We start from the raw sequence: 114,181 nt of genomic DNA on the forward strand, positions 1-114,181 counted from the left end.
TGGCTGGAGGCCCGTGGGAGCAGGCGGCGCCGAGCATGTCGTCTGACCTGCGGTGTCAGGGGTGTGGTGATGGTCGGCGGTCCGACCGGGCGGGGCTGGGGAGGTGGATCGCGAGGCGGGTGAGGTGGCTGGAGGCCCGTGGGTGCAGGCGGCGCTGGGCGCGCCTCGGAACCAGCGGTCGGGCAAGCGCGAGTTCCGGTGCAACTCGCGCGGGAGCCCACTGGCGCACGTCGCCCGGTGGACGCGTGCAGCGTGAAGGAAGCCCCCGCAGATCGGTGGTGCTGCCCGCGCGGCACCGAACGCGACTCCGCTCACCTGAGGCGACACGCGTCGCAAGCGTCGGGTCGTCAGGTCGGGTAGAGGTGGCCTAAGGCCTGCCTGACCAGCGCCGTTCCCCTCCGGCTGCTCACCCGCAGCTCCTCCAGCAACTCCGCCGGCGAGCACAGCCGCGCCCCCACCACGGCGTCGAGGATCTCCACGACGGCGCGTGGGTTCAGCTCCCGCCGGGCCAGGTCCAGGGCAGCCCGGGCAGGGGCGGCGAGCCTCAGCCCGTGGCGCTCCACCACGTCCGGCGGGCGGCTGGTGCGTTCGAGCAGAATCCACGGATGTGCTCTTCGCGCATTACTTCCCGCGAGCACGTGAATGTGCCGTGGAAGAGAAAGCACGGCGCCTTGGCGAACCAACGCGTCGGCTCCCGTGATCACCGAGGAAGGCCCGGCAAAGGAAAGAACAGCGCGAAGCCGATCGAGCCGGGTCGGTGGGGACGGCTTGGTCAGAACGACGCCGGGCAGCAGCTGCTGCCACGACCCGGCGGGGGTGCAGTGCCGCAGGATCTCTCGTGCGGAGATGCCGGATTTGCGCAGCTCAGCGGTGGTCGCGATGTGTGTCATGTGTTCATCGTGGTGCAGTGGAACGCGGGCGAACCGGGGCTGAAGTCAACCTGTGGACAACTTCGCCTGGGTTCACCCGGACGAGTTAGTCGTCGAATCCCGGCTGCCAGCGCGCGACGATTTCGCGTGCGGTCACATGGGCGTCCAGCTGGCAGAGAATGCCCGTCGCTCCCATTGTCACGCGGTGAATCAGCAGGTATTGCGGCGGCAGGTTCAGCGAGCGGCCCGTCTGCGAGTCCGGGCTGCGCAGGTCGCCCACGCGTTCGGCCTGCGACTGGAGCCAGCGGCGGGTGAAGTGGAACGACTCGGTGCGCAGCGGCTCCACGAACGGCGCCAGGTAGCCGAGCACGTCCTCGCCGTGCAGTTCCATGCCCTCGCGGATGAAGTTCTCGGTGCGCAGCAGCTCGACCAGGTCGGCGGAGCGGCCGTCCAGTGCCAGCCTGGTCATCAGGCCCAGCGTCTTCGGCAGGCCGTCGGGCAGGCGGGCGACGGCGCCGAAGTCGAGCACGCGCAGCCGGCCGTCGTCGCCCAGCATGAAGTTGCCGGGGTGCGGGTCGGCGTGCAGCAGGCCCGAGCGCGACGGAGCGGAGAAGTGGAACTCGGCGAGGAGCTGGCCTGCCTGGTCGCGGTCCTCGGCGGTGCCCTCGCGGATGATGTGGGACAGGCCCACACCCGATGTCCACTCGGTCACCATGACCTTGGGCGACGAGGCGATGACGCGGGGGACCAGCACGTGCGGGTCGTTCTCGAAGGCCTTCGCGAACGTGCGCTGGTTCGCGGCCTCGTCGCGGTAGTCGAGCTCCTCCAGGTACCTGTCGCGCAGCTCCTCCAGCAGCGGGCGCACGTCGGTGCCGGGCATGATCGCCTGCAACAACCGGCTGAACCGCAGCAGTTGCTTCAGGTCGGCGCGCAGGGCCTCGTCCGCGCCGGGGTACTGGACCTTCACCGCCACGTCGCGGCCGTCGTGCCACACGGCGCGGTGCACCTGGCCGATGGACGCCGACGCGGCCGGGTTGTCGTCGAACTCCTGGAAGCGCTTCGTCCAGGACGCGCCGAGTTGTTCGGCGAGCACGCGGTGGGTGGTGCGGGCGGGCATCGGCGGGGCCGCGGTCTGGAGCTTCGTCAGCGCCTCGCGGTACGGGGCCGCCAGCTCGTCCGGAACCGCCGCCTCGAACACGCTCAGGGCCTGGCCGAACTTCATCGCTCCGCCCTTGAGCTGGCCCAGCACCGCGAAGACCTGTTCCGCCGTCTTGGCCGTCACCTCGGCGTTGACCTCGTCGGCCGCGCGTCCGGTCAGTCGCTTCCCCCAGCCGCCGACAACCCGGCCGGCCACCCCGAGCGGGAGGCTCGCCAGCTTGGCGGTGCGCTGCACGGCCTTGCGCGGAATCTCGGTCACTCGGCCATGTTATGTGCGGAGCACTGACAGTCAGGGTGCGGATACCAGCTTCGCCTCTCAGCGACGCCCGCCGCGAGGTCGAGTTCGAGAGTGGCGTTCAGCACGGGCGGCGGGGCCAGGTCGCGACCGCGGACGTAGATCAACGACTCCAGGATCTGCGCCACGGCCAGCGCCGCCGTTCCCGACGCGAACAGCACGTCGGTGGAGGCCGGTCGGTTCGCGAGCTGCGCGGCGATGACGGGCCACGCCGGATCCTGGTCGGCGCGGTGCAGGTCCGCGCAGTTCAAGCACGAAGAACGGCCAGGCAGCACCAACGGTCCGACGATGCCCACGCCCTCACGAACGCGCACGGCCAGATGCGGCGTCCGGAACGCCATCAGGGTGCTCACCAGGTTCGGATCGGGGACCTGCGTCGCCGCCAGCACCGTCAGATCGGCGTTGTGCGCGAGCTGAACGCTGGACACGGCCAGAAGCGAAGTGATGGAGAGGGCGAGGTGCCCGGACCCGTGGACCGCGGCCGTCCCGCCCCTCGACAGCGAGCCGTCGTCGAGCAGACCGGCTTCTTCGAGTGAGACGAGAACTTCACTCAGCTGGGTGGGGTCCTCGCCCCGGGATTTCAGTCTTTCACCCAGTTCAGCGACGGTGTGGCGGCCGTCGAGGGTGATCAGTTCGTCGACCACCGCCTCGGGCAGCGAGTCGATCACGACGGCGTGCTTCGGGTCGGTGCCGACCTGGACGACGCCGGGGCCTCTGCGCACCACGGCCAGTCCTGCACGCACACGGGGTCTTGTGTCCACGACGGCAAGACTGGCAGGGGGCGGGGCCCCCTGCCAGCGCAAACGTCAGACCTTGGCCTTGCCGAGGATCCGCGTCATCTTCGTACCGCAGACAGGGCAGGTGCCCTTCGCCATGCGCCGCCCATTGGTCTCCTCGACGTTGCCGTCGAAGTCGCGCTTCTCGCGACACTTGACGCAGTAGCCGTTGTAGGTGTCGGCCACAGCCCCTCCCTTGCAGTTGTGAGTGCGGACACACTCGGGGACCTTGGCGCGACGGTACCTCCGCAGGCGTGCGAAACCGCGCATGTCGATCCCGCGCGTGTCCAGCCGCCGTTCGGTGGAACTTCACCCGCCGGGTGCGCGCCTGCCGCCGGTTGGGGGCCGAAAATTGTCGGTGGCGACGTTTACGGTGACTGCATGGCCGAACCGCGGGTGGAAGTGCGGCGGAGCCCCCGGCGCCGCCGCATGGTCAGCGCGTACCGGGAGGGCGACACCGTCGTCGTCCTTCTGCCGGCACGGATGACCAAGGGGGAAGAGAAGCACTGGGTGGCGGAGATGTTGAGCCGCCTCCAGCGCAGTGAGACGCGCAGGAAGTCCCCTGCGCGCACATCGGACGAGGCGCTCATGGCGCGTTGCGCCGAACTGTCGGCGCGTTATCTCGACTCGCTGGCCGAACCGGTGAGCGTGCGCTGGGTGCCGCCCATGCGCACGCGCTGGGCGTCCTGCACGCCGACGGAGGGCACGATCCGCGTGTCCGAACGGCTGCGCGACGTGCCGCCGTGGGTGCTCGACTACGTGCTGGTGCACGAACTCGCGCACCTGCTGGTGCCAGGGCACGGCAAGGACTTCTGGGAGTGGGTCCACCGCTACCAGAAGACCGAGCGGGCCATGGGCTACCTGGAGGGACTCTCGGCCGCCGCAGGCCTGGGGATCTCAGAAGACTGAAGATCGACCACGAGAAACGCTCGGCGAGGGTGTGCGCGCCGAGCCCCGAACGCAACGCGCCCGGTGAGGAAAGTTCCTCACCGGGCGCGTCGTTCAGAAGAGGGGTCAGGCCTCGTCGGGCTTGTCGCCCTTCTCGCCGTCCTCGCGCATGGTGCGCTCCAGCTCGGCGATCGGGTCCTCGAGAGCCTTGCGGGTGTTGGTCAGGCGCTCGGCGAACTCCAGCGGGTCGTCGAGGTCCTCGGCGGTCGGGACGAGCTCGGCGTGCTCCCACACGCTGTCGCGCACCTCGACGCCGTGCTGGTCGCCGATGAGCTTCCACAGCGCCGAGGCGGCCCGCAGCTTGCGCGGGCGCAGTTCCAGGCCCACGAGCGTGGCGAACGTCTGCTCGGCCGGGCCACCGGAGGCTCGGCGACGGCGCAGCGTCTCGCGCAGGGCGGGAGCACCGGGAAGGCGATCGGAGACGGCGGCGTCGACCACGACGTCCACCCAGCCCTCGACGAGCGCGAGGAGCGTCTCGAGGCGGTTGAGCGCCGCCTTCTGCTCCGGGGTGGTCTGCGGCTCGAGCAGGCCCGAGCTCATGGCCTCCTCGATGGAGGCGGGGTTCGACGGGTCGATCTGGCCCGCGAGCTGCTCCAGTGCCGAGGTGTCGACCTTGATGCCCTTGGCGAACTCCTCGACGGTGTCGAGCAGGCGCTGCCGCAGCCACGGCACGTGCGTGAAGAGACGCTGGTGCGCGGCCTCGCGGGCGGCGAGGAACACCATCACCTCGGACGCGGGGCGCTCCAGGCCCTCGGTGAACTTCTCGATGTTCGCCGGCAGCAGAGCCGAGGTGCCCTCGGGCCCGAGCGGCAGGCCGACGTCGGTCGAGGTGAGCACCTCGGAGCCGAGCTGCGCCAGCGCGTTGCCGAGCTGGGAACCGAACGCCATGCCGCCCATCTGCCCGAGCATCGCGAGCAGCGGGCCGGCCGCCTGCTTCGCCTCGGCGGGCATCGCCTCGACCCACGCGCCGGACATGCGCTGCGCGACCGGGTCGCACAGGCGCTGCCAGGTGGGGATGGTGCGCTCGATCCAGTCGCGCGCCGTCCACGCCTGCGTCGTGCGGGTGCCCGCGGGCAGTGACGTGACCGGGTCCAGCCACATCTCGGCCAGGTGCACGGCGTCGGTGACCGCGCTCGACTGGTCGGAGGCGAACCCGATCGTGGTCGTCGTCGAGGACAGCTGCTGGAACGCGATCTGCTTGGCGAGGTCGTAGTTGACCGGCCCGCTCGACGACCCCGCGTTGCTCAGCATGGAGCCCAGCTGACTGAGCATGTTGCCCAGCTGGCTGAAGTCGAACGGGTTGTCTCCCGGCTTCCCGCTCTTGTCGTCGGGGTCGTGCGGGCTGAACCCGAACGGCACGTCACTCATGCCTCTACCGTACGCGGATAGACATGGTCGTACGCTGTTCAGCCGTGAGTGAAACCGTCACGACCGCACCCCCACCCGCGCTCCCGCCGAGGGAACGCGGACTGACCCGCCGGACGTGGACGCTGATCGTCAGCTTCCTAGTGGTGGCGGCGCTCGGACTGCTCGGCGGTTTCGCCAGAGTCCCGTACGTCGCGCTGGGCCCCGGCCCGACCTACGACGTGCTCGGCAAGGTCAAGGACACCGACGTCGTCTCGGTCGACGGCCAGGACACGTTCCCCACCAAGGGAACCCTGCGCATGACGACGGTCTCGCTCACCGACGACGTCTCGCTGTTCGGGGCACTGGGCCTGTGGTTGTCGGGCCGCTACGCCCTGGCGCCGCGCGAGGAGTTCTTCAAGCCCGGCGAGTCGGAGGAGGAGGTGCAGAAGAACAACGAGCTCGCGTTCAGCGAGTCGCAGACCTCCGCCGAGGTCGCCGCGCTGCACTACCTCAAGTATCCCGGCATGGTGATCGCGAACCAGGTCACCAAGGGCAGCCCCGCGGAGAACGTCATCCCGCTCGGCGCCCGCATCATCTCGGTCAACGGCAAGCAGGTGCAGAGCGCCGCCGACGTGAGCAGCGCCCTGGAGAACACCAAGCCCGGCGACCGCATCGAGGTGGCGTTCGAGAAGGACGGCACCTCCCAGTCGACCCAGCTCACCCTCGGCACCCGAGACGACGGCCGCCCCGCGGGCTTCATCGGCATCTCGCCGGTGGACCGCGCCGACGTGCCGTTCAAAATCAAGATCAGCCTGTCGGACGTCGGCGGCCCCTCGGCCGGCCTGATCTTCGCGCTGGCGATCGTCGACAAGCTGACGCCGGGCGAGCTCAACGGCGGCAAGGCCATCGCGGGCACCGGTGAGATCGCGGCCGACGGCACGGTGAAGCCCATCGGCGGCATCGCCTTCAAGATGGTCGCCGCGAAGGAAGCGGGCGCGACGGCCTTCCTCGTCCCCGCCGCCAACTGCACGGACGCGAAGCAGCAGGCGCCGAGCGACCTCAGGCTGATCAAGGTCGAGAACCTCTCGGACGCCGTGTCGTCGCTGGAGGCGCTCAACGCCGGCAAGGACACGCCGAACTGCTGACAGCGGCCCACGAGCTGTCCGCTCGCCGCGAACACCAGGCAACGAGATCACAACCCCGGCGCGAGTACGTGCCGGGGTTGTGCCAGCCTGGGGGCGTGACGACTAGGGCCGCAGCGTGGCGAGCAGGGCGTCGGTGAGGTTGGGCGCCAGCTCGGGGTGCTCGACGACCTCCTCGGGCACCTCGACCGTGCCGCGCAGCCGCAGCAGGCAGGAGACCGAGCCGTCGCGCAGCACCACCGCCACCAGGCGGGCCTCGCGCCGCGCCGGGTGTGCGGCCGCGAACTGGCGGGCCGCCTCGTCGTCCAGGTCGCCGTGGCTCAGTTCCGTCTCCGCCTCCGGGGGCAGCACGACGATCTCCTGGGCCAGGGCGCAGCCGGTGACGGCCGGGGGCCATTCGATGCCCGCGAGCGCGTCGGCCAGGTCGCCGTCCAGGGCGTCCTGGGCGATCGGGGTCAGCGGGCTCGACTCCGGGTCGAGCTGGCTGCGCAGCTCCGGCTGCTGGTCGATCAGGTCTGAGGTGGCCACGAGGGCGAAGAGTTGCGGAGGCTGCTCCCAGCCGCCTGCCGCTACGAACTCCTCAACCTCGCGGGCGACCGTCGGGAGGATGACCGCTGGCGTTTCACTCGCTGACACGCGTGTCATCGTAAGACTGCGGGCTTCACGGGAACCCAGGGCGTCGTCCGTAGAGTTGGACTAAACGTACGTAACGAAATACCGCGATCCAGGAGCGTGCCTCGTGGCCACACGGCCTCCGGTCGGACTGCCGAAACTGTCCCGACGCAGCCGAATATTGCTCATCGTGGGTGTTGTGCTCCTGTTCGGTCTCATCACGGGATCGCGGCTGCTCGACACCTACGTGAACTGGCTGTGGTTCGGCGAGGTGAAATTCCGCGACGTCTACAGCACAGTGCTGTTCACCCGCCTGTCGCTGTTCGTGGCCGTCGGGGCTGTGGTCGGCGGCATCGTCGCGCTCAACCTCTACCTCGCCTACCGCGCTCGGCCGGTGTTCGTGCCGGTGTCCGGGCCGGACGACCCGGTGGCGCGCTACCGCACCGTCGTGATGCGGCGGATGCGCCTGTTCGCGATCGGCATCCCCGTGTTCGTCGGGTTGATCGCGGGCGCGTCGGCGCAGGCCGACTGGCAGCAGATCCAGCTGTTCCTGAACTCCCAGCCGTTCGGCGTGACCGACCCCCAGTTCGGGCACGACATCGGCTTCTACGCGTTCCAGCTGCCGTTCTACGAGTGGCTGCTGTCGTGGCTGTTCATCACGGTCGCGGTGTCGTTCATCGGCGCGGTGATCGCGCACTACCTGTTCGGCGGCATCCGGCTGGCCGGTCGCGGCGGTCAGCTCTCCGGCCCGGCGCGGCTGCACCTGGCGCTCGTCGCCGGCACGTTCGTGCTGCTGAAGGCGGTCGCGTACTTCTTCGACCGGTACACGCTGCTGCTGCACGAGAACGAGAAGTTCGTCGGCGCGAGCTACACCGACCTCAACGCGGTGCTGCCGGCCAAGCTGATCCTGCTGTGCATCGCGGTGTTCTGCGCCGTCGCGTTCTTCGCGGGCGCGTTCATGCGCAACGTGCAGCTGCCCGCCATCGCGACCGTCCTGCTGGTGCTGTCGAGCGTGCTCGTCGGCGCGGCGTGGCCCGCGGTGCTGGAGCAGTTCTCGGTCAAGCCGAACGCCATCCAGAAGGAAGCCGAGTCGATCACCCGCAACATCGCGGCGACACGGCAGTCGTTCGGGCTCACCGACGACAAGGTCGAGACGAAGCCCTACGAAGGCAAGCAGAACGTCAGCAACGACCAGGTCAAGACCAACGACGCGGCGACGCTCGGCAACATCCGCCTGCTCGACCCGGCGGTGCTGTCGCGCACGTTCACGCAGTTCCAGCAGCTGCGGCCGTTCTACGGCTTCCCGAACAAGCTCGACGTCGACCGGTACACAGTGGACGGAAAGCTGCGCGACTACATCGTCGCGGTGCGCGAGCTGAAGCTCGACAGCCTGCCGCAGGGCCAGCGCGACTGGATCAACCAGCACCTCATCTACACGCACGGCAACGGCTTCGTCTACGCCGAGGCGAACAAGGTGAACGCGATCGCCGACGAGTCCAACGGCGGCTACCCGGACTTCAAGACCGGTGAGGTCAAGTCCAACGGCGACGTCGGCAACGACCCGAAGGGCATCAAGGTCGACCAGCCGCGCACCTACTACGGCGAGCTGTTCGGCGCGAACGACTACTCGATCGTCGGCGGCCGTCCGGCCGGTTCGGCGGCGGAGTACGACACGGACGCCAAGTCCTACACCTACACCGGCACCGGTGGCGTCCCGATCGGCGGCCTGTTCGACAAGCTCGCCTTCGCGGCCTACTACGGCGAGCGCAACATCCTCTTCAACCAGTCGATCGCGGACGACTCGAAGATCCTGTTCAAGCGCACGCCGCGCGACCGCGTGCAGGCCGTCGCCCCGTGGCTCACGGTGGACAGCGACCCGTACCCGGCCGTCGTCAACGGCCGCATCACGTGGATCGTCGACGGATACACCACGCTGGAGAACTACCCGTACGCGCAGCGCACCCAGCTCGGTGACGCGACGAACGACTCGCTCACCGCGGACGGCGTCGTCATCTCGCAGGTCAACAAGCCCGTCAACTACATCCGCAACTCGGTCAAGGCCACTGTGGACGCCTACGACGGCTCGGTGAACCTGTACCAGATCGACGACAAGGACCCGGTCCTCAAGGCGTGGATGGGCGTCTTCCCGAACACGGTGAAGCCGGGCAGCGAGATCTCCAACGAGCTGCGCCAGCACTTCCGCTACCCAGAGGACCTGTTCAAGGTGCAGCGGCAGATCCTGTCGAAGTACCACGTCTCGTCGCCGTCGGACTTCTACTCCGGTGTCGCCTACTGGGCACCGCCGCAGGACCCGACGATCGACAACGTGACGACGGCCGACGCCCAGCGCGACGCGGCGAGCAAGCGCAGGGACGCCCAGCCGCCGTTCTACGTCCTCGCCGGTGACCCGAGCGACCCGAGCAAGGTCCGCTTCCAGCTGACCAGCCCGCTCGTGCGCGAGAACCGCGAGTTCATGGCGGCCCACGTCTCGGTCGGATCCGACCCGGACAACTACGGCAAGATCAGCGTCCTTCAGCTCAGTCAGGACGCCAAGGGCCCGCAACAGATCCAGACGCAGTTCCTCACGTCGGACAACGTCAGCCGCGAGCTCAACCTGCTGACCCAGCAGAAGACGACCGTCGTCTACGGCAACCTGCTCACACTTCCCGTGGGCGGAGCGCTGCTCTACGTCGAACCCGTCTACATCGAGCGAGCGTCCAACAACACGTCGTATCCGCAGCTGTCCAAGGTGCTCGTCTGGTACGGCGACCGGGTCGGCTACGCGTCCACGTTGAACGAGGCGCTGGACCAGGTGCTCAGCGGTGCCGGCGCGGTCGTGCCGCCGCCGAGCGACAACAGCAACGGCAACGGCCAGACCTCTACGCCGCCGTCGACCACGCCGCCGACGAACGGGGCGTTGAGCCCTGATCTGCAGAAGGCGATCAACGACATCGACGCGGCGCTGGCCGACATCAAGAGGGCCCAGCAGAACAGCAACTTCACCGAGCTCGGCCAGGCGTACGCGAAGCTGGACGACGCGACGAAGAGGTTCAAGCAGTACAACACCGGTGCCGCGGCGCCGCCGGCGACAGGCCAGTCGTCGGTTGTGCCGAGCCCCACACCGTCCGGCTGACCTACCGATTTGCTTTTCCCGCTCCACCCCGCGTAAGGTTCTATTCATACCGACGCGGGGTGGAGCAGCTCGGTAGCTCGCTGGGCTCATAACCCAGAGGTCGCAGGTTCAAATCCTGTCCCCGCTACAAAGCCGGGAGAGCCCTGTTCGCGGAGATCGCGAACAGGGCTTTTTCGCATTTACATTGGGGGCGGAGCCCCCAAACCCCACCCTGGGGGCAAGCCCCCAGACCCCCGTAGGTCGCCCAGATGACGCGGTATCCCTGGCTAGCCCGGTTGACCTGCGGAAACTGGACTTAGAGGGGGGTGGTAAAAACGGGTTTCCAGAGGGTGTATAGTTCTACTTACAACAGCAAGACAAGCAAGAAGCGGCGCGGGGTGGAGCAGCTCGGTAGCTCGCTGGGCTCATAACCCAGAGGTCGCAGGTTCAAATCCTGTCCCCGCTACTTAGACAGAAGGCCGGAGCCAATTGGCTCCGGCCTTCTGCGTTTCCCGGCCGAGGTGACTCGGCCGGGTCCTTTCAGGTCATGTTCTCCGCCCAGTACTGGGCGCACAGCATGCTGGAGCAGATGCGGCCCTCACCGTTGACGGTGCGGTGCTTGCGGATCTGTTTGCCGCACACCATGCACTCGTCCTTGCCGGCCTGCTCCGGGATACCACCCGTCACCCACGCCCTCGTGTGCGCCGCCACCTTCTTGTGGTCCAGCCACTTCAAGTTCAGGTTCTTCATGGTCCCCGACCTCCGTCGTCTCGCACCGCTGCCTGGCAATGATCATTTTCCCGGAACCGCAGGCGCAGGAAAGGGGTCCGCGTGGACATCACCAGGTCGTGCGACGCAGACCCCCGACCGTCCATTCGGGTGGCTCCGGCCGGTGAGACTCGTACCGCCGATCGAGTGAGAGCGGGGGACTTTCGTTTCTGCGAAAGGACTTTTCCATCCGGGATGGACACGGACGGTCAAGCGGCCAAACGCGTGAGGCTCGAAAACTGCCGCTTACTCAGCGAGACTTTTCGTTGCTCCGCATGGCCCATCAGACTAGCCCGGTGATCAGCCACTGTGGACAGAACGGCTGACCATTGTGGACAGCTTCCCCCAGACGTGGGAACGTTGTCGTTGTGTCAGACCTGAATGCGACCGCAGCCGCCCTGCTCGGGCTGCTGCACGACGGACCCAAGACCGGTGGCCAGTTGGTGGCGGAGGCAGGAGACCGCTTCGGCGCGTTCTTCAGCGTGACCCGCTCCCAGGTGTACCGCGAGCTGCCCGCGCTGGCTGACCAAGGCCTGCTGCGCCTCGGCAAGCAGGGACCGCGGTCCAGTCAGCAGTACGTGCTGACGGCCGCGGGCAAGAAGGCCTTCAAGAACTGGCTGCTGTCCGAGCCCGGCCCGGACCACCTGCGCAGCCCGCTCATCCTTCGCCTGGTGCACGCCGGCTCGCTGACCGCGAAGCAGCGTGAATCCCTGATCACGACCGCGCGTTCGACGTACGGTCAGGAACAGGAGAGCGCGAAGAGCGCGGCCAAGACGGCGGAGGACCCCTACTCCAAGGCGGTGGCCGAGTTCGGTCTCGCTCACGCGAAGGCCGTTCTCAAGCTGCTCGACGCCATCCCCACGGCTTAAAGGGGACGCCAGCGAAGCACCGGTCGCGAACGACGACCGGTGCTGGCGTAATCTTTTGCCGTGAACCCGGACGTCGAAGCAGACATCAAGGACCTCTCCGCCACTCTTTCGAGCATCGAGGCGGTGCTGGATCTCGATGCGTTGCGCGCCGCGGTCGCGGACCTGGAGGACCAGGCTGCTCGCCCGGATCTCTGGGACGACCAGGAGAAGGCGCAGAAGGTCACCAGCCAGCTCTCCCACAAGCAGGGTGAGCTGCGCCGAGTCACCGGCCTGCGCGAACGCCTGGACGACTTGCCGTTGCTCTACGAACTCGCCGAAGAGGCCGAGGACGCGGACGCGGCCGCCGACGCGGACAACGACCGCGCCAAGCTGCGTGACGAGATCGCCAGCCTCGAGGTGCGCACGCTGCTGTCCGGCGAGTACGACGAGCGCAACGCGCTGATCACCATCCGCGCCGAGGCCGGTGGCGTCGACGCCGCGGACTTCGCCGAGATGCTGCTGCGCATGTACTCGCGCTGGGCCGAGCGCCACAACTACGGCGTCGACGTGTTCGACACCTCCTACGCGGAAGAGGCGGGCATCAAGTCCGCGACGTTCCGCGTCACCGCTCCCTACGCCTACGGCACGCTGAGCGTCGAGCAGGGCACGCACCGTCTCGTGCGCATTTCGCCGTTCGACAACCAGGGCCGCCGCCAGACGTCGTTCGCCGGCGTCGAGGTCGTGCCCGTCGTCGAGCAGACCGACCACGTCGAGATCGACGAGAAGGACCTGCGCGTCGACGTCTACCGCTCGTCCGGCCCCGGTGGCCAGGGTGTCAACACGACGGACTCGGCGGTGCGCCTCACGCACATCCCGACCGGCATCGTCGTGTCCTGCCAGAACGAGCGCTCGCAGCTGCAGAACAAGGCCACGGCCATGAACGTCCTGCAGGCCAAGCTCCTCGAGCGCCGCCGGCAGGAGGAGCAGGCCAAGATGGACGCGCTGAAGGACTCCGGCTCCAGCTGGGGCAACCAGATGCGCTCCTACGTGCTGCACCCGTACCAGATGGTCAAGGACCTGCGGAACAACCACGAGGTCGGCAACCCGTCCGCCGTGCTCGACGGTGAGATCGACGACTTCCTCGAGGCCGGCATCCGGTGGCGCAAGCAGTCCCAGCAGGGCTAGGGCTGCACTCGCGGGCAAGGTGTGCTCGCGGAGAGCGCTCGCCCAGCTCGTTCCGCGTGTCTTCGGGGGCACCCCGAAGCCCGGGCTGTTGATCTGAGTCGAAGAGCACGTTCTGCCCCGAACGAGGGCGGGACGTGCTCTTTTCGTGGACGGGTCGTGCCTGGTCGGACACGCCGCGTCGAGGTTCGAGCCGCCCTTCCGGGGCCGGAAGTTAACCGGAACGGGGGCTTTACCCCGGCCATGAGTAGACTCGCGCCTCGTGATTCGTCTCGAACACGTTTCCAAGGTCTACAAGACCTCCACGCGTCCTGCGCTCGACGACGTGTCCGTCGAGATGGAGAAGGGCGAGTTCGTCTTCCTGATCGGGCCTTCGGGGTCCGGCAAGTCGACGTTCCTGCGTCTGCTGCTGCGCGAAGAGGTGCCGACCAGGGGACGCGTCTACGTCTCCAACTTCGACGTCGCCAAGATGTCGCGGCGCAGGGTCCCCCGTCTGCGTCAGTCCATCGGCTGCGTGTTCCAGGACTTCCGTCTTCTGCCCACGAAGACGGTCGCCGAGAACGTCGCGTTCGCGCTCGAGGTCATCGGCAAGCCCCGCAACACCATCGTCAAGGTGGTGCCGGAGGTGCTTCAGCTGGTGGGTCTCGACGGCAAGGAGGACAGGTTCCCGACCGAGCTGTCCGGTGGTGAGCAGCAGCGCGTCGCGATCGCCCGTGCGTTCGTGAACCGCCCGCTGGTGCTGATCGCCGACGAGCCGACCGGAAACCTGGACCCCGACACGAGCCAGGACATCATGTTGCTGCTGGAGCGGATCAACCGCACCGGCACGACCGTCATCATGGCGACCCACGACCACGGCATCGTCGACTCGATGCGCCGCCGAGTGGTGGAGCTCGCGTACGGCAAGGTCGTCCGTGATGACGCGCGCGGCGTTTACGGCGTTGGCCGTTAAGCGTCCCTAAGCCCCCGAACCCCAAGGAACCCCGCCCCCGATGCGTACCAGCTTCGTGTTCAGCGAGGTCATCACCGGACTTCGCCGGAACGTCACGATGACGATCGCGATGATCCTCACGACCGCCATCTCGCTCGGGCTGCTCGGCGGTGGTCTGCTCGTCGTCCGCATGGTCGACAAGATGCAGGCCAACTACGCGGGCAAGCTCGAGGTCTCCGTGCTGCTGACGAACGACATCAGCGCCAACGACAAGGACTGCACCCAGCAGCCGTGCGCGGGTCTGCGTTCCGCCCTGGACCAGACCTCGGGCGTCGAGTCCGTCGTCTACGAGAACCGCGACGCGGGCTTCGAGCGTTTCAAGCGCATCTTCGAGGCCCAGCCGGAGCTGCTCAAGCTCGCGCGGCCGGAAGCCATTCCGGCGACGTTCCGCGTGAAGCTCGAGGACCCGGAGCGCACCGACGTCATCAAGCAGGCCTTCGAGGGCAAGCCCGGTGTGAAGGGCGTCGACGACCAGGGCAAGTTCCTGGAGCGGTTCTTCGAGGGCCTCAACGGCATGCGCGACGTCGCCCTGATCCTCGCGCTCATCCAGGCGTTCGCCGCGCTGCTGCTGATCTCGAACACCATCCAGGTGTCGGCGTTCACCCGCCGTGTCGAGGTCGGCATCATGCGACTGGTGGGCGCGACCCGGTGGTACACGCAGTTGCCGTTCCTCATCGAGGCGGTCGTCGCGGGCATCATCGGCTCGGTCACCGCGGTCGGCGGCCTGGTGCTGTTCAAGGCGTTCTTCCTCGATCGGATCACCAGGAACCTCACCGAGTCGGGCATCATCCCGCCGATCGGCTATCTGGACATCCTGATCGTGTCGCCCTGGCTGTTCCTCGTCGCGATCGTCATCTCGGCGAGCACCGGCTACGTGACACTCCGTCTCTACGTGCGCCTTTAAGAGTTTTGCGAACCACTTAGACTGGTCGTCATGGTCAAGGAACGCGGGCAGAAGGTCATCGCGTCGAACCGCAAGGCTCGGCACGACTGGTCCATTCTGGACACCTACGAGGCGGGCATTCAGCTCGTCGGCACCGAGGTGAAGAGCCTGCGCATGGGACGGGCGTCCCTGGTGGACGCCTTCGCCCAGGTCGACGACGGCGAGATCTGGCTGCACGCGCTGCACATCCCGGAGTACGTCGCGGGCACCTGGACGAACCACGAGGTCCGGCGCAAGCGCAAGCTGCTGTTGCACAAGAGCGAGATCGAGCGGCTGATCGGCAAGACCAAGGAGTCCGGTCTGTCGCTCGTGCCGCTGCAGATGTACTTCAAGGACGGCTACGTCAAGGTCGAGATCGCGCTGGCGAAGGGCAAGAAGTCCTACGACAAGCGCCAGGACCTGGCGAAGCGCGACGCGAACCGCGAGATCGCGAAGGCGCACGGACGGGCCCTGAAGGGTCGCTACTGATGGCACTGGTGGACGTCCACGTCCACTTCATGCCGCAGAACGTCCTGGACAAGGTCTGGTCCTACTTCGACCGCGTGCGCGAGTCCGGTGTCGACTGGACCATCTGGTACCGCACGGACGAGAACGCCCGGCTCACCGCACTGCGGGAGCTGGGCGTCGTCGCGTTCGCACCCCTGCTCTACCCGCACAGGCCGGGCATGGCGCAGTGGCTGAACGAGTGGGTGGCCGACTTCGCGGCGCGAGTGCCCGAGGCGGTGCCGACCGGGACGTTCTACGCGGAACCGGGCGCCGAGGCGTACGTCCGCAAGGCCCTGGAGGCCGGTGCGCGGTGCTTCAAGTCGCACGTCCAGGTCGGCGGCTACGACCCGCGTGACGCGCTGCTGGACGGCGTCTGGGGCCAGCTCGCGGAGGCCGGTGTGCCGGTCGTGGTGCACTGCGGCGACGGGCCGATGCCGGGCGAGTTCACCGGGCTCGGCGTCTTCGAGGGAGTGCTGAAGAGGCATCCGCGGCTGACGGCGGTCATCGCGCACGCCGGGATGCCCGACTACTCAGGCGCGTTGGACCTGGTCGAGCGCTATCCGAACGTGCACGTCGACACCACGATGGTGGGCGTTCCGTTCACCGAGCAGATGGTGCCGCTGCCGGCCGACTGGCGTTCCCGGATCGCCGGGCTGGTGGACCGGGTGGTGCTGGGCACCGACTTCCCGAACATCCCGTACCCCTACGAGGTGCAGATCGACGCCATCAGGTCGTGGGGCCTGGACGCCGCCGCCGAGCAGGCGATCCTGCACGACAACGGCGCCCGTCTGCTTCAGCTGTCGAGGTAGGCGAGCACCGCGCGCACGCGGCGGTGCTCGGAGTTCGACGGCTCCAGGCCGAGCTTCGCGAAGATGTTGCCGACGTGCTTCTCGACAGCGCCGTCGGACACCACGAGCGTGTTGGCGATGGCCGTGTTGGACAGTCCCTGCGCCATCAGCCCGAGCACCTCGCGTTCGCGGGGCGTCAACGAGTCGACGGGGCTCTTCTTGCTGCGCACCATGAGCTGCGTGATCACCTCGTGGTCGATGCTCGTGCCACCGTCGGCGACCCTCCGCACCGCGTCGACGAACTCCTTCACGTCCGCCACCCGTTCCTTGAGCAGGTATCCGACGCCGCTCGCGCCGCCCGCGAGGAGCTCCACGGCGTAGCGCTCCTCGACGTACTGCGACAGCACCAGCACCGGCAGCCCCGGATAGCGGCGGCGGCACTCGATGGCGGCCCGCAGGCCCTCGTCGGTGAACGTCGGCGGCATCCGCACGTCCACCACGCACAGGTCCGGCTTGTGCTCGGTCACGGCGTCCAGGAGCCCGTCACCGTTCTCCACCGCCGCAACGGTCTCGATGCCCTCGTCGGCGAGCAACCGCTGCACGCCCTCTCTCAGCAGCACCGAGTCCTCGGCGATCACCACGCGCACGGCAACTCCGCTCGAATAACGGTCGGCCCACCAACGGGGCTGACGACGACAACCACACCGTCGATCGTGGCAGCCCGGTCCGCGAGCCCGGCGAGTCCGCCGCCCGGCTTCAGCTCCGCGCCACCCTGACCGTTGTCGGTGACCTCGACCAGCACCCCCGTGTCCACCCGGTTGACCCGCACGGTCGCCCTGGTGCCGTTGGAGTGCTTGGTGATGTTCGTGAGCGCCTCGCCGACGGTGAAGTACGCGGCGCTCTCCACCGATGTCGGCGGCCGCGGCTCCACGTCGACCTGCAACTCGACCTCGATCGGCACGCGGGCGGCGAGCGCGGACAACGCGGCGTCGAGCCCCCGGTCGCCCAGGACCGACGGGTAGATGCCCCGCGCCAGGTCCCGCAGTTCCTTGATGGCGAGCTTCGCGTCCGCATGCGCCTCCGCGATGAGCTCCGCGGCACCCTCCGGGTCGGTGTCCATTTTGGACTTCGCCCGGCCCAGCCCCATCGCCACGGCCACGAGCCGCTGCTGCGCGCCGTCGTGCAGATCGCGTTCGATGCGCCGGCGCTCCGCCTCGGCCGCCTCGACCCCTCGGGCCCGGCTCGACGACAGCCGCTCCGCCTCGATGGCCAGCGCGTCCGCCCGCGTCGGACCGAGCATGCCCCGCGCGAACTTGCCGTGCACCGTGCCGAGCCAGCGGGTGCCGAGCGCCGCGAACGGGATCAGCGCCAGGCCGATCAACGAGACGGGCAGCGCCGACACGAACGAGTCGATCGTCCAGAACTCGCCGACGATCACCGCGAACGGAGCCTCGCCGATCCAGAACGGCACAGCGAGGAACGCCGCCACCGCCACCCACATCGCGAGGACCGACGCGAACTCCATGATCCCGACGGGCAGGAGCAACAGCAGGTAACCGAAGTCGCGCCAGGTCGCCGGATCGGTGAACTGGGACTTGAACCGCTGCCACAACGTGCCCGTCGGTGGCTCGCGGTACGGCCTGGGGATGTCCGTGCGCAACGCCGCCCTGACCCACGCCCGCTCCAGCGTCGCGCCACCCCGCACGACCTGAAGCGCGGTCCACAGGATCGGCAGACCGACCCACAGGACCGACGTCGCCAGCCCCACGACCGTCAGCACGACGGAGAGGGTGAACCAGAAGATGCCGGTCACCAGGTTGGTCAGCAGGTAGAACCCGGCTGCGAGCGCGTTCGGTTTCCTCATGACGTCCATGGTGTCGTTCCCGCTGGTCAGAGACCATCTGGCTAGCTATCCGGTCGGAGGTGGGGACAGCCCTACCTGCCTCGGGAAGAACTCGTTGGCCCCAGTCGTTATGCTAGGTGCAACCACTACCAGGGGGTGAACGGTTTCGACTGTGGACGTTGATTCAGGGGAAGCGTGCCGGTGCAGGCGAGAGACCACCGTTAAGCGTCATCGCAAACCAATAAGCGCCACGTCTAACGACAAGCGCACCGCGTACGCTCTCGCTGCCTGACAGCGGAGCTAGCGGTTGTCGGCCTAGGAGTGCCTTCGGCCTAGTTCCCGGCATCAGCTAGAGGGCTTACCTGCAGTCTCGGTCGCGGAGACTGTTCGGGAAACTCACAGCGACTGGGCCCGTCACACCTGCTCGTTCGCGTGACAGGTGGGGTCAAGTAGAGACACAGCGGACTGCGCACGGAGAAGCCCTGATGAACCGGCACAGGACCCGGGTTCGATTCCCGGCACCTCCACTCGATGGGTGAGTGCTGTTCGTGGACAGCACTCACCTTTTCTCGTTCCGGGTGTCCTCTGGGGGCCGAGCCCCCAGACCCCCACGCCGGGGGCAAGCCCCCGGACTCCCACGCCGGGGCAAGCCCCGGACTCCCACGCCGGGGCGAGCCCCGAACCCCGCCTGCCTCGTTGCTTCGCAACCTTGGCGGCCATCCGGTGTAGCCGGCGTGGCGAGTGGTGGTGTGGGTCATCAAGAGCGGTGCCTGGTCTGAATGACGTCCGTTAGGGAGCGCAGGAAGTCTGGGGCGTCGAACATCGCGCCTGCTGAGGCGACGCCGGTTACGTTGAAGCGGCCCGTCAGCAGGCGTTCGACGGCTTCTACGGCCAGAGGGGCGCTCACGGCGTAGATGTCCTTGCCGGACGCGACCAGTCGTCGTTCCTCGCTGACCCGGCGGACGCGGACGTCCACCTCGAACGTCTCGGGCTCCTGGCGTTCGGCCGCGGTTTGGAGGCCCTTTGCCGCGGTGGTCGACATGTAGTTGGTGACCGACGGGATTTGCAGGTGGCTTGGCACCGTGACGACGTCGGCCATCGAGAACTCGCCGATCACCTGGCGGGTGCCGGCGGGGAACTCCCAGTCGAGGGTCGGCGGGGTGTCGCCGTGGTACTGGAGTTCGCCGTCGTGGAACCGGACGCGCTGGCCTGAGCGCCGGTCGCGGGAGACCTGGCCCGCGGTGATCGTGCCCGCGCTGGGCTGCCAGCCGCTGAGGCCGTACGCGATGTGCGCCTCGTCGGCGGCGCCCCACTCGGCCATCGCGGCGGTGACCAGCAGGTCGCCGAGGCCGCCGAAGAAGGCCATCGCGGGCACCACCGGGATCGAGGCGCCGCGGGCGAACGTGTCGGCGTTCGCCTCGATCTCGGCCGCCACGTCGACGTACGGGATGCCCGCGCGTTCGGCGGCGGCGATCAGGGGGAGGGCGGTCACCGCGAAAGGTCCCGCTGTGTTGATCACCGCGTCGGCGGTTGCCAGTGCTTGGTCCAGCGCCGTGGGGTTGTCGGCGGTGGCCTGGGCGCGGCCGAACGGGAGTGGGGTGTGGCCGCGCTTTTCCAGTTCTGCCACGACGAAGCTTCCCGTGAGGCCGGACGCGCCGTAGACCGCGATCTTGTGTCCCATGTGGACCATTCAAGTGTCGGGGGCGCGTCGGGGCTAGTGTCTGGAACGACACGATGCGTACAGTTTCGGACATGCTGGCGTTTGCTGTCACGGACGGGATGCTGCACTTCGAGCTGACCGCCACCTACGAGATCTTCACCGCCCCGCAGCTCGACTACGAGGTCATGTTCTGCGGCAACGCATCTGTGCGAGTGGGGCGGTTCACGCTGGAGCCGGACCTGCCGCTGGATCGGCTTGATCGGGCGGAGACGGTGGTCGTGCCCGCGATCGAGGACGTGGACGAGCCGCTCGACTTGGAGCTGGTCCAAGCAGTCAGGGCGGCGTACGACAAAGGGGCGCGGATCGTGTCGTTGTGCACCGGCGCGTTCGTGCTGGCGGAGGCCGGGTTGCTCGACGGGCTTCGGGCGACGACGCACTGGGGGCACACCGACGAGCTGGCCCGGCGGTATCCGCGGGTCGAGGTCGATCCGGACGTGCTGTACGTCGACAACGGGCAGGTGCTGACGAGTGCGGGCAAGGCGGCGGCGATCGACCTGAGCCTGCACGTGATCCGCAACGACTACGGCGCCGCCACGGCCAACACGGCGGCGCGCAGGCTGGTCGTGCCGCCGCATCGGGACGGTGGGCAGGCGCAGTTCGTGCTCGCGCCGGTGCCGTCGGGGGAAGGGCATCCGCTCACCGAGCTGTTCGACTGGGTTTCGGCGCGGTTCGACCAGATGATCACCGTCGAGGACATGGCTCGGCAGGCCAGCATGAGTTCGCGGCACCTCGCGCGGTTGTTCAGGGCGGTGACGGGCACCACGCCGTTGCAGTGGCTGCACACCCAGCGGATCCGGCGCGCGCAGGAGTTGCTGGAGATGACGGACGACAGCGTCGACCAGATCGCGGAGGCGTCCGGGATGGGCACGGCCACGACGTTGCGCCGGCACTTCCACCGGACCGTCGGCGTGCCACCGGACACATATCGCCGCACGTTCCGGCCGGTTGGTGGCAAATAGCTCGCGCTCGGAGCGTTATGTTGACCTGATGAGCAACGAACAGCGCGTCGGGGCGCGGGTGTTGCGGCGCAAGCCGATCGACCAGCTGACTCATCCGGGCAGCGAGCTCAAGCGCACCATGGGCGTCGGGCACCTCACGATGATCAGCATCGGGGCCACGCTCGGCACCGGCATCTTCGTCGTGCTGGGCGAGGCGGTGCCGAAGGCCGGTCCTGCCATCGTCGTGTCGTTCGTCCTGGCCGGAATCACCGCGTTGTTCTCCGCGCTGTCGTATGCCGAACTCGCGGGTCTGATCCCGGCGTCCGGTTCCTCGTACTCCTACACCTACGCCACGCTTGGCGAGATCGTCGCGTGGGTCTGCGGCTGGTGTCTCGTGCTGGAGTACGGGGTGTCGGTCGCGGCGGTCGCGGTCGGGTGGGGGCAGTACATCAACGAGCTGTTGCATCTGCTCACGGGCCTGCGGATTCCGGACGTGCTGAGTCAGCCGCCGAGTGCGGGCGGGATCATCAACATCCCTGCCGTGCTGGTCGTGGCGCTCTCGATGCTGGTGCTGCTGGGCGGCTCCAAGGGCAGTGCGCGCACGAACACGATCCTGGTGTGGGTGAAGGTGGGTTCGCTGCTGATGTTCTGCGCGGTCGCGTTCACCGCCTTCAAGGCGGGCAACCTTCAGCCGCTGTTCCCGTTGGGGCTCGCGGGCATGAGCGCCGGTGCGGCCACGTTGTTCTTCTCCTACATCGGGTTCGACGCCGCGTCGACCGCCGGCGAGGAGGCCAAGAACCCGCAGCGCGACCTGCCGCGCGCGATCCTCCTGTCGCTGGTCGTGATCACCGTGCTGTACTGCGCGGTCGCGTTGGCGGCGGTCGGTGCGATGCCGTGGCAGTCGTTCGAGGGCACAGAAGCGGCGCTGAGCCGGGTGCTGACCGACAACGTCGACGGCGCGATCTGGCCGATCCTGCTGTCGATCGGCGCGGTGGTGGCGACGGCCTCCGTGGTGCTCACCGTCCTTTATGGACAGACACGCATTCTGTACGCGATGTCCCGCGACGGACTGCTGCCGTCGCTCTTCGCGAAGCTCAGCCCGAGGACCGGTGTGCCGTTTGCGAACACGCTGGTCGTCGGATCGTTCATCGGCGTGCTCGCCGCGTTCGTGTCGTTGGGGTCGCTGGCCGACGTGACCAGCATCGGCACGCTGTTCGCCTTCGGTCTGGTCAACATCGCGGTGATCATCCTGCGCCGCATCGAACCGGATCGTCGCCGGAGCTTCCGAGTGCCGTTCTCGCCGGTTACGCCGTTGCTGGGGCTGGCGTTCTGCATCTACATGATGTTCAGCCTCGGGCGCGACTCCTGGATCGCGTTCGTCGTCTGGATGGTGGTCGGGTTCGTCATCTACTTCGGTTACAGCGTCAGGAAGGCTCGCCTTGCGGTTCCAGGTGATCAGTGACGTCGCCGGCATCGCCCGCGTCGCCAGGTACTACGCCGAGGTCTGGGACACCACCGAGGACGTCCTGTCCTCGGAGACGTTGCACTGCGTCCGGCACGCGGGCGGCGCGACGATCGGGGCGTTCGACGGCGACGAGCTGATCGGCGCGACGACCGGGCTCTTCTGCCCGGACGGCTCGGTGTACTCGATGATCGCGGCCGCGCGGACCGGCGTCGGGCATCCGCTGAAGCTCGCGCAGAAGGACTGGGCCGCCGGGCTCGGCGCGAAGTCGATGCGGTGGACCTACGACCCGCTGGTGTCGCGCAACGCCCGGTTCAACCTGGTCAAGCTCGGAGCGATCGTCACCGAGTACACAGTGGACTTCTACGGGCCGATGCGCGACGGCGTCAACGACGGCGACGAGAGCGATCGGCTCACCGTGCGGTGGGATCTCACGGGGGCCCGCGAGCCGCACGAGTCGGTGCCCGCCGGCGAGGTCACGAAGATCGCGCCGGACGGGGAGCCGTTGGCGTGCACGGACGGCGAACGGATCTGGTGCCGGGTGCCGCGCGACATCGTGCTGGTGCGCAAGGAGTCCGCCGAGACGGCGAAGCAGTGGCGGGAGGCGGTGCGCGGGGTGTTCGTCGACGCGTTCGAGCAGGGCTACGTCGCCACGTCGATGTCCCGCGAGGGCTGGTACGAACTGGAGCGCCGGTGAAGATCGAACGGGTCGAGCTGCTGCACGTCGCGATTCCGCTGGTGTCGCCGTTCCGCACGTCGTTCGGGACGATGACGACCAAGGACACGTTCCTGCTGCGGGTCGTCACGGACGTGGCGGAGGGCTGGTCGGAGTTCGCGGCCGACCCGGAACCGCTGTACTGCTCGGAGTTCGTCGCCGCCGCGGAACTGGTGCTGGAGCACCACCTCGTGCCACGGGTGACGCCCGAGGTCACGGCCGCGGAGGTCGCGCACCGAACCGAGGCGATCAAGGGGCACAAGCTCGCCAAGGCCGCGCTGGAGACCGCGATCCTGGACGCCGAGCTCCGGTCGTTCGGGATGTCCATCGGCACGTTCCTCGGCGCCACGGCCACGAAGGTGCCGGCCGGGGTGTCGGTCGGGATCAAGAACTCGATCCCCGAGCTGATCAGCGACGTCGAGGGCTACCTGGCCGAGGGCTACGCGCGGATCAAGCTCAAGATCGAGCCGGGCTGGGACGTCGAACCGGTGCGGGCCGTGCGCGAACGCTTCGGCGACATCCTGTTGCAGGTCGACGCGAACACCGCGTACGCGCTGGCCGACGCCGAACACCTGCGCGGGCTGGACGAGTTCGGCCTGCTGCTGATGGAACAACCACTCGACGAGGACGACATCCGCGGGCATTCGCTGCTCGCGCAACGGATCCGCACGCCGATCTGCCTGGACGAGTCGATCACCTCCGCCAGGGACGCTGCGACGGCCATCGCGCTGGACGCGTGCCGGGTGATCAACGTCAAGCCCGCGCGGGTCGGCGGCTACCTGGAGGCGCGCCGGATCCACGACATCGCGGTGGCGCACGGGATTCCGGTGTGGTGCGGCGGAATGCTGGAGACCGGTATCGGGCGCGGGCCGAACCTCGCGCTGGCCGCGTTGCCCGGATTCGTGCTGCCCGGCGACGTCTCGGCGTCCCGCAGGTACTTCGCCGAGGACCTCACCGAGCCGTTCGAGCTCCAGGACGGCTTCATGCACGTGCCGGCCGGGCCGGGCATCGGCGTCGAACCGATCCCGGAGACGGTGAAGCGCTTCACGACCGCGACGAAGGTCCTCTACCCCAGGGACTGAAGCTCGCGGGCCAGGTTGGTCCGCGCGGCGGCGTCCCAGAGCTGTCGCGCGGGCTCGGTCACGAACAGCACCTCGCGGTCGAGCAACGTCTTCACCACGCGGGAGCGGCCCGCGCGCCACGTCGGGTCGTCGTACTGCGAGTACTCCTGGCGCACGGCCTGGCTGTAGCGCTCGTAGTGCTCCGGCTCCGAGCCGAGGATGGCCAGGTCGGCGTCGAGCAGCACGTGCGCCAGCGGGTCGTCGGACGAGTGCGTGATCGTCGCCAGCACCAACGACTCCACGCGCGCGATGTGCTTCTCCTCCACACCGGCCAGGCGTTCCCGTGCCCAGGCGGCCGACGCGCGTTCGTCCTCGCCGGGCTTGCCGTCGTAGATCACGTCGTGTGCGCACGCCGCCAGCGCGAGGATGGAGCGCTCTTCCACGGTGAACGCGAACGCGTCGGCCAGCGCCGACGAGTCGCGGACGACGGACATCACGTGGAAGGTGTTGTGGTAGGTCCGATGCGGTTCGGCGTACCGCTCCATCAGATCGCCCACGTCCGGTGCGCCACCGAGCGTGCGGACCGCGTCGTCCCAGATCCGTCTCACCGCGCCAGTTCCTCCTCGACGACGTCCGCGGCGACCGCGCTGCCGCCCGCCTGGTGAATCATGCGCCGCATGTCCTTCACCCGCGCGGAGATCGCGGAATCCGACGTCAGCTGACTCACCAACGAGCGCACCCCCTCCACGGTCACCGTGTCGAGCAGCACACCCAGCCCGAGCTCCTCGACGCGCTGGCCGTGCAGCCGCTGGTCGGTCATGCGCGGCACGACGATCATCGGGACGCCGTGGTGCAGCGCCTCCATCACACCGCCCATGCCACCGCGCGTGATGAACACGCCGGCGTGCTCCAGGACGGCCAGTTGCGGCACCTCGTCGTGCGTCTCGACGTTCATCGCGGGACTCAGAACCTTGCCCTTCGTGACAAGGTGCCACGGCATTCCGCGGGCCGCGTCCGCGCAGATCTGCGTGCCGGTCGTCGCGAGCACCACCGGCCTGTCGTGCGGCGGCGTCCACGTGCCCTGGAACGCGCGTTCGGTCAGGCACGGGCCGGTGAAGGTGAAGCGCTCGTCGAACGTGTGGCCCTCGGGCTGGAACTCCCTGGGGAACAGGGCGATCCGCCGGCGCGCGCCCGAGACGAACTCCGGCAGCGAACTGCCGACGAAACCGTGCACCCTGGTGAAGAACCTGATCGCGGCCGGGTCGAACCTGCGTGGCGGCACCACCGCGGTGCCGAGCGACCAGTGCTGGTTGCTGGTCAGGAGGACTTCCACCAACACGTTCCGCACGTCCAGGCGGTGCGCGATGACACCGCCCGACCAGGCCGCGATGTCCCACGCGATGACGTCCGGCCGGTCGTCGCGGAACGTGGCCTCCAGCTGCGGCAACGCCGACTCGGCCTCGGTGAGCGCGAGTTGTGCGGCGTCGTAGAGCGACTCCGGCAGCTCGCCGGGAAGCGTCGACTCGTAGCGGATCACGGTCGCGCCGCACTCCGCGATGGCGGGGGCGAACCGCTCGGTGGCCGGGCAGCTCACCCGATGTCCCCGGCGCACCAGTTCGGCGATCAGTCCGAGTGCGGGCAGGACGTGTCCGCGCTCGGGCATGAGGAAGACCGCGATGTGCGCCATAGACCAGAATAACGTTGTTCGATTCCTAATGGTTCAAAGAGATTGTCGTGATTCTGTTCAGGGTTTGTTGTTATTACCTTTGTCGTAAGGCCGCTCCGGCCAGTGGTGCTTGGGGTACCTGCCCTTGAGCTCACTGCGCACCCGCAGGTAGCCGTTGCGCCAGAACGACCTGAGATCGCTGGTCACGGCGGTGGGGCGACCGGCGGGCGACAGCAGGTGCACCACCACCGGAATTCCGGCGATGAGCGGCGTGTCGGCCCACTTCATGGCGTCCTGGAGACGGACGTGCAGGGCCGGCTGGTCCTGCGTGTAGTCGACCTTGCCCTGGCCGATGCGTTCCGGGGCGAGCTTGTCGAACTCCGCTGCCTCCGGCCACGGCAGCAGACTCCGCAGCAGCGCCACGGTGTCGATCTTGGCCAGGTCGGAGCGTTTCTTCGCCCTGCCGAGGTCGAGCGCGCGGATCAGGTGCTCGTCGTCGACGCTCGGCCAGTCGCGGGTCCGGTGCAGGAACGCCATCCGCTCGCGCAGGCGGCTGGCGGCGTCGGTCCACTTGAGCAGGCCGAGGCCTTCGGCTTCGAGGCCGAGACGGAGTGCCTGCTGTGATTTGGCGAGGTCGTTGAGCTTGCGCTCGCCGAGGCTGATGGCGCCGAGCTTGCGGACCTCGTTCGCGATGACGTCGCCGTTCCAGCGGATGTCGTCGACCGTGTGCACCAGGGCCTGGGCGGCGGTGACGGCGAGCTCCTCGTCGGCGGGAGCGGCGAGGCGGACGCGGCCGTGCTTGCTGCCCGGTTCGCGGTCGGCGATCGCGACCGCCAGCCACTGGAACTGCGAGTCGGTGTGCTCGACGGCCGTGCCGTTGGCCATCAGGTAGACGTTGCTGTTCTTGGACCGGCGTTTCGCCAGCCGTTCCGGGTAGGCGAGGGCGACGACGAGCGCGGGGTCGCCGTTGCCCGCCGGGTTGGTGCCGAGCTTCTCCAGCTTCCTGACTTCCTGGCGCCACTTGCCGGGGGCCTTCAGCGCGGTCGCGAGGTCGGTCGTGGAGGTGTGCGTGCTGTCGTCGAGCAGTGCCACGACCTCGGCGGCGGTCCGGTTGCCCGCGAGCGCGCTGCCGTCGATGAGGGCGCGGCCGAGCCGGGGGTGCAGGCCGACGCTCGCGATGCGGTCGCGGCGGCCGGGGTCGAGTGCGCCGATGGCGTTGAGGGTCTCCTGTGCCGCCTTGAGCGCGCCTTCCGGAGGGGCGTCCCACCAGTTCAGGCCGCTGCCGTCCGGGGTGCCCCACACCGCCAGTTCGAGGGCGAGCCGGGTGAGGTCGGCGGTCTTGATCTCCGGTTCCGGGTAGCGGGGGAGCGTCGAGTGCTCGTGTTCGGGCCAGCAGCGGTAGACGCGGCCAGGAGCCTCACGTCCGGCACGTCCGGCGCGTTGCTCGGCGACGGCCTGGGAGACGCGGATCGTGGCCAGACCGGCGAGGCCTCGGCGGTGGTCGACTCTCGGCACCCTGGCCAGTCCGGCGTCCACCACCGCGCGGACGCCCGGGACGGTGAGGCTGGACTCGGCGATGCTCGTGGCGAGCACGACCCGTTGGTTCGAGCCGCGTCTGAGGGCCGCGTCCTGGGTCTGGGCGTTGAGCTGGCCGTGCAGGATCACGGTTTCCGCGCTGAGCAGCCTCGCGGTGCGGTTGATCTCCTTGACGCCGGGCAGGAACGCGAGCACGTCGCCGTCCACTTCGGACAGTGCCTTGTTGATGGCCCTCGCGACCGTGTTCTCGATGTGCTCGTTGCGCGCGGGCGGGACGTAGGTGATCTGCGTCGGGAACATGCGCGACTCGGTGTGCAGGACCGGGGCGTTGAGCAGGTCCGAGAGTCGTTGCGCGGCAACGGTTGCGCTCGTGGCGAGGAGTTTGAGGTCCGGGCGCAGGCCCGCCTTGGCGTCCAGGAGGAGCGCGAGCAGGAGGTCGGCGTCGAGGTGGCGTTCGTGGACCTCGTCCAGCAGGACCGTGCCGACGCCCTTCAGCTCCTGGTCGTGTTGCAGCCTGCGGACGAGAAGACCGCTGGTCACGACCTCGATGCGGGTGTGCCTGCTGGTCTTGCGGTCGCCCCGGACCGAGTAGCCCACGGTGTGGCCGACGGGTTCGCCCAGCAGGCTCGCCATGCGTGCGGCGGCGGCTCTGGCGGCGATCCTGCGTGGTTCGGCGACGATGACCCTGCCTTCGAGCGCGAGCGGGACCAGCGTCGTCTTGCCTGTTCCCGGTGGTGCGACCAGCACTGCGGCGCCGTGCTCCTGGAGTTGCTCCAGGAGTTGGGGGAGAACGGATTTCACCGGGAGATCGGGCAGGTCCACGTCGATGAGTGTGTCAGGGTTGTCGGATGGGGCTGATCGGCGTGGCTACTTGCCGGCGGGCGCCGTGGTCGTGGCCGGCGTGGTTCGCTCAGGCCGTGCCGCGTCGCGAGTTCCCGCGGCGGAACGGTCAGCCGGAGACCGCGGCTGTGCCGGCGCCGCTGTCGTGGGCGACGATTGGGGTGTTCCTGTTGGACTGCGCGTTGCGTCCAGGTGCCCAGTGGAAGGACCGCCGCGTTGGTTGACCCGTTGCGCGACCCGGACGACCCGGAGCTGCTCGACCCCTATCAGTCGAGGTCGCTCGCGATCCTGGTGGAAGGGGCGCGGCTCGCGTCCGGCGCCGTCCGGTACGGCAAGGTCGGCAAGGTCGGTTCCGCGGCCGTGGTGATCAACCGGGAGAACCCGCTGCCGTCCGGCAACTTCGGATGCGCGCTGGACGGGTCGTCGGTCGAGGTCGCGTCGACGTTGTTGCAGCTCGAGCACACCTTCGCCGCGGTGGGGCGCGCGGAGGCCGTCGTGTACGCGTCGCCGACCACCGTGGACGAGATCGAGGGGATCGCCGACGACTCCGGCTGGTACGCGGTCGAGGAGCTGTTGACCGTGGTCCATCGCGGGCCTGCCTCGGTCTCCGAGGGGGTGCGGCGGGCGGTCGACGCGGACGTTGCGGGGATCGTCGAGCTGCTGTCCGACGAGCTGGTCGGGAACCGCGAGCGGTTGTCGCGGTGGCTCGGGCATCGACTGGACGACCCGCGGTGCCTGGTCCTGGTGATGGACGACGGCGACCGGATCGGCGGGTTCGTGTCGGGGTTCGCCGAACGCGGTGTGGGCCTGGTCGAGCAGTGCGTGGTGCGTCCGGCGCGGCGGCGTCGGGGCGTGGGGCGGTCGTTGGTGGTGTCCGCTGTCTCCGCCTTGCGTTCGGCGGGTGCGATGCTGGTCGCGTCGCAGGTGGACGAGGGTCCGGGGGAGCGGTTCGCCGAGGCGTGCGGGTTCGTGGCGGCCTATCCGGTGACGGCATATGTACGCAGAGTGGATGAGCTGCTCGATTGAGTTACTTAGTTGCCGCGTGACATATCCTTAGCAGGGCTAAGGGAGGCTTTGTGCGCGAGCGGTTGCCGGTCGAGGTGTGGGTTCTGGTCGCGGCGAGCTTCATCATCGCCGTGGGATTTGGGATCGTGGCACCCGTTCTGCCGGTGTACGCGTCCTCGTTCGGCGTCGGTCACACCGCTGTCGCGGCTCTGATCAGCACCTTCGCGTTCGTGAGGCTGGCGTTCGCGCCGGTGAGCGGCAAGCTGGTCAACCGGTTCGGCGAGCCTCGGGTGTACATCGTCGGGATCCTGATCGTGGCGTTCGGAACCGCCATGTCCGGGTTCTCGACGAGCTACGCCGAGATGCTGTCGTGGCGCGCGCTGGCCGGTGTCGGGTCGACGATGTTCACCGTCGCCGCTCTGGGGCTGCTGATCCGGATCACGCCGGCGCCGATGCGCGGGCGGGCGTCCGGGATGTGGGCGGCGGGGTTCCTGATCGGCAACATCGCCGGTCCGATCATCGGTGCCGGGCTGGTGCCGTTCGGGCTGTGGGTGCCGTTCGTGTCGTACGGCCTGTTGCTGTGCGTCGCGGCGTTCGTCGTGTGGATCTTCCTCCGGCGGTCGACGCTGGTGGCGCTGGACAAGACCAACACCGAAGTGCCCATGACGGTGCGTGAAGCGGCACGGCACCCTGCTTATCGGGCGGCGCTGGCGTCCGGGTTCGCGAACGGCTGGGCCGTGTTCGGCGTGCGGATCTCGCTGGTGCCGGTGTTCGTCATCGAGGCGCTGGAACACAGCGCGGCCGTGGCGGGCATCTCGATGTCGGTGTTCGCGGCCGGCAACGCCGCGATGCTGTTCGTGTCCGGCCGGATCGCCGACACCCGCGGCCGCAAGCCCGTCGCCATCGCCGGTCTCCTGGTGAGCGGCCTCGCGACGGTCGGGATGGGCTTCACGGGCGACCTGTGGACGTTCATGGCGGCGTCGTTGATCGCGGGCATGGGCGCGGGCCTGCTGAACCCGCCGCAGAACGCGGTGGTGGCCGACGTCATCGGCGCGCGCGGCAAGGGCGGACCCGTGCTCGCGGGCTTCCAGATGGTGACGGACCTGGGCGCGATCATCGGCCCGATGTGCGCGGGCCTGCTGGCCGACTCGTTCGGCTTCGGAGCGTCGTTCGCCATCACCGGCGCGTCGCTGCTGCTGGCCGTGGGCTTCTGGTTCGTCTCCCCGGAGACCCTGCCCACACATGAGGAGGAGCACACGGCTGCCGCAGTAGCGCCGGAGTGCGGCTGCCTCGACGAAGGCGCCGAGATTCCGACCGGCGAACGCGTCGGCGGCAAGCCACGTCACCCGGAAGCGTGATTGCGCGCTCAGCTTTCTTTTAGTTTGTGTCGCTACCCTGTCGCCGTGGGTGGAGCAGAGCGCAGTGCGCGGAAGAAGAAGCAGGCCGCGCGTGCGGTGGTCCAGGCTCGTTCGTCGGGCTCTGACCGCACGAAGGTCATCGCGGGCATCGCGGTCGTGGCGGTGCTCGCCGTCGCCGTCATCGGCTACGTCATCTTCCAGCAGATGAAGCCGTCCACGTCGGCCACGGACGCCATTCCGCTGGCGCCGGCCGACCACACGATCTCGGCACCCGCCGTCCGCGACGGCAACACCGTGCTCGTCGGCAAGGACACGGCCACCGTGACCGTCGACGTGTACGAGGACTTCCTGTGCCCGATCTGCGGCACGTTCGAGAAGACCTACGGCACCGACATCAAGAAGGCCGTCGAGGACGGCAAGGTCAAGATCCGCTACAACATCCTGCCGATGCTCAACCGGGCGTCCAACCCGGAGGGCTACTCGACCGAGTCGGCCAACGCCGCCCTGTGCGTGGCCGACGACGGCAAGTTCAACGCGTTCCACGCCGCGCTGTTCAACTCGCAGCCCGAGGAAGGCGACGCCGGCTACACCAAGGACCAGCTCATCAAGCTGGGCAAGGAAGTCGGCGTGACCTCCGCTTCGTTCGAGTCGTGCGTGCAGAACCAGACCTACAAGACGCAGCTGGACGAGCTGATGTCCAAGACCAGCAACGACCCGGTCCTCCGGGATGCCGAGACGGGCCGCTTCCGCGGTACGCCCAGCGTCGCCGCCGGTGGCAAGCTCGTCGACCTGGACAACAAGAACTGGCTTTCCGACCTGGCTAAGTAAGCCCGTCGATCGGCGCCTGGCCCTGGGTCCACCGGGCCAGGCGTTGTGCTTTCCCCACCTCGGTGCGCGGCAACTTGCCCGGCTCGAGGACGTGCACCTGGCACGTGATGCCGAGGCGTTCCTTGAGCTTGTACGTCAGCTGCTGCTTGACGTCCTCTGTGGACTCGACAGCCACGTGCAGCTGCGCCGTGGTGGTCCGGCGGTCCTCGACGATGAGGTAGTGCGGGCTCGCGAGGTCCAGTACCACGGCCTCGATCTCCGTCGGGAACACGTTCACGCCCCGGATGACGAGCATGTCGTCCTTGCGCCCCTTGAGCTTGCTCATGCGCTTGAGGGTCCGCCGGCCTGCTGGTTCGTGCAGCGTGGCCACATCGCCCGTGCGGTACCGGAGAAGCGGCATGCCGGTCTTGGTGAGCGTGGTGAAGATGAGCTCGCCGTCCTCCGTCTCCGGGTAGAAGTGGTCCTCGGCGATGTTGAGAAGCCCTTCGGAGTCAAGGGATTCGCACGCCACACCAGGCCCGATGATCTCGGACAACCCGTAGATGTCCAGCGCCCTGATGTCCAGCCGCTGCTGGATCTCCTGCCGCATCTCGTCCGTCCACGGCTCGGCGCCGAAGATGCCGACCTGGAGGGAGTTCTCGCCGAGATCCTCCGCCAGCCGCAGCGCGTACGAGGGCGTGCAGCACAGCACGTCCGGCCTGAGGTCCTCGATGAGCCGCACCTGCCGCTCCGTCATGCCGCCCGACATGGGAATGACCGTGGCGCCGAGCTTCAGTCCGCCGTGATGCACCCCGAGCCCGCCGGTGAAAAGCCCGTAACCGTAGGCGTTGTGCACGATCGAGCCAGTGGTGGCCCCCGCGCCCTTCAGCGCCCTGGCCATCACGGTCGACCAGATCTCGACGTCGTTGGCCGTGTAGGGGATGAGCGTCGGCCGGCCACCAGTGCCAGACGACCCGTGCACGCACACGATGTCCTCTTGCGCGGCGATTCGCAGCCCGAACGGATAGTGGTCCCACAGGTCCTGCTTGCTGATCGTGGGCAGCAAGTGGATCTCGTCCAGCCGCACATCTGTGCCGCGCGTCACTCCCGATTCCCTGAGTCTGGAGCCCTGGAGGTTGTCCGTGCTCAGCAGGCGGTCGACGAGCGCTCGCAGACGTTGTTCCTGCAGCTCGTGACGGGCCTCGGGGTCCATGCACTCGATCTTCGGGTCAAGCGGTGCTCCGGCGGTCATCACCCGGTCCTACCAGCCCGAATGCGCTTTGGATACCCCCGATTTTTATCTTGTGGCATCGATGTTGTACGGTATTGGCACACGAGAACGGCAGGGAAACCTACCGGGAACGTGGACCTTCAAGGGGCTGTGGCGCAGCTGGTAGCGCATCACACTGGCAGTGTGAGGGTCAGGGGTTCGAGTCCCCTCAGCTCCACTTGAATTGAGAGCCCGTCTGATCGAGCGAATTCCGCTGGTCAGGCGGGTTTCTTGCTGTTCTGGGCTGATCTTGGGCGATCGTCTGTTGATCGTGTTGCGGTGACCCTATGGAGCAGTTCTGGAGCGGGATTCTCCGGCTTGATCGGCTTGTCAGTCGCTGGACTGGGTGATCGTCGCGCCCCTCCCACTAACGGTGTGAGGGGCAGTGGATTGCTTACGCCGCAAGCGGACCTGAAACATGGCGTTCTGCAGGTTCCGGCGTGGTTGGGTGAGTCTGGACATTCAGGTCTGCTTCATGCCAGCGCCGCTGTAGGTCGTTGAGGAGTCGGAGTTCGACTTCGGGTGCGACGTGGGAGTAGACCTCGGTGACGCGGTTGGGCAGATGGTGACCGAGCCGTCGTGCCTGGGCGATCTCGGGTGCGCCACCGGCGATGAGCCACGTCTTGTGACTGTGCCGCAGTCCATGGAAGGTCAGTCCAGGCCGGATTGGCACCGTACGGATACCTGCCCGCGGATGTCCTTCGTTGCCATTGACCGCAGGTTTGAGCGCTCGGCGGATGAACGTGCTGCGCCACAACCATGATCCGCCTTCAGTGGTGAACACGAACTCGTTGTCGTGCTGCTCAAGATGCTTGCGCAGCATGGTGATGAGGAATGGTGGCAGCGTGATCGTGCGGGCAGATGATGGAGTCTTGGGTGAACCAAGCCATCTCGTGTGTGCGCTTTCGTGCAGCGCCCCGGTGCGTGGGTCGATGATCAGGACGCCGCGGCCAAGGTCGACGTTGTCTCGTCGTAGGCCGGTGAGTTCGCCCCAGCGGCATCCGGTCCAGGCGGCGGTGATGATGAGCATGCCGGCGGTGTCGCCGCCGAGCGCGGCGGCGTGTTCGGCGATACGCAGGACTTCGGTGGGTGATGCCCAGACGCGTTCGCGTTCGATGCGGTAGCTGCGTCGTCCTCGACGCCGGTAGCGGCGGATAGGGTTAGCGGGGATGAGCCGTTCGTCGGCCGCGTCGGTGAGGATCATCGAGAGGACTTTGACGATAGTCGCGACGGTCGCGTTGGCGTAGCCGAGTTGTCGTAGGTCGCTGATCCATTTGTTTACGCCGAGTGCGGTGATCGCGTTGAGTGGTGTGGCGCCCCAGCGGAGCAGGATGTGGCAGCGCAGGACGCTGCGGTAGTTGTCGATGGTGCGTGGGTCGAGGTCGAGCGCGGCGAACCAGGTCGTGACCCATTCGGCGACGGTGGTGCGGCCGAGGGTGGGGTCGAGCCAGGTGTTGCGGCGTTGGTCGCACTCAATGTCGGCGGCATAGTTGTCTGCGGCACGCTGGGTGGTGAAGCCGGAGATCGAGGCGGTGTGCCCGCCGCTGGTGCGGTAGCGGACTCGCCAGGACTGCGTGCCGATCTGTTCTGACCAGGCCATTACGACCTCCGAGTGTGCGTCTCGAGCGGGGAGGCCTTAGTTGTGCGCCCCGGTCTCCTTGAACGCAAGTTGATCCGACGCGTTGACCGCGACAGGGCTGAGAACGGTAGGCGGGAGTGATGTCTGGTTGCAGCGCTTGAGTGCGGGCCTAGGCTGCCCTGCGCCAGATAATGGGAGCACTAAGCTGGAATTCCAGTCGGCTGGGAAATTTTGGTCTGTTTGGGTACTAGGTCTCTACCGTCAGTCTCGTTGGCTGTGGTAATCCATGGTCTGGAGTCTAGACGGCCACGTAGGGTCGGCGGCAGGCGTCGCAGATTGCTCGTCTTAGTCATCGCCGAGGTGCGCATTGCCTGGCTCCGAATGTCGAACGCCCTTCTGATATGGCACTTCGAGCTAGCGGGCAGGGAGGTCTGGTATGGGTACTTATGCCGAGACAAAAGAACAGCTGTTGCTGCGCGTGCAGGGCGTCCGTGCTGGCATCGTCAGGGGCGTTCCACTGAAAGGCGGGCGATTCGGAGGGTTTTTCCCTATTCGTCCCTGCCTTTGTGTCACCGAACCATGCCCGTGTGATGATCTTGGCGACCTCGACGACTTGATTATCTGGCTTCCTGTGTCGAATCAAGGTCGGGGAACCGGTTCGCGGGCGGGATCGGACGAAGTATTGGCCTACGAAGTTGAGCACGACGACCGGGTGCTTGTCGAGGTTCAGATTCCTATGACAATTGCGCAGCTAAGAAAGATAAAGGAGTGGTCCGATAGAGAGCAAGGTGAGCGATCCGATCGCGTGACTGTGCGCAAAGGGGGCAAAGTTTCGCCAAGTCAGGCGATACTAGGCGCTTTCTTGGTTGGCTATGCTTTGGGTGAGAAAATTGATGAAGGGACGGGTTTGTCTGAAAGTATTTCTGACTGGGCGGCGGACAATATCCCGTGGCCTTGGTGACCAGGGTGTGTTGAGATATTTGCAATCGTGCGTCTCGGGCAATGGACGTCAAGCTCGCAATGTTCGAACAGGATCAAGTGCAGGGTCACCGCCGCGACTAGACCGACCGTACTGCAGGCGGCGGTCTGGCTACGAGCGGACTTTGGACTCAGGTCACGAAGATGCAGAACCGTCAGACGCAACCTTGAGCTCGTGCGAAGGCTTGATAACAGGTGAGCGTCGCAATGTGGCCCGTCGACCGGGGGCTGCATAGTCCATATCTTTTGGTGTGCAGGACGTCCACGGCTATTTGCGTCGCTAGCAGCTGCCCATGGTGGCCTCGTTGGTGCCTGTGTAGACCACTACGTCCGGAACATATCCACCGCTAACGCCGTTCCACAGGTTGCTGGTCATTCCCGACGCAACGTGGGTCACCGCGTCACCTCGCGCAGTGCAAAGAATCTCGATGACCGCGCCCGCCTCGAGGTGGCCGACGACAGGCGAGTCGAGGTACGGCGACTGATAGATGTTGACTGGTATCTGAACCTCGCCGACCGCAGGGGTCACCTGCATGGCTGGTGGCGACGTCGACGTGGAACTGATCGACTGCGGGGTGATGGTTGGAGGAAGGCGATCGGAAGCCTCGGAGTTTCCGGGCACATCGGCGAAGACAAGTCCCAGTGACAGCAGCAACAGCACGCCGCCTACCACGAAGCAGGACACCCTGGCGGCAGGGCCGACTGGTGGCAGGACACTGCCCGAAAAGCGAAATCCGCGGCCCACAAGACCGGCCATGATCAGTAGAACTCCGGCAAACCCGATGATGATTCCGAGCTGGACCATGTCAACGCTCCTCGAGGATCATGCAGGCGAGAAAGGGGATTTGTGATCCTCTGCCCGCATGCGGCGCGGGCAGAGGATCGGCAATGTCGTGGTCAGAGGAGATCTGCTAGTCGGCGGACCAGCGGAACGCCAGCTTCTTGCCCATGATGTGTTCGTCGATGTCCAGGTCGTACATCGGTGTGTGAACGCCGAATACCTTGGCCTTCCAGAGGACGATCTTGCCGCCGACGATGGCGTCCCACTCGACCTCTGAAACACCGATCTGGGGACCTGTGGCCTCGGTGAAGGTCACCACCTGGCCGCTCGCGTTCTTGATCTCGATTCCCTTCCACCAGTTGACGGCTCCGGTGAGGCGGAGTCGAAACTGGGTGATGTCGTCCTCGTCGTAGTCGGTGACCTTGAGGGTCACGGTGTCCTCGCGCAGGCGATTCCCCTTTTCGAGATCGCTCCAATCGATGTGGATCGTCATGTCATTCATCCGTTTCGTATTGTTGGGATCTACTGATCGCGGTGGTGGGCGGTGTGCACGAGCTGGTGAGGCTGGACGTGGACCGCCGCACCGCCGGTCGCTGCGAGGCAGGTCTTTCCGTCAGGCGTCGTGAGCGTCGTGATGTCCAGGTCCGTGAGCGTCACGACCACAGTCGCCTCGTCGAGGACGATCGGGATTTCGGGGATCTTGGTGACCGTCTGCGGGGGCACCTTCGCGAGCTCGCTGTTGACGGTGTTGAGGACCATCGGCGCCAGTGCGTTCGCGATCCCCTCGATCACGTCGTCGAGAGCTGCCGGAACCCCCGCGAAGTCCAGGTCGAACTTGATGGCATCGATGCTGTCCAGCTTCACCACGACCTCGTTGGCCGCGTTGACAGAGGCGGTGACGCGCACGGTGGGCCGGGCTGTCCCGGTGGCCGAGAAGGAGAACAGGTTCTTCGCCCAGAAACCGACATCCAGGTTGAGCAGGGCGGTGCCGCGTAGTTGCCCGTCCTGACCGGGGACCACGTCGAGCGCGACGTTGGAAACGGCGACTTGGTAGTCGGCGTTGAGGGTGACGGAGATGAACAGGACCTTGAACTGCTTTTCCCAGTGCCCCTTGATCTGCTGGGTAGCTGCGGCGTCGCCGACCAGCTTGTTGATCACTGCTGGTCGCACCGCGACGAAGACGGTGCCGTCCGGCCATGCCCCTGCCAACGGCGCGGGCTCGGGTTGAGTGGGCAGCATTGCCGTGGTTGCCAGCAGCCGGCCTCCGCCAGTGACGACGACTGGGGGAGCGACCTGCAGGGATCCCAGGCCCAGCGGCGGGATCTGGATCGGCCGCAGGAAGGTCTCCTCGATCAGCCGGGTCAGTTCGGGCACCAGCCCCCGGTTGACGAGCTCGGCGAGGTCGGGGTTGTCCGGGATGTCGACGATCATGGTCACGATGTCCGGCGTCAGCATGCCGCCCGCCGTGAGGTTCAACTGCAACCCGACGCGCAGCGAAGCGTCGAGCTGTGTCGTGGGTACGCCGGCGCCGTAGTGCACGACGACGACCAGGCTTGGCGCGTGGAGCTCGAACGAAGCCTGTGACGCCGCTTCCGCGGCTGCCAGCATTCCTGCGTCGTCGTGCCCGTTCAGCTCGGCCAGCAGCGACCGGTGCAGGTCGCGAACGAGGGCGGACGGTGCCAGCGAAACCGTTGGGGCGGCAGCGATGTCGTATTCGATTCTGGTCACTCCGAGCGGCGGAACGGAGACTGGGACACTGTCCTTGAGCAGCAGGTCGTGCGTGGCGTCGTAGACCGACCGCACGAACTCGTCGAGAGTCGGTTCGTCGACGCCGAACACTCCGTCGTAGATCGCCATCTGTCCTCCTTCAAGCGCTGTTCCCGTTGGCATCACGGGTCTTCACGATCCGGTGCGGACGGCGATCGACGCTTCGGGGGAACCCCTGGGAACGCTGTTGTGTCGTCGCGCTGCTCTGAACCAGGGAAACTCCGGATGCGAAAGGCGATGAGGAGGCGGCGGAACTCAGCGACGTGGCGTGCGGGTGGTAGCGGGCCCCAGTCCTGGCGCAGCAACGGTGATACCCACGATCACGACCACCACAGCCGCGAAGGCGGCGCGCAGCGACCAGACCGCGGCGATCGTGCCGATTGTCGGCGCGCCCAGCACGAAACCGGCGTAGACACACAAGTTGATGCGGGACACAGCCGCAGCCGGCCGTTCAGGGACGGCGTTCGCCGCGGCGACGAATGCCTGTGGCACCACGACTGAGAGGCCGAATCCGGCCACGGCGAAGCCCGCCAACGCCGCGGCAGGAGTCGTAGCCACCACGACCAGAATTGTGCCCAGCGCGGCGATGAGACTGCCGGCGCGAACGACGAAGGCTGCGCCGCAGCGATCGGTCGCGGTGTCTCCGACACTTCGGCCGAGCAAAGTCCCCGCCATGTATGCGGTGTAGGCAAGCGCCCCGATGTGTTCGGAGGCCATGAGTGCGGAACGGAGGTACGTCGCACTCCAGTTGGAAACGGCCGAGTCAACAAGGAACAGCGATACCGTCACGGCGCCGATGACCGCAAGACGGCGCCACAGGTGCGGCACAGTGGAGTCGGCCGGCGCATCGCCAGGCCCGTTGGTGGCGGACGGGTCGAGCGCCCGGCCTGCCACAGCACATGCTGCCGAGCCGAAGAGGCCGACGAGTAGGAACAGCATCCCTAGTGGTGCGCCCCGCGCAGTCGCGAATGCGGCCAGCAGCGAGCCCAGGATGGAGCCGAGACTGTACGCCGCGTGGAACCTCGACATGAGACCACGACCGGCAATCCGTTGCAGTGCAACACCAAATGTATTCATCGTGGTGTCGACCGCGCCGAGCGCGAAACCGAGCACGACGAGAACCGCGAGGAGCGCGGCAAGAACACCTACGGTGCCGATGCCGACCAACGCGGCGCAGGTGACGAGCGTGGCCAGCCGCAGCACCGGCACGGTACCGACCCGGTGCACTAGTCGGCCCGCGGTCAGACTGCCCACCCCGGCGACAAATGGCACGACGGCGAGGACGAATCCAAGGGCGAGGTCGCTGAGGTGGAAGCGATCCCGCAACACGGGCACCTGACTCAGCAATGTGGCGAAGCACCACCCCTGCGTCCCGAAGATGACGAGCAGGGCGTACCGGGAGCGGGCGATGTTCGCCATCGGATAGGCGAGCGTCAGCCGATGAGCAGGAACTGGCCAACTGAGGGAACTCCTGCGCCGTCGAGAGCGAAGAGCAGGTAGTACCCGGGAATCGCCAACGTCGGGGTCGGCGGGGTCGTGACGGTCAGGCTCTGGGCGGTCCGGCTGGTGGGGTCGATGACCAGCTCGATCAGTCGCTGGTCGGACGTGTACCCGTGGGTCACTGATGAGCACCGCAGCACCGTCACCCGCTGGATCCGGTGCGCGTCAGGCGAAGTAAGCGTGATTGGGTCCCCGTATCCAGCAGAGTCCGTTGGCAGCGCCCCCACCTCGGGCCTCTGCGCGGGGTGCGGCTTGCCATTTGCATCGACACCGTCGAACAGATGGGGCGGTGAGTAGATCTCCATGCGCAACTCGCGGGCGTCCTGGCCATGATGGCCGTGATCCGTCCGGCTGCCGCCGTCATTGCGTTGGCTGTCGTGGTTGGACCCGACGACCAGGACTGCTCCGCTAGGCAGCACGAGCGCACAGGTGTGGTACATCCGAGGGATCGGCGGATAGTCGGTGGGTGCGGAGCCTTCGACCCACGTGTCCTGTTCCCACAGGTAGCGCTCCGGGATGAAGTTGGCGTCCTCGTCGTAGCCGCCTACCTCGCTCCACGGCCAGTACCAGCGCGGCACTTTCTCGGACCGGCCGCCGCCGATGAGCAGCGTGGAGCCGTCGGCCAGCAGGAGACCGGTGGTATAGGCCCGCATCGGGTAGGGGCGGCGTTGCCCGGCCCTGCGCCATCTGGGCATGAGGGTCTCGAGGTCGAACCGGCGTGCTGTGCGGCCGCCGGCTATCAGGACGTGTTGCTCGTATTTCGGAGGTATGAGGGGAAGCAGCACCGAGGTGAAGTTCGAGCGCGAGTACACGTGGCTCATCAGTGGGACCAACATCCCGCACGGGGGTGGCCCGACAGTGGTGAGCATGTTGTTGCTGACGTCCAGAATACGGGTACGCCGCCTGCCGCCGACCTCCTGCAACGCGGTCGACGAGAAGATCCGGCCGTCGGCGAGCCCGTGCAGGCGGGTGTAGTAGATCATCGGTCGTTGCATGGTGAAGAGCCAGAACTGACCGGTGTCCTCGAGCTTGGGCACGGTTGCGCGAGGTGGCTTCCACCGGAGCGCGGTGGGGTCGTAGATCTCGGTCTCCAGCACCTCGTGGCTAAGTTGACTCGTTCCTCCATGACCGCTCATACAGAGGACCCGTCCATCGGACAGTGTGATCAGGGTGGGATACCACCGGGGGTTCGCCATGCGGGCGGCCTGCGTCCATTGTTCGGTGCGCCACTCGAAGATGAAGCAGTCAGCGATACCGGTGAAGTGATGGGGGCCGTGAGGGTTCTGCGGGGCGCGGTCGTACTTGTCGGTGCCACCCGCCACCAGTACATTCCCATCGGGCAGCAGGCAGTGCCCAGCACAGAATGGGTCTGGACCCGGAAAGGGAATCACCCTCATCGTCTGCGGGGCCGCGGGATCCCACAGGACGCTGTGGAACGGCTTCGGAGCGTTCTGGTCGTGCTGGGATCCTCCGATGCCGAGCACCTTGCCGGACGGCAGCAAGGACACGTGGATCATCAGGATGTCGGCGAGCAGCGGATGGCCGTGAGTATCCTGCACGATCTCCCACTTGTCGGGCATGGCGGGCTCCTCACCGATCAGGGTGCCTGCTCGAGGCACCGCTCCCACACCTGGATGTACTTCTCGGCACTGCTGTACAGCGCGTCCACTTCGGTCGGAGGCGCGCCGATGTTGCGCAGGTCCTGCAGGAAGTCCGGCAGCAGGCCGTAGTGGGCCATGCCGTCGACGTTGATGTCGAAGTCACGGCGCCCCGCAACGGACCGGGCGATTGCGCCATCGTCGGTGTAGAGACCGGATCCGGTCGCCCCGAACCGGCGGAGCTGCCACTGCGGAACGACGGATGTGCCTTGTTCGCCGGTCATCGCGGTCCAATGACGCCAGACCGGTGCCAGCAACGGGGTCAGGCGGCGAGTCGGTGCCGGGTCATCTGGACGAGGCGGTTCACCATGCCTGGCAAGGAATGCGGCGAGCTGGATCGCCCGGGAACCGCGGTACCACGGCCACGGTTGCCGGATCCGGCGGAACCTGATCGGCAGCGGGAGCTGTTCGCGGGCCGTGGCACGGAGGCCGTAGCTCAGGTTGATCACTCGGTTCTGTGCGGTGGGAAACCGGCTCCACCACGGCGGCTGGTCCGCTGACTCCGGGGTCACCCCGGCCTGCCAGATCGCGAGCGCCGCCCAGAACTCCTGCTCGATCGGCGTCAGCGGAGGGCCGTCGCCGGGAGCGAACCGCGGCGCCCGGTAGTCGAGCAGCGGTGTCGCGTAGCGCACGCCGTCCTTCTGCACCAACACCTCGTCGCGCCGCAACGGCCGTCGCAACGTCCTGCGCACGATCTGGTCGACCCGGTTGCGGAGGCCCGCGGCGCCGTTCGGGCCGAACCGGGGACCCGGCAACTGGCCCACCCCGTTCACATCAGTGCCGATGGCGATCCGTCCCCGCATGGCGTCGTGGACGTAGTGCAGTGCCTGGGCGAACGAGCGTGACGAGCCGGCGCAGTCGTTGGTGACGGCCGCTCCGGCGGCGGTGCGCACGTCCCGCTGGTAGCAGAAGATCGACACCATGCCGCCGAGGCGGAGAATCCGCTGGAGCTGTTCCGGGGAGCGGTTGTTCTCGGTGGAGAGCATGCGGGTGTTCGCGGTGCCGAACTGTGCGGCGTTGCCGGTCCGGGAGAACGTGGCTGCGGGATCCGGCAGCGACGGACGCCATCCGTGGCGCAGCTCCCTGGGGCTGCTGTGCCCGGACACCACGGGGTACTGCTGTGCCTCGCACAGGTCCAGCACCTCGTTCAGGGTTTTGTGCGACATGTGGTCGCCGTCGAGCATCATGCCGCGGCGCATCAGCTCTTTCACGAGGGTGCGGCCGTGTTCGGTGAGGCCGCCCGCGTTGATGTGTCCGCCCGGCGTCTGCGCCCAGTTGGTCGGGCGTGGCGGGCCTGCGCGGTGCCACAGGGCGCGCCACCCGTGATAGGCGAAGCGTTCCGCGAGCCCGCCGCCGTCGAACGTGTCTTCGTCCAGGCGGTAGGCGATGCCGAGGTCCTGCGGTGCGGACTCGACGACGAAGCTGTCGCCGGTCAGCAGGTAGTTGGCTGCGTCGTAGGTGCGGGCGAAGATCGCCGGCGCACCGAAGGCGTTGTTGGTGGCGTGCACGGCGAAGACGTGTCGCACACCCTTCGAGTACAGGTTGTGCACCAGCGCCGCGACCAGTTCCTCGGGTTTCACCCCCTGTGCGGCAGCCTGTCGTTCCAGGGCCTCCGGTGTCGGCCAGTTGCCCAGAGTGTCCATCTCGACCCCCCGCACTACGGCCAGCCGGCCCGCGGCCACGATGCGCCGGGCGTGCGCCGGGTCGTCGGCGATCTCCAACCAGCCGCGGCCGCCGCATTGATCGTCGACATACCGCACCATCTCCCGGATGCCGGTGAGCTGTCGGTCGATCGCGGACATGTCGTCGGTCGCTGTCCGCTTGGTGAACGGAAGCCGGAACCGCCGTGCCACCAGTTCGTTGTTGACGGCGAGGCAGACCACCAGTCGCAGTCCGCCGTCAACGGCCCGTTTGATCCAGTCGACGTAGGCCTGCTGATGCGCTTGCGTCCGGTGCGTTGGCCAGCCGTCGAATTGTGGGAAACCGCCTACCCGGTGCCCCACTCCGTCCAAGCTGGGGAGCAGGCCCCACGGCCCGTGCGCCGCCGTGCAGTGCGGCAACGCGGAGGCGAGGCCCGCCGAGCTGGGCGGCACGGGTGGCCCGAAGACACCACGACCACCGAAACCCAGGTCTGCCCGGAAGTGCACGTGCGTGTCGGCAAGCCCGAACAGGCCGGTATCAATGCTGTTCTCGTCTCCCGTGAAGGAGTTCGGAGTCGACATTCGGCCTCCTCGTGCGAGCTCGTCGCGTCTACCGTGTCCGTGATCTGGAGGCGGGCGCTTCAGGGATTTCCCTGGGTTCCGGTGTCCGGCCGCTCTCGGCGTGGAAGCGGAGCGCCAGTTCGGTGCGCGAGCGGATGCCCAGCTTGCGATAGACGTTGCCGAGGTGGAACTCGACGGTCTTCGGACTGAGGAACAGCGCTGACGCGGCCTCGCGGTTGGTGGCTCCGCCGGCAACGGCCTTGGCGACCTGATATTCCTGGGGTGTCAGCGTCTCCAGCGGACCGAGAGCCACCGGTTCACGGATGGTCTCCCCGGTCGCCGTCAGTTCGCGGCCGGTGCGGTCCGCCCACACCGTTGCCCCGAGATGCGCGAAGACGTCCAGCGCGAGACGTAGCTGGACCCGCGCGTCGACCCGCCGCCCGGCACGGCGCAAACGCTCACCATAGGCCAGGTGAGTGCGGCCGGCTTCGAAGGGAATCGCAGCGGCGGCGTGCTCCTTGATGGCGTTCTCGAAGCATCCGTCGATCTCGGTGTCGGGGACCATCAGGCCGCGCAGCCGCCAGGCAACGGCACTGTCGATCGCCAGGTTCGGGCCGTTGAGGTGTTCGGCGAGAACGGTGTGCATGCGCTCGGTGAGCGGACGGCCGCTGCGGAGGTACGCCTCGATCAGGTCGCGATTGCCCTCGATCACCGTGTCCGGCGCGGTGTCGTGACGGTGTTCGACACCGTGCCGGAGCTGCGCCACGGCCTCGTCGTGGCGACCCAGGCTCAGTTCGAGGAGGGCGAGAGCCTCATTTGCGTCGCGGGGGAGATCGGCGTCGGCGTGGCACAGCTCGAGTGCGGCGTTTCCGTGTTCACGGCAGGCCTCGACGTCGCCACGAACCGCCTCGATGAACGACAGCAGGCTGAGTCCCAGATAACGCCAGAGCAGGTCGCCGGTCGCCGCCGAGAGCTCGGCCGCTTCGGTCGCGGCGGCTCGTGCGGCACTCATGTGTCCACTTCGGACTTCGGCGGACCCGAGCGCGTACAAGGCGAACGGCAGCATGCCCAGGGCGCCGTTGGCGCGCAGCTCGTCGACGACGGGCTCGGCCATGCTTCTGCTGATGTCGTGTTGCCCGATCCACGCCATGGCGGAGGAGGCGAGCAGGACGTACTCGACCGGCGGCCGGCCAGGACCGGTCTGACGGGCCAGCTCCGAGCAACCCTCGAGCAGCAGCACACCGTCACGGTGAAGACCGAGGTGCATCAGGGTGATGGCCTTGACCAAGCGGGTCACCAGCATGACCGAGGCCGACGGGTCGAGGGTGAGTCCGGCTGCTTCGTCGGCGGCGGCGATGGCCGCGTGCGAGTCGCCGGCGAGCAGCGCGGCCATCGCCGAGTCGGTGAGCAGTTCCGCCCGGCGCTCCGGCTCCTGGTCGCTCAGCGACTGTGCGGCCTCGCGCAGGATCCGATGAGCGAGCGCGGGGTGACCGCTGAACGCTTCAACCCGGCTGCGTCCGGCGGCAACGGCGAGGCGCATCTGCGTGTCGTGCGCCAGTGCGTCCGCCGCGATGAGCATTTCCCGTGCCCGTGCACCAAGACCGGCCAGTTGGGCGTCGGCTGCCGCCAGGTACATGCGCCGGCCGCGCGAAGCATCGTCCTCGCTGAGCGACGCTGCGCGTTCCAGGGCGGTGACCGCGGCGGCGTACCCGCTTCTGGCCCTGGCGGCGTCCGCGACTTCCTCGAGCATGGCGGCCACCCGTTCGTTGGTGCCGATGGTCGCTTCCGCGAGGTGCATCGCGCGTTCATCGGCCTGTCCGGACTCCGTGAGCACCGCGGCCAGGACCCGGTGGGCAGCACGACGCTCGGCAGGCCTGGCCGCCGACAACGCCGCCGTGGCGACGAGGGGGTGGCTGAACCGGCCGACGCCGTCGACGAAGGTGACCAGGTGCTGCTCTTCGAGCTCTGCGAAGGCACTCTCCGGGATCTGCATGATCTCGGCTGCCTCGTGCACGGACCGCAGACGCGCCGACGAGCTCGCGGCGAGCAGCAACAACGCCGTTCGAGCCGCCGTGCCGAGCATGGCCACCTGACGTGCGAACAGCGCGCCGGCGGACATCTCGGCAGGTATCGGGTCGGGCACCGCCTGCCGGCCGGACAGCTGCGCATTCGTCAGGTGTTCGACCGCTTCCACGATGGCCATCGGATTTCCTCCGGTGCCTGAGACCAGCCGGCGCACCAGATTGCGCGGTGGCTGCACTCCACTGCGCTCAACCACCAGGTCGGCTGCGGAATGCTCGTCGAGGCGCACCAGGTTGAGTGACGGAAGCGCCGTGGCCGTGCCACCAGCGGACTGTGGCGATCGACTCGCCGCCAGAACGGCGATGCCTTCGGCGACAAGCCTTCGACAGGTGAAGGCAAGTGCCTCGGCGGAGGGCGTGTCGAGCACATGTGCGTCGTCGACGATCAACAGCAATGGCGAGTCCTCCGCCAGCACGCTGAGCAGGCTCAACGTCGCCACGTACACCGAAAAGCGATCAGAGGACTGGGCAGGGCCGAGAGCGACCGCCCCTCGCAGCGCGCTGGCCTGGGTCGCGGGAAGGCCGTCGATCACCTGCCGGTGCGGCAGGACCAGCTGCGCCAGGCCTGCAAAGGCCAGGTCCTGTTCGGGCTCCCAGCCGCGGATGGTGCAGATCCGCATGCCGTCCGCGGCTCCTGTGGCGTACTCGAGGAGGGAGGTCTTGCCCATCCCCGCTTCACCGCGGAGAACGAGGGTGCCACTAACGTTTCGGCGGGCATCTCGCAACAGCTCGTCGATCCGGTGTGTCTCGGTTTGCCGCCCGAATAGCACAAAATAAGACGATACCGGCTGCAGTGCCGGCAGCGCTTCCGAAATACCGCTGCTGAGGCCCCGTCAGTGTATCCATATCACCTGGAAAACTTCGCTCCCGTCAATCATTGCTGATGGCAACTAATCGTTGGCCCTGCAGATGCAGGGAGATGCGGCGGCACTCCAGGGGTTTCCCTGACGCGGGGAGTCGGTTGGGGCGGATGCCATGGATGTGATGACCGGGAACCGCCCGTTCGTGATGTCGGAGGTGGAGCATGGGAACGGCCACACTGAACGTCTGGGTCACCGAAGTCGGTGACCCATGCAAGATCGACTTGAAGCACCAGTGGTACGTACACGTCCTCACCTGCGACGGTGAGCTCCTGACCTGGTGCGGGAACGGCGGGGAACCAGCGCCATACACGAACATCCGGACCAGATGCGGCCACGTCGAGGTGCCGGTGCCGCCCGGCCAGTACCTGGTGATGGCGACCTGGTCGCCCGGCGTCGGCGACGCCCACCAGCTGGGCAATCACCTGACCCACCTGCAGGTTGTCAGAGTCGGTTGTGGCGATCGCGCCTGCGTGACCTTGTTCCCGCCGACCGCGCACTTCTGCGGAACGTGGTTCCAGATCGCCCTGCGCACCCTGGCGCGCCTTGGCGACTTGGAGCGCGATGTCGCCGAGCGCGCCCATCAGGCGATCGGTGAGGTGTTGCGACGACTGCCGCAACCTCCTGATCGGCTGACCGCGGCGACCATCCAGCTCGTGCGGGAGAACGCGGAGGACTGACGTTCACAGATCTTGGTTTGGCTCAGAGGTGTGGTAGCCGCGTGCACTCGAGGTATTCGACTATCCACCCGGAGTGATATCGATATGGTTCCCATCAAATTCGACAATGCGTGGAATCTCTGGCTCTCAAATGTGCTGAAACAGATCATCACGAAACCGCGATATGTTCGTGGGTGTCAGGATGGCTCTGCGTCTGATCATCATGTAGGGAGGCTGTCGACCAACACGCCACCTCCTGCCGGGCGGAGTTTCGTCGCCGATCTGGCACGCGCCCATAACAGAAGCGGATGACAGCTGCGGGCGTCGTGCACCGAAATGGAGGTGTGATGGCAAGCCACCTCATCCGCCGCGCTCGCCTGTTGGGCCTCGTCTCTCTCGGACCTTTGATGGTCCTGATGGCCTGTGCCGACAAGCAAGCCTGCCCGCTGCGGCCTTCGGCGCCAGAGGTTGCGGCAGTGCAGACTCCGCGGTCGGAGCAAACGAACGTCAACTTGGAGCTCAGCGCCCGGTACATGCGAGCTCTGTTCCGCGAGCGCTTGGAGAGCTCCAGCGAAGATCCGGCTGGATCGACCGGCGCACGCGCTACAACCGTTGATCTGACGCAGGAAGGGGTCGGCGCGTCGGCCAAAAACCTCGTCAGGGTCGGCCTCGTGCCTTGGGTCAAATCGGCCTCGTCCCCGCCCGGCGGAACCGACAGCGGGCGCGTTGACCTACCGCGGTCGTTCCATCTCCTCCTGGAGATCAAACACCATCTCGTCACAGCGGCGACGCAGCCGGACGCAGCCACCCGGAGACGGTGGCTCGACGGAGCGGAGGAGGGAGTCGCCCTCACCTTCACTTTCGTTGCTCTCCGGGACGTGACGTTCGGTCGAGATGTCGTCTGCCCGTCGTCCGAACCTCCGGATCCCATCGCCGAGAAGATTCTGCACGGTGTTTTCGACGGCCTGCGAGACCAGAAACCCACCGTCATCCCCACCGCCCTCGTGACCGAGCTCGCAGGATCGCTGACCGGTGGGAGCGCCAAGGTGATCGGCGCGAACCTGGCCAGCGACGGCGATCTAAAGCTCGGCTTCACCCTCGACGCCGGAACGCCAGCCACTTTCGCGCCGGAGACGCTGCTCGTGCACCACCCCGCTGACGACTGGGGATTCGAGCTGGACAGCACGCTGGCCGCTGGTCTGGTCACCGCTCAGGCAAAGGCTTCGGTCGCCGCCAACGACTTCCAAGCCATCGTCGACTCGGTGAAGGTGGAGTTCTCCCGGCAAGGCATCGCGGTAGCCGTGGACGCGACTCACAAGCAGAGCCGGCCATGTCCGGACATACATTTCAAGGCACGCAGCCTGACGGTGTTGTCGGTGCTCAAAGATCCGGCAGGCAAGTCGGTCTTGACCGCGAAGTCCGGCACGCCGGCTGTGACTGACGACGCCGGCTTGGTGTCGAAGTTTTGCTACTTCTTCGGCACCGTCATCTTCGGCAAGGCCACGCTGGTGATCGGGCCTGCGGCGCCGACAGCACCATGCCCTGGAGTCTTAGGACCATCCTTGTCGTTCGGGTTTGGGACTGACACCTTCTACGGAACATCGGTCGACACCGACGAGACCTTCTACATCTCCGGCCGCAGCTCGCATCTGGATGAACTGCTCGCTGGCTCGACACGGCCTGCCGAGCGCCCGCCCGTCCCCAATTGCTGAGCAAACGTGGAACCGCGGGCACCTCGGCCACGCTCATCGCGCGCTAAAACTCTACAAAGGACGCACGAGGCACCTCGGGTAATCGTCGTCGAAGGAACTAGGGATTTCCCCGACGCGATGGCTTGCTCTGCGAGCGCAGGGTGATTGCGAAACGACGATGTCGTCGTCGTGACGTGATCAACGACGGAGGGATCATGAGGGGTTGGCAACGATTGCTCGTTGCGGTGTTGGCTGCGCTGGGAGTCGTCGGAGGTGCGACTACAGCGCAGGCGTCAACCGCGCCCGGCTACTACCTGTTGATGAACCGGCAGACCGCAGAATGCCTCGACGTCTGGGGCGCCGCCACGAACCACGCCGCGACCGTGGGCGTGTGGCGGTGCGTCGGTGCAGACAACCAGCAGTGGAAGCCGGTCTACGTCGGCGAGGGCTACTACGAGATGCGCGTGCTGCACACCGACATGTGCCTCGACGTTGCCTACGCCAGCCAAACGGCGGGGGCACAGGTGGTGCAGGGAACCTGCTGGGGCGGCGAGAACCAGCAGTGGCGACCGGTGCATGTCGTCGACGGCTACTACCAGTTCGTGGCACGACACAGCGGTAAGTGCCTCGACAAGAGTGGGTCGGGGCACGCTGTGCAGTGGAACTGCCACGACGGCTGGTGGCAGCAATGGAGGTTCCTGTAGGAGTGGATACGGCCGTTCTCCGTTCGCAGGAGGACGGCCTTTCTATCTGAGGTTGCTTCGTCTTGAGAGGTCGGCATGGTAGATCGGCAATCACGTATGTCCGCAGTGAACGTCTACGTAGGCCGTGTCGGATCCGATGCAGTCGCGGATGTGTCCCTTGTGGCCCACGCGTTGAGCTCCCCAGGCCGCAAGTGGCTGGCCTCGGAGATCGGTGAGTAGTGCGGGAGTCGACCACCACGGCAAGCGGGAGTCTTGCTATGGCACGAGCCGAAGTGTCGGCCGATCTGATCGCAGCCCTAGTAGCTCCTGAACACGGTCGACGGGCCATGCGAGTTCCGAGGCGAGCCCGACAAGACTTGCTCCATGCTGGGTGGCCAGTTCGAAGGCTTGTTTTAGTAGCACCGGTTTCTCGCCGGGGTAGCGACCGATGGGCTCGTCTGCGAACAAGTCCTGAGCCCGCAGCTGGTTGAGGCGTTGGTAGGCGCGGCTCGCTGTTGGTGCTGAAAACAAGCCTAGTTCGCGGCAGCGGTAGAGCAGTGATTTCACTGACACGCCCCACGTGGTCTGCAGTCGCGCCAACGTGGTGAAGTCGACCCGTGAGGGGAGTTCTGGGCCGATACTCGCTCGGGGAGTGAGGAACTCGGCGGCGAAGGCGTCAGCTTCTCGCTCGTGTTGCTGGTCGCCGGGTGCGGTGTCGCCGTGCAAGACCAGGTGGCCGAGCTCGTGTGCTGTGCTGAACCGGTACCAATAGACGTCGTCGGCACGATCTGGGGTCAAAACGATCTGTGGCCGCGGCAGCCGGGACGTCGAAAACGCCGCGATTCGAGCTGCCTCGGCCCGTTCGAACGGCAGCATTGCCACGACGATGCCGCGGGACTCTAGCAGCCGCACCAAGTGAGCGATCGGGCCTTGCCCGAGTCCCCAGTACTCGCGTAGTTCCTGGGCTGCGCGGGCAGGATCTGCAGCGGTCTCGTTGCTCGAGGTCACTTCACCGCCGGCGAAGCCGGGCACGTCGATTACGGGAAGTTGAACCCATCGCTCCAACGCGTGCGTCAGCTCCCACACCTGAGCAGCGAAGGCGACTGCCTTGTCCCGCTGGAACAGTCGCGTTGACCGCAAGCTCCGGAAGTGGGTACCCGAAGCGTCCAGCTGTGCCTTCGGGCGCCCGGCCGCGAAGAAGGCCAACGGCACATCCAGTACCTCGGCCAGCCGCAGCAGGACATCAGGACGAGGTCGCGCTACTCCCGCTTCGTACTGACCGACCGCGGCCGGCGTCACCCGCAGTTCGTCAGCAACGTCCTTTTTGGTCCAGCCTTTGAGCTGACGTGCTTGGGTCAGCCGGGCAGGATCGAACGCGACCGCCACGTCGGCCGGTGTCGGTGCCGATGTCTTGCTCGGTTGCAGGAGAAGCAGTTGCGGCTGATCAGTCTTCTTCATTGTCCTGGGTGCGAGGCTCGTCGGGGTGACGCTCAGTCTGCGGTGGGACACCAAGTGTCTTGTCACCGGGGTGCCGCAGTCCGATCGTCAGTCCAGGTTCTGTGCCCGCGTCAAAGCGGGGTGTAGCCGCGCTCTGCCCTGTCGAGGTCGACTTGCCGCTGCGGTTGGCGGCACCGGCCAGCCCGGCTGCCGTCAGCGGCAGTGGCGTGTGTGGGCCCCAGAGCAGCTCGCCGTCGCCAACGTGTTCGGCTCGGCCCCACTCGATGTTCATCACGCCCGCTTCGAGGTTGCAGGCGTACGCGATCACAATCAGTTCCGTGTCGTCGCCGAGTTGCGGGAACGCCTCGTAGTCGTCTGGTAGGTCGAAGTCGGCCCATGATTCGTCCAAGTACGGGTGGGGCCGCTCGACCTGAGGTGCATGCGCGCCGAACAAGCGTTGCCGCTGCTGGGACACCGGCTGGGGAAGGTGGGCTCGCTCCACCGGCACACCGGACCGGTCTGCGTACCTCAGCGGGAACAGCACCTTCTTCGCCACGACCGGCAGCTCATAACCCCCGAACTTCGCCACCTTCACGTCGTCGCCAATCGACACGGCGGCGGACACCAACTCCTCGTGCTGGCACTCCCACAGTGTGGTGCCGTAGACGCGAAGCTTCTTTGAGCGTGCGGCATCGTGGGCCGCACGAGCTCTCGTGTGTGCGACGGCAAGAGCTGCGGGGATCCGTTCGCTGAGCAGGCTGACATGCTCGCCGAAGGCCTCGGCTGCCCAACCGGACCGTCGTCCTGATCCCATGCCGCCACTCCCGTCACTCGTGCTCGACCGCTTCAGTGGGCGTCGTGCTCGACCGCAACGTACTTTAGTTGATCGCAGAAGATTTTCACAAGCATGTGCCTGCCCTGCGTGTCGTCTGTGTTCGGCTTGACCGCGATCTGTTGCCTGCTCCGCGCGGTTGCCGGAGCTGATGATCGATGATTGAGGCCAAGTTGATTGGGGCTGTGGCTGGACCTTGTGGGGCAGGAGGTGTCGCCACGTATGTATCTCCTGTGCCCCATACGCTTGCGCTCTCCGGCGAGTCTCACACTGTGCAAAGTGGAGCAAATCTGGAGCGACACCTATCGCGGAACGTCACGCAACGGCGCACAACGGCGCTGAACGGCAGTTAACGGCACTGGCTGACCATGGGATTCTCTGTTCGTGCAGGTCAGAGACCTTGCTATACCTACCTGGCAGTGTGAGGGTCAGGGGTTCGAGTCCCCTCAGCTCCACTTGTAGGTAGAACCCGTCTGATCTGGCGAATTCGCTGGTCAGGCGGGTTTCTTGCTGTTCTGGCTTGATCTTCGGTGATCGTTTGTTGGTCATGTTGCGGTGAGCCTGTGGAGCAGTTCTGGAGCAGGATTCTCCAGCTCGATCGTCGTGCCGACCGCTGGCCTGGCTGATCATCGCGCCCCTCCCACCAGCGGGATGAGGGGCAGTGGATTGGTTATGCGGCAACGGGTCCGGAGACGTGGCGTTCGGCAGGTGGTGGCCGAGGCGTCGGGCTTGGGCGATCTCTGGCGCTCCGCCGGCAATCAGCCAGGTCTTGTGGCTGTGCCGCAGTCCGTGGAAGGTCAGTCCGGGTCGGATCGGCACGGTACGGACGCCTGAGAGCGGTCGTCCTTCGTTGCCGTTGACCGCGGGTTTGAGCACGCGGCGGATGAAAGTGCTGCGCCACAACCATGTTCCGCCTTCGGCGGTGAACACGAACTCGTTGTCGTGCTGTTCAAGGTGCTGCGCAGCATGGTGATGAGGAACGGTGGCAGGGTGATCGTGCGGGCCGATGACGCGGTCTTGGGTGCGTCGAGCCAGCGCGTGTGCGCACTCTCGTGCAGAGACCCGGTGCGGGCGTCGATGATCAGGACACCACGGTCGAGGTCGACGTTGTCGCGTCGTAGTCCGGTGAGTTCGCGCCATCGGCATCCGGTCCAGCCGGCGGTGATGATCAGCAGGCCGGCGGTGTCGCCGCCGAGCGCGGCGGCCCGTTCGGCGATGCGGATGACCTCGGTGGGTGTTGCCCACACGCGTTCGCATTCGATGCGGTGGCTGCGTCGCCCACGGCGTCGATGTCGGCGGATGGGGTTGTGGGGATGAGGCCTTCGTCGACGGCGTCGGTGAGGATCATCGACAGAACTTTTGATGCGGGCAGGGTGGTAGCGCCGCCGTAGATCTCGAGGTCGCCGTTGGCACTCATGGCGCGGGTTGCAGGACGGCTTCGGCACCGTGCAGTACCAAGCGGGCGCCGGTGAGTCGAGGCGGTCGGCGACCAGGTGTCGGCGGGCCTGATTCGACCCACGTCGGTTGGCATTCGGCCCGGTCATCCGCGTTGTCGGCGGGCACGCGAGGCAGACCAGTGGCGCAGGTGCTCGGCGATCTGGGCTTCGTAGCCGTTTTGGGTGGGCTGGTAGTACGTCTCGCGGTCCATGCCGCCGGGGAAGTAGTCGGCACCGGAGAAGCCGTCGGCGGTATCGGGGTCGTACTGGTAGTCCTTGCCGTAGCCGAGGTCCTTCATCAGCCGGGTCGGGGCGTTGAGGATGTGGGCGGGCGGCATGAGCGAGCCGGTACGTCGGGCGGCCTGATGTGCCGCGCTGAAGCCGCGGTAGACGGCGATGGACTTCGGGGCGGTGGCGAGGTAGACGACTGCCTGGGCGATCGCCAGCTCGCCCTCGGGGGAGCCGAGTCGCTCGTACACGTCCCAGGCGGCGAGCGCCTGCTGAACCGCGTGCGGGTCGGCCGTGCCGATGTCCTCGTTTGCGAAGCGGACCAGTCGGCGGGCCACGTACAGCGGGTCCTCGCCGCCGTCGAGCATGCGGGCGAGCCAGTACAGAGCCGCGTCCGGGTCGGAGCCGCGCATCGACTTGTGCAGCGCGGAGATCAGGTTGTAGTGGCTCTCCTGCGCCTTGTCGTAGAGCGGGGCGCGCTGCTGGATGTGGCGGGCGAGCGCAGTGGTGTCCATGGCTGGCTCGCTGGCCGGGATGGCCTGGAGCTGTTCGGCCATGTTGAGGAGGTAGCGGCCGTCGCCGTCGGCCATGGCGATCAGGGCGCGCCGGGCGTCGCCGTCCAGGGGCAGCCGGTGGCCGGTGAGCTGCTCGGCGCGGTTGAGCAGCGTGGACAGCGCGGCTTCGTCGAGGCGTTTGAGCACGAGGACCTGGGTGCGGGAGAGGAGGGCGCCGTTGAGTTCGAAGCTCGGGTTCTCCGTGGTGGCGCCGATCAGGGCGATCGTGCCGTCCTCGACGTAGGGAAGGAAGCTGTCCTGCTGGGCGCGGTTGAAGCGGTGGATCTCGTCGACGAACAACAGGGTGCCCTGGCCGACACGGCGCCGGTTTTGTGCGGCGGCGAAGACCTTCCGCAGCTCGGCCACACCGGAGAAGGTGGCCGACACCGATTCGAAGGCCAGGTTGCTGCCGTCCGCGAGGAGCCGGGCGATGGTCGTTTTCCCGACGCCGGGCGGCCCCCACAGGATGGCGGAGCCGAGGCGCTGCTGGGCGACCATGCGGCCCAGCGGGGCATCCGGGGCCAGCAGGTGGTCCTGCCCGACGACATCTTCCAGCTGCCTGGGACGCAGGCGGTCGGCGAGTGGCCGGGCGGGCTCCTCGTCGAAGAGCGGCAGGGTCGGTTCGATCGGTTCCATCGGACTCTCGGGTGGGAGGCGGGATGTGTGCAGGGCGTGGTGAGCGTTGCACGGGACACCGACAATTGAGAGTTCAGCCGCCGGCGGGCAAGCTCGCGGCGCTCATCGAGTATTTGGGCGGTCGCGTCGCGGCAGCCGCTCGACGACCAGGTCGTAGGAGTCCGCGACCGCGTCGGTGATCAGTCGCGTGGTGATGCCGGCGCCTGGCCCCAGTGAGATCCAATGCCGTTTGGGTGAAGGGACGTCCGTGGCTGACGCAGGGGAGGGCGAGGGCCGCCTGGCGGGCGGTGTCCTGGAGCCGGTCACCGGCCGCGCTCACCGGGCCGCCCGAGTTGCGCTGCCGTAGGTGTGCGGGTCGACGGGCTGTTCTGCCTTGGGCAGGTGAGCGACGACGAGCCGGTAGGAGTCGGTGACGAGCTCCCTGACGAACTCCTCGGTGACGCCTTCTCCGCCCTCCAGTGTGATCCAGTGCTTCTTGTTCATGTGGTAGCCGGGGGTGATGTGGCTGTTGTGTTCCAGTAGGGCAAGGGCCTCGCCGGGGTCTGCCTTGAGGATCACGACGGGACGCCCCGGGATCTCGGTCATCAGCATGAACACCTTGCCTCGTACCTTGAAGACTTCCCAGTCAGGGCCGAAGGGATGCTCCAGCCGGGCTCCGGGAAGTTCCTCGGCGCAGTCAGCGGCGGTCTTCTGCAGGATCGATCCGTTCACGGGGCGTTGCCTCCTCGGGTGGTGACGGGCTGTGGCATCGGAGGTGCGCCGCGCGGTCGTGGCGGCACAGCCCATCCTTTCCCTGAAACATGCAGAAACGGGCAGTAAGCTGCGGACACGTGATGGTCCACAAGCGACACTCCCGCACGCGCGGTCAGGCTGGACCGGCCGCGGTTCGGCTGTACGGGTTCCAGCCCCCGGTCGGCACTCCGTACGGGTTTGAGGTGACTACCGTCGAGGACTTCTTCGCCCAGCACGACGACTGGCCGTGGAACCCGCCCGTTCCGGGTCGCGCGACCTTTCACTACCTCATCCTGGTCACCGAGGGTGAGCTGCTGCACGATGTCGACTACGTCACGCATACGGTCGCCCCCGGTCAGTGGCTGTGGGTGCGTCCCGGGCACGCGCAGTGCTGGCATCCGCCCGGCGCCGCCCGCGGGCCGTTCATCCTGTTCGAGCCGGACGTGCTGATGCCCGGCACCGCTCACCTCCTGGCCCCGCTCACCGCGCACGAGGCCCCTGCCGTGCTGAGCCCGCACCCCGATGACGCCGCCTGGCTCCAGCAGACGGCACTCCAGCTGCTGGACGAACACCGGGCGCTCGGGCGCCGCCCTCTCGATGTCCACCACGCCCTGCGCCGCAGCCTGCTCGAATCGTTGCTGCTGCGCCTCGCCAACGCCCCCGGCGTCGCCCCCGCCGACACGACGGCCGGCAGGGCCCGACGTGACACTTACGGACGGTTCGTGGACGCCCTGGAGCTGCACTTCCGCGAACTGCACCGGGCCGCCGACTACGCCGCACTGCTCGGCTGCTCGGTCCGCACCCTCAGCCGCGCCGCCCAGGACGCCACCGGCAACGGGGTGCGTGAGCTGATCAACGAGCGGCGGCTGCTCGAAGCCCGGCGCCTGCTGGGAGGCGCCCGGTGGGATGCCCGGACTGTGGCCGCTCACCTCGGCTTCACCGATCCCGCGAACTTCGGCCGCTTCTTCCGCGACCGCACCGGTCTCACCCCGGCAGCCTTCGCGGCCCGCGAAGCCACGACCCAACCGTGAGCGAGGAGTGGGTTCAGACCCAGGTGGGGGCGTGCTCCTCGGCGTAGCGGGCGCCGAATCCCCCGGTCGGGAGGATCTCGTGGATCGCGGCGAGGTCGGCCTCAGTGAGGGTGACATCGGCGGCGTGGACGTTCTCCTCCACGCGGGCGGCGCTGCGGGTGATCGGGATCGGGACGATGTGCTCGCCCTGGGCGAGCAGCCAGGCCAGGGCCAGCTGGGAGACGGTGATGCCCTTGGCCGCCGCCAGCAGGCCGAGCCGGTCCACGGCTTCGAGGTTCTTCTCGAAGTTGCCGGGCAGCCAGCGCGGGTTGGTGTTGCGCATGTCGGTGGCGTCGTACTGCGCCGCGGGCTTCGCGGTACCGGTGATGAAGCCGCGGCCGAGGGGCGAGTAGGGGACGAAGCCGATGCCGAGCTCGTGGAGGACGGGGAAGAGCTGCTCGACATCGCGCTCGAAGAGTGAGTACTCGGTCTGCAGGACCGAGACCGGCTGGACGGCGTGCGCGCGACGGATGGTCTGCGGGCCGGCCTCACTGAGGCCGAAGTACTTGACCTTGCCCGCGTCGATCAGTTCCTTGACGGTGCCCGCGACGTCCTCGATCGGCACGTCTGGGTCGACGCGGTGCTGGTAGAGGACGTCGATCTGGTCGACCCCCAGGTAGCGCAGGCTGTTGTCGGTGACTGTGCGGATGTTGTCCGGGCGGCTGTCGAGGCCCAGGCCCTGCTCGGTCTGTGCGAAGCCGAACTTGGTGGCCAGCACGACCTCGTCGCGGAAGTCGCTCACGGCATTGCCGAGCAGAACCTCGTTGTTGCCCGTGCCCCAGCCGTAGAGCTCGGCGGTGTCGAAGAAGGTGACGCCCAGCTCGTGGGCGTGGCGGATGGCGGCGATGCCCGCCTCCTCGTCACCGGGGCCATAGCCCATGGTCAGGCCCATCGAGCCGTAGCCGATCGCCGAGACGGTCAGTCGGTGAGGACGACGACGTGCTTGCCCGGCGTGGTGTCGGACTCGAGGTCGGCCTGGGCGTCACGGACCTGCTCGAGGCCGTGGTAGACCTTCGCGACCGGGACTGTGAGGCGCCCTGCGGAGATGGCCTGGAGCTGGTGGGCGAAGACGTCGGCCGGGAGGTCGGCGGCCTGCCCGCCATAGGAGGTCAGCCGCACCCCGTTGGGGATCATGAACGGGGTGAAGTCGGGGATCGTCCACTGGCCCGCCAGGGCTCCGGTGAAGCAGACGGTGCCGTGCCGGCGGACGGTGCGGAGGGTGTCGGCGAGGACCGAGCAGCCCACCAGCTCCAGTGCGGCGTCGACACCGTCCGGCGTCAGCTCGCGCACCTGGTCGGCGATGGTGCCGTTGTCGACCAGGGGATGGTCAACACCCGCGGCCCGCAGTTCCCCGGTTCTCTCCGGGCTGCGGGTGGTGGACAGCACGGTGGCTCCGAGGTCCTTGGCGATCGTGGCCGCGCTCAGGCCGACCGTGGAGGTGCCGCCGCGGATCAGCAGCGTCTGCCCCGCCTGCAGTCCGAGGCCGGTGGCGAGGGAGCCGTACGCGGTCTGGAACATCTCCGGCAGCGCACCGACGAGATCCCACGGCAGACTGGTCTCGAACGGAATGACTTGCGCCGCGGGGACGGTCACGTACTGGGCGTACGCGCCGTCGTAGGAGCGGCCCATGCCGCCCATCATCGTGGCCACCTGCTGTCCCGGCCGCAGCCCACTGTCCTCGTCGGCCTCATCGACCACGCCGACGCCCTCGATGCCGGGCACGCGCGGGTAGGTGACTTCCGCATCCGACTCGCCCTTGCGGGTGGTGACCTCGGACTCGTTGACGCCGAACGCCTTCACCTTGATCCGCACCCAGCCGGGCTTGCGCACAGGCACCGGCACGTCCTTGATCTCCAGTGCGTCGAGGCCGCCGGGCCGGGTGACGACGACGGCCCGCATCGTCACCGGTGCGACATCGCCGGTGGCCGTCGGTTGGCTCATGCCGGGCTCCTTGCTCTGTTTCGTTTCCCTGCGGCGTTCTTGACATCCCTGGTGACCGTCAGGGGCGGTCGATCTCCTCCCACAGGTCGAGGGCCGCCTGGTAGTGGGCGTCGGCCTCGAAGGGCGGGGTGCCAACGCTTTCCGAGGTGGGCCGGTCCGTGACCGCGGGCCACAGACGGGTCTGCTCGCCGGTGACGAAGTCGAGCACGATGTCGCGGACACGCGTGTCGCGCTCGGCCTGTTCGGGGCTGCGGCCCGGCTGTTCCTGGCCGACCAGGGCGTACATCTCGGTGCCGTGTACGGCGGGTGCTCCCTCGGCGGGCCCGATCATCAGGAGATGGGCGTTGCCGCCCGCGGCGGCGTGGGCCAGGGCACCACGGGCCGCGGGGAGCGCGAAGAGGTAGTCCGCCATGACTGCGGCGCGGACCTCGGCCGGAGTGCGGCCGTCCTGGTCGTAGGTGTCGACGATTTTCTTCGCGCGTGAGCGGGGAATGCGCCACCCCGCGACCTCGTCGGTGACACGATCGAGCGTGTGCGGGTCGAACCGGTCCAGGTCGTTCGCCACCCACCAGCCCATGTCGTCGCTGGCCATGCTCAGCAGCACGTCGACATCGCGGTGCGCGCCCGAGGCGAGGACGTCCATGGGGTGGGCGTGCACCACCGCGCCGGGCTGTCCGGTGTCCAGGACGACACCGGTGGCCTGGTTGTCCACCCCGCCGCGGACTCCGAGGTCCGTCGGGCAGACCTTGCGCAGGGCGGCCATCAGGGAGGTCGCGTCGAGGTCGATCAGCTTGTCGGGGTTGTCCGCGACGCCGAGCTCGGTGACGAACCGGTGCGCGAGCTCCTCGGCCCACCAGGCCGGGACGATACGAGCGGGCCCGCCGGAGAACCCGGCCAGCCGCCGGTACAGACCGTTGGCGGAGGAGGCGCCGAGCAGCCCGAGGGTGGCATAGGCGCCGCCGCTGTGGCCGTAGACCGTGACGTTGCCGGGGTCGCCGCCGAAGGAGGCGATGTTCTGCTTGACCCAGGTGAGCGCGGCGATGATGTCCTGCAGGAAGAGGTTGCTGGCCTCGGCGAGCCGCCCGCCGTACTGCGAGAGCGAGACCGCGCCCAGAGCACCGAGCCGGTAGTTGACCGACACGCCCACGACGCGTCCTGTCGCGGCGAGACCGGCGGCGTTCGAGGTGATCTGCGTGTTCGCGCCGTACTCGAATCCGCCGCCGTGCACGTACACGGCCACCGGCAGGGCCTTCCCGGCCGGCTGTTCGGGAGCCCACACGTTCAGGTTCAGGCAGTCCTCGCCCATCCCGCTGTCCGCTTCGAGCCAGTCGCCGCTGTCGGGCTGGACAGAGACGACGCCCTTGCGGTCATAGGGGCGGTCCGGATCGAAGCCCGCGACCACGGGGCGGCGGTATCGCTCGGCGGTGGCGAACGGGATTCCCCACCAGGACCGCACCCCTGGTGTGGTCGGGGCCGTGGGTGCGGTGGCGGTCATGACGTGTCCTTCCGGCGCGGTTCAGGTGTTCGCGCAGCGTGTTGGCGGCTGGTTGCTCACGGTGACGCTCTCCCATCATTTCCTGGGATTCGACAAATCGCTCTGCAAGCACCGGTCACATGGTGGTCATCAGGTGACACTTTCTGCTCTCCTCTTATCTGCCCGAGCTTGGTGGGCGGTTTGGCAGTGTGAGGATCAGGGTTCGAGTCCCCTCAGCTCCACTTGTAGGTAGAACCCCTCTGATCTTGCGGTTGACGCAGGTCAGAGGGGTTCTTTGTGTTTGATGGCTGATCACCAGCGATCATTGCCGATGCTCGCGATTTGCTCGACGTGGAGGAGATCGGGAGGACGGTCCTCCAGGAAGATCACCCTGGACGTCGTCCGCTGCCGCCGCCGACCAGATTCGTTATGCGGCTTCGTTTCCGTGACGTGCAGGAGTGGGTGGCATCGGGTGTGTGCGGCATTTCCTCGTTGACTCGGTCGTGGAGCTGGTGGTCGAGTCACCGGCATTGCGCGATTTCGGGTACGGCGCTGGCGATGAGCCGGGTTTTGTGGCTACACCTGCTTCCTCAACCGGAGCCTGACCCGGTTTCCCGGACACGGTTGGGGTGGTCATGACCGCGGGTGCCAGTGACGCGGACGACGACGTTGCCGCGCTTGGGTTCACGCTTGCTGTTGGGCGCGAACGGTTTCACGGTCCGGGCTAGTCGCCACGGTCGCCGACGGTGCGGTGCGGGGCCAGGTCCAGGCATACCGCACGATGAGGGCGAGAAGGATCAATTCCAGTGCGATGCCAAGGCCGTAGAAGTACAGCCAGGACTCGCCCACCACGTTGAATGCCGTGACGGGGACGTAGAGCGAGGCGACGATGAGGTTGGTGACGCGGCTCGCCTGGGCGGGCAGCGTCATCGACAGCACGATCATGAGGATCGGGATGGCCATGAGGGTCAGCGCGGTGGTCGAAAAGGTCTGGGAGAGGTCGAACTCGAAGACCTTGCCGTTGAGGATGTCTTCGATGACGCCGGGCGTGAAGAAGTTGAGAATGTCCACGTAGGCGTACAGGAACATGAAGCTCGTCCACGTTGCGGCGAGCTTGGCTCTCACTGGCAACCGCTGGTCTTCCAGTGTTCTCATCGTGGGCTCCGTTGTCGTGGTGAGGATTGGTAGGTCCACGATCACTGAGCCCGGCGGCGGGCACCTCGGCCCGGAGGTTGGGGTTCGCCTGGCCGATGGCATGGTCTCTCTCTCGTTCTTTCGGCGGGTACGCCGAGGTGTGCCGATCCTTACGCTGGAGCCGTGGTCACCGTCCGGCGCTCCGTCTGGCATGAGCCGCGGCCCGCCGGCGCCCCACCCATTGGTCGGCTCGACTGGCTGCTGGTGGGCGTGGTCGCGGCCGCCGCCTTGGTCGAGGGCATCGCTCGGCCGGGCTTGGCCTGGCAACCCCTTGTGACGGTGCTCGCCTTGGCGCTGATGCCTGCCCTGCTCTGGCGGCGGGGCCGCCCCCTGATGGCCGCCCTGGTCGGGTGGGGCGTCGCCGGGCTGCTCTCGGTCCTCCAGCTGACCGCGCACGCCGGGGACCTCGGCCTCTACTCCACTATGGCCGTCCTGATCTTGCTCTACTCCCTGGTGCGGTGGGGCTCGGGACGGGAGATGGTCTCGGGGACGGCGTTCGTGACAGTCGTCGTCGCGCTGGGGATGTACGCCTCCTCCGCGGGCTGGGCCGACGTTTTCGGCGGGAGCGTCCTCTTGCTGTTGGTCGTCGCCCTCGCGGCGGTGTTCCGCTACCGCGCGGACCTCTGGCATCGCCAACAGCGCGAGATCCGCAATCAGGAGCGGGTGGCGCTGGCGCGCGAGCTGCACGACACAGTGGCCCACCACGTCTCGGCCATCGCGGTGCAGGCGCAGGCCGGGGGTGTGGTCGCCGGCATCCAGCCTGAGAAGGCTGCCGAGTTCCTGGCCGTGATCGAGTCCGAAGCGTCGCGAACCCTGGCGGAGATGAGATCCATGGTGCGGGTGCTGCGGGAGGAGGAAGCCGTCGCCTACTCACCGCAGCTGGGTGTGGCGGACCTGCCTGCTCTGGCGCGCGCCGACGCGACGCCCGCCGTCGAGGTCTCGCTGGACGGTTCGTTGACCCGGCTGACACGACCCGTGGACGCCGCGCTGTACCGGCTCGCGCAGGAGTCGCTGACCAACGCCGTGCGGCACGCCCGGAGCGCGACCCGCGTCGGGATCGACGTACGCCGGGAGGGCGACGCCGTCAGGCTGCGTGTCAGCGACGATGGACAGACCGAGCCGGGGCCGGCCCCGGAGCTCGGGTTCGGGCTGCTGGGCATGGCCGAACGCGCCCAGCTCCTCGGCGGATCGCTCTCCGCGGGGCCGGGGCCCGAGGGTGGCTGGGTGGTCGAGGCCGTGCTGCCGGTGGCGGCGTTGGGATGAGCATCCGTGTTGTCGTAGCCGACGACCAGGACTTGGTCCGGAGCGGGCTGGTGATGATCCTCGGCGCGCAACCCGACATCGAGGTCGTGGGAGAGGCAACAGACGGGCTCGCAGCGCTCGACCTGGCGACCCGGCTGCGTCCCGATGTCCTCCTCGTCGACATCCGGATGCCCGGGCTCGACGGCGTCGAGGTGACGCGGCGCCTGGCCGGGCCGGACGTGACGGACCCGATGGCGGTCGTCGTGATCACCACCTTCGACCTCGATGAGTACGTCCTCGGCGCCCTACGCGCCGGCGCCCGTGGCTTCCTGCTCAAGGACGCCGGGCCGCAGCTCCTCGTGCAGGCGATCCACGCGGCGGCCAACGGGGACGCGCTGATCGCCCCCAACGTCACCCGCCGGCTGCTGGCGACCTTCGCCGACCAGGCGCCGGCGATACCGGTCCAGGCCATCGACCTACTCACCGAGCGAGAGGAGGAGGTGCTCGCGCTGGTGGCACGGGGCTGGACCAACGCCGAGATCGCCACCGAGCTCTTCGTCGGCCTGAGCACGGTCAAGACCCACGTCGCATCGTTGATGACCAAGCTCGGCGCCCGCAACCGCGTCGAGATCGTGATGTGGGCATACGACACCAGACGCGTGGGAGCCAAATAGTGGGTACAGATCGCAGCGTTGGCCCGTGGGTTCGGTAGCCAGCGATGAGTGCGTCCGGTCGTGGTTGTGCTCCTCCTTCCAGTCGCCGATGGTGACCTTGGCGTGGGTCAGGGACCAGAACAGGTGGATGCTGAGGCATCGTCGACCACCGACAGGATCTTGACCGGCCGACCGTCGATGGTCGGGCCGAACTGGAAGTCGATGGCCCACACCATGTTCGGCCCAGTCGCGGACGGCACTGGCGGCACTGTGGAGGACCCGACCCGCTTCACGACCACGCGGAGGACTTCCTCGCGCCACAGCCGCTGGATCTTCTTGTGGTTGACGGTCCAGCCCTCACCGCGGGCGTCGTCGGGGTCCTCGACGGTCTGGGATGCCGGTGCTGCCCGACCACCCGGCACGCGAACCGTTCGCTCACCTTCAGCGTGCGCGTTGATCGTGCTGGAGCAGAACTGGAGCAGTACCAAGAGCGCAACGCCACGGCGGCTATTTGCGTTGGAGTTGTTGGCGTTCTGGCGTTTGTGCTGGCGGAAGTCCTTTGTGGACCAAACTGGCAGGGTGGAGCGGTGTTGCTTCCGCAGTAGGACGTCAAGATCGAGGTCCTGGATGCCGGTCAGGCGAGCGGTCTCCTCGTCCTGTCGTCGTCGGACGCATCGAGGTCGATTACACCTATCATCGGCGCAATGGTGATCAAAGTACGGGGTTGGTTCACTCCACTCCGGATCGGGCTGGCCGGAACCGTGCTGGTCGCGTTGCTGCTGTTGGTGCCGATCTCGTTCCGAGCACCGGGCGATCATGAAATGACGGACTGCGGCAGCCCGCTGGCGTTCGACCCGAGGGGCTACAACCATGCGAGCGAGCGCCGCTACTGGGACGACTTCGTTCGCAACTGCATGATCGGGCGTACCACCCGTCTCGCACAGGTGCTGGGTGTCCTGGCCGTGACCAGCCTGCTCGTCACCTTCACCCTGGTAAGACCGTCCAGCCGACGGGCGACGGCCGCGGCCGACGACGCGGAACACTCCTGATGAGCTCGGCCCTTGAGCAGCCACAACAGAGTTCTCATGCTGTGTGGCGAGGTCCACTTGAATTAGAGCCCGTCTGATCGAGCGGTTTCCACTGGTCAGGCGGGTTTCTTGCTGTTCTGGGTCGATCGCTGGTGATCGTGTCGTGCTGGTACCTGGACCGGGTGATCGCCGCGCCCCTCCCTGACGGTGTGAGGGGGTAGTGGATTGGTCACGCGGCAGGCGGTCATCGCTGTTCTCATCCTTTGTGGACCGAGCTTCCGCAGGATCGCGTTGGTGCTTGGTGTCTGTCTTCACGCGGGGATCGGACTGCTGATGGCCCTGCCCACGTTCGGTGCGGTCATGATCGGTGCGCTGGTGATGGCCGCCGGTGGCGTCCGGCGTCGAGCTGATCGGGCTGTGCCGGTGGACGAAGGAGTGAGTTGAGGATGGGCGTTGTCAGCGTCAAGGCGTTCGACGTGGCTGCGGCGAGCGAGGCGGATCTGCACGGTTACTACGAAGTGTCGGTGGAGAGCCACGCGGTCGACCTGCCGAACGAACCGCGCATGTCCTTCGACGAGTTCGTGGGGAAGCTGAAGAACCCGCCTACCGGTGTGGGTGCGCTGGAACACTGGCTGGTGCGGCGCGACGGACTGGTCGTCGCCGCTGTGACCGTCGCATTCCCTGAGGAGGAGAACGCGCACATCGCGTTGACGACTGTCACCGTTCACCCGCGGTTGCGTCGACAGGGGATCGGCACGTCGGCGCTGCGAGCGCTGCTGCCCGAGCTGATGGGCCGAGGCCGGGGCGTGGTCGAGGCGTGGCAGTTGCTCAAGGGCGGAGCAGGCGAGCGCTGGGCGCTGGAGATCGGTTTTCAGCCGGCCAAGTCGATGGAGCTGCAGGCGCTGGTGTTCGCGCAGACGGACTCCGCTCGGTGGAAGGCCAAGGCGCCCGCGGGTTACCGCCTGGAGCGGTGGGTCGGTGCGGCACCGGATCACCTCGTCTCGTCCTACGCGGCCGCACACGCCGCGATGGACGACGCTCCGATCGGCGACTCCGACTTCAAGTCCGTGCAGTGGTCCGCAGCACGTGTCCGGGAGATCGAGGCCGACCTGCGCTCCCGTGAGATCGAACGGCGTGTGGTCGTGGCCGTGCACGAGCAGACCGGTGAGGTCGTCGGCCTGACCGAGATCGAGCTGTACCCCAATCGCCCGGCCGTGGCGATGCAGGGCGACACCGCGGTCGTCGCCGACCACAGGGGACACGGCATCGGCCTGTGGATCAAGGCGCACATGGTGTGCTGGTTGATCGAGGAGAGGCCTGTCCTGCAGCGCGTTCACACCGGTACTCACACCGAGAACACCCACATGTTGAAGGTCAACGAGCAACTCGGTTTCGAGACGCTGCGCTCGGTGGTGGCGGTGAATCGCCCCGCAGCGGAGTTGACCGCCTGCCTGGCGGATCGTCGCGCAACTGACTTTCGAGCATGAGATACGGGCAGCTCAGCGTCGCTGAGTAGTGGACGGATGTCGTCCAGGTAGCGCACAGCTGCACCATGATCTTGTGGGCCCGCGCTGGGGGTGCGGGCCCACCGAAGCCCGTGCAGGCCAAGTACGTGGTTCAGGGGATGGTCGTTCGAAACTGGCGCGATGATCTGGAGCCGGGGCAGCGTCATGCCCTTGGGTGTGTTCTCCGGACCGCCGGTAGCGGGTACGACAGAGCCCGGCCGGATGGATCATCCGGCCGGGCTCTGGTGTCGTCCAGGCTTGCCGCTGAGCGATCAGCAGCGGGCGAGGGGACTAGGCGGGGACGATGTTCTCCGCCTGCGGGCCCTTCTGGCCCTGCGTGATGTCGAAGGAGACCTTCTGGCCCTCCTGGAGCTCACGGAAGCCCTGAGCGGCGATGTTCGAGTAGTGGGCGAAGACGTCGGCGCCGCCACCGTCCTGCTCGATGAAGCCGAAGCCCTTTTCAGCGTTGAACCACTTGACGGTACCGGTGGCCATGGTGCACTCCAAGCATAAATGTGGCGCCCGCACTGTGCGGGGCCGAGGTAACCCGTCGTGGCCGAAGACACCAACAGCAAAACGCCCGTGACCTGCGATCACGGGCGAAACGGTACTTCGTAGCCATGACAGATGCCGTCACATTACACGGATCGGCCAGGAGGTCGACACCGCACACGCCCAAAACTCCTAGTTCTGCGCTCGGAAGAGCGGTGGCCAGGCGTATTTCCGCGCGAGTTCGTCGCATCTGCGAAGGAGGGCGGTGACGTGGCGTGGCTGCTCACCCGAACGGCGGCGTTATGCGCCGCCCTTCGCGCCCGATGAACGTACTGCGCTACTCGAACTGCGGGGGAGATCATGGTCACCATCAGCGTGGGAGCGGACGACGCGGGCGCCGAGGTGCGGTCGCTCGACCAGGAGCTCGTCGGCGTCGACGAGCTTCGCGGGGCGGTCAGGCTGGTGGTCGCGGAGCCGGGGGCCGGTGAGCTCGGGGCGATCGACTCGACGCTGGTGGTCGCGCTCGGGCAGGGCGGTGCGGTCACCGCGTTGGTGTCGGTCCTGGTCGCGTGGCTGCGGCGGCGCGTCGGCAACGTGTCGGTGAAGCTGACGAAGAAGGACGACACGGTCATCGAGGTGACCGCGGAGCACGTGCGGCGGTTGACCGGCGACCAGCTGATGGCGTTCGTGAAGGAGTTGAACGCGTCGCTGGACGAGGGCGAGGAGAAGTGAGCTCGTCGCCCGCGCTGGGTCTGCCGGGTGTGCGGGTGGTGCTGGCCGGCACCGGCACGCACGTCTCCGGCTCGCGGCTGACCGATGTGCCCGAGGTGCGGCGGTCGGCCGAGGAGCTCGAACGCGTCCTGGTGCGACGGTGCGGGCTCGACCCCGCGAACCTGCGCACGGTGCTCGACCCGGCGACGCCGCGCGAGCTCGGTGATGCGATCACCGCGGCCGCCAACGAGGCCGAGAGCGTGCTGCTCATCTACTACGTCGGCCACGGGCTGGTGGGGTCCACCGACAGTGAGCTGTATCTCGCCACCAGCGGTACCGATGATCTGGTGGAAGGCCTGGCGTACAAGGCTTTGCCGTACTCGGCGGTGCGTGAGGCGCTGCGCCGGTGCCGGGCGCGGTCGACCGTGGTCGTGCTCGACTGCTGTTTCTCCGGACGGGCGAGCGGCGCGTACGGGACCGCCGCCGCCGACGGGTTCACCGCCAGCGCTGTGCGCGGCACGCACGTGCTGGCAGCAGCGGCGCACGACGAGACTGCGCTTGTCCTGCCTGGTGAGGAGTGCACGGCGTTCACCGGCCGGTTGGTCCGGTTGCTGACCGAGGGCGAACCGACGCGCGGCCAGTGGCTGACTCTGTCCGATGTGTACGACCACCTCGACCGGGTGCTGGCCGCGGAGGGGTTGCCGAAGCCCCGTCAGCACGCGAGCGACACGTCCGGCCGCCTGGTGCTGGCACCCAACGCCGCGGTCCCGCAGGTCGAAGAGGCGCCGGTCGAGCCGCCCGCGGACGGACCGTGCCCGTACCGCGGCATGAACCAGTACGACGCGCATGACGCTCGGTTCTTCTTCGGGCGTGAGGACGCGATCGGGGAACTGCTGACACGACTGAACGAACGACGCACGGGGCCGTTCGTGGTGGTCGGTCCGTCGGGGTCGGGCAAGTCCTCCCTGCTGCGCGCGGGGTTGCTGCCCGCCATCGAGTCCGGCGCGCTGCCGGGCTGGGAGAACGCTCCCACCCGTGTCTTCACGCCGCGCGAGAAGCCGTTGGAGAACCTCCGCGCGCACCTGGCGCCGGGCGCCGTGGTCGTCGTGGACCAGTTCGAGGAGGTCTTCGCCGTCCCCGACGAGGAACGGGAGTTCGTCGAGGCACTGTGCGCGGCCCAGGACTCGCTGGTGATCATCGGCGTGCGGGCCGACTTCTACGGCCGGTGCATGGCCCACCCCGAACTGGTGCCCGCGTTGCGCGACAACACCGGGCTGGTCGTCGCGATGACCGGCGCCGAGCTGCGTGACGTGATCGAGAAGCCCGCCGAGGCCGCGGGACTCGCGCTGGAACCGGGGCTGGCCGACCTCGTGCTCCAGGACCTGCGTGCCGGGCGGACCGAGTTCGACGCCACCGGTGTGCTGCCGCTGTTGTCCTACGCGCTGCTCGCGACGTGGCAACGGCGGCGCGGCTCGACCTTGACGCTCGCCGGCTACCAGGCCGGTGGCGGCATCTGGGAGTCGGTCAGCCAGCGTGCCGAGAGGACGTACGAGGCGCTGGGACCGGACCTGCGCAAGACCGCGCGCCGCACGTTGCTGCGCATGGTCCGGATCGGTGTGGGTGCCGAGCACACCCGGCGCCGGACGCCGCTCGGGGACCTGTCCGCTGACGCCCGCGGCGTGCTCGACGTGTTCGCGCGCGACCGGTTGGTCACCGTGGACGCGGACAGCGCCACCATCACGCACGAGTCGTTGCTGCGGGCGTGGCCCCGGCTGGCCCTGTGGATCGAGCGTGACGGCGCGGATCTCGTGCTGCACCAGCAGATCGCGGACGCGGCGCACCAGTGGGCTGGCCTCGACCGAGACACCGGATCCCTCCTGCGTGGGCGCACGCTCACCGAGGCGGAACTGTGGCGCGAGCGCGGCAACGACGGCGGGCTGACCCCGTTGGAACGCGAGTTCCTCGACGGCGGCACGGCCCAGCGCCGCGCCCAGGAGGAAGAAGCGGAGCGGCAACGCGCTGCCGAACGGCGCCAGAACCGCAGACTGCGCGTGCTGACCGCCGGACTGGCCGTGCTCGTCCTGGTCGCGAGCGTGACGACCGTGTTCGCCCTGCGGCAACAACAAGCCGCCCAGGAGCAACAGCGCACCGCCAACGCCCGCCTGCTCGTGTCGCAGGCAGAGGCCGCCCGCGGCAAGGATCCCTACCTGGCGTTGCAGCTCGGCATCGCCGCGGAGAGGATCCACTCCGACTCCCAGACGCGCGCCAGCCTCGTGAGCACGCTGGCCGGCACCGCCTACCGGGGAACGCTCACCGGTGCCACCAACAACGTCGACGAGGTCACCTTCTCCGCTGACAGCAAGACGCTGGCCACCGCCAGCAGGATGCAGCGCAAGGAGGGGGAGACGAGCTACGACGACGCCGTGATCACGCTGTGGGACATGACATCGGCGCCACCACGCCGGCTGGATCGGCCACTGGTCTTCCCGAAGAACTCCTCCAGGGTCGTCGGGTTCGCACCGGTCGGCGACGTCCTGGTGGCTCCGGAAGGTGAGGACGAGGACAAGCTGTCGCTGTGGGACCTGCGGGATCCGCGTGATCCAAAACAGCGCGGGGTGATCGAGCTGCAGGAACGGCAGGACGCGCAGGCTCTGGCATTCGCGCCCGATGGCCGCACGCTGGTCGTGGCGACGAGGCAGTCGGTCGCGTTCTGGGACATCTCCGATCCGTCCGCACCGAGATCGCTCGCCACGTTCGCCGCCGAGAACATGGATTCGGTCGCCTACTCGCAGGACGGCAGGCTGGCCGCCGCGGGCAGCGACGAGGGCGTGGTCCTGTGGGACGTCTCCGATCCGGCCAGACCGAGTCAGCTCGGCCAGCCGATCGCGGGCCGCGCACCGGTGGCGTTCGGCGAGGGAGGCAAGCTGCTCGCCACGCACCTGAAGGACGCGAACTCCAAGAACCAGAACGCTTTCGTGCTCTGGGACGTCACGGCGGGCGAGCCGAGGCGCGTGGGCACGCCGTTGAGCGGCAACAACAGTGCGATGACGTTCGTGCCCAACGCCCATCTCGCAGCTGTCGCCGGATACGACGGCACGGTGACGTTGTGGGACATCGCGGATCCGGCGCAGCCGACGAAGAAGGGCAGTCCGTTCAGCGGGCACACCGACTACGCGCTGTCGATCGCCGTCGCTCCCGACGGGCGCCGGCTCGTGACCGGCAGCGCCGACAAGACCGCGATCGTCTGGGACCTCACGAACCTCGGCCAGCCCGTTCGCCGCGACACCGTCGTGCCGGCGGCCGACTCGTTGGAGTACCGCGCGGACGGGCACGCCCTGGCGAGCAGCAGCGAGCAGGGAGGTGTGCGCCTGTGGGACCTCGCCGACCCCGGCAGACCGGTCCGGCAGGACGAGCTCGCCAAGGGCAGCGCCACGACGTTGTCTCCCGATGGAAAGCTCCTCGCGATGCGCGATGGCGACGAGGTCCTGCTGTGGGACGTCTCGGACATCGCGCATCCGAAGCGTCGCGGTGTGCCGTTGACCGGTGCCGGCAGACCGGGGCGGTTCTCCCCGGACGGCCGGATGCTCATCACCGGCGACAAGGACAAGTCCGTGCTGTGGGACCTGTCGGATCCCGAGCACCCCGTGCAGCGCGTCTACGGCAAGGACATGCCCGCGATCATTGTGCTCATCAGTGCGTTCACCGCCGACAGCAAGCTGTTCGCGGTCGGCAACATCTACGACTTTGAAGGCAAGGTCACGTTGTGGGACATCAGCGATCCCACACGACCGGTCAAACAGGAAGCCCCCGTGCTGGCGGGCGACGCCGTCGACGTGACGGCGCTGGCGTTCACCCCGGACGGCAGGCATCTCGCGACCGGCCGGTCGGACGGCACGATCGTGCTCTGGAACGTCACCGACCGGGCGAAGCCGACCCGTGTCGGCCAGCCGCTGGCAGGCCCGGGCGATCCGACCGGCAACACCTCCTCGATCGCGCTGAGCACCGCACTGGTGCTCGGGATGGAGTTCTCCGGCAACGGCCGGATCCTGGCGTCCACGAACAGGAGCCGGGCATTGATCCTGTGGGACACCACCGACCTCGCCACCACGCACGACCTGGGGCCACCCGTTACGACGAGCGACACGGTGATGGACATGAGGTTCGCGCCCGACGGCCGCACGTTGACCACTCTCGACCTCAAGGGTGCCGTCACGCCGTGGGACCTGGCCGGCGTCGCCGACCTCCAGGACAACGCGGTGCGGCAGGCGTGCGGGATCACCGGGACCGGGCTGGACGAGGAAGCCTGGGCGAGGGTGGTGTCAGGCCTGCCCTACCAGGCCACGTGTTAGCGCTCGGTTCTGGACGATCCGTCCACCTGGTGGGTCGCGCCGGAGCACCTGACCGAAGGCCTGCACCGCGTCGCGGCGTTCCTGCAGGCACGTGCCGATCGGCACCCCTCCGGGCATGACCTCTGACGTCCGAAGTGGCCAGTCGGGACTTCGGGGCACGGCGGTGGCGTCCCTAGCGTCGGTGGCGTGACGGACAACAAGATCTTCTTGCCGAGGTTCGGTGCCGCCTGCGGGGTCGTCCTCGCCCTGTCGATCGGGCTGCCGGGAGCCGTCGAGGCCTTCACCGGGGAGACGGCGTTCACCAGTGCGGTGATCGGGCTGGGGACGGCCTTCGGGGCGCCCGCGGTGCTGGCGTTGCACGGGCATCAGGCGCACGCGTCGGGCAGGTTCGGGGCGTTCGCGTTCGCCGCGAACATGCTCGGGCTGGGGCTGTTCACCGGGGTGGCCTTCGCGCTGAACCTGGTGATCTTCTTCCTGGAACCGGGACAGCTCGCGCCGCTGACCCAGGTGGTGCTGAAGGTGTGCTCGCTGGTGTTCGTGGCCGGTACCGTGCTGTTCGGGGTGTCGATGGTGCGGGCGAAGGTGTTCCCCGCGGTGCCGGCCTGGGGGTACGGGATCACCTTCGTGCTGCTGGCCGTGTTCGCGGCGCTGCCGGACACGCCGTTGACCGCGCTGGTGCACGTCGCGTGCGCGGCGGTGCTGGTGTGGCTGTCTTGGTCGGTCTGGTCGGCGCGTTCGGCACTAGCCTGACCGGCATGTACACCTCGCGACCGGCGTTCTGGGTCTCGCCAGTGATGTGTGCCGCGGTGCTGGTCGCGGGGGTGTACGCGGCGGTGTCCGGGCTCGGTGACACGCGGCTGCCGTTGCTGGTCGGCGGGCTGGCGGTGCTGGTGGCCGTGGACCTGCTGGAGTTCCGGCGTTATCCGGTGCGCACGCCCGGGCCGGTGGCGGCGGGGTTGTTGGTGCTGCGAGCGGCTCTGTACGTGGGACTGGCCTATGTGGACGGTTCCGGGCTGGCGCGGGTGATGTTGTTGCTGGTGCCGTTCACGGCCTACTTCGCGTTCGGGCAGGGCGTCGCGATCGTGCTGGCGGTGGTCGTGCTGGTGGTGGCGGTGGTGAGCACCCCGGACTGGTACGCCGACCTCGAACAGGCGTCGGACCTCGTGATGTTCGCCGTGGGGCTGGTGCTCACCATCACGATGGCCGCGGTGGCGGTGCGCGAGCGCGACGGGCGGATCCGGTTGCAGGAGTCGCATCGGACGGTCGCGGAGCTGTCGGCCGCGGCGGAACGGGCACGGGTGGCCCGGGACCTGCACGACGACCTCGGCCATCATCTGACGGCGATCGTGGTGTTGCTGGAGAAGGCTTCCGCGTTCCACGACCTCGAACCGGGCACGGCGAAGGCCGCGGTGCTCGACGCCGAACGGTCGGCGCGGCGGGCGCTGGGCGACGTGCGGGAGTCGGTCCGGTCGCTGCGGTCGTTCCACCTGCCCGCAGCCCTGGACGAACTCGTTGCGGGGCAAGGGGATGTGACGCTGACGGTGAGCGGCTCGCCCGAAGCCCACGGCACGGGAGCGTTGCACGCGCTGTACCGGGCGGCACAGGAGGGCATCACCAACGCCCGCAGGCACGCGACCGCCACGCGCATCGCCGTCGCGGTCGAGCTCGACGCCGAGCGGGCACGGCTGACCGTGGCCGATGATGGACGCGGCATGGGTGTCGCGGCGGAGGGATTCGGGTTGCTCGGGATGCGGGAACGGGTCGCGCTGGCCGGTGGACGGGTCGACCTCGCCAGCTCACCGGCCGGCACACGGCTGACGGTGACGATTCCCGTTGCGGGGACGGCGTGACGCGCGTGCTGGTCGTCGACGACCAGCGGTTGATCCGGGAGGGCATCGCGTCGCTGCTGGGGCTGCAACCCGGCATCGAGGTCGTCGGCACCGCCGCTGACGGGCACGAGGCCGTGGAGCGGGCGGTGACGCTGGCCCCGGACGTGGTGCTGATGGACGTGCGGATGCCCGGTCTCGACGGCGTGGAGGCGGTGGCGTTGCTGCGCAGACGGGCGCCCGCCTGCAAGGTCGTCATGCTGACCACGTTCGACGACGAGGACTACGTGGTGCGTTCGCTGCGTGCGGGTGCCACCGGCTACCTGCTCAAGGACCTGCCGTCCCAGGAGCTCGCGGCCGCGGTCAAGCTCGCCGCGGCGGGCGTGGCCCAGTTCGACCCGGCCGCGGCGGCCCGGCTCGCGGCGGTGCTCGGCCGGTCCGACGGCCCTCGCGAACCGCTCACCGTGCGCGAGGCCGAGGTGTTGCGGCTGGTCGCGGGCGGGGCCACGAACAAGGAGATCGCCGAGCGCCTCCACCTGTCCGAGGGCACGGTCAAGAACCACATCTCGCGCATCCTCGGCAGGCTCGGGCTGCGTGACCGCACCCAGGCCGCGCTTTATGCCCAGTCGCACGGACTTGTGTAACGACGCGTGGCGAAGGCCGCGATGTGGCGGCCATGACCGTTTCCCAGCAGCTGCCGAGGACAGCCGCGATCGCTGCCGGTTTCCTGCTCGTGGTGTCCGCGTGCGGCACGCAGGAGCCCACCCGCCTCGCGGCTGATCTCACCACCACGACCACGACGACCGCCAGTTCGGCCGCCACGACGACCACGCCTCCGCCGGTGACGGTGGCGTCCATCGTGGACGGTCGTACGGCGATGTTGTCCAACGGCACCAAGGTTGTGCTGTCCGGACTCGCGCAGCCCGGCGAGTGCTGGGCCGCGGCGGCCGTCGAGTTCGCGACGAAGACCCTGGTGGGCAAGACCGTCCAGGCCGAGGCGTCGCGACTGCTGCTGGCCGACGGCACGGACTTCGCGGTCCTCGCCGTGGGGCAGGGAGTTGGTCGCGCGATCCCCGGTGCGGACACGGCGATCCAGGTCGCGGAGACGGCAGCCAAGCGGGCGACCATGGGGTTCTGGGGTCCGTCGTGCGGCGGGCTCGACGTGAAACCCGCGCCCGTCGTGGCACCGCCCGTCGCGCCGCAGCCCGTGGCGCCGAAGCCGCAGCCAGCCCCGGCACCCCCGCCGCCGGCAGCCGCGTACTACGCGAACTGCGCCGCCGCGAAGGCCGCCGGTGCGGCACCGCTCTACCGGGGACAGCCCGGCTACCGTGCCGGCCTCGATGGTGACGGCGACGGCAAGGCGTGTGAGAAGTAGTCAGAAGCCACCGCGCTCCAGCACGGTGCGCGCCTCCCGCAGCTCACCGGGCAGCGCGTTCCACTTATCGCTCATGAATCCAGTGTGCCCCTGACAAATCGGTGGCCGCGGGTGTCAGCGGAATGTCAGCGGCCCTCGCAATCCTTCAGTCGAAATGAAGCTTCCCCCTCACAGCTGGGGTGTGCGGGGGCCGGTGAAACGGAACAAAGGGTTCAATCGTGCTGAAGAAATTCACTTTTGTGGCATTGATGGGTGCGCTGGTCAGCGCGTCCTTCGGGGCGGGTGTCGCGAACGCTGCGACGGACCGCAACGGTTCCTGTGAGACGGGCGAGTTCTGCCTGTACTACAACAGCGACAACGCGGGCTCGGTGTCGGACTTCGCCGCCTCGATCGCCGACTACGGCGACTCGCAGCCGAGCTGCTACGAGTTCAAGGGTGCGGGCAACGGCCAGGGCGTGTGCGTCAAGAACAACGCCGCGTCGGTCTGGAACAAGACCAACAAGGCCGTCACCGTCTTCTACAACAGCAACTACGGTGGCGCGAAGCAGACGTTCGCGGCCGGCGCCAAGGGCAATCTCAAGGCCGAGCTCAAGAACGAGAACGCCTCGCACCGCATCGGTGACGCCGGTGGCGACCCGGATCCGGCTCCGGGCACCTACCCGACCCCGCCGACCAACAACCAGCCGTCCGAGGCCGTCCGCGCGCCTCAGGCCAGCAAGCGCACCGCGTTCGTGCGGACGCAGATCTCCACGCTGACCAACGAGAAGCAGTGCTACGTGGGTGACTACCGTCCGGGCGAGCCCTCGACGAGCAACCACAACACCGGCAACGCGCTCGACTGCACCATCTCGAACGCGATCGGCCAGTACCCGAACGCCACGCAGAAGGCCCAGGGCTGGAAGCTGGCCTACTGGCTGCAGAAGCACGCCGTGAAGCTCGACGTCCGGTACGTGATCTGGCAGGGCAAGATCTGGAGTGTCGCCCGCGCGTCCGAGGGCTGGCGCAACTACACCGCCGGCGGCGGTGTGACCGGTGGCCACTACGACCACGTCCACGTCTCGATCCAGAACCCGTACGGCGACTGATCCGAGTGGTTTCCGACAAGGCGAGCGCACTGTGCGCTCGCCTTGTCGGCGTTTCAGGACCTCAGGTCGTGGACGATCAGCGACGCCGAGAGCAGCCGGATGTCCGTCGGGTCGGCAGGGTTGTAGCCGGTGAGCTCGGTGACGCGGCGCAGCCGGTAGTTGAGCGTGTTGCGGTGCAGGTGCAGCTCGTCGGCCGTGCGGTGGCGGTTGTGGTCGCTGTTGATGAACATCCGGAGCGTGTGCAGCAGGTCGGGGTGCTCGGCCAGCCGGTCCATCACGCGGGCCAAGCGCTTGCGGCCGGGGCCCGGGCGGCAGAGCTGGTACTCGAGCAGCACGTCGTCGAGGACGTACGCGCCGGGCGGGCGTCCGAGGCGCTGGGCCAGTTCGGCGATGTCGGCGGCCTGACGGGCGGCGGCGGGAACGTCCTCACGGCACTCGGCCACCGCGATTCCGCCGATCAGGACGGTGCCGGCGGCGGTGTGCAGGCTGCGGACCAGCGCGGCGGCGTCCTCCAGGTCCGACTCGACGGCCTCCTCGGTGGTGGGCAGCAGCACGGTTCCGCCGTCGTGGTCCAACGCGGAGAGGGCGTGCTTCGGTAGTTCGGCTCGCAGACGCCGCACGAGACCATGGACGGCGAGCCGCGCGTCGACGCCCTCAGCCAGTGACGGCGCCTCTACGCGCACGGCGACGACGACGTGATGGCTGGACAGTTCCAGCCCGATCCGTTCGGCGAGCGGCTCGGCCTCCCTGCCGGTCAGCAGGGCCGCGACCAGCGCACGGCCGGCCTCGCGGCGTTCGGCGTGCAGGGCCTGCTGCTCGGCGAGGTACGACCCGGCGACGGCCGGCACGGCGACGCTCAGGTACCGCAGCAGCGCCGGCACCGTCGCCAGCAGGTCAGGCACCTCGTCCGGCTCGGCGACCGCGGCCATCGCCTCCCAGCCGACGGTCGCGGCGACGTGGTAGGTGCTGAGCACGATGTCGAGCGGAACGCCCTGCTGGGCGCGGCGCACCGCCGTGGCGATCTGCATGTCCAGCTCCTCGGGCGCGGGCGGCCGCTGTTCGCGCAGGGCACGCAGGAAGACCTGGAGGTGCCGGGTCACCGCCTCGGTGATCTCGCGGTCGACCAGCTGGTGCGGCAGCTGCCGGTACGTCGCGGATCTGGCGAAGAACGCCTCCAGCACTTTCTCGGCGATGCTCGGGATCTGCGTCGCGGCACGGTCGTACAGCGGCGAGGCGGGGTCTGGTGCCTGGATGTCGACCACCGCCAGAGGCTTGCGCATCCGGTAGCCGGAGGCGATAGCCCGATCCGGTCCTTCTCGACTGGTTGTTTGCACGAAAGAGGGACACCTGCGTTGTGCACGTGCCTCAAACATTTGACCCTATCGAGTGATGAACGATGAGGACGGCTCCGTCGCGCAGCCAGAATCGGATGTTGTGAGCAGCGTCGAAGAATGCATGAAGTTGTTGCTGCGTAGCGGGTTCCGGCGGACTGTCGTGCGTGATCAATTCACGTGCGTGAACGCGGTGATGTTCAGACGGGTGTGGCGCGGCACCAATGAGACGGTGCTCGCGTTATCGGAGTCGGAGGCCCTGGCCTATCGCGTGGCCGAGGGCGACGCGGACCCCGCGGACCCGTTCGTCGTCGATCCCGATCTGACGATGTGGCAGTGCGGTGGCGAGTTCCTGGACGTCGCGGGCCAGTTGCTGGGGCTGCCCGCCGCGCCGGGGCAGTCCGCTTTCGACCGAAATTCCGGTGGGTGACGTACCGCCGTCGATGCGCTGGGATGGAGTTCGGCTGCCGCCTGTGTGAACCCTGCGAATACACACAAGGAGCAACCCGATGCGTCTCATGGCGATCGCCGGTGTCACCGTTCTGATGGTGGCCGGCGTCCAGCCCGCGGCCCAGGCCGGACCGGTGGGCAGCGGCTGGACCGAGCACAGTCCCGCGTGGAACCTGCAGATCCAGAGCAAGGGCGTGATCACGTCCTACCCGAGCAGCACCACCAGCGCGTCCGGGCCCGGCGGCTCCTACGCCCGCTCGGGCGGGGTGCAGACCTTCAAGCTGGTCAACAACGGCTCCAACCGGGTCGAGGCGCGGATCCAGGACAACTACCGGACCGGGCAGCGGCAGTTCGAGGGTGAGCTCAAGGTCACCGCGGGCACGGACGACGAGAGCGCCATGCAGATCTTCGGCAACGACGGCGACGGCGCCACCACGTTGATGATCAGGTCGTTCTCCCGTGGCGGCGGCACCCTGCGCGGGGGCGGCAAGGACCTGGTCAGCGGCATCAACGGCAAGTGGGTGCGGATCAACGTCACCCACAACGCCACCGCGGCCGGCGGCAGCTACTCGATCTACATCAACGGCAAGCAGGTGCACACGGCCAACGGCCCCAAGGGCGACCACTACTTCAAGTACGGCGTGTACGGCACGTTGAAGACGGCGAGCGCCGAGCACCAGTGGCGCAACGTGCACTTCTACCGGAAGTAGTAATCTCGTCCGGTGGGTGAGACCGACCGGATCGGAGTGTTCTACGACGGCACGTGGTTCGCCTACCTGAGCGATTTCTACGCCACCGCGCACCCCAGGGGCGCGCGCATCTCTCTCGACGGCCTGCACGACGCGTTGCGCTGGTACGTCCACACGGAGACTGGTCGTCCGCTGGACGAGTGCGTGGTCGCGGAGGCGCATTACGTTCGCGGTCGAATCGACACTCCCGCCGAATCCTTCGACCGGGCGCTGGCCGCCGCCGGCATCACGCGGCACGACCTGCCGCTGCACAACGGCAAGGAGAAGGGCGTCGACGTCCTGCTCGCGCTGGAGGCGTGGGACCGGGCGACGACGGTGCCGTTGCAGTGGGTCGTGCTGCTCACCGGCGACTCGGACTTCGCTCCGCTCGTGGAGAGGCTGACGGCGCGGGGTGTGCACGTGATCGTGCCGGTGGTGGACATCCGGACGGTGCAGGCGCCGCCCGCCTGGACTCCGCGCACCGCCGCGCCGTTGCGGGCCGCCGCGCCGTTCACACCGGGGTTCGACGCGCTGTTCGCGCCCGGTGACCAGGCCGACTACCCGCTGCGGCGCGCCTTCGTGCGGTCGTCGCAGGTGGTGGCGTCGCCGGTGGGAGCGCCGCGCGGACGTCGCAAGGGCACGGTGGCCAGCTGGAAGACCGGGCAGGCGCACGGGTTCATCACCGACACGCGCGGCGGGTCGTGGTTCGTGTCGCGCGACGAGCTGCCGTCGGGGCTGACCCTGCTGCTGGCGGGTACGACGGTGTCGTTCACCGGGTCGCCCTCGCCGTTGCCCGGCCGCAAGTACCCGAGGGCGCAGGCCGTCCGGCCGGAATGACAATTGTCATCCTGACCTCGTGACGCTGCCTCACTACTGGTGAAAGCCCGCTCCGACCAGGCTTGACGCCATGGAAACGGTGCTCGAGGTACGGGGAGCGCGGCACGACTACGGTGCCACGCGAGCGTTGGACGGTGTCGATCTCGACGTCGGCGCGGGGGAGTGCGTGGCGTTGCTCGGGCCGAACGGCGCGGGCAAGACGACGCTGGTCAACCAGGTGATCGGACTGCTGCCCGCCAAGGCCGGCTCGGTGCGCGTGCGCGGTGGTGATCCGCGGGTCGCGGCGACTCGGCGGCATCTCGGGGTGGTGCAGCAGTCGCTCGGGTTCCCGACCACGCTGAAGGTGTCCGAGCTGGTCACGGGGGCCGCGGTGCGGGCGGGCAGGCCTCGCGCGGCCGCCGGCCCGGTGATGGCCGAGCTCGACCTGACCGACCTGGCCGGGCGGCGGGCGGCCAAGCTGTCGGGCGGTCAGAAGCAACGGCTCCAGCTGGCCATGGCGCTGGTCGGTGACCCGTTGCTGCTGGTGCTGGACGAACCGACGGCAGGCCTGGACGTGCCCGCCCGCAAGCGGTTCTGGCAGATCCTGGCCGAACGGCGTGAGCGCGGGACCGGCGTGCTGCTCACCACGCACATCATCGAGGAGTCCTCGGCCGTCGCCGACCGCGTCGTCGTGCTCGACCGCGGCCGCGTGCTCGCCGAGGGCACGCCGGACGAACTGGTCGCGCGGCTGCCCGACCGCACGGTCATCGCCCGAACGGCGCTCGGCTTGGAGCGCCTCCAAGCGCTGCCCGGTGTCGTGTCGCTGCGCAACGACGGCGAGCACGTCCGCCTCGGCACGCGCTCGCCGGAAGCGTTGCTGCGGGTGCTGCTCGCGGAGGACCCCGGCCTGACCGGCCTGCGGGTCGAGGGTGCCGGGCTGGAAGAGGCAGTGGCCGGTCTGATCGAAAGGGGTGCGGCGTGACCGTGCACATTTCTGGGAAGGTTTTCGGTGTCGAGCTCGCGGACGAGCTGAGGGGTATCGTCCGCGAACCCACCGCGCTGTTCTTCTCCATCGTCATGCCGGTGGCGTTCTTCGCGCTCTTCGTGTCCCTGTTCGGGAAGTTCAGCGACGGCGGGCTGTCCTCGGGCACCACGATGATCGCCACGTTCGGCGCGTTCGGCGTGATCTCGGTCGTGCTGATGAACCCCGGCATCGGCGTCGCGGCCGACCGGGAACGCGGCTGGCTGCGGGCGAAGCAGGTGTCCGCGGTGCCGATCGGCGTGACGCTGGCGGCGAAGGTGGTGGCAGCACTGCCTTACGCGGCAGGGGTGCTGATCGCGATGACGGCGACGGCGGCCGTGACGGGTGCGTTGAACGCGCCTTTGCCCGCGCTGCTGCGGGTTCTGGGTGTGCTGGTGGTCGGCGCGCTGCCGTTCGCGTTGCTGAGTCTCGCGGTCGGGTTCCAGGTCGGCGCGGGTGCCGCGGCCGCCGTGCTCAACGCGATCCTCATCCCGTCCGCCGTCGTGTCCGGACAGTGGATGCCGCTCGACATGATGCCCGCGTTCTTCCGTGACGTGGCACAGTTCCTGCCGACCTACCACCTGTCGGAGCTCGCTCGCGCGCAGCTCACCGGCGGGCCCGTGCTGACGCATGTGCTGGTGTTGCTGGGCACGGCGATCGTGGCTGCGGCGCTCGCGGCCGTGTCGTATCGTCATGCGCGGTCATGAGAAAAGTCGCTGGGATCTCCCGCTGGTTGCACCTGATCTACCTGGGGAACCTGCTGTGGGCACCGATCTTCGACCCGGCCACGGACTGGGTGGACTGGGCGCTCGTCGCCGTCGTCGCCGTGGCCTTCGTCCCGATGTACGTGCTGGCGTGGCTGCGGCCGGACCGCGTCCGCTGGTGGTGCCTCGTGCCGACGGTCGTGCTCGGAGCCCTGGCCACGCCGTTCAACGCCGGTGCCGCCGTGCTCTTCGTCTACGCGGGGGCGTTCGCGGGCCTCGCGGAGTCACGGCGGGTGGCGATGCGGTGGTTCGTCGGCCTGACCGCGTTGATCTGCGTGTTCGGCGTGGTGTCGGTCGTCGAGATGCCGTACCGGTTGTGGGCGCTGCTGCCGTCGCTGATCTTCCTGTGGGTGATCGGCATCGTGCAGGTCGAGTGGTCCGAACGGGACCGCGAAGGATCCGACCTGCGCATCCGCACCGCGCGGATCGAGCACCTCGCCACCCTCGCCGAACGCGAGCGCATCGCCCGCGACCTGCACGACCTGCTCGGCCACACGCTGACCGCGATCATCCTGCGCGCCCAGCTCGTCGCCGCGGATCCCGTGCGGGCACAGGAAGAAGCGGCGGAGATCGAACGCACGGCCCGCGCGGCGCTGGGTGAGATCCGCGACGCCGTCACCGGCTGGCGCAGCGCGTCGCTCGACAGCGAGCTGGAGGCGGCGCGCACCGCGTTGGCGAGCCTCGGCGTCGAGGTCGTCGTGCGCAGGGATCCCGGACTGGTGATCGTCGGCTCGACCGAGCACGAACTGGCCCTCGCGTTGCGGGAGGCCGTGACCAACGTGGCCCGGCACGCGCGGGCGAAGACGTGCCACATCGGGGTCGAGGCCCGCGACGGTGAACTGCGGCTGGTGATCGCCGACGACGGCGTCGGCGGCCACGCGCCGGAGGGCAACGGGCTGACGGGCATGCGCGAACGGATCGCCGCGCTCGGCGGCCTGGTCGCGCGCACCGCCACGGCCGGCACCACCGTCACCATCGCCGTCCCGCTGAAGGTGGCCACGTGATCAGGGTCGTGCTGGCGGAGGACCAGGCGATGGTGCGCGGCGCGTTCGCGCAGCTGCTCGACCTCCAGCCCGACGTCACCGTCGTCGCGACCGCGGGGGACGGCGACGAAGCCCTTGCGGCCGTGGCGGAACACCGGCCGGACGTGCTGCTGACCGACATCGAGATGCCGGGCCGCACGGGGCTGGACGTCGCACGCGAACTGAACGAGCGCGGCGATCCGACGCGCGTCCTGCTCATCACGACGTTCGCCCGCAGCGGGTACCTGAGGCGCGCGATGGACGCCGGCGTCGCGGGGTACGTGCTGAAGGACGCGCCGATCGCCGATCTGGTCTCGGCGCTGCGTCGCGTCCACGCCGGCGAACGCGTCGTCGCCGCCGAACTCGCAATGGCCGCGTGGGACAGCGCCGATCCGTTGACACCGCGCGAACGCGAGCTGCTGCAGGAGGTCACGACCGGCGCGAGCAACGCCGACATCGCGGCCAGGCTCAACCTCGCCGAGGGCACGGTCCGCAACTACCTGTCGACCGCGATGGCGAAACTGGGCGCGCGCAACCGTTCCGAGGCGGCGAACACCGCCCGCGAACGCGGCTGGCTCTAGTTCTTGCGCTTGACCATCTCGTTGATCCAGATCGGGGCGAACGGTGACGTGCAGCCCGGCGGCGTCGGGTAGTCCTTGAGGACCTCCAGGCGTTCGCCGATCTCGATCGCACGGGCGCGCAGCGCCGGGTGCTCGATGCCGATCTGCGCCAGGCAGTGGTTCATCGCCCACTGCAACCGTTCCGGGGCGTCCTTCATGTCCTTCTCGACGACGTCGAGCAGACCGTCGAGGTCCAGGCCCTCCGGCTGCTTCGCCACGCGGTCGACGGTCAGCGCCCAGCCCGCGCTCGCGACCACCGGGTCCGGGTCGTCGAACCACAGCACGCGCAGTTCTTCGGTGTGCGGGCCCTTCTTCACGACGTAGTTCACGAGCCAGTCGTGCACCTTGGGGCGCTTGGCCTCGCGCAGCATGGTGTCGAGCTGGTCGCGGGAGAACGCCTTGGGGCGGCAGATCAGCAGTGCCAGCAGCCGGGCCGCGGTGTCGCCCGTCGCCCACAGTTCGAGCGAGAGGTCCTGCTGGGTCTTGAGGCGCTTCGCGATCGCACGGAGCTTGCCGAGGTTCACGCCGTGGTCGTCGCCGTGCTTCTCGTTGACCGCACGTGCTTTCGGGTCGTCGAGCGCGGCCAGTTCGGCCATCAGTTCCGCCACCGTGTCGTTTGCCACCGCTTGACCTCCCGCTCGCCACCGACGCCCGACAGCCTACGAGCCGGAACGCCGGAAGGCGGGTTGTGCCTCCGGCAAGAGGCACAACCCACGTGAGGGGGCGATCAGCCGATGGTGAACTCCTGGGCGCGGTGGGTGACGCACGTGTTCTGGTGCAGCTTCGACTTGTTGTTGAAGTTGCGGCCGGCGATGTCCAGGCACAGGCCGCTGTGACGCGCCCGGAACTTCATCGTGCCGGACGCGGTGTACTCGACCAGGAACTGCTGGTTCCACTTGGTGGCGCTGCAGGTGTACTGGGTCGCGTCCGCGGTCGGGTCCTGGCTGGAGTCCCAGATGTCGATGCACTTGCCGCTGTGCGCGGCCTTGATGCGCACAGCGCCGCTGCCGTCGCCGACCTGCTCCAGCGTCCACTGCTGGTGGGTCTTCGTCGCGTCGCAGGTGTACTGGGCGATCGCGGCCTTGTTGGAACCGCTGCCGTCGGCGACGTCGAGGCACTTGGCGGAGTTGGAGTTGCGGAGCAGGTCGTAGGTGACGGCGGCGGACGAGGTGCCCGTGCCGGCGAGAGCCACCGCGGCGGCCGTCAGTGCGATCGCGGCGCTCATGCGGCGAAGAAACGTCCTGGACATCGTGTCCTCCGAAGGTCTGCTGACGATCGGATCCCTGCGACCGATCTGTCGGGAATGACACTGGACGTCCGGTGTTCGGCAGATCTTCGGCAACTATGTGATCGGCTGCTCAGCGGCCGTTCTCGTGCTCCTGAAGGGGAGTGTGGCTCGTGAAGTTCGGACTGCTCGGCGATGTCGAGGTCCGTGTGGACGGAAGGGTCGTGGACATCGGTCACTCCCGGCAGCGATGCGTGCTGGCGGTGTTGCTGGTGGAGGCGAACCGGCTGGTGCCCGTCGACGTGCTCGTGGATCGCGTGTGGGGTGAGAGCGTGCCGCACCGGGCGCGCAACGCGGTCGCCGGTTACGTGTCGCGGCTTCGGCAGGTGCTCCCCGACGAGGTGCGGATCGTCGGGCGGCAGGGCGGGTACGTGCTGACCGCCGACCCGATGTCGGTGGACCTGCACCGGTTCCACGCCCTCGTGGAACGGGCACGGGCCCAGCCGGGCGAAGCCGTTGCGCTGCTTGATGAAGCGCTCGGGCTGTGGCGCGGCGAGCCGTTCTCCACTGTGGACACACCGTGGCTCGCCGGGGTGCGGACGGCGCTGGAGGCACGGCGGTTCGCGGCGTTGCTCGACCGCAACGACCTGGTGCTGCGCCAGGGACGGCACGCCGAGCTGCTGGCCGAGCTGGATGCGACGGCGGCGGCGTTCCCGCTCGACGAAAGGCTGGCGGGGCAGGTGATGCTGGCGCTGTACCGGTGCGGGCGGCAGGCCGACGCGTTGCTGCGCTACGAGCAGGTCCGGCTGCGGCTGGCCGACGAGCTCGGCGCCGATCCCGGGCCCGATCTGCGGTCGCTGCACAAGAAGATCCTCACCGCGGACCTGGCGCTGCCGGTCACCGCGCCCCGGCAGTTGCCCGCGCCGCCGAGGTCGTTCACCGGCCGGGGTCGCGAACTCGCCGCCCTCGACGCCGCTCTGACCCGTGGGCATCCGATCGTGGCGTTGACCGGCACGGCAGGAGTGGGCAAGACGGCACTGGCGCTGCACTGGGCGCATCGGGTCGCGGACCGGTTCCCGGACGGACAGCTGTACGTCAACCTGCGCGGGTTCGGGCCGGGCGAGCCGATGGCGTTGCCCGACTTGGTCGCCGGCAAGCGCATGCTGATCCTGTTGGACAACGCGCGGGACGCGGACCAGGTGCGGCCGCTGCTGTCCCGTTTCGCTGGATGCCTGGTGCTGGTCACCAGCCGCGATCGGCTGACCGGCCTGGTCGCCGTGGACGGCGCGCATCCCGTCGCGCTGGATCTGCTGTCCACAGAGGACTCACACGACCTGCTCGCGGATCGTCTCGGCCGGCTCGCCGAGTCCGAAGCCGCGGCCGAGATCGTCAGGCGCTGCGCCGGTCTGCCGCTCGCGCTGACAGTCGTGGCCGCTCGCATCGCCTGCACCGGGTTTCCGCTGACCGAGATCGCCGCCGAACTGCGCGGCGGGCTCGACGCGTTCGACGGCGGCGACTCGGCCACGGACCTCCGCGCGGTGTTCTCCTGGTCCTACCACGCGCTGGGCCCAGAGGCGGCGCGCCTGTTCCGCCTGCTGGGGCTGCACTCCGGCCAGGACATCTCCGCGGAGACCGCCGCGACTCTCTCCGGAACGCCGCAGGTCCGGCCGTTGCTGGCGGAACTGACGCGGGTGAACCTGCTCGCCGAACTCCGCCCCGGCCGGTACTTCCTGCACGGCCTGCTCCGCGCCTACGCCGCCGAACTGGCCCTGGACTGGTTCACCGCCGAGCACCTCGACGTCCAGCTCTGCTCACCGAGGACTCAGTCGCTCAGCGCCGCCACCACCGGGCACTGAGCCTGGACGCCGTTCTCGGCGACGTCCAGCAACGCCAGGCGCACCCGGTCCAGGTCGCGCATCCGCTGTTCGATCTCGGCGACCTTGCCGGTGATCACGTCACCGACGTCGGGTGTCGTGGAGGCGGTGAGGATCTGCTCGACCTCGGTGAGCGTGAAGCCGAGCCGTGCCGCGCGGCGGATGAACTTCAACCGCTTCAACGCTTCCCGGTCGTAGTGGCGGTAGCCGCCGTGGGTGCGGGCGGTGGGCACGACGAGGCCGCGTCGCTCGTAGAACCGCACGGTGCTGATGCCCACCCCGGCGGCGCGGGCCAGTTCGGATATGCGCACCACCGGACGCTACCTCCGGACCAGCGCGCGCAGCTGCGCCGCGCCCCAGAACAGCTCGAGCACCAGGAACCCCGCCAGCGCCGGGGTGTGCCCGTTCCACAACGCCCAGGCGAACCAGAGGCTGAACAGAGCGCGCCCTGCGGTGTCGGCGGCGATCAGCAACGGTTCGGGGCGCAGCCAGCGGACGATCGACCACATCACCACGACCGTGCCGAACAGCGTGGAGAACAGGAGCGTCTCCTTGGTGTGAGGCGTGCCGAGCAGCTCCAGCACCAGTGCGCCGGTCCAGGGCGTGACGAACGCGATGCTCGCCACGAGGTCGTACAGCGCGCCGGCTTTGCCCCAGCGGGCCACGTGTTCTCGCGTCATGCCGCTCACCATGAGCCCTGCACCGTGGTGCAAGGTCAAGCCCGCGTCCGCCACCACTAACGTTGGCCGGGCGAGTGATCGTCGAACCGAAGGAGTCGCGTGACCGGCCAGATCGTCCGCCACGCAGGCCGGATCGAGGCCGTGCGCGTGCGGTTCGCGGCCGTGCACGAGGCCAGCGCGGTCGTCGTCGGGGACGAGACCGTGTACGGGCGGCTGTGCCGGTGGATCATCCACCCCGTCCTGGAGAAGCACGCACGGCAGGACGAGCTGGTCTCCTACGTCGAGGAGAACCTGCGGCTCATCGTGGCCGGGTTGTACGACCTCTACGGCGTGCGGCCGCCTCGCCCCGACCCCGTTCGGGAGGCTGCCCTGCCGTCGCTGGTCGTGCCGGTCGAGGACTCGGCGCGGGCGGCGTTGGAACGGATCGGGCCGCTGCGGGACGTGCTGGACGAGCTCACCGGGCTGCCGGACGTCGTCGCCGCACATGCGATGACCTGGTACAACATCGCGGCCGAGCAGCAGGACATGGCCGACGAGCTCGAAGATCTGCTGGAGTACGACGCTCCCGGGTGGAGCGGCGCAGAGGAGCATCTGCGGTTGATGGGCCACAACATCGACGCGATCCGGGGCCTGAGTTCGGTGTCGGCGGCGTTCGGGGAGATCACCGAGAGCGTCGGGGTGCTGGTCGCGCAGACGCGACGGCTCGTGCGGGAGCTGGTGATCAGCCTGGCCGTGGCGCCGACGGACGTGACGCTGTGGCGGCTGGCGTGCCGGATCGCGGTGTACGGGGTGGCGCTCGACGCCACCCTCACGCACCTGGAGGACCGCCTCAGCGGTTAGGCGGCTCGTTGCGCGCGGCGGCGGGCGATCTGCGGCAGGAACCACATGTAGACGCCCGTTCCCATCAGGACGAACAACGGCAGCAGCGGCACGTACGACACCCACACCACCGAGCTGTCGACGGTCAGCGCGACGGCCGTGAACACGACGGTGGCCATGAACACCATGCTCACCATGCGGTGGAACCGACGGATTCCCTTGCTACCGGCCATTTTCGCTGTCCTCCTGGGTCGTTGTTGAGGACAACGGTAAGTGCGAGGGCCGCGCCTCGCTTCTCGATTCCTGACCGGCTGCGGAACTAGTACTGTCGTGCGCCATGCAGTTCCAGTCCCCTGTGCTGGTCGGTCGTGGCGAGGAGACCTCAGCACTGCGGGCCGCGGTGACCAGGGCCGAACACCGTCGCGGCGGCGGGATGTTCCTGGTGGGGGAGCCGGGAATCGGCAAGTCGCGGCTGGCGTCCGAGATCGCCGGGTACGCCTCGCGCCGCGGGTTTCGCGTGCTCAGGGGCCGGGCGAGCCGGGCGGTGCCGTTGCGGGCGCTGTGCGAGGCGGTTCTGTCCGCTTTCCGCAAGGCCGACGCACCGGACGAGAAGCAGCTCGGCGCCTACCTGCCCGTGCTGCTGCGGATGACCCCGGACGCGCCCGCCGGTGTTCCCGATCCGGCCGTGGTCAGGGCCGAGGCCGTCCTGCGGTTGCTCACGGCCGAGAAGACCGTTCTGGTGCTGGAGGATCTGCACGACGCGGACGGCGAGACCCTGGCCGTCGTCGACTACCTGCTCGACAACCTCGCGGACGAACCCGTCCTGCTGATCGCCACGCTGCGGCCTCATCCCGATGGCGCGCAACGACTGGCGGACGAGGCCACCGCACGCCGGGCGGCCGGGACGGTGCGGCTCACCGGGCTGACCCACGAGGAGGTCGCCGAGCTCGCCCGCCACTGCCTGGGCGAACCGGCGCCGGACGACGTCCTGGCTCAGCTGGTCGAGGTCTCCGACGGCGTGCCGTTCGTCGTCGAGGAGCTGATCAACGGCGACCTGCGGGCCGTGCCGCCGACGGTCGCGGCGGCCACGTTGCAGCGGGTCGACGCGCTCGGGCCCGAGTGCGTCGCGGTGCTCGAAGCCGCCGCGATCTTCGGGCGGACGTTCCCGCTCGACGTCGTCACGGCCGTCGTGACCAGCGCGGACGCGCCGAAGCTGTGGCAGGACGCCGAACGCGCGCAGCTCGTCCACGGCCACCAGTTCCGGCACGCGCTGACCGCCGACGCGATCACGGGCCGGATGACGCCGACCGCGCGGGCGACGCTCGCCAGAAGGGCCGCGCGAGCCACGGAAGCGTTGCGTCCCAGCGAGTTGGAGCTGATCGCCGAGCTGTGGGAGGCGGGCGGCGAGACCGCGAAGGCCGTGGGCTGCCTGGTGCGGGCCGGCAAGCACGCCGCCGCGCTCGGCCGGTTCGGCACCGCCGTCGAGCTGCTCGAACGCGGCCAGGCCCTGACCGGCGACCCGGACCTCACCGCGGACCTGCTCGACGCGCTCGCCGCCGTCCTGCCGCTGGCCGCGGTCGTCGTCCCCGCCGACAACGGCGCCAGGGCCTTCGCGCTGGGCGAACGACTTCAGCAGGCCCTCACCGCGGCGCACGCCCAGCCCGAACGCCGTGCGGCCGTCCGTCTCGCGCAGGCCAGGGTCGCCGCCGTCGCCGGCCAGTGGGAACGCGGCCTCGACCTGCTCGCGACGGCCAAGGAGACCTGCGCGGACGTGGACGTCGTCAAGGCGACTCTCCTGCTCGGGCTCAACCAGCTCGACCTCCTGCCCAAGGCCCGCGCGCTGGCCGAACGCGCCGCCGCCACGGGCACTCCGGAGATCGTCTGCGAAGCCCTCGAGGTGCTCACCCGGTGCACCAGGGGGCAGGACCTCGCCGAGGCCCGTCAGCACATCCAGCGCTGGCTCCAGGTCGCCGAACAGCACGGACTCGCGGCGTGGCGGCTGCGGGCGTTGCTGGAACTGGGCATCACCGACAAGTACCTGACGGCCGGCGTCGACACGCTGCTGGCCGCCCGGCAGGCAGCCGCGGACGCCGGCGCGATCGTGATCTTGATAGCCGCCGATCTGCACCTGGGCGCGACCTACCTGGTGCGCGGCGAGTACGAGGAGTCCGCGAAGTACGGGGCGAGCGCGGGGGAGGCCGCCGAGAAACTGGGCCTGCACGCGTTGAAGGCGCTGGCCGTCGCGATCGAGGCGGGCATCGCGGCCATGCACGGCAACCGCAAGGCGACCGACAGGGCGTTGGCCCGGCTGCGTGATCACGGCGGGTCCGCGGAGATCTGGGCGTACAGCTCGGCGATCTGCGCGTTGATGGAGGAGCAGTACGACCGCGCGCTGGCCGAGTTCGACGAGCTGGAGAAGGCCGTCACGGAACCGCGGATCATCCGCGGCACCTTCTACCAGGGCCCGCGGCTGCTGGTGCGGGTCGCGCACGGCCTCGCGGGCAGGCCGGAGCACGAACGGCTGGCCGAGTCGCACCTGTCCCAGGTCCAGCTGCACCGCACGTACTTCGCGTGGAGCCGCGCGATCCTGCTGGGCCGCGAAGGTGAGATCGCCGGGGCCAACGCTGCCGCCGCCGAAGCACTGGACCTGAGCACCGGCCTCGGCCTGCCGCGCTACCTGGGCCTGCGGCTGGCCGGCCCGAGCGCGCTGGCGGACGGCTGGGGTGAGCCGCTGGAATGGCTGCGCGAGGCCGAGGAGCACTTCCACCGGTCCGGTGTGCCCGCCGTCGCCGCCGCCTGCCGGGCCGTGCTGCGCGAGGCCGGCGCACCGCGGCAACGCCGGCGCCGTGACCACGACACCGTGCCCGCAGACCTGCGCAAAGCCGGCGTCACGGTCCGCGAGTACGAGGTGCTGCGCCTGGTCGTCGACCGGTTCGGCAACGCCGAGATAGCCGAACGGCTGTTCCTGTCCCCCCGGACGGTCGAACGCCACGTCGCGAGCCTCAAGGCCCGCACCGGCCGCCAGAGCCGCGCCGACCTCATCACCTACGCCCGTCCGTTAATTGGGGGCTCCGCACCCATGTGAGCCGGCCCGCCGCCAGGAAGACTCCTCATCAGGCCGGCGGCGCTGGACTCGGTGGGGTGTTCAGCGCCGCCGACACTCATGCCGGAAACTTTCTTCGCGCGAGATGTCGATACCGGGCATCTCCCGTTCGACGCATTGATGACAGCAAGCGCGAACACCGAGGAGAACCAGATGCGCACCCTGATCGCCACCGCCTTCGTCTCCCTCGACGGCGTCGTCGAGGCACCCGGTGGCGAGCCCGGTCACCGCAGCTCCGGCTGGACCTTCAAGGACATCGAGTTCGACGAGGCCGCCTACGAGATCAAGGGCCGTGAGCAGGAAGAAGCCGCGGCCATGATGATGGGCCGGGTCAGCTACGAGGCGTTCGCCCCGGTGTGGCCGACGCTCGACTACTTCCCGCAGTACAACGCGATGCCGAAGTACGTCGTGTCCAGCACGCTGAAGGAGGACCAGCTGGTCGGCAACTGGGGCGACATCACGATCCTGCGGTCCCTGGACGACGTGGCCGCGCTCAAGGAGACCGACGGTGGCCCGATCTCGCTGCACGGCAGCGCGACGCTGAACCGCAGCCTCTCCGACGCGGGCCTGATCGACCGCTACCACCTGCTGGTGTTCCCGGTGCTGCTCGGCGCGGGCAAGCGGCTGTTCAGCGAGTCCGACAAGGACAAGCAGATGCTCAAGGTCGTGGAGAGCGAGTCGTACTCGAACGGCATCCAGAAGCTGGTCTACGACGTCGTGCGCTGACGCACCAGTTCCGACAACCGGATCCACGCCGGCGAGTAGTCCTGCACGTGTGCTCCGAGCAGTGACTTCTCGTCGGCGGTCAGCACCTCGTGCACGGTCTGCGCCGCCTCCTGCCGCAGCCGGGCCGCCATGACGTCGGCCAGGTCGTGCAGGCGCGGGTCGGCCGGGTCCCAGTCGTGGGCCTGGTCGTAGGTGACGTAGAACTGGCGGAAGTCCGGATCCGCCAGCTGTTCCCGCTTCTGCGCGATCCAGGTCGGTACCTGGTCCGGGTAGGCGGCGGCGAGCACGATCCAGCCGTCGCGTTCGAAGCGCACGCCGCGTTCGCTGACGCCCAACGCACGCAGCTCGTCCAGGTAGCCGGTGATCTCGGCGGGCAGGAACATCCGGTCGCCCGCCTGCAACGCCGCCACGCCGGCCTTGCGGTGCTCCAGCTCCTCGATCTGCTGGGTCAGGCCCTGGCCGATCTCCTCGACGGCCGCCGCGAACTGCTCGGGGGTCGCCCTGATCAGCTCGTGCACGCGGGTCAGCGGCACGCCGGCCGCCGTCAGGGTCCTGATGCGGATCAGGTCGACCACGGCCTGCGCGGGGTAACGCCGGTAGCCCGAGGCGTCGCGTTCGGGTTCGGGGAGCAGGCCGGTCTGGTGGTAGTGGCGCACCGCCCGCACCGTGACCCCGACGTACTCGGCCAGTCGCTTGATCGTCAGCACCCCGTCATTCTGAAGGCTTGACCTTGACGGTGCGTCAGCCTTCGAGCATTGCCGTCATGTTCACGAACTGGCATCGCCCACTCCTGGTCAACACCGCTCTCATGCTCGGACTCGCGCTGGTCGCCGCGTTCGGGATCTTTCTCGACGACCGCGAACTCCTCGGTGAGCCGATCTGGCTGAAACCGCTGAAGTTCGGCCTCGCGTTCGCCCTCTACTCCGGCACGCTCTCGTGGTTGCTGAGCACGTTCACGAGAGCACGCAGGTTCGCCTCCTGGATGGGGACGGCGTTCGCGATCGCCGCGTTCGCCGAGGTCGCGGCGATCACGACGCAGGCGGCCCGCGGCACGTTCAGCCACTTCAACACCTCGACCGACTCGATCACCCTGCTCGCCACGCAGGTCTTCACCAACGGCGTGGCGGTGTTGTTCCTCGTGCAGCTGGCGATCGTGGCGCTGGCGCTGCTGCAACGGGACGGCGACCGCGGGCTGAAGCGGGCGGTGCGCGCCGGTCTCGCGATGGCGACGTACGGCATGGTCGTGCCGGTGTACTTCCTGGCCACCGAGGTCCACCAGCGCACGGTCGTCGACGCCAACGGCCGGGAGATCGTGATGTACCAGGGACACGGCATCGGGGAGGCCGGCGACTTCCGGGTGCCCCACTTCGTCGGGCTGCACGCGGTCCAGGTGCTGTTGGTGGTGCTCTTCGCGCTGCGGCGGATGGACGAGGGCAGGCGAGCGCGGCTGATCACCGTCGCCGCGCTCGGCTACGCCGGACTGCTGGCCTTCGTCACGTGGCAGGCGAGCAGCGGTCACGCCCTGCTCCCGTGGTGATCAGGCTCTGGGGTGAATCAAGTGCACTCCCGCACCGCCGCCACGACTCCGGCGAACGAGTCGACCAGCCAGGTCGGGCTCGCGCTGAGCAGCTGGTCGACGCTGTGCACGCCGTAGCTCACGCCGATGGACGACATCCCGGCCCCGTGCGCCATGTGGATGTCGTGCGTGGTGTCGCCGACCATGACCGCGTTGCGCGGTGCCACGCCGAGCTTGCGCAGCACGAGAAGACCGGACTCCGGGTCGGGCTTGGGTTTCGCGACCTGGTCCGCGCCGACGACGACGGAGAACTCCTCGCGCAGACCGGCAGCGGTGAGCAGCGCCTCGGCGTTCACGATGAACTTGCTGGTCGCGACGGCGAGCCGGAAACCGTCCTCCCGCAACGACTGGAGTCCGTCGTACACGCCGGGGAACACCAGTTGCGTCGCCATCGGCAGCACGATCTTGCGGAACGTCGACTGGTAGACCTCGACGCACCGGGCGACCACCGGTTCGTCCTCGGGCAGCCCGAGGACCTTCGCGAACGCCGACGGCAGCGGCAGCCCGATCGTGCCGCGAATGGTCGGAGAGTCCACTGTGGGCAGATCGAGCTGGGCGAACACCGCGGCGAACGTCGTGACGATCCCGCGCGGGGAGTCGACCAGCGTGCCGTCCAGGTCGAAGATCGCGCAACGGTTCACGAGGGGAACTCCTTCGCGTGGGCGGCGGCGAGCTCGCCGGCGACCTCGGCGGTGTTGATCAGCACCGCCATCCCGGCCTTCGCGGAACGCCCCTCCGTCGCGCGGTCCACGGCACGCTCGAGGTACTTCGTTCCCGCGGCGAGCGCGGCGGTGATCACGGACTCGATCTCGGCGCCGTCGATGGCGTCCGCGGGCTTGGTCGGGGTGGTGACGAGGAACGAGCCGGGGTTGCCGAGCGCCCAGTGGCTCTCGATCGCTCGGGCGAGCACGGCCGGGTCGTCCACGCGGTGCGGACCGCGCAGTCCGCTGGACACGCAGTAGAACGCCGGGAAGTCGTCCGATCGGTAAGCGACGACCGGAACGCCGTGCGTTTCCAGGAACTCCAGCGTGAGGCCGAGATCGAGGGTGCTCCTGGCGCCCGCGCAGACCACCGCGACCTTCGAGCGGGTGAACTGGACGAGATCCGGCGAGACGCGGCGGGCGTCGCGGTGCACGCCGCCCACCGCGGCCGCGGACAGGAACTTCAGCCCCGCCAGCTCGGCCGCGATCAACGAGGACGCGACGGTCGTCGCGCCCATCGTCCCGCGGGCCAGCACGACCGGCAGGTCCCGGCTGCCGACCTCCGGAACGCCTGGTGTGGAAGCGAATCGCTCGATGTCGGTCTCCGAGAGGCCGACGAGGATCCGGCCCTTGTCGATGCCGATCGTGGCGGGCACCGACCCGCTCGCGCGCACCGCGTCCTCGACCAGGCGCGCGGTCTCGGCGCTGTCCGGGCCGGACCTGAGCACACCCGACGGAAGCGCCACGACGGGCTGCCCCGCCGTGATCGCCTCGGCCACTTCCTCGCCGTACACCAGGGGAATGTTCATCGGCACCTCAGTAGCTCGGGGTCTTGCGCAGGAACTCCTTGCGTTCCAAGATCTCCGGCGCGTAGACCTGTTCCTGCCACGCCTGCGGGTCGACCGGTTCCACGGCGATCGACACGACGCCCTCGTCGCAGCCGAACGCCCGTGTCACCGCCTCGGTGATGGCCGCCACCAGCTCGGACGTCTGCTCCTCGTTGAGCGGTGCAGGGAAGTGCTTGATGTTCACGTGCGGCATGCCGGCCTCCTCACGACTGGCCTCCCGTGATGGCGAGGGTGACCGCCTTGGTGACGGCCGCGATCAGTTCGGCCATCTGCTCGTCGGACAGCAGGACGGGCAGCCGCTCGGCCTCCTGCCGCACGGTGTCGCGCCGCCGCATGGACGCCAGCAGCTCGTCGATGTCGGGCTCGCGCAGCAGGCTGTAGTGATCGGCCTTCAGCTCGACGATCACCGGTTCGGTGACCGAGAAGCCCTCGCTGCCCTCGATGAACGAGTAGTCGTCGCCCTGCGCCTTGAAGATGGTGAGCGGCGCGGTGATCGTGCGCTCGGCCAGCTCGCTGAAGGTGTACTTGAAGGAGAACGTCTCGGTGACGATCTTGATGATCCGCCGCACGAGCTCGCTGTCGAGGTCGCGGAACTCGCCGCTGACGAACGCCGCGAAGCTGTCCTCGTCCTTCGCGACCTCCAGGCACCGGTCCAGCCGGGCATCGGTGATGCTGCCCGCGAAGACCGAGAACAGGATCGTCACGAACGCGCTGTTGTCGTAGGAGGCCTCGTCGCTGTCCCGTTCCGAACGCACCTTCGGCGAACCCGGCGCGATCAGGTACAGGTTCGCGACCTCCTCGCCTGCCTGCTCCAGCTGGTAGGCCGTCTCGAACGCGACCCGCGCGCCGAAGGAGTAGCCCCACAACGTGTACGGACCCTCCGGCTGAACTTCCTTGATCGCCTCGATGTCGGCCGCGGCCATCTCGCGGATCGTGCTGTACGGCGCCTCGCCCTCGTTGATGCCGTGCGCCTGCACGCCGTAGAACGGGCGCTCCGAACGACTTGCGAGCGTGCGCAGGTTCATCGGGTAGCCGCCCAGACCGGGCCAGCAGAACACCGGCACCGCGTCCCCGTTGGGCTGCAACGGGACCAGCCGGGAGATCGGGCCCTCGTGCAGGCCGTCGACGCGCCGCGAGAGCTGCTCGATGGTCGGCGACTCGAAGAGCACCTGCAACGGCAGGCTGGTGCCGAAGTCCTTGTTGATGCGGTTGACCAGGCCGACCGCGATCAGCGAGTTGCCGCCGGTCTCGAAGAAGTCGTCGTGCGTCGAGACGGTCTCGCGCTTCATCAGCTTCTTCCACATCTCGCTGATGCGGCGCTCGGTGATGGTGCGCGGCGCGACGAACGGCCGGTCCTGGTCGTCGACGTTGGTCTTGTCCGACTTCTCCAGGGCCTTGACGTCGATCTTGCCGTTCGCGGTGACCGGCAACGCGTCCAGCACCACGACCTTGTTCGGGATCATGTAGTCCGGCAGGAAGTTGACCAGGTCGTCGCGGATGAGCTCGGCCGGGCCCTTCATGTGGACGACGTCCTCCTTCATACCGGGGCTGCGGCGCTGGTCGTAGGAGACCTTGCCGCCCAGGAAGAAGTACGACGGGCCGTCCTTCTCGCCGGCCGCCTTCAGGACGTCGCAGATGCGCTTGGCCGACGGGAGGTCGTTGTTCGTCTTCGAGCTGTAGCCCGACGACATGAAGCCGAGGTCGACGTCGTTGGCGGACAACCGGTGCATGGTCCGGCCGAGGTCGATGTAGCGCCGCCACAGCTCGGCAGAACGGCCGATGGCGCTGATGCCGAAGCTCGCGCGTTCGTAGACCGCCTGGTTGATGGCGATGACGTGCTTGCGCAGCACCAGTTCGTCGGACACGCGCTCGAACTCGCCGTCGGCGTACCGGTACTGGCCGCCTGGCAGGTTCGTGACGCGGCCGGGGTGCGTCTGGACGTAGACGTCGACGTCGTCCTCGCGGACACCGGTGTAGGCGCACAGTTCGAACGTGCCGAGGTAGTAGTCTTCGTCGGAGACGTCCAGCAGGTCCTTGGTCTCGGGCGTGTAGGCGGAGGCCGTGACGTCGAGTCCGTAGCCGGGCAGGACCTCCTCGAAGAGTCCGACCATGTGGCCGGTCTCGATCTCGAGGACCTCCAGGATGTTGTTGAGGTACACCGACTCGATCGCTGCCTTGCGTCCGATGAAGTGCAGTTTCGCCTGTGCTTCGAAGCTTTCCGGCAGCGACGTGATCAGCACGAGCTGGTGGCGCAGCGGGTGGTAGTAGTACAACCCGCTCGGCAGGCCCGCGATGTGGTGCAGTTCCAGGTGGAGCTGGGTCGCGTAGAGCGAGCCCGGTGACGCGTAGCCGTACTTCGGCAGCAGCCGCTGGTCGCTGAAGTGCGCGCCGAAGTAGCGCAGGATCTCGCCCAGTTCGGCGAAGTGGATCGCCTTCGGGTCCTTGGAGCCGGCGCCGATCGGCTTGCGCTCCAGCAACCTGCGCAGGTCGGCGTCGGTGACCTGGCCGCCCTCGTAGAAGCGGTAGGACTTGCGGGAGAAGACGACCTTGCGCTGAAGGCAGCTCGCCTCCTCGCCGGGCAGTTCGAAGCTCTGCCGTTCGCTGAGGTCGTCGCGCACGCCGGGGTTCGACAGCTGCGCGCGAACCTGGAGGCGGCTGGACTTCGACTGGTGGTGCGAGCCCGCGTTGCCCTGGTCCATCAGGGCGGCTTCCTTGGGGTTCAGCTCCACGCACGCGATCAGGTTCTGGAACCCGGTGCGCTCGTCCTCCTTGACGATCACCGCGGCGTTGCGCACCCAGTCGTGCGTCTCGATCGCGAGCCGGATCTCGTCCAGCTCGACCCGGTAGCCGCGCAGCTTGACCTGGCTGTCCGCGCGCCCGGCGAACTGCACGGTGCCGTCGAGGTTCTGCGTCACGAGGTCGCCGGTGCGGAACATGCCGTCCACGAACCGTTCCTCGGTCAGTTCCGGCTGGTGCAGGTAGCCGCGGGCGACCTGGACACCGCCGATGTAGAGCTCGCCGATCTCGCCCGGCGTGACCATGTCGCGGTTGTCGTTGAGCACGAGGTACGTCGTGTTCGCGACGGGCAGGCCGATCGAGATCGACTTCGGCGCCTCGGCGAGTTCGGCGGGATCGACCACGTGCGACGACGAGTTGATCGTCGTCTCCGTCGGGCCGTAGAGGTTGATGAGCCTGACGTTCGGCATGTCCGCGACGAACGCCTGGGCCAGCGTGCGGGACAACGCCTCGCCACCGCTGAAGACCTGCTTCAGCGACGTGACGGTGTGGAACTCCTCGGTGTCGATCAGCGCCTGGAGCAGCGTCGGCACGCACTGAAGCGTGGTGACGCCGTGCTCGCGCATGGTATCGATCAGCATCTCCGGGTCGCGGTAGATGCCGGGACGGCCCATCACCACGGTGCTGCCGACCGCGGGGGCCAGGATCTCCCACTGCGCCGCGTCGAAGCTCATCGGCGTCTTCTGCACCACGCGCTTCGTGCCGTCGATGGCGTGGGTGTCGTGCAGCCACAGCATCTGGTTGACGATGCTGCGGTGCTCGATCATCACGCCCTTGGGCCGGCCGGTGCTGCCCGAGGTGTAGATGATGTACGCGAGGCTGTCGTGGGCGGGGGAGAATCCGTCGTCGAACGCCTCGTCGCAGTCGTCGAGCGTGACGATTCTCGTGGTGCTGGGCGCGAGTTCGGCCAGGCGCTGCTTCAGCGCGGGCTGCGTCACGACGACCTTCGTGCGCGAGTCCTCGATCATGTACCGGAGCCGCTCCTCCGGGTACTCCGGGCTCAGCGGCAGATAGGCGCCTCCTCCGCAGAGGATTCCCCAGGCGCCGACCACGAGATCGAGCGATGGTTCGACGAACATGCCGACGCAGTCGTCCTCGCTGATGCCGAGGCGGCGCAGATGCGTGGCCAGCGCGGAACTCTGCTCGAAGAGTTCGCCGTAGGTGATGCTTTGTTCACCGAAGACGACGGCTGTGCGATCGGGGTGTTCCTCCACCTGCTTGCGCAGCAGGTCCGGGAGGCAGCCGCCGTCCACTTCAGCTTCGTGCGACATCTCAGAAATCCCCCAAGCGGTCGACAGGCATGAGTGGTGCGAGCGCGTTCTTGGTTAGTTGAAGAACGTATGAGTAACGGCTCGAAACCCGCTGGAGTGATCTGCCTGGTGACCAGCCGAGGAGGTCTACCAGAACCGCCTTGAACGGCAACGGATTCCCGCCCGCTGAGACGGGTAGTTCGGTGGCGAATGGTTGCCCCATCGTCCACAGTGGTGTTGGGTGGACGCCAACTTCGAGGGCGGGGCCGCGAGGATGAATGTTCTGCAGTACGTGGCCGATCGCTGGGATCGGCTGTCTTTGCAAGCGTTTCTGCACGTCAGTGCTGTTGTGCAGTGCACGGTCCTGGCGACTGTGCTCGGTGTGGCGATCGGGGTCGCGGTCTACCGCAGCCCGGCCGGATCCGCGCTGGCCACGGCGTTGGCGAGCACGATTCTGACCATTCCGTCGTTCGCGCTGCTGGCGTTGCTGATTCCGGTGTTCGGGCTGGGCGCGAACACGACGGTCGTCGCATTGGTGCTTTACGCCTTGTTGCCAATAGTTCGCAACACGGTTGTGGGGCTCGCCGGTGTGGATCCGGCTGTGAGCGATGCGGCACGAGGGATTGGGATGAGCAGATTCGGGGTGCTGGCGCGCGTTGAGTTGCGCTTGGCGTGGCCAGCGATTCTGGCCGGAATGCGGGTCGCCACGCAGATGCTGATGGGGATCGCCGTGATCGCGGCCTATGCGAAAGGACCGGGTTTGGGATCAGAGGTGTTCTCCGGGCTCGCGAACGCGGGCAGTGCGAACTCGATGAACCAGGCCCTCACCGGAACGATCGGCGTGGTGATCCTCGCCCTGCTGCTCGACGGCGTGTACGTGCTGGTCAACCGTTTCACCGTGTCGAGGGGCGTCCGTGGCTGAAGGCATCGAGATCCGGCTCGACCACGTCACCAAGCGGTATCCCGGGCAGAAGGCGGCGGCGGTCGACGACTTCTCGATGGTCGTGCCCGCCGGGCAGATCGTCGTGTTCGTCGGCCCGTCCGGCTGCGGCAAGACCACGACCATGCGGATGATCAACCGGTTGATCGAGCCGACGTCGGGCACCATCACGATCGGCGGCGAGGACGCGCTCGGGATCGACCCGGACGACCTGCGGCGGCGCGTCGGCTACGCGATCCAGCAGGCCGGGCTGTTCCCGCACTTCACGGTGGCGCAGAGCATCGGGATCGTGCCGGGGCTGCTCGGCTGGGACAAGAAGAGGATCGCGGCACGCGTCGAGGAGATGATGGACCTGGTCGGGCTCGATCCCGGCGAGTACGCCGATCGCTTCCCGCGTCAGCTCTCCGGCGGCCAGCAGCAACGGGTCGGCGTCGCGCGCGCGTTGGCCGCCGATCCGCCGGTGCTGCTGATGGACGAACCGTTCGGCGCGGTCGACCCGATCACGCGCGGGCACCTCCAGGACGAGTTGCTGCGGCTCCAGAACGAGCTCCGCAAGACGATCGTGTTCGTCACGCACGACTTCGACGAGGCCGTGAAGCTCGGCGACAGGATCGCCGTCCTGGGCGACCGGTCCACGATCCTCCAGTACGACACCCCCGACGCGATCCTGGCCAACCCGGCGGACGACACCGTGGCCGGGTTCGTCGGTGCCGGTGCGTCGCTGAAGGCGTTGACGCTGACGCGGGTTCGGGACGTCGAACTGGGTCAGGCGGTGACCGCTCGTTCCGATGCTGATCCGTCCACTGTGGAGCTGGGGGACGAGAAGTTCCTGCTGGTGCTCGACCAGCGCGACCGGCCGCTGCGCTGGGTGCATCTGAAGGAGCTGAAGAACGCCCGATCGCTGGCCGTCGCCGGACGTCCGGTGCAGGACTCCGTGACGTTGCAGTCGACGCTGCGGGACGCGCTGGAGGCGATGGTCAACGAGGGCGGCCGCGCGGTCGTCACGGGCAGCCGCGGCGAGTACGTCGGCACGGTGGACCTCGCGACCGTGACCGACGTCGTGCAACGGCTGCGGGCGAGCGCATGACGGCCGAGCGCATCCGGTTCTGGGCGCAACCCGTCGCGGTGCTGCTGATCGTCGGCGGCGTGCTGGCGTGGGTGTTCGGCGGTGAGCTGACGGCGACCGAGAAGGGCACGCTGAACGCGTCGTCGTTGCTGACCGCGCTGCGCGACCACCTGGCGATGACGGTCGTGGTGACCGCGATCGTGGTGGTGGTCGCGGTGCCGGCGGGCGTCGTCGCGACCAGGTCGTGGGCGCGCTGGCTCGCGCCGGTGTTCCTGGCGGTCGCGAACGTCGGCCAGGCCGCGCCCGCGCTGGGCGTGCTGGTGCTGTGGTTCCTCGTCACCGGTGCTTCCGGCGGACTGTGGGTGGCCGCGCTGCCGCTCGCGTTCTACTCGCTGCTTCCGGTGCTGCGCAACACCATCGTCGGCCTTCAGCAGGTCGATCCGTCCCTTGTGGACGCCGGGCGTGGCATCGGCATGTCGGCGCCGGGCGTGCTGTGGCGGGTCGAGTTCCCCCTTGCCACACCGCTGATCCTCGCCGGTTTGCGCACCTCGCTGGTGCTCGCGGTCGGTACGGCCACGTTCGGCCTGTTCGTCAACGCGGGCGGGTTCGGGCTGCTGATCGACACCGGCTACAAGCTGAACCTGATGAAGGTCCTGGTGACCGGCTCGGCACTGGCGGCGGGTCTCGCGCTGCTGGTCGACTGGGTCGGCGCGGTGATCGAGCAGTGGTTCGGCCCCAAGGGGGTCCGGTGAAAAGGGTTCTGCTCGTTCTGGTGCTCTGCTTGTCCGGGTGCGGCCTGGACGTCAACAGCGCGTTGCCCTACAAGGTGCTGCCGGGCTCGATCCAGCCAGAGCAGTCGCTCCAGGGCGTCGAGATCACCGTGGGGTCCAAGGACTTCACCGAGAACATCCTGCTCGGCTACCTGGCCGAGATGGCGTTGTCCGCGGCCGGCGCCGACGTCGTCGACCTGACCGACCTGAAGGGCTCGCAGACCGCCCGGCAGGCGTTGCTCACCGGCGAGGTCGACGTCACCTGGGAGTACACCGGCACCGGCTGGATCAACTACCAGGGCAACGAACTCCCGGTGCCCGGCGGCGAACAGGCGCAGTACGACGCCACGAAGAAGGCCGACCTGGAGAAGTACGGCGTCGAGTGGCTCGCCTACTCGCCGCTCAACGACCAGTACGCGTTCGCCGTCACCGAGGCCTACGGCGAGCAGCACGGCCTGAAGACCACCTCCGACCTGGCGGCGTTCCTCACCCAGAACCCGGACCAGGCGGTGTTCTGCCTGGAGACCGAGTTCACCAGCCGCCAGGACGGTTTCCCGGCCGCGCAACGCACCTACGGCTTCCCGGCCACCGAGGTGAAGAACTTCGGCATCGGCACGATCTACTCGGCCGTCGCGGGCGGCACCTGCCCGGTCGGCGAGGTGTTCACGACCGACGGCCGCATCGCCGCGCAGAAGCTCCGCGTGCTGGAGGACGACAAGAAGGCCTTCCCGCAGTACAACGTCGCGCCGACCGTGCGCGCCGAGTTCCTCGCGCGGTACCCGCAGATCCGCGGCCCGTTGGAGAAGGTGAGCGCCGCGCTGACCAACGACCAGATGATCGAACTGTGCCGTCAGGTCGACGTGGAGGGCAAAGACGCGGGCGAGGTGGCGCGCGACTGGATGGTGTCGAAGGGGTTCATCCGGACGGACTGATCAGCGCATCGCCCGTCCGACCGGCGGCAGCACCGAGACCATCGACGCGGCCAGCCACAGCATCAGCGCGACGCCCGGCACGATGATCAGCGTGCCGCCGTGGTCGATCGTCAGCCGCACGACGGCGAAGACGTAGTAGGCGACCACGAGGAACCCGAGCGCGGCGAGGATCCAGCGCGCGAACCCGAGCCGGGCGATCACCAGCGCGGCGAGCAGCAACACCACGCCACCAGCGACGTAGGTGGCGACGATCGCCGGGTCGCCGTTGGCGATGAAGCCGCGCCCGAACGCCAGTCCGAGCAACGCGACCGCGGCCTCCGGGGTCTGCCGGATGCCCTTGCCGTCAGCGGAGTTCAGCCCGGCCAGCACGAAGCACAGCACCGCGACCAGCAGCCACAGTCCACCCGCGAGGAACGCCGGCGCGACGCTCGGCCGCAACGGCTGGCCCCAGCCGGGCGCCGGGCCGTACCCCGGACCGTGTCCCTGCGGTTGCTGCACCTGCCAACCCTGGTTCGGATGCACGGCAGCCACCCTACGAGCAGCCAGTCCGTGCCGCAGCGAATTCGCTGGTCTGCGGTACAACGAACAGGTGCACAACGAGGTGAACGGCGACGTCCACGGGACCGTGGTGCAGGCACGCGACGTCTACCTGGGCCAACACGTCCAGACAGCCCTGGCCGGTCTGCCGCCGGTCGCCGCCGGGTTCACCGGCAGGGAAGCCGACCTGACCGCCGTCGCCGAGGCGTTGAACAGCCCGCAGCCGGTCGTGGTGTCGACCGGTCTGGCCGGCGTCGGCAAGACCACGCTCGCGGTCAAGGCGGCCCACGACGCCGTCGCGGCGGGCCAGTTCCCCGGTGGCGTGCTGTTCGTGGACCTCCAGGGTTACTCGGCGGGCACGCGTGTCGAACCGTTGACCGCGCTTGCCACGTTCCTCGGCGCACTGGGCGTGGTGAGGGTGCCCGAGTCCCAACCGGAACGGGAAGCGCTCTACCGCTCCAGACTCGCCCAGCGCAGGCCGACGCTCGTGGTGCTGGACAACGCTTCCTCCTCCGAACAGGTCCGTCCGCTGTTGCCGCCGGGGGAGCAGCACCGCGTGCTGGTGACCAGCCGGCACACCCTGGGCGACCTGCAGGGCGCCCGCCGCCTGTCACTGGAGGTGCTGCCTCCCGGTGACTCGGTGGCGATGCTGGCGAACCTGGTGCGCGCCACCGATCCCGCGGACGAGCGAGTGGCGTCCGCACCGGAGACCGCGCACGAGATCGCCGAGCTCTGCGGCTGGTTGCCGCTCGCGCTCGGCATCGTCGCGGCGCTGCTGTCCGACGATCCCGACCTCCCGCTCGCCGAGCTCGTCGTGCTGCTGAAGGAGGCCCGGCTCACCGAGCTGAGCTACCACGAGAACGTGGCCGTGCGGGCGGCGTTCGACCTCTCGCACGACCGGCTCGACCCGGCCGAGCAGCGGCTGTTCCGGTTGCTGTCGCTCAGCCCCGGCCGTCAGGTCAGCACCGAGGCCGCCGCGGCCCTGGCAGGGCAACCGGTGCGGGCGACCCAGAAGCTGCTGGCAGGACTCCGCCGCGCGCACATGATCGAGAGCGGCGAGCCGCACGGCTGGTTCCGCTTCCACGACCTGCTGCGGCTGTACGCGGCCGAACAGTGCGAGGCCGTCGACGGGGAGGTGTGCCAGGCCGCGCTCGCCCGCCTGATCGGCTACTTCGTCCAGGCCGCGGAGCAGGCGGAACAGCAGCGTCCCGACGTCGAGACCCGCCAGTTCGCCCAGCTCTGGCTGCGGACCGAACGCCCCACCATCGTCGCGGTCATCGAGCTGGCGCACCGGCTGGGTCACCACGAACAGGTGCTGCGCCTGGCGTTCGCGATCGGGACGTTCCCGTTCTACCGCCGTCGCCACGGCGGGGAAGGGCTTTCCGCGTACGAGATGGCCCTCGACGCCGCGGTGCGTCTCGGCGACCGGGACGGCGAGGCCAAGGCACTGCGCGGGCTCGGCCGGATCCACCGCGAGATGGGTCACCGCACGGCCGCCCGCGAGCGGTTCGAGCAGGCCATCGCGGTGAGCAGCGAACTCGGCGACCTCAGGGGAGTGGGCAGGGCGCTGCACAACCTCGGCTCGATCGCCAGGCGGCAGAACGACTTCAGCTCGGCGTGGAGGTACTACGGCAGGGCGCTGGTCGCCTACCGGGACGCCGCGGAGCCGCTCGGCGAGGCCCAGATCCGGTACAGCATGGGCGTGCTCGCCGACGCGGAAGGTGACCGGGCACTCGCCACCTCGCATTTCCGGGACTGTGCCGGGACTTCCGCGGGCATCGGCCGTCACGATCTCACCGGACGTGCGCACAAGAAGCTCGCGTTGATCGCGATGGACGCCGACCGGCAGGAGGAGGCACAGCTTCACCTCGAAGCCTCACGCGCCGCCTACCTGGAGGGAGGACATCAGCGGAAGGCGGAGCTGGTGTGGCGGCTGTTCCGGAAGGCCCATCGCAGCAGGCGTTTGCGCGATTGACCTCACCGGTCCTCCACGAAAGGTTGTGGGGAAACCGAAGGGGGAGAACCGAATGCGAGCAACCCTGTCAGGTGTCGTGCTGGCCTTGAGCAGCATGGTGGTCGCGGTAGGGCCGGCGAGCGCGGCCGGACCGTGCTCCGTCTACTCGACGCGGACGACTCCGGGCGGCTACGTCGCCAAGATGACCTGCTCCAGCCCGGACGCGTTCATCGACGGGTACGGCAGCACGACCGGTGACGCGAACCGGGAAGGGCTGCTGCTGCGGCAGTTCCAGAGCAACGGCGGGCCGTTGTGCAGCGGCGACCGCAGCCGTGCCGACGTCGGCGGCTTCAGGATCAGCATGTCGTGCGCGAAACCGACCTCGTTCGTCGACGCGTTCGGCACCACGCTGACGGACGCGGCGCGGGAAGCCCGGCTGCTCAAGGAGATCGCGCCCGGCCGGTTCTGCACGCACGACGGCGTGCGTGCCGTCTCCGGTGGTTACGAGGTCAAGGGCGGCTGCACGAAGCCGACCATCTGGTTCAGCGGCGTCGGCGCCACCGTGACGCAGGCCGCGGAGAACGCGCGACTGTCCTCAGGCGTCGGCTGAGTTCTTGCGATCGGTGTGGCCCAGAGAGCGTTCCGGCGCCACCCGGTCGCGGACGAGCTGCTTGAGCACGGCGAGGTCCGGGAAGCCCTCCTGCTCCTTGCGCGACCACAGCGTCTCGCCGTCGAGCCGCACGTCGAACACGCCTCCGGTGCCGGGGATCAGCGCGACCTCGCCCAGTTCCGCGGTGAACGTGGTCAGCAGCTCCTGCGCGGTCCAGCCCGCACGCAGCAGCCAGCGGCACTGGGTGCAGTACTCGATCTCCAGACGCGGTGTCCTCATGACTGAGTCTTAACAGACTCCCCGGTGCGGGTCGCGTCCGTGCCCCAGCTGGCCAGCAGCTGCAGCGCCTCGGCGGACGGCGTGCTCGGCTCCGCGTGGTAGGTGGTCAGGAAGAGGTCGGGCTCGCTGGGCATCCGCAGCGTCTCGTACGACAGCGTCATCTCGCCGACGAGCGGGTGGCGGATCGCCTTGGTGCCGAAGGACTTCTCCTTGACGTCGTGCCTCGCCCAGAGCTGCCGGAACAGCTCGCTCTTCACCGACAGCTCGCCGATCAGGGCGGTCAGCTCGGGGTCGTTCGGGTAGCAGCCCGCGTCCATCCGCAGGAACGCGACGACGTCGGAGGCCTTGCTCTCCCAGTTGAGGAAGAGCTCCTGGTAGGAGGGCCGGAGGAAGATGAACCGCGCCCAGTTCCGGTCGCGTGGCTCCAGCTCGCCCCAGTCGCCGAACAACGCCGCCGCCATCGGGTTCCACGCGAGCACCTCGCAGCGCCGCCCGCCGATGTACGCGGGCACGTTGATGTTGTCGAGGAGGTGCTTCAGCGCCGGGCGAACGCTGCTGCGCGCCACCTTCTTCTGCTTCTTGTTGTCGTACGGGCAGGCGGTGAGGTTGCGCAGGTGCGTGTGTTCGGCCTCGCTGAGCTGCAGCGCACGTGCGATCGAGTCCAGCACCTCGTCCGAGACGTTGCGGCCGTTGCCCTGCTCAAGCCGTGTGTAGTACGCCACGGAGACGCCCGCGAGCTGCGCCAGCTCCTCGCGGCGCAGGCCCGGTACACGGCGGGTGCGGCCGTAACGGGGCAGTCCGACGTCGTCGGGGGACAGCCGCGCCCGGCGGCTGCGCAGGAACTCGCTCAGCTCGGTGCGCGGGTCTACTTCCATGCACCCGAGTATCCCCGGCCCGCGCGAACCGTGCCTGCTACTGCTGGTAGTAGGCACGGCAGACGTACGAAGAACAGGTGTCTGGGTAGCTCTCCCGAAACGGCGCAGTGTCCACATCGACACGACGACGAGGAGAAACCTGATGAGCACCGTCGCTGCCTACGCCGCTCCAGCACCCAAGGCACCGCTGGAGCGCACCACCATCGAGCGTCGCGCGGTCGGCGCGCACGACGTCCTGATCGACATCAAGTTCGCCGGCATCTGCCACTCCGACATCCACCAGGTCAACGAGGGCTGGGGCGAGGCCATCTTCCCGATGGTTCCCGGCCACGAGATCGCCGGTGTCGTCACCGAGGTCGGTTCCGGCGTGACGAGGTACGCCGTCGGCGACCGCGTGGGTGTCGGTTGCTTCGTGGACTCCTGCCGTGAGTGCGACTACTGCCTGCGCGGCCTGGAGCAGTACTGCGCCAAGGGCAACGTGCAGACCTACAACGCCGTCGACCACAACGGCGACGTCACCTACGGCGGCTACTCGAAGCAGATCGTCGTCGACGAGAACTACGCCGTGCGCATCCCGGACTCGCTGCCGCTGGACGTGGCCGCGCCGCTGCTGTGCGCGGGCATCACGCTGTACTCGCCCCTGAAGCACTGGAACGTCGGCCCCGGCAAGAAGGTCGCGATCGTCGGCCTGGGCGGCCTCGGCCACATGGGCGTCAAGATCGCCGTCGCGCTCGGCGCCGAGGTCACCGTGCTGTCGCAGTCGTTGCGCAAGAAGGACGACGGCCTCAAGCTCGGCGCCCACGACTACCGCGCCACCAACGACCCCGCGACGTTCGCCGAGCTCGCGGGCAAGTTCGACGTGATCGTCTCCACGGTGTCCGCGCCGCTCGACTTCAGCGCCTACATCGGCCTGCTCAGGACCGAGGGCGCGCTGGTCAACGTCGGTGCGCCGGAGGAGCCGGTCTCGCTGAACCTGTTCAGCCTGATCGTGCAGCGCAAGACGCTCGCCGGATCGATGATCGGCGGCATCGCGGAGACCCAGGAGATGCTGGACTTCTGCGCCGAGCACGGCCTGGGCGCCGAGATCGAGCTGATCGACGCAGACCAGATCAACACCGCCTACGACCGCGTGCTGTCGAGCGACGTGCGGTACCGGTTCGTGATCGACACCGCCACGATCTGAGATGTGCGCCGTGCCCGCTCAGCCGGGCGGGCACGGCACCCCGGTCGTGTAGGCCTTCGTGGCGCCCGCGATCACCGTGTCGAGCTGCTGGAGCGTCTCCTGCAGCTCTTCGATCTGCTTCACCACCGACGACCGGTGCCCGCGCAGCTTGGCCAGGACCTCCGGCGCCGCCACCCCCGTCACCACGCACGGCAGCATCTCCAGGATCGACGCGCTGGAGATCCCGGCGGCGTAGAGCTGCTGGATCAGCTTGACCCGGCCGACGGCGTTGTCGGCATAGCGCCGTTGCCCGCTTCCGCTGCGTTCGGCTGCGAGAAGGCGCTGCTCCTCGTAGTAGCGCAACGCGCGCACGCTCACGCCCGTGCGTTCCGCCAGCTCACCGATGCGCATATGACCTCCGCCACAAAAGCTACCTCTGACGTCAACGTCAGGTTTCTACCTTAGCTCCCATGCTGCTCACGAGCTACGAACTCGGAAACCTGACCCTGCCGAACCGCCTCGTCATGGCGCCGATGACCCGCGCGCGGGCCGTTGACGGCAAACCGACCGAGGCCACGGCCACCTACTACGCCCAACGCGCCACCGCCGGGCTCATCGTCACCGAAGGCGTGCACCCGAACGCGGTCGGCCAGGCCGGTCCGTTCATGCCCGGTGTCCACAACGACGAGCAGGTCGAGGCCTGGCGCGTGGTCACCGACGCTGTCCACGCGAACGGCGGCCGCATCTTCGCCCAGCTCATGCACGGCGGCCGCATCGGCCACGCCGAGGTCGCCGGGCACCACCCCGTCGGTCCGTCGGCGATCGCGGCCGGCACCGACGTGTTCACCCCGACCGGGATGGAGCCCGCGCCGGTGCCGCGGGCCTTGTCGGCGGCGGAGGTCGCGGACCAGGTCCAGGCGTTCGGCGACGCGGCCCGCAAGGCCGTCGAGGCCGGGTTCGACGGGGTCGAGCTGCACGGTGCGAACGGGTACCTGATCCAGCAGTTCCTGTCCTCCAGCGCGAACGAGCGCACCGACGGGTACGGCGGCTCGATCAGCGGCCGGATCCGGTTCGCCGTCGAGGCGGTCGAAGCGGCGGTGGACGCCATCGGGCCGGACCGCGTCGGCATCCGGCTCTCACCGGGCGGCGAGATCCAGGGCATCGTCGAGGAGAACGTGCCCGCGCTCTACGGCGAGCTGCTGAAGGCGTTGCCGGACATGGCCTACATCCACGTGCTGGCGACCGTGGACGACGAGCGGCTGATGGAGTTGCGCAAGGCGTGGCCGAGCGCGTTCATCCTCAACCCAGGCGGCCAGATCGGCCCGAACGTGAGCACTCAGGAGCAGGGCGAGCGCTGGCTCGCCAACGGCGCCGACCTGATCAGCTACGGCCGCGCCTACATCGGCAACCCCGACCTGGTCGAACGGTTCCGGCTGGGCCTGCCGCTCGCCGGTGCCGACCAGGCGACCTGGTTCCAGACCCCCGAGGGCTACGTCGACTACCCCAGCCATCAGCACTGAAGCGCCCGCAGCAGGTGGTCGACGAGCCGTTCGAGGTAGTCGGGCTCGACCTCGGCCCGCCGGACCGACAGCCGCCAGTAGACCGGGGCCGCGACCAGGTCCAAAGCGATCTCGAAGTCCAGATCGGCCGGTAGTTCGCCCCGGTCGATCGCCCGCCGCAGCGTCACGGCGCCGAGCGCGCGCCGGGGTTCGCCGATCGTCGCCGCGATCGCGTCGGACAACGCCGGAGTGCGCACGGCCTCGGCGGTGAGGTCGGGCAGGATCGTGGCGAACCGGGGGTGCGTCAGCCAGTCGTGCACGGCCGTGACCGTGGCCAGCAGGTCGCCGCGCAACGACCCGGTGTCCGGAACCTCGGCCAGTGGCACGGAGAACTCCGACAGCGCCGCGACCACCATGTCCTGTTTGGACGGCCACCGCCGGTACAGCGCGCTCTTGCCGACCTCCGCGCGCTTGGCCACGGCTTCCATGGACAGCCGTCCGTAGCCGTGCAGGGCGAGCTCGTCGAACACGGCGTCGGTGATCGCCTGCGTCACCTGGGGCTGCAGGACGGCGGCGCCGGTCGGGGTGCGCTTGGTCATGACGCACATCATAGGACTGGACGAGACGGTCCCGTCCCGCTTAACGTTGAGGACGGGACGGGACCGTCTCGTCCATTTCTTTCGAAGGAGCTTTCGTGGACCTCATCCCGAGGGCACTGCAACTGCTGCTGGACAAGGACATGATCGGGTTCGCGGGCCTGTGGGCCGAGGACGGCGTGATGGAGTTCCCGTTCGCCCCGCCCGGCTGGCCGGCCGGGGTGGAGGGCAGGGCCGCCATCGAGGACTACCTGCGCGACTACCCGAAGATGCTCGACATCCAGGGCTTTCCGAAGCAGGTCGTGCACCGGAGCACCGATCCCGACGTGCTCATCGCCGAGTTCGACGCCGAGGGTGTGGTGGTCGCGACGGGTGAGCCGTACCGGGCCTCCTACATCGCGGTCATCACGACCCGCGACGGCGAGATCGTGAGCTACCGCGACTACTGGAACCCGCTGCTCGCGCAGGAACTGGCATGACCGCGTTGATCATCGGAGGCACCGGGACGACCGGCAGCCGCCTCGCCTCGTTGCTGCCCGATGCCCGCATCGGAACCAGGAAACCGGTGCTTCCGGACCACGTCCGGTTCGACTGGGACGTGCCGGCGACGTTTGAGAACGCGCTGGAGGGGATAGATCGTCTTTACCTGATCCCCCCGGTCGGCGTCGTCGACCCCGCGCCGGTGGTCGAGTCGCTGCTCACTCGAGCGCGGCTCGTGCGGCGAGTGGTACTGCTGAGCTCGTCCGCGGTGCCGGAGAGCGCCACGGGGATGGGCGCTCTCCCGGCGCTCGTGCGCGCCATGCCGGAATGGGCGGTGCTGCGGCCGTCGTGGTTCATGCAGAACTTCACCGGCGACCACCTCGTCGCCCAGGGCGTCCGGTCCGGCGAGATCGTCACGGCCACCGGAGACGGCCGGGTCGGGTTCATCGACGCCGCCGACATCGCCGCGGTGGCCGCGCGGGCGTTGACGGATCCGTTGCCGCACAACACCGATCACCTGATCACCGGTCCGGAGGCGCTCAGTTACGCCGACGCCGCCGCGATCATCACCGAGGTCACCGGCAAGCCCGTGCGGCACCGTTCGGTGAGCACCGGGGAGATGACCGAACGGATCGGGGCGGTGCTGCCCAAGGAGTTCGCCGCCGTCCTCGCCGCGCTCGACGAGGACATCCGCGGTGGAGCGGAGGACCGGGTCACCGCGACCGTCGAGGACGTGACGGGCAGGCCCGCCCGGTCGTTCCGCGACTTCGTCAGGCGAACGTCCAGCGAGTAGCGCCACCGGACCCGCGGTACCTCGCGGCGACCCGGTCCAAAGTGGACTCGTCGCCGACCGGCACGAGGTCCGTTCCGGTCAGCGCACCGACTCGCACGGAACGACGAAGAACCAGTCATCCGGCGCGTGCTCCAGCCGTGCCTCCGTCGCTCCCGCGGCGCACTCGGCACGGGCCTTCGCGAGGCTCTCGTCCCACGCGATGCCCGTGAGCGCCGTCTTCGGTTCCCGCAGGTAGGAGAAGACGCTGACCACCACGAGGAATCCGATCAGGTAGCGGCTCCCGGTGACCACCACCCGTTCCCAGGTCTTCGTGGGCGTCGCGTCGAGGCCCACGAAGATCGCGGTGAACAGGAACAGGCACGGCGCGATGCTGTAGCGCTGCGCGGCCATCACCACGTCCGGCGCCTGCACCTGGAGGACCTGCGTCCAGTTCAGCACCAGGCACGCCACGATGAGGATCACGCTGTAGGCAACGGCGACCAGCGCGAGCGTCCGCCCGGCCCGGTCACCGAACCGCAGGCCCGCCGCGATCGGCACGGCGGCGGCCAGCAGTGAGCCGAGGATCAGCAGGTTGCCCATCGCCGGGTAGAGCTCGCTGACCCGCTCGGACCCCGTGAACGCCACCACCGGCACCCGCAGCAGGCTCGCCAGCAGCACCTGCACCGGGTCGACCTCGTCGTGCGAGTACGGCGTGCGCGACGCGAACAGCATCGTCAGCCCCTGCACGACCAGTCCGGCGAGGAACGCGATCGGCACCTCCCTGCGCGGCTGGAAGAGCCGCAGGAGCGCGATCGGCGCCAGGATGAACACCAGCGGGCTCGACAGGGCGGCGAGGACCACGAACAGCGCGATCGGCACGCGCGGGGCGTTGCGCCACAACAACGCCCAGAAGGCGCCGTAGAGCAGGAACCAGTGCAGGTTCGCCATGTTGTTCAACGTCTCGGAGTTGCCCGCCGGCAACACGATGACGAGCGCCGCCAGCGCGAACCGCATCGGCGTCGACCTCAGGTACGCCTTCGAGGCCGCGAACGTGATCAACGCGATGAGCGCCCGCAGCACCGCGGCGCTGACCGCGAACCCCGCGGCCGTCCACTCGAGCGGCAGCAGCGCGACCAGCTGGGCGACCATGCGCGGCAGCATGTGCAGATAGCCGCCGTAGGGGTCGGTCAGGTTCTGGAGCGCGGGCGAGCGCACGGCGTCGACCACGAACCGGGCGCCGTCCTCGGCCCACAGGTGATCAAGCCGGGACCAGCCGGCCGGGATGAGCAGCAGGAACGCCATCGCGGCCACGAACGCGCCCAGGAAGCCCAGCCACGCCAGTTCGTGCCGCGGTTCGTCCGGCAACGGCACCACGCTGTCCGCGAGCGCTCTGGGCCGTTGCGCCGTCAATGCCACCAGTCGGTCCCCCGTGTCCGATTTCAAGCTCGGGGAGAACGTATCCGGTCAGGATCGGACGAGGTCCGGCAGGCGCTCGTACGTGGCCCACTGCTCAGCGGACACCGCGGTGATCGGGGACGAGTTCAGCGCCGCGAGCTCCGTCGAGCCGACCACCCACAGCTTGCCGTCGAGCAGCAGCCCGACCGTGCCGTCGGGGGCGCTCACCGCGGGCGCGCCGGCCGGGACCTTGGCCGTGAGCTTCAACGACTCGACGCCCTGCGGCCGGGTGCCGAGCACTCCGCGCGAGAACTTCTCGGCCACCGAGCGGCGTTCGAACCTCATCAGGGTGCCGCCCGCGACGACGTCGAGCGTGCGTTCCGGGGACGGCACCGCGTAGCCGTTGAGGACCCTCGCCTCGGCCGCGGTGGCGCATCCCTTCGTCCCGGTCACGTCGATGCCGAAGTGGGAGATGTTCGTCGGCCCCGCCGGGCCGTCGAAGGTGCCGCGCAGCACGTCGATCGCGACCCGGCCGCACGGGTCCTTGGCGTTGATCGGCGCGTGGCCCGCGGGTGTGCGCAGCAGGCCGGGGCCTTCCTTCCAGGGACCGGGGATCAGCACGGGTTCGAACGGGTGCCGGGTGAAGTCCTTGTTCCAGAACGTGATGGTGGTGCCGTTGTCGGTCTCGTGGGCGATGGCGAACGACGACACCGCGTCGATCCACATCCAGTCCGCGCTGAACGCCTCGACCACCGACCGGGTGCGCGGCCCGTTGTTCGTCGTGACCGGCTTGAAGCCCTGCTGGCCCAATGCCTCGACGCCCTTGGCGAACGTCGGGTCCTTCGACCGCAGCACGTACTGGCCCGCGCCGTTCTGGTGCGAGGCGAGGCCGGTGGTGTCGGTGAACATCAGGTACACCCAGCCGTCGACGTAGATCGCCGACTGCTGGCCCGCGCCGTAGGTGTTCTCGCGGATGTTGTCGCCCGCCGGGCCGAGGAACGACTGACCGCCGTTCTCCCGCGTCCAGGTGACGCCGTCCGTGCTGGACGCGACGCCCACCGAGCTGCCGTTCGCGTGGTTGTCCCGCGCCGCGCCCGTGTAATACATGTAGTAGACGTCGCCGATCTTGACCAACGACGGGTCGCAGGTGTGGATCGCGTCGAAGCTGCCACCGCTGCCGGAGAACACCGGGGCCGCCGTCGAGAAAGGTCCACCGACGCTCGGGCCCTCGCTGTAGAGGATGTCGTCGCCGCCGGGCGGGGCCGCGCTCAGCTGGCTGCACCACCACGCGCGCACCTTGCCGTTGTCGAGCATCACGGCGGGCGCGTAGTTGTACGGCGCGTCCCCGGCTCCGGCGATCACCGTGCCGCCGCTCTGGCGGCCGTTGTCCACCGTGAGCTTGATGTTGTCCCTGGGGGGCTGCGTCGGTGCCGGCTTCTTCGACGACGGGGGCGTCTGCTGCTCGGACGGTCCTCCGACCGGGTCGCCGACCGCCGCGTTGGTGCACGCCGTGACCGCACTGACCAGCGCGAGCGCAGCGAGTAACGCGAGAGGTCGACGACTCAGGGGCACTCACCCATCATAGTGATCAAGTCCTCCGTACGGGTGAAGTGCGTTGGCGCGAACCGATTCATGTCCTCTCAATCAGTCCTTATCGTCGACGTGAAAAGCGCGATTCCGCTGCCCAAGAGCACAATTCCGGCGATCAAAGGCACCAGGAGAGACGCACCCGTATTAGCCAGCCGTTGCGGCCGGAACGTGAGTGGTGGCACCAGGTCCTGGGGCGTCTGCGCGGCCGGCGGCGGACCTGCCGGACCGGGCTGCCGCGGCAGCTCTGAGCAGGACGAACCCAGGGTCAGCGTGAGGTCGTCGAGCTTGTCACCGGCCCCGTAGAACCCGGCGAACGCCTCGGAGTTGGTGAGCGTGCTCTTCGCGCCTGTGACGGTGAGCACACCCGCGTCGTTGACGGTGACCTTCGGGTTCGCCAGGTGGATCGGCCGGAACCACGTTGCAGGCCACGACATCGGCGAACCCGCACTACGCGAGCCCGCGAGCCGGCAGGTCGAGCCGCTCCCGCACAACCCAGGCCTCGGTCCCGCGCAGCCGCGTCCCCGGTGAAAGACGAAGGTGCCCCAGGCCGGGGGAGTTGGCCTGGGGCACCGGGGAGGGGCTGGATCAGACGTCGTAGCGGTCCGCGTTCATGACCTTGTTCCACGCGGCGACGAAGTCCTGGACGAACTTCGCGGCGGCGTCGTCACTCGCGTAGACCTCGGCGATGGCGCGCAGCTCGGAGTTCGAGCCGAACACCAGGTCGTTGCGGGTGCCGGTCCAGCGGACGGCGCCGGTGGAGCGGTCGCGGCCCTCGAAGTTCTCCTGGTCCTCGGTGACCGACTTCCACTCCGTCTCCATGTCGAGGAGGTTGACGAAGAAGTCGTTGGTCAGCGTCTCCGGCTTGGCCGTGAGGACGCCCGCGGCCGAACCGCCGTGGTTGGCGCCCAGCACGCGCAGGCCGCCGACCAGCGCGGTCAGCTCCGGCGCGGAGAGACCGAGCAGGTTCGCCTTGTCGACGAGGAGGTACTCCGACGGCAGCGGGTGGCCCTTGCCGCGGTAGTTGCGGAAGCCGTCGATCGTGGGCTCCAGGACGGCGAACGACTCGGCGTCGGTCTGCTCCTGGGTGGCGTCGACGCGGCCCGCGAGGAACGGCACCTCGACGTCGTGGCCCGCGGCCTTGGCGGCCTGCTCGATCGCCGCGGCGCCGCCGAGGACGATCAGGTCGGCCAGCGAGACCTTCTTGCCGCCGGTCGCGGAGCTGTTGAACGCCTCCTGCACGCCTTCCAGCGTGCGCAGGACCTGCGCGAGCTGGTCGGGCTCGTTGACCTCCCAGCCGCGCTGCGGCTCGAGGCGGATGCGGGCACCGTTGGCGCCACCGCGCTTGTCGCTCTGGCGGAACGACGAGGCCGAGGCCCACGCGGTCTTGACGAGCTGCGAGACCGAGAGACCGGACTCGAGGATCTTCGCCTTCAGCGACGCGACGTCGTCGGCGGAGATGACCTCGTGGTCGACGACCGGCAGGCGGTCCTGCCAGATCAGCTCCTCCTGCGGCACCTGGGCGCCGAGGTAGCGCTGGATCGGGCCCATGTCGCGGTGGGTCAGCTTGAACCACGCGCGGGAGAACGCGTCGGCGAACGCCTCGTGGCTCTCCGCGAACTTGCGCGAGATCGGCTCGTAGATCGGGTCGAA

The 114,181-nt window shown here is 68.4% G+C and carries 106 protein-coding genes, 3 tRNA genes, 1 other RNA gene and 1 pseudogene (1 of these 111 only partly in view); 58 read left to right on the forward strand and 53 right to left on the reverse strand.

Going from position 1 to position 114,181, the window contains the following annotated elements; genetic code table 11:
• Positions 1-347: 347 nt before the first annotated feature.
• From BM417_RS46950 to BM417_RS47885, 4 genes are all read right to left on the reverse strand, one after another.
• Complete coding sequence (locus BM417_RS46950; protein ID WP_143138771.1) at positions 348-890, reverse strand: hypothetical protein; 543 nt, start codon at positions 888-890, stop codon at positions 348-350.
• Between the two features lie 85 nt (positions 891-975).
• A complete protein-coding gene (locus BM417_RS23290; RefSeq protein ID WP_093598202.1) occupies positions 976-2,286 on the reverse strand; it encodes an ABC1 kinase family protein in 1,311 nt (436 codons plus the stop codon).
• A complete protein-coding gene (locus tag BM417_RS23295; RefSeq protein WP_093598204.1) occupies positions 2,283-3,083 on the reverse strand; it encodes a TOMM precursor leader peptide-binding protein in 801 nt (266 codons plus the stop codon). Before BM417_RS23295 ends, BM417_RS23290 begins: the two co-directional genes overlap by 4 nt.
• Positions 3,084-3,128: 45 nt before the next feature.
• On the reverse strand, positions 3,129-3,284 hold the full coding sequence (locus tag BM417_RS47885; protein WP_169746029.1) for a DUF5679 domain-containing protein: 156 nt from the start codon (positions 3,282-3,284) through the stop codon (positions 3,129-3,131).
• A 195-nt stretch (positions 3,285-3,479) separates the two neighbouring features.
• Here BM417_RS47885 and BM417_RS23300 point away from each other — a divergent pair, with 195 nt between their 5' ends.
• Positions 3,480-4,007, forward strand: a complete 528-nt coding sequence (locus BM417_RS23300) for a M48 metallopeptidase family protein (RefSeq protein WP_093598207.1) — start codon at positions 3,480-3,482, stop codon at positions 4,005-4,007.
• Positions 4,008-4,112: 105 nt separating this feature from the next.
• Here the strand turns inward: BM417_RS23300 and BM417_RS23305 are convergent, their stop codons facing one another.
• Positions 4,113-5,414, reverse strand: coding sequence for a zinc-dependent metalloprotease (locus BM417_RS23305; RefSeq protein WP_093598210.1), 1,302 nt, complete (start codon positions 5,412-5,414; stop codon positions 4,113-4,115).
• A 44-nt stretch (positions 5,415-5,458) separates the two neighbouring features.
• On the opposite strand from BM417_RS23305, the gene BM417_RS23310 reads away from it, so the two are divergent.
• On the forward strand, positions 5,459-6,538 hold the full coding sequence (locus BM417_RS23310) for a YlbL family protein (RefSeq protein ID WP_245822120.1): 1,080 nt from the start codon (positions 5,459-5,461) through the stop codon (positions 6,536-6,538).
• A gap of 102 nt (positions 6,539-6,640) precedes the next feature.
• Here the strand turns inward: BM417_RS23310 and BM417_RS23315 are convergent, their stop codons facing one another.
• A complete protein-coding gene (locus BM417_RS23315) occupies positions 6,641-7,180 on the reverse strand; it encodes a PPA1309 family protein (protein ID WP_093598216.1) in 540 nt (179 codons plus the stop codon).
• Between the two features lie 94 nt (positions 7,181-7,274).
• Between BM417_RS23315 and BM417_RS23320 the strand changes: the two genes are divergently transcribed.
• The 3 genes from BM417_RS23320 to BM417_RS23330 all read left to right on the forward strand — a co-directional run bounded on the left by BM417_RS23320 (position 7,275) and on the right by BM417_RS23330 (position 10,725).
• Positions 7,275-10,280: a UPF0182 family protein gene (locus BM417_RS23320; RefSeq protein WP_093598219.1), complete on the forward strand. Its 3,006-nt coding sequence runs from the start codon at positions 7,275-7,277 to the stop codon at positions 10,278-10,280.
• A 53-nt stretch (positions 10,281-10,333) separates the two neighbouring features.
• Positions 10,334-10,407: transfer RNA gene (locus BM417_RS23325), tRNA-Met, on the forward strand.
• Positions 10,408-10,651: 244 nt separating this feature from the next.
• Positions 10,652-10,725, forward strand: a tRNA-Met gene (locus tag BM417_RS23330).
• Between the two features lie 74 nt (positions 10,726-10,799).
• Here BM417_RS23330 and BM417_RS23335 read toward each other — a convergent pair.
• Positions 10,800-11,009, reverse strand: coding sequence for a hypothetical protein (locus tag BM417_RS23335; RefSeq protein ID WP_089922009.1), 210 nt, complete (start codon positions 11,007-11,009; stop codon positions 10,800-10,802).
• 386 nt (positions 11,010-11,395) lie between these two features.
• Between BM417_RS23335 and BM417_RS23340 the strand changes: the two genes are divergently transcribed.
• The 6 genes from BM417_RS23340 (at position 11,396) to BM417_RS23365 (ending at position 16,286) form a co-directional block, all read left to right on the forward strand.
• Positions 11,396-11,896 (forward strand): PadR family transcriptional regulator, encoded by a 501-nt coding sequence (locus tag BM417_RS23340; protein WP_093598222.1) that lies wholly within the window; start codon positions 11,396-11,398, stop codon positions 11,894-11,896.
• Positions 11,897-11,956: 60 nt separating this feature from the next.
• The gene (gene prfB / locus BM417_RS23345; protein WP_093598224.1) at positions 11,957-13,060 is read left to right on the forward strand and encodes a peptide chain release factor 2; all 1,104 of its coding nucleotides are present in this window, start codon (positions 11,957-11,959) and stop codon (positions 13,058-13,060) included.
• 259 nt (positions 13,061-13,319) lie between these two features.
• A complete protein-coding gene (gene ftsE / locus BM417_RS23350; protein WP_086666930.1) occupies positions 13,320-14,009 on the forward strand; it encodes a cell division ATP-binding protein FtsE in 690 nt (229 codons plus the stop codon).
• A 40-nt stretch (positions 14,010-14,049) separates the two neighbouring features.
• Complete coding sequence (ftsX, locus tag BM417_RS23355) at positions 14,050-14,952, forward strand: permease-like cell division protein FtsX (protein WP_093598227.1); 903 nt, start codon at positions 14,050-14,052, stop codon at positions 14,950-14,952.
• 30 nt (positions 14,953-14,982) lie between these two features.
• The gene (smpB, locus tag BM417_RS23360) at positions 14,983-15,459 is read left to right on the forward strand and encodes an SsrA-binding protein SmpB (protein WP_093598230.1); all 477 of its coding nucleotides are present in this window, start codon (positions 14,983-14,985) and stop codon (positions 15,457-15,459) included.
• Positions 15,459-16,286, forward strand: a complete 828-nt coding sequence (locus BM417_RS23365) for an amidohydrolase family protein (RefSeq protein WP_093598233.1) — start codon at positions 15,459-15,461, stop codon at positions 16,284-16,286. The genes smpB and BM417_RS23365 overlap by 1 nt, the downstream gene beginning before the upstream one ends.
• On the opposite strand, the gene BM417_RS23370 is transcribed toward BM417_RS23365, so the two are convergent.
• Both BM417_RS23370 and BM417_RS23375 read right to left on the reverse strand, forming a co-directional pair.
• The gene (locus BM417_RS23370; protein ID WP_177320557.1) at positions 16,271-16,912 is read right to left on the reverse strand and encodes a response regulator transcription factor; all 642 of its coding nucleotides are present in this window, start codon (positions 16,910-16,912) and stop codon (positions 16,271-16,273) included. The genes BM417_RS23365 and BM417_RS23370 overlap by 16 nt on opposite strands.
• Positions 16,900-18,138 carry a sensor histidine kinase gene (locus BM417_RS23375; protein WP_407656170.1) on the reverse strand — a complete coding sequence of 413 codons (1,239 nt, stop codon included), beginning with the start codon at positions 18,136-18,138 and terminating at the stop codon, positions 16,900-16,902. The genes BM417_RS23370 and BM417_RS23375 overlap by 13 nt, the downstream gene beginning before the upstream one ends.
• Positions 18,139-18,260: 122 nt before the next feature.
• On the opposite strand from BM417_RS23375, the gene ssrA reads away from it, so the two are divergent.
• Positions 18,261-18,638, forward strand: a transfer-messenger RNA (tmRNA) gene (gene ssrA, locus BM417_RS23380).
• A 227-nt stretch (positions 18,639-18,865) separates the two neighbouring features.
• Here the strand turns inward: ssrA and BM417_RS23385 are convergent.
• Positions 18,866-19,789, reverse strand: coding sequence for a saccharopine dehydrogenase NADP-binding domain-containing protein (locus BM417_RS23385; protein ID WP_093599235.1), 924 nt, complete (start codon positions 19,787-19,789; stop codon positions 18,866-18,868).
• Positions 19,790-19,842: 53 nt separating this feature from the next.
• On the opposite strand from BM417_RS23385, the gene BM417_RS23390 reads away from it, so the two are divergent.
• Genes BM417_RS23390 through menC form a run of 4 tightly spaced genes read left to right on the forward strand, consistent with a single transcriptional unit; the run spans position 19,843 to position 24,025 of the window.
• The gene (locus tag BM417_RS23390; protein ID WP_093598236.1) at positions 19,843-20,787 is read left to right on the forward strand and encodes a GlxA family transcriptional regulator; all 945 of its coding nucleotides are present in this window, start codon (positions 19,843-19,845) and stop codon (positions 20,785-20,787) included.
• A gap of 28 nt (positions 20,788-20,815) precedes the next feature.
• A complete protein-coding gene (locus tag BM417_RS23395; RefSeq protein WP_093598239.1) occupies positions 20,816-22,228 on the forward strand; it encodes an amino acid permease in 1,413 nt (470 codons plus the stop codon).
• A complete protein-coding gene (locus BM417_RS23400; RefSeq protein ID WP_093599237.1) occupies positions 22,206-22,925 on the forward strand; it encodes a hypothetical protein in 720 nt (239 codons plus the stop codon). Before BM417_RS23395 ends, BM417_RS23400 begins: the two co-directional genes overlap by 23 nt.
• On the forward strand, positions 22,922-24,025 hold the full coding sequence (menC, locus tag BM417_RS23405; protein ID WP_093598242.1) for an o-succinylbenzoate synthase: 1,104 nt from the start codon (positions 22,922-22,924) through the stop codon (positions 24,023-24,025). The genes BM417_RS23400 and menC overlap by 4 nt, the downstream gene beginning before the upstream one ends.
• On the opposite strand, the gene BM417_RS23410 is transcribed toward menC, so the two are convergent.
• The 3 genes from BM417_RS23410 to hrpB are packed head-to-tail and all read right to left on the reverse strand — an operon-like array spanning position 24,010 to position 28,028.
• A complete protein-coding gene (locus tag BM417_RS23410) occupies positions 24,010-24,612 on the reverse strand; it encodes an HD domain-containing protein (RefSeq protein ID WP_245822121.1) in 603 nt (200 codons plus the stop codon). The two genes, menC and BM417_RS23410, sit on opposite strands and share 16 nt — an antisense overlap.
• The gene (locus tag BM417_RS23415; RefSeq protein ID WP_093598245.1) at positions 24,609-25,691 is read right to left on the reverse strand and encodes a macrolide family glycosyltransferase; all 1,083 of its coding nucleotides are present in this window, start codon (positions 25,689-25,691) and stop codon (positions 24,609-24,611) included. The genes BM417_RS23410 and BM417_RS23415 overlap by 4 nt, the downstream gene beginning before the upstream one ends.
• 57 nt (positions 25,692-25,748) lie before the next feature.
• Positions 25,749-28,028: an ATP-dependent helicase HrpB gene (hrpB, locus tag BM417_RS23420; protein ID WP_093598248.1), complete on the reverse strand. Its 2,280-nt coding sequence runs from the start codon at positions 28,026-28,028 to the stop codon at positions 25,749-25,751.
• A gap of 234 nt (positions 28,029-28,262) precedes the next feature.
• Between hrpB and BM417_RS23425 the strand changes: the two genes are divergently transcribed.
• From BM417_RS23425 to BM417_RS23435, 3 genes are read left to right on the forward strand one after another with little or no spacing between them, the layout of a single operon-like run.
• Positions 28,263-29,072, forward strand: coding sequence for a GNAT family N-acetyltransferase (locus BM417_RS23425; protein WP_093598251.1), 810 nt, complete (start codon positions 28,263-28,265; stop codon positions 29,070-29,072).
• 50 nt (positions 29,073-29,122) lie between these two features.
• Positions 29,123-30,409, forward strand: coding sequence for an MFS transporter (locus BM417_RS23430; protein WP_093598254.1), 1,287 nt, complete (start codon positions 29,123-29,125; stop codon positions 30,407-30,409).
• A 45-nt stretch (positions 30,410-30,454) separates the two neighbouring features.
• Entirely contained in the window at positions 30,455-31,237 is a 783-nt protein-coding gene (locus BM417_RS23435; protein WP_093598257.1) for a DsbA family protein, read from the forward strand.
• On the opposite strand, the gene BM417_RS23440 is transcribed toward BM417_RS23435, so the two are convergent.
• On the reverse strand, positions 31,230-32,468 hold the full coding sequence (locus BM417_RS23440) for a phenylacetate--CoA ligase family protein (protein ID WP_245822123.1): 1,239 nt from the start codon (positions 32,466-32,468) through the stop codon (positions 31,230-31,232). The genes BM417_RS23435 and BM417_RS23440 overlap by 8 nt on opposite strands.
• A 123-nt stretch (positions 32,469-32,591) precedes the next feature.
• Here BM417_RS23440 and BM417_RS23445 point away from each other — a divergent pair.
• Positions 32,592-32,664 (forward strand) — tRNA-Ala (locus BM417_RS23445).
• 216 nt (positions 32,665-32,880) lie between these two features.
• Here BM417_RS23445 and BM417_RS23450 read toward each other — a convergent pair.
• Positions 32,881-34,086 carry a tyrosine-type recombinase/integrase gene (locus BM417_RS23450; RefSeq protein ID WP_093598260.1) on the reverse strand — a complete coding sequence of 402 codons (1,206 nt, stop codon included), beginning with the start codon at positions 34,084-34,086 and terminating at the stop codon, positions 32,881-32,883.
• A gap of 415 nt (positions 34,087-34,501) precedes the next feature.
• On the opposite strand from BM417_RS23450, the gene BM417_RS46955 reads away from it, so the two are divergent.
• The gene (locus BM417_RS46955) at positions 34,502-35,026 is read left to right on the forward strand and encodes a hypothetical protein (protein WP_143138772.1); all 525 of its coding nucleotides are present in this window, start codon (positions 34,502-34,504) and stop codon (positions 35,024-35,026) included.
• 297 nt (positions 35,027-35,323) lie between these two features.
• On the opposite strand, the gene BM417_RS23455 is transcribed toward BM417_RS46955, so the two are convergent.
• From BM417_RS23455 to BM417_RS23485, 7 genes are all read right to left on the reverse strand, one after another.
• Positions 35,324-35,848, reverse strand: coding sequence for a hypothetical protein (locus tag BM417_RS23455; protein WP_093598263.1), 525 nt, complete (start codon positions 35,846-35,848; stop codon positions 35,324-35,326).
• A 106-nt stretch (positions 35,849-35,954) separates the two neighbouring features.
• Positions 35,955-36,317, reverse strand: coding sequence for a hypothetical protein (locus tag BM417_RS23460; protein ID WP_093598265.1), 363 nt, complete (start codon positions 36,315-36,317; stop codon positions 35,955-35,957).
• A gap of 29 nt (positions 36,318-36,346) precedes the next feature.
• Positions 36,347-37,681 carry a hypothetical protein gene (locus tag BM417_RS23465; protein WP_093598268.1) on the reverse strand — a complete coding sequence of 445 codons (1,335 nt, stop codon included), beginning with the start codon at positions 37,679-37,681 and terminating at the stop codon, positions 36,347-36,349.
• Between the two features lie 165 nt (positions 37,682-37,846).
• Positions 37,847-39,010: an MFS transporter gene (locus BM417_RS23470; RefSeq protein ID WP_093598271.1), complete on the reverse strand. Its 1,164-nt coding sequence runs from the start codon at positions 39,008-39,010 to the stop codon at positions 37,847-37,849.
• Between the two features lie 14 nt (positions 39,011-39,024).
• Complete coding sequence (locus BM417_RS23475) at positions 39,025-40,671, reverse strand: galactose oxidase early set domain-containing protein (protein ID WP_143138773.1); 1,647 nt, start codon at positions 40,669-40,671, stop codon at positions 39,025-39,027.
• 17 nt (positions 40,672-40,688) lie between these two features.
• Positions 40,689-42,971 (reverse strand): membrane dipeptidase, encoded by a 2,283-nt coding sequence (locus BM417_RS23480; RefSeq protein WP_093598277.1) that lies wholly within the window; start codon positions 42,969-42,971, stop codon positions 40,689-40,691.
• A 28-nt stretch (positions 42,972-42,999) separates the two neighbouring features.
• Positions 43,000-45,801, reverse strand: a complete 2,802-nt coding sequence (locus tag BM417_RS23485) for a helix-turn-helix transcriptional regulator (protein WP_093598280.1) — start codon at positions 45,799-45,801, stop codon at positions 43,000-43,002.
• Between the two features lie 440 nt (positions 45,802-46,241).
• On the opposite strand from BM417_RS23485, the gene BM417_RS47890 reads away from it, so the two are divergent.
• The 3 genes from BM417_RS47890 to BM417_RS23500 all read left to right on the forward strand — a co-directional run bounded on the left by BM417_RS47890 (position 46,242) and on the right by BM417_RS23500 (position 48,945).
• The gene (locus BM417_RS47890; protein WP_177320558.1) at positions 46,242-46,571 is read left to right on the forward strand and encodes a hypothetical protein; all 330 of its coding nucleotides are present in this window, start codon (positions 46,242-46,244) and stop codon (positions 46,569-46,571) included.
• 326 nt (positions 46,572-46,897) lie between these two features.
• Positions 46,898-48,262, forward strand: coding sequence for a hypothetical protein (locus tag BM417_RS23495; protein WP_143138775.1), 1,365 nt, complete (start codon positions 46,898-46,900; stop codon positions 48,260-48,262).
• A gap of 194 nt (positions 48,263-48,456) precedes the next feature.
• Entirely contained in the window at positions 48,457-48,945 is a 489-nt protein-coding gene (locus tag BM417_RS23500; protein WP_143138776.1) for an RICIN domain-containing protein, read from the forward strand.
• Positions 48,946-49,200: 255 nt separating this feature from the next.
• On the opposite strand, the gene BM417_RS23505 is transcribed toward BM417_RS23500, so the two are convergent.
• The 5 genes from BM417_RS23505 to BM417_RS23530 form a co-directional block, all read right to left on the reverse strand.
• Positions 49,201-50,382, reverse strand: coding sequence for a helix-turn-helix domain-containing protein (locus BM417_RS23505; protein WP_177320560.1), 1,182 nt, complete (start codon positions 50,380-50,382; stop codon positions 49,201-49,203).
• Positions 50,369-50,986 carry a hypothetical protein gene (locus BM417_RS23510; RefSeq protein WP_093598294.1) on the reverse strand — a complete coding sequence of 206 codons (618 nt, stop codon included), beginning with the start codon at positions 50,984-50,986 and terminating at the stop codon, positions 50,369-50,371. Before BM417_RS23510 ends, BM417_RS23505 begins: the two co-directional genes overlap by 14 nt.
• 1,004 nt (positions 50,987-51,990) lie before the next feature.
• Positions 51,991-52,440 (reverse strand): site-specific integrase, encoded by a 450-nt coding sequence (locus BM417_RS23515; RefSeq protein ID WP_093598297.1) that lies wholly within the window; start codon positions 52,438-52,440, stop codon positions 51,991-51,993.
• Positions 52,441-52,733: 293 nt separating this feature from the next.
• Positions 52,734-54,047 (reverse strand): replication-associated recombination protein A, encoded by a 1,314-nt coding sequence (locus tag BM417_RS23520; protein WP_093598300.1) that lies wholly within the window; start codon positions 54,045-54,047, stop codon positions 52,734-52,736.
• Positions 54,048-54,362: 315 nt separating this feature from the next.
• A complete protein-coding gene (locus BM417_RS23530) occupies positions 54,363-54,758 on the reverse strand; it encodes an MmcQ/YjbR family DNA-binding protein (protein ID WP_093598303.1) in 396 nt (131 codons plus the stop codon).
• Between the two features lie 224 nt (positions 54,759-54,982).
• On the opposite strand from BM417_RS23530, the gene BM417_RS23535 reads away from it, so the two are divergent.
• Positions 54,983-55,810 (forward strand): helix-turn-helix domain-containing protein, encoded by an 828-nt coding sequence (locus BM417_RS23535; RefSeq protein WP_245822124.1) that lies wholly within the window; start codon positions 54,983-54,985, stop codon positions 55,808-55,810.
• Positions 55,811-55,823: 13 nt separating this feature from the next.
• Here the strand turns inward: BM417_RS23535 and BM417_RS23540 are convergent, their stop codons facing one another.
• The 4 genes from BM417_RS23540 to BM417_RS23555 form a co-directional block, all read right to left on the reverse strand.
• Entirely contained in the window at positions 55,824-56,771 is a 948-nt protein-coding gene (locus BM417_RS23540) for an aldo/keto reductase (protein WP_281251350.1), read from the reverse strand.
• Positions 56,768-57,790 carry an alcohol dehydrogenase catalytic domain-containing protein gene (locus BM417_RS23545; RefSeq protein WP_093598312.1) on the reverse strand — a complete coding sequence of 341 codons (1,023 nt, stop codon included), beginning with the start codon at positions 57,788-57,790 and terminating at the stop codon, positions 56,768-56,770. Before BM417_RS23545 ends, BM417_RS23540 begins: the two co-directional genes overlap by 4 nt.
• Positions 57,791-57,848: 58 nt before the next feature.
• Positions 57,849-59,285 carry a carboxylesterase family protein gene (locus BM417_RS23550; RefSeq protein ID WP_093598315.1) on the reverse strand — a complete coding sequence of 479 codons (1,437 nt, stop codon included), beginning with the start codon at positions 59,283-59,285 and terminating at the stop codon, positions 57,849-57,851.
• Between the two features lie 663 nt (positions 59,286-59,948).
• Positions 59,949-60,419 (reverse strand): DUF6326 family protein, encoded by a 471-nt coding sequence (locus BM417_RS23555; RefSeq protein ID WP_093599246.1) that lies wholly within the window; start codon positions 60,417-60,419, stop codon positions 59,949-59,951.
• A gap of 162 nt (positions 60,420-60,581) precedes the next feature.
• On the opposite strand from BM417_RS23555, the gene BM417_RS23560 reads away from it, so the two are divergent.
• Together BM417_RS23560 and BM417_RS23565 are read left to right on the forward strand one after the other, a co-directional pair.
• The gene (locus BM417_RS23560) at positions 60,582-61,721 is read left to right on the forward strand and encodes a sensor histidine kinase (protein ID WP_093598318.1); all 1,140 of its coding nucleotides are present in this window, start codon (positions 60,582-60,584) and stop codon (positions 61,719-61,721) included.
• Positions 61,718-62,374, forward strand: coding sequence for a response regulator (locus BM417_RS23565; protein ID WP_093598321.1), 657 nt, complete (start codon positions 61,718-61,720; stop codon positions 62,372-62,374). Before BM417_RS23560 ends, BM417_RS23565 begins: the two co-directional genes overlap by 4 nt.
• 39 nt (positions 62,375-62,413) lie before the next feature.
• On the opposite strand, the pseudogene BM417_RS23570 reads toward BM417_RS23565, so the two are convergent.
• A pseudogene (locus tag BM417_RS23570) lies at positions 62,414-62,804 on the reverse strand (hypothetical protein); the annotation flags it as partial.
• A 253-nt stretch (positions 62,805-63,057) separates the two neighbouring features.
• Between BM417_RS23570 and BM417_RS23575 the strand changes: the two are divergent.
• Together BM417_RS23575 and BM417_RS23585 are read left to right on the forward strand one after the other, a co-directional pair.
• A complete protein-coding gene (locus BM417_RS23575; RefSeq protein WP_093598327.1) occupies positions 63,058-63,402 on the forward strand; it encodes a hypothetical protein in 345 nt (114 codons plus the stop codon).
• 425 nt (positions 63,403-63,827) lie between these two features.
• Complete coding sequence (locus BM417_RS23585) at positions 63,828-64,868, forward strand: GNAT family N-acetyltransferase (RefSeq protein ID WP_093598333.1); 1,041 nt, start codon at positions 63,828-63,830, stop codon at positions 64,866-64,868.
• Positions 64,869-65,177: 309 nt separating this feature from the next.
• On the opposite strand, the gene BM417_RS23590 is transcribed toward BM417_RS23585, so the two are convergent.
• On the reverse strand, positions 65,178-65,381 hold the full coding sequence (locus BM417_RS23590) for a cold-shock protein (protein WP_030475722.1): 204 nt from the start codon (positions 65,379-65,381) through the stop codon (positions 65,178-65,180).
• A gap of 357 nt (positions 65,382-65,738) precedes the next feature.
• Between BM417_RS23590 and BM417_RS47895 the strand changes: the two genes are divergently transcribed.
• From BM417_RS47895 to BM417_RS23625, 7 genes are all read left to right on the forward strand, one after another.
• Positions 65,739-66,110: an effector-associated constant component EACC1 gene (locus BM417_RS47895; protein ID WP_093598336.1), complete on the forward strand. Its 372-nt coding sequence runs from the start codon at positions 65,739-65,741 to the stop codon at positions 66,108-66,110.
• Positions 66,107-70,438 (forward strand): caspase, EACC1-associated type, encoded by a 4,332-nt coding sequence (locus BM417_RS23600; RefSeq protein ID WP_093598339.1) that lies wholly within the window; start codon positions 66,107-66,109, stop codon positions 70,436-70,438. Before BM417_RS47895 ends, BM417_RS23600 begins: the two co-directional genes overlap by 4 nt.
• Positions 70,439-70,624: 186 nt before the next feature.
• Positions 70,625-71,188 (forward strand): hypothetical protein, encoded by a 564-nt coding sequence (locus BM417_RS23605; protein WP_093598342.1) that lies wholly within the window; start codon positions 70,625-70,627, stop codon positions 71,186-71,188.
• Between the two features lie 5 nt (positions 71,189-71,193).
• The gene (locus BM417_RS23610) at positions 71,194-72,288 is read left to right on the forward strand and encodes a sensor histidine kinase (protein ID WP_093599248.1); all 1,095 of its coding nucleotides are present in this window, start codon (positions 71,194-71,196) and stop codon (positions 72,286-72,288) included.
• Positions 72,285-72,908: a response regulator transcription factor gene (locus tag BM417_RS23615; RefSeq protein ID WP_093598344.1), complete on the forward strand. Its 624-nt coding sequence runs from the start codon at positions 72,285-72,287 to the stop codon at positions 72,906-72,908. Before BM417_RS23610 ends, BM417_RS23615 begins: the two co-directional genes overlap by 4 nt.
• A gap of 32 nt (positions 72,909-72,940) precedes the next feature.
• On the forward strand, positions 72,941-73,639 hold the full coding sequence (locus BM417_RS23620) for an excalibur calcium-binding domain-containing protein (protein WP_093598347.1): 699 nt from the start codon (positions 72,941-72,943) through the stop codon (positions 73,637-73,639).
• A gap of 218 nt (positions 73,640-73,857) precedes the next feature.
• Positions 73,858-74,724: a peptidase inhibitor family I36 protein gene (locus BM417_RS23625; protein ID WP_245822125.1), complete on the forward strand. Its 867-nt coding sequence runs from the start codon at positions 73,858-73,860 to the stop codon at positions 74,722-74,724.
• Positions 74,725-74,777: 53 nt separating this feature from the next.
• On the opposite strand, the gene BM417_RS23630 is transcribed toward BM417_RS23625, so the two are convergent.
• Entirely contained in the window at positions 74,778-76,004 is a 1,227-nt protein-coding gene (locus BM417_RS23630) for a PucR family transcriptional regulator (protein WP_143138778.1), read from the reverse strand.
• 247 nt (positions 76,005-76,251) lie between these two features.
• Between BM417_RS23630 and BM417_RS48695 the strand changes: the two genes are divergently transcribed.
• From BM417_RS48695 to BM417_RS23665, 7 genes are all read left to right on the forward strand, one after another.
• Positions 76,252-76,485: a hypothetical protein gene (locus BM417_RS48695; RefSeq protein WP_218164531.1), complete on the forward strand. Its 234-nt coding sequence runs from the start codon at positions 76,252-76,254 to the stop codon at positions 76,483-76,485.
• Positions 76,486-76,564: 79 nt separating this feature from the next.
• A complete protein-coding gene (locus BM417_RS23640) occupies positions 76,565-77,215 on the forward strand; it encodes a hypothetical protein (RefSeq protein ID WP_093598359.1) in 651 nt (216 codons plus the stop codon).
• A gap of 12 nt (positions 77,216-77,227) precedes the next feature.
• Entirely contained in the window at positions 77,228-78,070 is an 843-nt protein-coding gene (locus BM417_RS23645) for an NYN domain-containing protein (protein WP_093598362.1), read from the forward strand.
• A gap of 70 nt (positions 78,071-78,140) precedes the next feature.
• Entirely contained in the window at positions 78,141-79,031 is an 891-nt protein-coding gene (locus BM417_RS23650) for an ABC transporter ATP-binding protein (RefSeq protein ID WP_093598365.1), read from the forward strand.
• A complete protein-coding gene (locus BM417_RS23655; protein ID WP_245822126.1) occupies positions 79,028-79,777 on the forward strand; it encodes an ABC transporter permease in 750 nt (249 codons plus the stop codon). The genes BM417_RS23650 and BM417_RS23655 overlap by 4 nt, the downstream gene beginning before the upstream one ends.
• On the forward strand, positions 79,774-80,838 hold the full coding sequence (locus tag BM417_RS23660; protein ID WP_093598368.1) for a sensor histidine kinase: 1,065 nt from the start codon (positions 79,774-79,776) through the stop codon (positions 80,836-80,838). The genes BM417_RS23655 and BM417_RS23660 overlap by 4 nt, the downstream gene beginning before the upstream one ends.
• Positions 80,835-81,437: a response regulator transcription factor gene (locus BM417_RS23665; RefSeq protein ID WP_093598371.1), complete on the forward strand. Its 603-nt coding sequence runs from the start codon at positions 80,835-80,837 to the stop codon at positions 81,435-81,437. Before BM417_RS23660 ends, BM417_RS23665 begins: the two co-directional genes overlap by 4 nt.
• Here the strand turns inward: BM417_RS23665 and BM417_RS23670 are convergent.
• Both BM417_RS23670 and BM417_RS23675 read right to left on the reverse strand, forming a co-directional pair.
• The gene (locus BM417_RS23670) at positions 81,434-82,072 is read right to left on the reverse strand and encodes a DNA alkylation repair protein (protein WP_093599254.1); all 639 of its coding nucleotides are present in this window, start codon (positions 82,070-82,072) and stop codon (positions 81,434-81,436) included. The genes BM417_RS23665 and BM417_RS23670 overlap by 4 nt on opposite strands.
• A gap of 131 nt (positions 82,073-82,203) precedes the next feature.
• Positions 82,204-82,701 carry an RICIN domain-containing protein gene (locus BM417_RS23675; RefSeq protein ID WP_177320562.1) on the reverse strand — a complete coding sequence of 166 codons (498 nt, stop codon included), beginning with the start codon at positions 82,699-82,701 and terminating at the stop codon, positions 82,204-82,206.
• 173 nt (positions 82,702-82,874) lie between these two features.
• Between BM417_RS23675 and BM417_RS23680 the strand changes: the two genes are divergently transcribed.
• Complete coding sequence (locus BM417_RS23680) at positions 82,875-84,557, forward strand: AfsR/SARP family transcriptional regulator (protein ID WP_177320563.1); 1,683 nt, start codon at positions 82,875-82,877, stop codon at positions 84,555-84,557.
• Here BM417_RS23680 and BM417_RS23685 read toward each other — a convergent pair.
• Both BM417_RS23685 and BM417_RS23690 read right to left on the reverse strand, forming a co-directional pair.
• Positions 84,524-84,886, reverse strand: a complete 363-nt coding sequence (locus tag BM417_RS23685) for a MerR family transcriptional regulator (protein WP_177320564.1) — start codon at positions 84,884-84,886, stop codon at positions 84,524-84,526. The genes BM417_RS23680 and BM417_RS23685 overlap by 34 nt on opposite strands.
• A gap of 9 nt (positions 84,887-84,895) precedes the next feature.
• Complete coding sequence (locus tag BM417_RS23690; protein WP_093599257.1) at positions 84,896-85,255, reverse strand: hypothetical protein; 360 nt, start codon at positions 85,253-85,255, stop codon at positions 84,896-84,898.
• Positions 85,256-85,354: 99 nt separating this feature from the next.
• Between BM417_RS23690 and BM417_RS23695 the strand changes: the two genes are divergently transcribed.
• The gene (locus tag BM417_RS23695; RefSeq protein WP_093598382.1) at positions 85,355-86,095 is read left to right on the forward strand and encodes a hypothetical protein; all 741 of its coding nucleotides are present in this window, start codon (positions 85,355-85,357) and stop codon (positions 86,093-86,095) included.
• On the opposite strand, the gene BM417_RS23700 is transcribed toward BM417_RS23695, so the two are convergent.
• Positions 86,092-86,307, reverse strand: a complete 216-nt coding sequence (locus tag BM417_RS23700; protein WP_093598385.1) for a hypothetical protein — start codon at positions 86,305-86,307, stop codon at positions 86,092-86,094. The two genes, BM417_RS23695 and BM417_RS23700, sit on opposite strands and share 4 nt — an antisense overlap.
• A gap of 104 nt (positions 86,308-86,411) precedes the next feature.
• Between BM417_RS23700 and BM417_RS23705 the strand changes: the two genes are divergently transcribed.
• The gene (locus tag BM417_RS23705) at positions 86,412-89,159 is read left to right on the forward strand and encodes an ATP-binding protein (protein ID WP_093598388.1); all 2,748 of its coding nucleotides are present in this window, start codon (positions 86,412-86,414) and stop codon (positions 89,157-89,159) included.
• 171 nt (positions 89,160-89,330) lie between these two features.
• Positions 89,331-89,903 carry a dihydrofolate reductase family protein gene (locus BM417_RS23710; protein ID WP_093599259.1) on the forward strand — a complete coding sequence of 191 codons (573 nt, stop codon included), beginning with the start codon at positions 89,331-89,333 and terminating at the stop codon, positions 89,901-89,903.
• Here the strand turns inward: BM417_RS23710 and BM417_RS23715 are convergent.
• The gene (locus BM417_RS23715) at positions 89,885-90,610 is read right to left on the reverse strand and encodes a MerR family transcriptional regulator (RefSeq protein ID WP_093598391.1); all 726 of its coding nucleotides are present in this window, start codon (positions 90,608-90,610) and stop codon (positions 89,885-89,887) included. The genes BM417_RS23710 and BM417_RS23715 overlap by 19 nt on opposite strands.
• A 56-nt stretch (positions 90,611-90,666) precedes the next feature.
• Here BM417_RS23715 and BM417_RS23720 point away from each other — a divergent pair, with 56 nt between their 5' ends.
• Positions 90,667-91,440: a hypothetical protein gene (locus BM417_RS23720; RefSeq protein ID WP_093598394.1), complete on the forward strand. Its 774-nt coding sequence runs from the start codon at positions 90,667-90,669 to the stop codon at positions 91,438-91,440.
• 17 nt (positions 91,441-91,457) lie between these two features.
• On the opposite strand, the gene BM417_RS23725 is transcribed toward BM417_RS23720, so the two are convergent.
• From BM417_RS23725 to BM417_RS23740, 4 genes are read right to left on the reverse strand one after another with little or no spacing between them, the layout of a single operon-like run.
• Positions 91,458-92,120: an HAD family hydrolase gene (locus BM417_RS23725; protein ID WP_093598397.1), complete on the reverse strand. Its 663-nt coding sequence runs from the start codon at positions 92,118-92,120 to the stop codon at positions 91,458-91,460.
• A complete protein-coding gene (locus tag BM417_RS23730; protein WP_093599262.1) occupies positions 92,117-92,989 on the reverse strand; it encodes a pseudouridine-5'-phosphate glycosidase in 873 nt (290 codons plus the stop codon). Before BM417_RS23730 ends, BM417_RS23725 begins: the two co-directional genes overlap by 4 nt.
• 7 nt (positions 92,990-92,996) lie before the next feature.
• Positions 92,997-93,221: a tautomerase family protein gene (locus BM417_RS23735; protein WP_093598400.1), complete on the reverse strand. Its 225-nt coding sequence runs from the start codon at positions 93,219-93,221 to the stop codon at positions 92,997-92,999.
• Positions 93,222-93,231: 10 nt separating this feature from the next.
• Entirely contained in the window at positions 93,232-97,095 is a 3,864-nt protein-coding gene (locus BM417_RS23740; RefSeq protein WP_093598403.1) for an amino acid adenylation domain-containing protein, read from the reverse strand.
• Positions 97,096-97,348: 253 nt separating this feature from the next.
• Here BM417_RS23740 and BM417_RS23745 point away from each other — a divergent pair, with 253 nt between their 5' ends.
• Genes BM417_RS23745 through BM417_RS23760 form a run of 4 tightly spaced genes read left to right on the forward strand, consistent with a single transcriptional unit; the run spans position 97,349 to position 100,782 of the window.
• Positions 97,349-97,996, forward strand: a complete 648-nt coding sequence (locus tag BM417_RS23745) for an ABC transporter permease (RefSeq protein ID WP_093599265.1) — start codon at positions 97,349-97,351, stop codon at positions 97,994-97,996.
• The gene (locus BM417_RS23750; protein WP_218164532.1) at positions 97,989-99,101 is read left to right on the forward strand and encodes an ABC transporter ATP-binding protein; all 1,113 of its coding nucleotides are present in this window, start codon (positions 97,989-97,991) and stop codon (positions 99,099-99,101) included. Before BM417_RS23745 ends, BM417_RS23750 begins: the two co-directional genes overlap by 8 nt.
• Positions 99,098-99,832: an ABC transporter permease gene (locus BM417_RS23755; RefSeq protein WP_093598406.1), complete on the forward strand. Its 735-nt coding sequence runs from the start codon at positions 99,098-99,100 to the stop codon at positions 99,830-99,832. Before BM417_RS23750 ends, BM417_RS23755 begins: the two co-directional genes overlap by 4 nt.
• Positions 99,829-100,782, forward strand: a complete 954-nt coding sequence (locus tag BM417_RS23760; RefSeq protein WP_093598410.1) for a glycine betaine ABC transporter substrate-binding protein — start codon at positions 99,829-99,831, stop codon at positions 100,780-100,782. Before BM417_RS23755 ends, BM417_RS23760 begins: the two co-directional genes overlap by 4 nt.
• On the opposite strand, the gene BM417_RS47900 is transcribed toward BM417_RS23760, so the two are convergent.
• Positions 100,783-101,304, reverse strand: a complete 522-nt coding sequence (locus BM417_RS47900; RefSeq protein ID WP_177320565.1) for a hypothetical protein — start codon at positions 101,302-101,304, stop codon at positions 100,783-100,785.
• 67 nt (positions 101,305-101,371) lie between these two features.
• On the opposite strand from BM417_RS47900, the gene BM417_RS23770 reads away from it, so the two are divergent.
• Positions 101,372-103,294 (forward strand): ATP-binding protein, encoded by a 1,923-nt coding sequence (locus BM417_RS23770; RefSeq protein WP_177320566.1) that lies wholly within the window; start codon positions 101,372-101,374, stop codon positions 103,292-103,294.
• Between the two features lie 52 nt (positions 103,295-103,346).
• A complete protein-coding gene (locus tag BM417_RS23775) occupies positions 103,347-103,883 on the forward strand; it encodes a hypothetical protein (protein ID WP_143138781.1) in 537 nt (178 codons plus the stop codon).
• On the opposite strand, the gene BM417_RS23780 is transcribed toward BM417_RS23775, so the two are convergent.
• Both BM417_RS23780 and BM417_RS23785 read right to left on the reverse strand, forming a co-directional pair.
• Positions 103,869-104,162, reverse strand: a complete 294-nt coding sequence (locus BM417_RS23780) for a SelT/SelW/SelH family protein (protein WP_093598421.1) — start codon at positions 104,160-104,162, stop codon at positions 103,869-103,871. The genes BM417_RS23775 and BM417_RS23780 overlap by 15 nt on opposite strands.
• Entirely contained in the window at positions 104,159-105,037 is an 879-nt protein-coding gene (locus BM417_RS23785; RefSeq protein WP_093598424.1) for a helix-turn-helix transcriptional regulator, read from the reverse strand. Before BM417_RS23785 ends, BM417_RS23780 begins: the two co-directional genes overlap by 4 nt.
• Before the next feature lie 142 nt (positions 105,038-105,179).
• Between BM417_RS23785 and BM417_RS23790 the strand changes: the two genes are divergently transcribed.
• Positions 105,180-106,220 (forward strand): NAD(P)-dependent alcohol dehydrogenase, encoded by a 1,041-nt coding sequence (locus tag BM417_RS23790; RefSeq protein WP_177320567.1) that lies wholly within the window; start codon positions 105,180-105,182, stop codon positions 106,218-106,220.
• Between the two features lie 18 nt (positions 106,221-106,238).
• On the opposite strand, the gene BM417_RS23795 is transcribed toward BM417_RS23790, so the two are convergent.
• Complete coding sequence (locus BM417_RS23795) at positions 106,239-106,610, reverse strand: MerR family transcriptional regulator (protein ID WP_093598427.1); 372 nt, start codon at positions 106,608-106,610, stop codon at positions 106,239-106,241.
• A gap of 59 nt (positions 106,611-106,669) precedes the next feature.
• On the opposite strand from BM417_RS23795, the gene BM417_RS23800 reads away from it, so the two are divergent.
• Complete coding sequence (locus tag BM417_RS23800) at positions 106,670-107,719, forward strand: alkene reductase (protein ID WP_093598429.1); 1,050 nt, start codon at positions 106,670-106,672, stop codon at positions 107,717-107,719.
• Here the strand turns inward: BM417_RS23800 and BM417_RS23805 are convergent.
• Positions 107,710-108,297: a TetR/AcrR family transcriptional regulator gene (locus BM417_RS23805; protein ID WP_218164533.1), complete on the reverse strand. Its 588-nt coding sequence runs from the start codon at positions 108,295-108,297 to the stop codon at positions 107,710-107,712. The two genes, BM417_RS23800 and BM417_RS23805, sit on opposite strands and share 10 nt — an antisense overlap.
• A gap of 95 nt (positions 108,298-108,392) precedes the next feature.
• Between BM417_RS23805 and BM417_RS23810 the strand changes: the two genes are divergently transcribed.
• Complete coding sequence (locus tag BM417_RS23810; RefSeq protein ID WP_218164534.1) at positions 108,393-108,773, forward strand: nuclear transport factor 2 family protein; 381 nt, start codon at positions 108,393-108,395, stop codon at positions 108,771-108,773.
• Entirely contained in the window at positions 108,770-109,567 is a 798-nt protein-coding gene (locus tag BM417_RS23815) for an NmrA family NAD(P)-binding protein (protein WP_093598431.1), read from the forward strand. Before BM417_RS23810 ends, BM417_RS23815 begins: the two co-directional genes overlap by 4 nt.
• Positions 109,568-109,645: 78 nt before the next feature.
• On the opposite strand, the gene BM417_RS23820 is transcribed toward BM417_RS23815, so the two are convergent.
• From BM417_RS23820 to katG, 4 genes are all read right to left on the reverse strand, one after another.
• Positions 109,646-110,962, reverse strand: a complete 1,317-nt coding sequence (locus BM417_RS23820; RefSeq protein WP_143138782.1) for a hypothetical protein — start codon at positions 110,960-110,962, stop codon at positions 109,646-109,648.
• Positions 110,963-111,010: 48 nt separating this feature from the next.
• A complete protein-coding gene (locus tag BM417_RS23825) occupies positions 111,011-112,513 on the reverse strand; it encodes a glycoside hydrolase family protein (protein WP_093598437.1) in 1,503 nt (500 codons plus the stop codon).
• A gap of 68 nt (positions 112,514-112,581) precedes the next feature.
• Entirely contained in the window at positions 112,582-112,965 is a 384-nt protein-coding gene (locus BM417_RS23830; protein ID WP_093598440.1) for an HtaA domain-containing protein, read from the reverse strand.
• Between the two features lie 151 nt (positions 112,966-113,116).
• Positions 113,117-114,181 carry the final stretch of a catalase/peroxidase HPI gene (katG, locus tag BM417_RS23835; RefSeq protein ID WP_093598443.1) on the reverse strand. The gene runs 1,167 nt beyond the window's last position, so only the last 1,065 of its 2,232 coding nucleotides appear in the window; the start codon falls outside the window, past its right edge; its stop codon occupies positions 113,117-113,119.

Origin of the sequence: Lentzea waywayandensis (genome assembly GCF_900115955.1) — a bacterium.
Taxonomy (GTDB): domain Bacteria; phylum Actinomycetota; class Actinomycetes; order Mycobacteriales; family Pseudonocardiaceae; genus Lentzea; species Lentzea waywayandensis.

Bases quoted from the DNA above. Each gene is read 5' to 3' on its own strand.
- BM417_RS46950 (WP_143138771.1), bottom strand. From the start codon at position 890: ATGACACACATCGCGACCACCGCTGAGCTGCGCAAATCCGGCATCTCC.
- BM417_RS23300 (WP_093598207.1), top strand. From the start codon at position 3,480: ATGGCCGAACCGCGGGTGGAAGTGCGGCGGAGCCCCCGGCGCCGCCGC.
- BM417_RS23305 (WP_093598210.1), bottom strand. From the start codon at position 5,414: ATGAGTGACGTGCCGTTCGGGTTCAGCCCGCACGACCCCGACGACAAG.
- BM417_RS23315 (WP_093598216.1), bottom strand. From the start codon at position 7,180: ATGACACGCGTGTCAGCGAGTGAAACGCCAGCGGTCATCCTCCCGACG.
- BM417_RS23335 (WP_089922009.1), bottom strand. From the start codon at position 11,009: ATGAAGAACCTGAACTTGAAGTGGCTGGACCACAAGAAGGTGGCGGCG.
- ftsX (WP_093598227.1), top strand. From the start codon at position 14,050: ATGCGTACCAGCTTCGTGTTCAGCGAGGTCATCACCGGACTTCGCCGG.
- smpB (WP_093598230.1), top strand. From the start codon at position 14,983: ATGGTCAAGGAACGCGGGCAGAAGGTCATCGCGTCGAACCGCAAGGCT.
- BM417_RS23365 (WP_093598233.1), top strand. From the start codon at position 15,459: ATGGCACTGGTGGACGTCCACGTCCACTTCATGCCGCAGAACGTCCTG.
- BM417_RS23375 (WP_407656170.1), bottom strand. From the start codon at position 18,138: ATGGACGTCATGAGGAAACCGAACGCGCTCGCAGCCGGGTTCTACCTG.
- BM417_RS23385 (WP_093599235.1), bottom strand. From the start codon at position 19,789: ATGGGACACAAGATCGCGGTCTACGGCGCGTCCGGCCTCACGGGAAGC.
- BM417_RS23390 (WP_093598236.1), top strand. From the start codon at position 19,843: ATGCGTACAGTTTCGGACATGCTGGCGTTTGCTGTCACGGACGGGATG.
- BM417_RS23395 (WP_093598239.1), top strand. From the start codon at position 20,816: ATGAGCAACGAACAGCGCGTCGGGGCGCGGGTGTTGCGGCGCAAGCCG.
- BM417_RS23415 (WP_093598245.1), bottom strand. From the start codon at position 25,691: ATGGCGCACATCGCGGTCTTCCTCATGCCCGAGCGCGGACACGTCCTG.
- BM417_RS23440 (WP_245822123.1), bottom strand. From the start codon at position 32,468: ATGACCGCCGGAGCACCGCTTGACCCGAAGATCGAGTGCATGGACCCC.
- BM417_RS23450 (WP_093598260.1), bottom strand. From the start codon at position 34,086: ATGGCCTGGTCAGAACAGATCGGCACGCAGTCCTGGCGAGTCCGCTAC.
- BM417_RS46955 (WP_143138772.1), top strand. From the start codon at position 34,502: ATGGGTACTTATGCCGAGACAAAAGAACAGCTGTTGCTGCGCGTGCAG.
- BM417_RS23455 (WP_093598263.1), bottom strand. From the start codon at position 35,848: ATGGTCCAGCTCGGAATCATCATCGGGTTTGCCGGAGTTCTACTGATC.
- BM417_RS23460 (WP_093598265.1), bottom strand. From the start codon at position 36,317: ATGACGATCCACATCGATTGGAGCGATCTCGAAAAGGGGAATCGCCTG.
- BM417_RS23465 (WP_093598268.1), bottom strand. From the start codon at position 37,681: ATGGCGATCTACGACGGAGTGTTCGGCGTCGACGAACCGACTCTCGAC.
- BM417_RS23470 (WP_093598271.1), bottom strand. From the start codon at position 39,010: ATGGCGAACATCGCCCGCTCCCGGTACGCCCTGCTCGTCATCTTCGGG.
- BM417_RS23475 (WP_143138773.1), bottom strand. From the start codon at position 40,671: ATGCCCGACAAGTGGGAGATCGTGCAGGATACTCACGGCCATCCGCTG.
- BM417_RS23480 (WP_093598277.1), bottom strand. From the start codon at position 42,971: ATGTCGACTCCGAACTCCTTCACGGGAGACGAGAACAGCATTGATACC.
- BM417_RS23495 (WP_143138775.1), top strand. From the start codon at position 46,898: ATGGCAAGCCACCTCATCCGCCGCGCTCGCCTGTTGGGCCTCGTCTCT.
- BM417_RS23500 (WP_143138776.1), top strand. From the start codon at position 48,457: ATGAGGGGTTGGCAACGATTGCTCGTTGCGGTGTTGGCTGCGCTGGGA.
- BM417_RS23505 (WP_177320560.1), bottom strand. From the start codon at position 50,382: ATGAAGAAGACTGATCAGCCGCAACTGCTTCTCCTGCAACCGAGCAAG.
- BM417_RS23520 (WP_093598300.1), bottom strand. From the start codon at position 54,047: ATGGAACCGATCGAACCGACCCTGCCGCTCTTCGACGAGGAGCCCGCC.
- BM417_RS23545 (WP_093598312.1), bottom strand. From the start codon at position 57,790: ATGAGCCAACCGACGGCCACCGGCGATGTCGCACCGGTGACGATGCGG.
- BM417_RS23550 (WP_093598315.1), bottom strand. From the start codon at position 59,285: ATGACCGCCACCGCACCCACGGCCCCGACCACACCAGGGGTGCGGTCC.
- BM417_RS23555 (WP_093599246.1), bottom strand. From the start codon at position 60,419: ATGAGAACACTGGAAGACCAGCGGTTGCCAGTGAGAGCCAAGCTCGCC.
- BM417_RS23565 (WP_093598321.1), top strand. From the start codon at position 61,718: ATGAGCATCCGTGTTGTCGTAGCCGACGACCAGGACTTGGTCCGGAGC.
- BM417_RS23575 (WP_093598327.1), top strand. From the start codon at position 63,058: ATGGTGATCAAAGTACGGGGTTGGTTCACTCCACTCCGGATCGGGCTG.
- BM417_RS23585 (WP_093598333.1), top strand. From the start codon at position 63,828: ATGGGCGTTGTCAGCGTCAAGGCGTTCGACGTGGCTGCGGCGAGCGAG.
- BM417_RS23590 (WP_030475722.1), bottom strand. From the start codon at position 65,381: ATGGCCACCGGTACCGTCAAGTGGTTCAACGCTGAAAAGGGCTTCGGC.
- BM417_RS47895 (WP_093598336.1), top strand. From the start codon at position 65,739: ATGGTCACCATCAGCGTGGGAGCGGACGACGCGGGCGCCGAGGTGCGG.
- BM417_RS23610 (WP_093599248.1), top strand. From the start codon at position 71,194: ATGTACACCTCGCGACCGGCGTTCTGGGTCTCGCCAGTGATGTGTGCC.
- BM417_RS23620 (WP_093598347.1), top strand. From the start codon at position 72,941: ATGACCGTTTCCCAGCAGCTGCCGAGGACAGCCGCGATCGCTGCCGGT.
- BM417_RS23630 (WP_143138778.1), bottom strand. From the start codon at position 76,004: ATGCGCAAGCCTCTGGCGGTGGTCGACATCCAGGCACCAGACCCCGCC.
- BM417_RS48695 (WP_218164531.1), top strand. From the start codon at position 76,252: ATGTTCAGACGGGTGTGGCGCGGCACCAATGAGACGGTGCTCGCGTTA.
- BM417_RS23640 (WP_093598359.1), top strand. From the start codon at position 76,565: ATGCGTCTCATGGCGATCGCCGGTGTCACCGTTCTGATGGTGGCCGGC.
- BM417_RS23650 (WP_093598365.1), top strand. From the start codon at position 78,141: ATGGAAACGGTGCTCGAGGTACGGGGAGCGCGGCACGACTACGGTGCC.
- BM417_RS23660 (WP_093598368.1), top strand. From the start codon at position 79,774: ATGAGAAAAGTCGCTGGGATCTCCCGCTGGTTGCACCTGATCTACCTG.
- BM417_RS23670 (WP_093599254.1), bottom strand. From the start codon at position 82,072: ATGGCCGAACTGGCCGCGCTCGACGACCCGAAAGCACGTGCGGTCAAC.
- BM417_RS23675 (WP_177320562.1), bottom strand. From the start codon at position 82,701: ATGAGCGCCGCGATCGCACTGACGGCCGCCGCGGTGGCTCTCGCCGGC.
- BM417_RS23690 (WP_093599257.1), bottom strand. From the start codon at position 85,255: ATGACGCGAGAACACGTGGCCCGCTGGGGCAAAGCCGGCGCGCTGTAC.
- BM417_RS23700 (WP_093598385.1), bottom strand. From the start codon at position 86,307: ATGGCCGGTAGCAAGGGAATCCGTCGGTTCCACCGCATGGTGAGCATG.
- BM417_RS23705 (WP_093598388.1), top strand. From the start codon at position 86,412: ATGCAGTTCCAGTCCCCTGTGCTGGTCGGTCGTGGCGAGGAGACCTCA.
- BM417_RS23710 (WP_093599259.1), top strand. From the start codon at position 89,331: ATGCGCACCCTGATCGCCACCGCCTTCGTCTCCCTCGACGGCGTCGTC.
- BM417_RS23720 (WP_093598394.1), top strand. From the start codon at position 90,667: ATGTTCACGAACTGGCATCGCCCACTCCTGGTCAACACCGCTCTCATG.
- BM417_RS23730 (WP_093599262.1), bottom strand. From the start codon at position 92,989: ATGAACATTCCCCTGGTGTACGGCGAGGAAGTGGCCGAGGCGATCACG.
- BM417_RS23735 (WP_093598400.1), bottom strand. From the start codon at position 93,221: ATGCCGCACGTGAACATCAAGCACTTCCCTGCACCGCTCAACGAGGAG.
- BM417_RS23740 (WP_093598403.1), bottom strand. From the start codon at position 97,095: ATGTCGCACGAAGCTGAAGTGGACGGCGGCTGCCTCCCGGACCTGCTG.
- BM417_RS23745 (WP_093599265.1), top strand. From the start codon at position 97,349: ATGAATGTTCTGCAGTACGTGGCCGATCGCTGGGATCGGCTGTCTTTG.
- BM417_RS23755 (WP_093598406.1), top strand. From the start codon at position 99,098: ATGACGGCCGAGCGCATCCGGTTCTGGGCGCAACCCGTCGCGGTGCTG.
- BM417_RS23775 (WP_143138781.1), top strand. From the start codon at position 103,347: ATGCGAGCAACCCTGTCAGGTGTCGTGCTGGCCTTGAGCAGCATGGTG.
- BM417_RS23780 (WP_093598421.1), bottom strand. From the start codon at position 104,162: ATGAGGACACCGCGTCTGGAGATCGAGTACTGCACCCAGTGCCGCTGG.
- BM417_RS23785 (WP_093598424.1), bottom strand. From the start codon at position 105,037: ATGGAAGTAGACCCGCGCACCGAGCTGAGCGAGTTCCTGCGCAGCCGC.
- BM417_RS23790 (WP_177320567.1), top strand. From the start codon at position 105,180: ATGAGCACCGTCGCTGCCTACGCCGCTCCAGCACCCAAGGCACCGCTG.
- BM417_RS23795 (WP_093598427.1), bottom strand. From the start codon at position 106,610: ATGCGCATCGGTGAGCTGGCGGAACGCACGGGCGTGAGCGTGCGCGCG.
- BM417_RS23800 (WP_093598429.1), top strand. From the start codon at position 106,670: ATGCTGCTCACGAGCTACGAACTCGGAAACCTGACCCTGCCGAACCGC.
- BM417_RS23805 (WP_218164533.1), bottom strand. From the start codon at position 108,297: ATGACCAAGCGCACCCCGACCGGCGCCGCCGTCCTGCAGCCCCAGGTG.
- BM417_RS23815 (WP_093598431.1), top strand. From the start codon at position 108,770: ATGACCGCGTTGATCATCGGAGGCACCGGGACGACCGGCAGCCGCCTC.
- BM417_RS23830 (WP_093598440.1), bottom strand. From the start codon at position 112,965: ATGTCGTGGCCTGCAACGTGGTTCCGGCCGATCCACCTGGCGAACCCG.